The organism is Streptomyces sp. NPDC014656, assembly GCF_043084305.1.
Taxonomy (GTDB): Bacteria; Actinomycetota; Actinomycetes; order Streptomycetales; family Streptomycetaceae; genus Streptomyces.
On the sequence record NZ_JBIBZN010000002.1, the window covers coordinates 444486 to 555979 of the forward strand.

At 73.8% G+C, this 111494-nt stretch carries 103 protein-coding genes and 1 pseudogene (2 of these 104 cut by a window edge); 44 read left to right on the forward strand and 60 right to left on the reverse strand.

The annotated features are described in order from the left end of the window. Window positions 1–509: the 5' portion of an ABC transporter family substrate-binding protein gene (locus tag ACF1ED_RS05845; protein WP_391757130.1), read on the reverse strand. Its footprint begins 1888 nt before the window's first position; only the first 509 of its 2397 coding nucleotides appear in the window; the start codon lies at window positions 507–509; its stop codon lies beyond the left edge, outside the window. Window positions 510–762: 253 nt separating this feature from the next. Next, window positions 763–1791, reverse strand: a complete 1029-nt coding sequence (locus ACF1ED_RS05850; RefSeq protein WP_391757131.1) for a hypothetical protein — start codon at window positions 1789–1791, stop codon at window positions 763–765. A gap of 340 nt (window positions 1792–2131) precedes the next feature. On the opposite strand from ACF1ED_RS05850, the gene ACF1ED_RS05855 reads away from it, so the two are divergent. Both ACF1ED_RS05855 and ACF1ED_RS05860 read left to right on the forward strand, forming a co-directional pair. After that, window positions 2132–4189 (forward strand): TPM domain-containing protein, encoded by a 2058-nt coding sequence (locus tag ACF1ED_RS05855; protein WP_391757525.1) that lies wholly within the window; start codon window positions 2132–2134, stop codon window positions 4187–4189. Window positions 4190–4223: 34 nt separating this feature from the next. Beyond that, the gene (locus ACF1ED_RS05860; protein WP_391757132.1) at window positions 4224–4934 is read left to right on the forward strand and encodes a PspA/IM30 family protein; all 711 of its coding nucleotides are present in this window, start codon (window positions 4224–4226) and stop codon (window positions 4932–4934) included. Window positions 4935–4961: 27 nt separating this feature from the next. Here ACF1ED_RS05860 and ACF1ED_RS05865 read toward each other — a convergent pair whose 3' ends face one another. From ACF1ED_RS05865 to ACF1ED_RS05885, 5 genes are all read right to left on the reverse strand, one after another. Next, complete coding sequence (locus tag ACF1ED_RS05865; protein ID WP_391757133.1) at window positions 4962–7547, reverse strand: SpoIIE family protein phosphatase; 2586 nt, start codon at window positions 7545–7547, stop codon at window positions 4962–4964. A gap of 144 nt (window positions 7548–7691) precedes the next feature. Then, window positions 7692–8114: an ATP-binding protein gene (locus ACF1ED_RS05870; protein ID WP_391757134.1), complete on the reverse strand. Its 423-nt coding sequence runs from the start codon at window positions 8112–8114 to the stop codon at window positions 7692–7694. Window positions 8115–8274: 160 nt separating this feature from the next. Continuing rightward, window positions 8275–8721 (reverse strand): (deoxy)nucleoside triphosphate pyrophosphohydrolase, encoded by a 447-nt coding sequence (locus ACF1ED_RS05875; RefSeq protein WP_391757135.1) that lies wholly within the window; start codon window positions 8719–8721, stop codon window positions 8275–8277. A 22-nt stretch (window positions 8722–8743) separates the two neighbouring features. Beyond that, window positions 8744–8920 carry an SPOR domain-containing protein gene (locus ACF1ED_RS05880; RefSeq protein ID WP_391757136.1) on the reverse strand — a complete coding sequence of 59 codons (177 nt, stop codon included), beginning with the start codon at window positions 8918–8920 and terminating at the stop codon, window positions 8744–8746. 619 nt (window positions 8921–9539) lie between these two features. Then, window positions 9540–10292: a GntR family transcriptional regulator gene (locus tag ACF1ED_RS05885; RefSeq protein ID WP_391757137.1), complete on the reverse strand. Its 753-nt coding sequence runs from the start codon at window positions 10290–10292 to the stop codon at window positions 9540–9542. A gap of 200 nt (window positions 10293–10492) precedes the next feature. Between ACF1ED_RS05885 and ACF1ED_RS05890 the strand changes: the two genes are divergently transcribed. Further along, window positions 10493–11839: a glycoside hydrolase family 18 protein gene (locus tag ACF1ED_RS05890; RefSeq protein WP_391757138.1), complete on the forward strand. Its 1347-nt coding sequence runs from the start codon at window positions 10493–10495 to the stop codon at window positions 11837–11839. Between the two features lie 310 nt (window positions 11840–12149). Here ACF1ED_RS05890 and ACF1ED_RS05895 read toward each other — a convergent pair whose 3' ends face one another. The 5 genes from ACF1ED_RS05895 to ychF form a co-directional block, all read right to left on the reverse strand. After that, window positions 12150–13355 (reverse strand): DUF4190 domain-containing protein, encoded by a 1206-nt coding sequence (locus tag ACF1ED_RS05895; RefSeq protein ID WP_391757139.1) that lies wholly within the window; start codon window positions 13353–13355, stop codon window positions 12150–12152. Between the two features lie 234 nt (window positions 13356–13589). Then, window positions 13590–15167: a S8 family peptidase gene (locus ACF1ED_RS05900; RefSeq protein WP_391757140.1), complete on the reverse strand. Its 1578-nt coding sequence runs from the start codon at window positions 15165–15167 to the stop codon at window positions 13590–13592. Between the two features lie 387 nt (window positions 15168–15554). Beyond that, window positions 15555–16325, reverse strand: coding sequence for a DUF4232 domain-containing protein (locus ACF1ED_RS05905; RefSeq protein WP_391757141.1), 771 nt, complete (start codon window positions 16323–16325; stop codon window positions 15555–15557). 93 nt (window positions 16326–16418) lie between these two features. Further along, complete coding sequence (locus ACF1ED_RS05910; RefSeq protein WP_391757142.1) at window positions 16419–19088, reverse strand: BTAD domain-containing putative transcriptional regulator; 2670 nt, start codon at window positions 19086–19088, stop codon at window positions 16419–16421. A 248-nt stretch (window positions 19089–19336) separates the two neighbouring features. Further along, on the reverse strand, window positions 19337–20425 hold the full coding sequence (gene ychF, locus ACF1ED_RS05915; RefSeq protein WP_391757143.1) for a redox-regulated ATPase YchF: 1089 nt from the start codon (window positions 20423–20425) through the stop codon (window positions 19337–19339). Window positions 20426–20615: 190 nt separating this feature from the next. Between ychF and ACF1ED_RS05920 the strand changes: the two genes are divergently transcribed. After that, entirely contained in the window at window positions 20616–21281 is a 666-nt protein-coding gene (locus ACF1ED_RS05920; RefSeq protein ID WP_391757144.1) for a DUF6542 domain-containing protein, read from the forward strand. 340 nt (window positions 21282–21621) lie between these two features. On the opposite strand, the gene ppgK is transcribed toward ACF1ED_RS05920, so the two are convergent. Together ppgK and ACF1ED_RS05930 are read right to left on the reverse strand one after the other, a co-directional pair. Continuing rightward, the gene (gene ppgK, locus ACF1ED_RS05925) at window positions 21622–22368 is read right to left on the reverse strand and encodes a polyphosphate--glucose phosphotransferase (protein WP_391757145.1); all 747 of its coding nucleotides are present in this window, start codon (window positions 22366–22368) and stop codon (window positions 21622–21624) included. Between the two features lie 29 nt (window positions 22369–22397). After that, window positions 22398–23435 (reverse strand): 4-hydroxy-3-methylbut-2-enyl diphosphate reductase, encoded by a 1038-nt coding sequence (locus ACF1ED_RS05930; protein WP_391757146.1) that lies wholly within the window; start codon window positions 23433–23435, stop codon window positions 22398–22400. A gap of 54 nt (window positions 23436–23489) precedes the next feature. Here ACF1ED_RS05930 and ACF1ED_RS05935 point away from each other — a divergent pair, with 54 nt between their 5' ends. From ACF1ED_RS05935 to ACF1ED_RS05950, 4 genes are all read left to right on the forward strand, one after another. After that, on the forward strand, window positions 23490–24863 hold the full coding sequence (locus ACF1ED_RS05935) for an APC family permease (protein WP_391757147.1): 1374 nt from the start codon (window positions 23490–23492) through the stop codon (window positions 24861–24863). A gap of 361 nt (window positions 24864–25224) precedes the next feature. Then, complete coding sequence (xseA, locus tag ACF1ED_RS05940) at window positions 25225–26430, forward strand: exodeoxyribonuclease VII large subunit (RefSeq protein ID WP_391757148.1); 1206 nt, start codon at window positions 25225–25227, stop codon at window positions 26428–26430. 65 nt (window positions 26431–26495) lie between these two features. Beyond that, window positions 26496–26738 carry an exodeoxyribonuclease VII small subunit gene (locus ACF1ED_RS05945; RefSeq protein ID WP_391757149.1) on the forward strand — a complete coding sequence of 81 codons (243 nt, stop codon included), beginning with the start codon at window positions 26496–26498 and terminating at the stop codon, window positions 26736–26738. Window positions 26739–26913: 175 nt separating this feature from the next. Next, window positions 26914–27504 carry a malonic semialdehyde reductase gene (locus tag ACF1ED_RS05950; protein ID WP_391757150.1) on the forward strand — a complete coding sequence of 197 codons (591 nt, stop codon included), beginning with the start codon at window positions 26914–26916 and terminating at the stop codon, window positions 27502–27504. Window positions 27505–27566: 62 nt separating this feature from the next. Here the strand turns inward: ACF1ED_RS05950 and ACF1ED_RS05955 are convergent, their stop codons facing one another. Continuing rightward, window positions 27567–28091: a DUF4245 domain-containing protein gene (locus tag ACF1ED_RS05955; protein ID WP_391757151.1), complete on the reverse strand. Its 525-nt coding sequence runs from the start codon at window positions 28089–28091 to the stop codon at window positions 27567–27569. Between the two features lie 127 nt (window positions 28092–28218). Between ACF1ED_RS05955 and glpX the strand changes: the two genes are divergently transcribed. After that, window positions 28219–29250: a class II fructose-bisphosphatase gene (gene glpX / locus ACF1ED_RS05960; protein WP_391757152.1), complete on the forward strand. Its 1032-nt coding sequence runs from the start codon at window positions 28219–28221 to the stop codon at window positions 29248–29250. Between the two features lie 132 nt (window positions 29251–29382). On the opposite strand, the gene ACF1ED_RS05965 is transcribed toward glpX, so the two are convergent. Next, the gene (locus tag ACF1ED_RS05965; RefSeq protein ID WP_391757153.1) at window positions 29383–29754 is read right to left on the reverse strand and encodes a WhiB family transcriptional regulator; all 372 of its coding nucleotides are present in this window, start codon (window positions 29752–29754) and stop codon (window positions 29383–29385) included. A 200-nt stretch (window positions 29755–29954) separates the two neighbouring features. After that, entirely contained in the window at window positions 29955–30743 is a 789-nt protein-coding gene (locus ACF1ED_RS05970) for a DUF1707 domain-containing protein (protein ID WP_391757154.1), read from the reverse strand. 176 nt (window positions 30744–30919) lie between these two features. Here ACF1ED_RS05970 and ACF1ED_RS05975 point away from each other — a divergent pair, with 176 nt between their 5' ends. The 4 genes from ACF1ED_RS05975 to ACF1ED_RS05990 all read left to right on the forward strand — a co-directional run bounded on the left by ACF1ED_RS05975 (window position 30920) and on the right by ACF1ED_RS05990 (window position 37306). Next, window positions 30920–31855 (forward strand): helix-turn-helix domain-containing protein, encoded by a 936-nt coding sequence (locus tag ACF1ED_RS05975; protein WP_391757155.1) that lies wholly within the window; start codon window positions 30920–30922, stop codon window positions 31853–31855. Between the two features lie 175 nt (window positions 31856–32030). Next, on the forward strand, window positions 32031–34649 hold the full coding sequence (locus ACF1ED_RS05980; RefSeq protein WP_391757156.1) for a S8 family serine peptidase: 2619 nt from the start codon (window positions 32031–32033) through the stop codon (window positions 34647–34649). A gap of 156 nt (window positions 34650–34805) precedes the next feature. After that, window positions 34806–36479 (forward strand): fumarate hydratase, encoded by a 1674-nt coding sequence (locus tag ACF1ED_RS05985; protein WP_391757157.1) that lies wholly within the window; start codon window positions 34806–34808, stop codon window positions 36477–36479. Window positions 36480–36679: 200 nt separating this feature from the next. Further along, window positions 36680–37306, forward strand: a complete 627-nt coding sequence (locus tag ACF1ED_RS05990) for an HAD family acid phosphatase (protein WP_391757158.1) — start codon at window positions 36680–36682, stop codon at window positions 37304–37306. 15 nt (window positions 37307–37321) lie between these two features. On the opposite strand, the gene ACF1ED_RS05995 is transcribed toward ACF1ED_RS05990, so the two are convergent. Next, entirely contained in the window at window positions 37322–37825 is a 504-nt protein-coding gene (locus tag ACF1ED_RS05995; protein ID WP_391757159.1) for a hypothetical protein, read from the reverse strand. Window positions 37826–37926: 101 nt separating this feature from the next. Here ACF1ED_RS05995 and ACF1ED_RS06000 point away from each other — a divergent pair, with 101 nt between their 5' ends. Next, complete coding sequence (locus ACF1ED_RS06000) at window positions 37927–38559, forward strand: lipoprotein (RefSeq protein WP_391757160.1); 633 nt, start codon at window positions 37927–37929, stop codon at window positions 38557–38559. A gap of 73 nt (window positions 38560–38632) precedes the next feature. On the opposite strand, the gene ACF1ED_RS06005 is transcribed toward ACF1ED_RS06000, so the two are convergent. Continuing rightward, window positions 38633–40162: a ricin-type beta-trefoil lectin domain protein gene (locus ACF1ED_RS06005; RefSeq protein WP_391757161.1), complete on the reverse strand. Its 1530-nt coding sequence runs from the start codon at window positions 40160–40162 to the stop codon at window positions 38633–38635. Window positions 40163–40266: 104 nt separating this feature from the next. On the opposite strand from ACF1ED_RS06005, the gene ACF1ED_RS06010 reads away from it, so the two are divergent. From ACF1ED_RS06010 to ACF1ED_RS06020, 3 genes are all read left to right on the forward strand, one after another. Then, the gene (locus ACF1ED_RS06010; protein WP_391757162.1) at window positions 40267–41679 is read left to right on the forward strand and encodes a class II fumarate hydratase; all 1413 of its coding nucleotides are present in this window, start codon (window positions 40267–40269) and stop codon (window positions 41677–41679) included. 88 nt (window positions 41680–41767) lie between these two features. Further along, window positions 41768–42442, forward strand: coding sequence for a DUF402 domain-containing protein (locus tag ACF1ED_RS06015; RefSeq protein WP_391757163.1), 675 nt, complete (start codon window positions 41768–41770; stop codon window positions 42440–42442). 309 nt (window positions 42443–42751) lie between these two features. Beyond that, a complete protein-coding gene (locus tag ACF1ED_RS06020; protein ID WP_391757164.1) occupies window positions 42752–44689 on the forward strand; it encodes a SpoIIE family protein phosphatase in 1938 nt (645 codons plus the stop codon). Between the two features lie 57 nt (window positions 44690–44746). Here the strand turns inward: ACF1ED_RS06020 and ACF1ED_RS06025 are convergent, their stop codons facing one another. Next, window positions 44747–47008, reverse strand: coding sequence for a transglycosylase domain-containing protein (locus tag ACF1ED_RS06025; protein ID WP_391757165.1), 2262 nt, complete (start codon window positions 47006–47008; stop codon window positions 44747–44749). A 273-nt stretch (window positions 47009–47281) separates the two neighbouring features. Here ACF1ED_RS06025 and ACF1ED_RS06030 point away from each other — a divergent pair, with 273 nt between their 5' ends. Genes ACF1ED_RS06030 through ACF1ED_RS06040 form a run of 3 tightly spaced genes read left to right on the forward strand, consistent with a single transcriptional unit; the run spans window position 47282 to window position 50837 of the window. After that, the gene (locus ACF1ED_RS06030; protein WP_391757166.1) at window positions 47282–47806 is read left to right on the forward strand and encodes a PadR family transcriptional regulator; all 525 of its coding nucleotides are present in this window, start codon (window positions 47282–47284) and stop codon (window positions 47804–47806) included. Continuing rightward, entirely contained in the window at window positions 47803–48486 is a 684-nt protein-coding gene (locus ACF1ED_RS06035; protein WP_391757167.1) for an ABC transporter ATP-binding protein, read from the forward strand. Before ACF1ED_RS06030 ends, ACF1ED_RS06035 begins: the two co-directional genes overlap by 4 nt. Continuing rightward, window positions 48474–50837, forward strand: a complete 2364-nt coding sequence (locus ACF1ED_RS06040) for an FtsX-like permease family protein (RefSeq protein ID WP_391757168.1) — start codon at window positions 48474–48476, stop codon at window positions 50835–50837. Before ACF1ED_RS06035 ends, ACF1ED_RS06040 begins: the two co-directional genes overlap by 13 nt. 93 nt (window positions 50838–50930) lie before the next feature. On the opposite strand, the gene ACF1ED_RS06045 is transcribed toward ACF1ED_RS06040, so the two are convergent. After that, window positions 50931–51893 (reverse strand): LysR substrate-binding domain-containing protein, encoded by a 963-nt coding sequence (locus tag ACF1ED_RS06045; protein ID WP_391757169.1) that lies wholly within the window; start codon window positions 51891–51893, stop codon window positions 50931–50933. Between the two features lie 417 nt (window positions 51894–52310). On the opposite strand from ACF1ED_RS06045, the gene ACF1ED_RS06050 reads away from it, so the two are divergent. Together ACF1ED_RS06050 and ACF1ED_RS06055 are read left to right on the forward strand one after the other, a co-directional pair. Continuing rightward, complete coding sequence (locus ACF1ED_RS06050; protein ID WP_030747068.1) at window positions 52311–52865, forward strand: peroxiredoxin; 555 nt, start codon at window positions 52311–52313, stop codon at window positions 52863–52865. Window positions 52866–52867: 2 nt separating this feature from the next. Then, window positions 52868–53401, forward strand: a complete 534-nt coding sequence (locus ACF1ED_RS06055) for an alkyl hydroperoxide reductase (protein ID WP_359525862.1) — start codon at window positions 52868–52870, stop codon at window positions 53399–53401. A 68-nt stretch (window positions 53402–53469) separates the two neighbouring features. Here ACF1ED_RS06055 and ACF1ED_RS06060 read toward each other — a convergent pair whose 3' ends face one another. The 5 genes from ACF1ED_RS06060 to ACF1ED_RS06080 all read right to left on the reverse strand — a co-directional run bounded on the left by ACF1ED_RS06060 (window position 53470) and on the right by ACF1ED_RS06080 (window position 59196). Continuing rightward, window positions 53470–54144, reverse strand: a complete 675-nt coding sequence (locus ACF1ED_RS06060; protein WP_391757170.1) for a hypothetical protein — start codon at window positions 54142–54144, stop codon at window positions 53470–53472. Further along, window positions 54141–55589 carry an AI-2E family transporter gene (locus ACF1ED_RS06065; protein WP_391757171.1) on the reverse strand — a complete coding sequence of 483 codons (1449 nt, stop codon included), beginning with the start codon at window positions 55587–55589 and terminating at the stop codon, window positions 54141–54143. Before ACF1ED_RS06065 ends, ACF1ED_RS06060 begins: the two co-directional genes overlap by 4 nt. Window positions 55590–55689: 100 nt before the next feature. Then, window positions 55690–56412 carry a transglycosylase SLT domain-containing protein gene (locus ACF1ED_RS06070; RefSeq protein ID WP_391757172.1) on the reverse strand — a complete coding sequence of 241 codons (723 nt, stop codon included), beginning with the start codon at window positions 56410–56412 and terminating at the stop codon, window positions 55690–55692. 398 nt (window positions 56413–56810) lie between these two features. Then, window positions 56811–58136, reverse strand: coding sequence for a PhoH family protein (locus ACF1ED_RS06075; protein ID WP_391757173.1), 1326 nt, complete (start codon window positions 58134–58136; stop codon window positions 56811–56813). A gap of 298 nt (window positions 58137–58434) precedes the next feature. Then, a complete protein-coding gene (locus ACF1ED_RS06080) occupies window positions 58435–59196 on the reverse strand; it encodes an isoprenyl transferase (RefSeq protein ID WP_391757174.1) in 762 nt (253 codons plus the stop codon). A gap of 129 nt (window positions 59197–59325) precedes the next feature. Here ACF1ED_RS06080 and mgrA point away from each other — a divergent pair, with 129 nt between their 5' ends. Beyond that, entirely contained in the window at window positions 59326–60363 is a 1038-nt protein-coding gene (gene mgrA, locus ACF1ED_RS06085) for an L-glyceraldehyde 3-phosphate reductase (RefSeq protein WP_391757175.1), read from the forward strand. Window positions 60364–60691: 328 nt separating this feature from the next. On the opposite strand, the gene ACF1ED_RS06090 is transcribed toward mgrA, so the two are convergent. Further along, window positions 60692–61429: a prepilin peptidase gene (locus ACF1ED_RS06090; protein ID WP_391757176.1), complete on the reverse strand. Its 738-nt coding sequence runs from the start codon at window positions 61427–61429 to the stop codon at window positions 60692–60694. 29 nt (window positions 61430–61458) lie between these two features. On the opposite strand from ACF1ED_RS06090, the gene ACF1ED_RS06095 reads away from it, so the two are divergent. Further along, window positions 61459–61830 carry a DUF192 domain-containing protein gene (locus ACF1ED_RS06095; protein WP_391757177.1) on the forward strand — a complete coding sequence of 124 codons (372 nt, stop codon included), beginning with the start codon at window positions 61459–61461 and terminating at the stop codon, window positions 61828–61830. On the opposite strand, the gene ACF1ED_RS06100 is transcribed toward ACF1ED_RS06095, so the two are convergent. From ACF1ED_RS06100 to ACF1ED_RS06110, 3 genes are all read right to left on the reverse strand, one after another. After that, window positions 61802–62902 carry a hypothetical protein gene (locus ACF1ED_RS06100; RefSeq protein WP_391757178.1) on the reverse strand — a complete coding sequence of 367 codons (1101 nt, stop codon included), beginning with the start codon at window positions 62900–62902 and terminating at the stop codon, window positions 61802–61804. The genes ACF1ED_RS06095 and ACF1ED_RS06100 overlap by 29 nt on opposite strands. 43 nt (window positions 62903–62945) lie before the next feature. After that, complete coding sequence (locus ACF1ED_RS06105) at window positions 62946–64163, reverse strand: hypothetical protein (RefSeq protein ID WP_391757179.1); 1218 nt, start codon at window positions 64161–64163, stop codon at window positions 62946–62948. A gap of 131 nt (window positions 64164–64294) precedes the next feature. Beyond that, window positions 64295–64675 (reverse strand): hypothetical protein, encoded by a 381-nt coding sequence (locus ACF1ED_RS06110; RefSeq protein WP_391757180.1) that lies wholly within the window; start codon window positions 64673–64675, stop codon window positions 64295–64297. A gap of 154 nt (window positions 64676–64829) precedes the next feature. Between ACF1ED_RS06110 and ACF1ED_RS06115 the strand changes: the two genes are divergently transcribed. Then, the gene (locus ACF1ED_RS06115; protein WP_391757181.1) at window positions 64830–65783 is read left to right on the forward strand and encodes a hypothetical protein; all 954 of its coding nucleotides are present in this window, start codon (window positions 64830–64832) and stop codon (window positions 65781–65783) included. A 33-nt stretch (window positions 65784–65816) separates the two neighbouring features. Here ACF1ED_RS06115 and ACF1ED_RS06120 read toward each other — a convergent pair whose 3' ends face one another. The 14 genes and pseudogenes from ACF1ED_RS06120 to ACF1ED_RS06185 all read right to left on the reverse strand — a co-directional run bounded on the left by ACF1ED_RS06120 (window position 65817) and on the right by ACF1ED_RS06185 (window position 75773). Then, window positions 65817–66413, reverse strand: a complete 597-nt coding sequence (locus tag ACF1ED_RS06120) for a hypothetical protein (RefSeq protein ID WP_391757182.1) — start codon at window positions 66411–66413, stop codon at window positions 65817–65819. 177 nt (window positions 66414–66590) lie between these two features. Then, a complete protein-coding gene (locus ACF1ED_RS06125; RefSeq protein WP_391757183.1) occupies window positions 66591–67220 on the reverse strand; it encodes an OmpA family protein in 630 nt (209 codons plus the stop codon). Window positions 67221–67229: 9 nt separating this feature from the next. Beyond that, window positions 67230–67802, reverse strand: a complete 573-nt coding sequence (locus tag ACF1ED_RS06130) for a hypothetical protein (RefSeq protein ID WP_391757184.1) — start codon at window positions 67800–67802, stop codon at window positions 67230–67232. Window positions 67803–67816: 14 nt separating this feature from the next. Next, window positions 67817–68254, reverse strand: coding sequence for a hypothetical protein (locus tag ACF1ED_RS06135; protein WP_391757533.1), 438 nt, complete (start codon window positions 68252–68254; stop codon window positions 67817–67819). Window positions 68255–68305: 51 nt separating this feature from the next. Continuing rightward, a pseudogene (locus tag ACF1ED_RS06140) lies at window positions 68306–68416 on the reverse strand (pilus assembly protein TadG-related protein); the annotation flags it as partial. 23 nt (window positions 68417–68439) lie between these two features. After that, complete coding sequence (locus ACF1ED_RS06145) at window positions 68440–68649, reverse strand: Flp family type IVb pilin (RefSeq protein WP_391757185.1); 210 nt, start codon at window positions 68647–68649, stop codon at window positions 68440–68442. Between the two features lie 188 nt (window positions 68650–68837). Next, entirely contained in the window at window positions 68838–69740 is a 903-nt protein-coding gene (locus ACF1ED_RS06150) for a DUF5936 domain-containing protein (RefSeq protein ID WP_391757186.1), read from the reverse strand. Between the two features lie 14 nt (window positions 69741–69754). Next, entirely contained in the window at window positions 69755–70696 is a 942-nt protein-coding gene (locus ACF1ED_RS06155; protein WP_391757187.1) for a type II secretion system F family protein, read from the reverse strand. Between the two features lie 9 nt (window positions 70697–70705). After that, on the reverse strand, window positions 70706–72061 hold the full coding sequence (locus ACF1ED_RS06160; protein WP_391757188.1) for a CpaF family protein: 1356 nt from the start codon (window positions 72059–72061) through the stop codon (window positions 70706–70708). Continuing rightward, window positions 72058–72438 carry a TadE/TadG family type IV pilus assembly protein gene (locus ACF1ED_RS06165; RefSeq protein WP_391757189.1) on the reverse strand — a complete coding sequence of 127 codons (381 nt, stop codon included), beginning with the start codon at window positions 72436–72438 and terminating at the stop codon, window positions 72058–72060. The genes ACF1ED_RS06160 and ACF1ED_RS06165 overlap by 4 nt, the downstream gene beginning before the upstream one ends. Before the next feature lie 89 nt (window positions 72439–72527). Continuing rightward, window positions 72528–72908, reverse strand: a complete 381-nt coding sequence (locus ACF1ED_RS06170; protein ID WP_391757190.1) for a TadE family protein — start codon at window positions 72906–72908, stop codon at window positions 72528–72530. A 3-nt stretch (window positions 72909–72911) separates the two neighbouring features. Continuing rightward, the gene (locus tag ACF1ED_RS06175) at window positions 72912–74171 is read right to left on the reverse strand and encodes a CpaE family protein (RefSeq protein ID WP_391757191.1); all 1260 of its coding nucleotides are present in this window, start codon (window positions 74169–74171) and stop codon (window positions 72912–72914) included. A gap of 9 nt (window positions 74172–74180) precedes the next feature. After that, a complete protein-coding gene (cpaB, locus tag ACF1ED_RS06180; RefSeq protein ID WP_391757192.1) occupies window positions 74181–74900 on the reverse strand; it encodes a Flp pilus assembly protein CpaB in 720 nt (239 codons plus the stop codon). 21 nt (window positions 74901–74921) lie between these two features. Further along, a complete protein-coding gene (locus ACF1ED_RS06185) occupies window positions 74922–75773 on the reverse strand; it encodes a hypothetical protein (protein ID WP_391757193.1) in 852 nt (283 codons plus the stop codon). A 437-nt stretch (window positions 75774–76210) separates the two neighbouring features. Here ACF1ED_RS06185 and ACF1ED_RS06190 point away from each other — a divergent pair, with 437 nt between their 5' ends. Both ACF1ED_RS06190 and ACF1ED_RS06195 read left to right on the forward strand, forming a co-directional pair. After that, window positions 76211–77935, forward strand: a complete 1725-nt coding sequence (locus tag ACF1ED_RS06190) for a chitinase (protein ID WP_391757194.1) — start codon at window positions 76211–76213, stop codon at window positions 77933–77935. Between the two features lie 342 nt (window positions 77936–78277). Further along, window positions 78278–79615: a M14 family metallopeptidase gene (locus ACF1ED_RS06195; RefSeq protein WP_391757195.1), complete on the forward strand. Its 1338-nt coding sequence runs from the start codon at window positions 78278–78280 to the stop codon at window positions 79613–79615. A gap of 18 nt (window positions 79616–79633) precedes the next feature. Here the strand turns inward: ACF1ED_RS06195 and ACF1ED_RS06200 are convergent, their stop codons facing one another. From ACF1ED_RS06200 to ACF1ED_RS06215, 4 genes are read right to left on the reverse strand one after another with little or no spacing between them, the layout of a single operon-like run. Further along, window positions 79634–80143 carry a hypothetical protein gene (locus ACF1ED_RS06200; RefSeq protein WP_391757196.1) on the reverse strand — a complete coding sequence of 170 codons (510 nt, stop codon included), beginning with the start codon at window positions 80141–80143 and terminating at the stop codon, window positions 79634–79636. A 45-nt stretch (window positions 80144–80188) separates the two neighbouring features. Continuing rightward, window positions 80189–80599 carry a RidA family protein gene (locus ACF1ED_RS06205; protein WP_391757197.1) on the reverse strand — a complete coding sequence of 137 codons (411 nt, stop codon included), beginning with the start codon at window positions 80597–80599 and terminating at the stop codon, window positions 80189–80191. Then, entirely contained in the window at window positions 80592–81368 is a 777-nt protein-coding gene (locus ACF1ED_RS06210; RefSeq protein ID WP_391757198.1) for an IclR family transcriptional regulator, read from the reverse strand. The genes ACF1ED_RS06205 and ACF1ED_RS06210 overlap by 8 nt, the downstream gene beginning before the upstream one ends. Next, the gene (locus ACF1ED_RS06215; protein ID WP_391757199.1) at window positions 81365–82564 is read right to left on the reverse strand and encodes a sugar kinase; all 1200 of its coding nucleotides are present in this window, start codon (window positions 82562–82564) and stop codon (window positions 81365–81367) included. Before ACF1ED_RS06215 ends, ACF1ED_RS06210 begins: the two co-directional genes overlap by 4 nt. Window positions 82565–82854: 290 nt before the next feature. Here ACF1ED_RS06215 and ACF1ED_RS06220 point away from each other — a divergent pair, with 290 nt between their 5' ends. Together ACF1ED_RS06220 and ACF1ED_RS06225 are read left to right on the forward strand one after the other, a co-directional pair. Continuing rightward, entirely contained in the window at window positions 82855–84123 is a 1269-nt protein-coding gene (locus ACF1ED_RS06220; protein ID WP_391757200.1) for an alanine racemase, read from the forward strand. A gap of 12 nt (window positions 84124–84135) precedes the next feature. Next, window positions 84136–85743, forward strand: a complete 1608-nt coding sequence (locus tag ACF1ED_RS06225; protein ID WP_391757201.1) for an amidohydrolase family protein — start codon at window positions 84136–84138, stop codon at window positions 85741–85743. 59 nt (window positions 85744–85802) lie between these two features. On the opposite strand, the gene mptB is transcribed toward ACF1ED_RS06225, so the two are convergent. Both mptB and ACF1ED_RS06235 read right to left on the reverse strand, forming a co-directional pair. Next, window positions 85803–87209 (reverse strand): polyprenol phosphomannose-dependent alpha 1,6 mannosyltransferase MptB, encoded by a 1407-nt coding sequence (mptB, locus tag ACF1ED_RS06230; protein WP_391757202.1) that lies wholly within the window; start codon window positions 87207–87209, stop codon window positions 85803–85805. Between the two features lie 49 nt (window positions 87210–87258). Beyond that, window positions 87259–87714, reverse strand: a complete 456-nt coding sequence (locus ACF1ED_RS06235) for a hypothetical protein (RefSeq protein WP_391757203.1) — start codon at window positions 87712–87714, stop codon at window positions 87259–87261. Window positions 87715–87909: 195 nt separating this feature from the next. Here ACF1ED_RS06235 and ACF1ED_RS06240 point away from each other — a divergent pair, with 195 nt between their 5' ends. From ACF1ED_RS06240 to ACF1ED_RS06265, 6 genes are all read left to right on the forward strand, one after another. Beyond that, window positions 87910–89121, forward strand: a complete 1212-nt coding sequence (locus ACF1ED_RS06240) for a pyridoxal phosphate-dependent aminotransferase (protein ID WP_030746967.1) — start codon at window positions 87910–87912, stop codon at window positions 89119–89121. A gap of 100 nt (window positions 89122–89221) precedes the next feature. Beyond that, window positions 89222–89611, forward strand: a complete 390-nt coding sequence (locus tag ACF1ED_RS06245; RefSeq protein WP_391757204.1) for a hypothetical protein — start codon at window positions 89222–89224, stop codon at window positions 89609–89611. A gap of 165 nt (window positions 89612–89776) precedes the next feature. Next, window positions 89777–90901 carry a hypothetical protein gene (locus tag ACF1ED_RS06250; RefSeq protein WP_391757205.1) on the forward strand — a complete coding sequence of 375 codons (1125 nt, stop codon included), beginning with the start codon at window positions 89777–89779 and terminating at the stop codon, window positions 90899–90901. Further along, window positions 90898–92154: a toxic anion resistance protein gene (locus tag ACF1ED_RS06255; RefSeq protein ID WP_391757206.1), complete on the forward strand. Its 1257-nt coding sequence runs from the start codon at window positions 90898–90900 to the stop codon at window positions 92152–92154. Before ACF1ED_RS06250 ends, ACF1ED_RS06255 begins: the two co-directional genes overlap by 4 nt. Then, window positions 92151–93743: a substrate-binding domain-containing protein gene (locus ACF1ED_RS06260; protein WP_391757207.1), complete on the forward strand. Its 1593-nt coding sequence runs from the start codon at window positions 92151–92153 to the stop codon at window positions 93741–93743. The genes ACF1ED_RS06255 and ACF1ED_RS06260 overlap by 4 nt, the downstream gene beginning before the upstream one ends. Next, entirely contained in the window at window positions 93730–94320 is a 591-nt protein-coding gene (locus ACF1ED_RS06265; protein WP_391757208.1) for a hypothetical protein, read from the forward strand. Before ACF1ED_RS06260 ends, ACF1ED_RS06265 begins: the two co-directional genes overlap by 14 nt. A 138-nt stretch (window positions 94321–94458) precedes the next feature. On the opposite strand, the gene ACF1ED_RS06270 is transcribed toward ACF1ED_RS06265, so the two are convergent. Continuing rightward, the gene (locus ACF1ED_RS06270) at window positions 94459–96276 is read right to left on the reverse strand and encodes a phosphoenolpyruvate carboxykinase (GTP) (protein ID WP_391757209.1); all 1818 of its coding nucleotides are present in this window, start codon (window positions 96274–96276) and stop codon (window positions 94459–94461) included. Between the two features lie 197 nt (window positions 96277–96473). Here ACF1ED_RS06270 and ACF1ED_RS06275 point away from each other — a divergent pair, with 197 nt between their 5' ends. Continuing rightward, on the forward strand, window positions 96474–97172 hold the full coding sequence (locus ACF1ED_RS06275) for a hemolysin III family protein (RefSeq protein ID WP_391757210.1): 699 nt from the start codon (window positions 96474–96476) through the stop codon (window positions 97170–97172). A 17-nt stretch (window positions 97173–97189) separates the two neighbouring features. Continuing rightward, entirely contained in the window at window positions 97190–97795 is a 606-nt protein-coding gene (locus ACF1ED_RS06280; protein ID WP_391757211.1) for a TetR family transcriptional regulator, read from the forward strand. Here the strand turns inward: ACF1ED_RS06280 and ACF1ED_RS06285 are convergent. From ACF1ED_RS06285 to ACF1ED_RS06295, 3 genes are read right to left on the reverse strand one after another with little or no spacing between them, the layout of a single operon-like run. Further along, window positions 97761–98786, reverse strand: coding sequence for a glycoside hydrolase family 26 protein (locus ACF1ED_RS06285; RefSeq protein ID WP_391757212.1), 1026 nt, complete (start codon window positions 98784–98786; stop codon window positions 97761–97763). The two genes, ACF1ED_RS06280 and ACF1ED_RS06285, sit on opposite strands and share 35 nt — an antisense overlap. A 1-nt stretch (window position 98787) precedes the next feature. Continuing rightward, on the reverse strand, window positions 98788–99444 hold the full coding sequence (locus ACF1ED_RS06290) for a vitamin K epoxide reductase family protein (RefSeq protein ID WP_391757213.1): 657 nt from the start codon (window positions 99442–99444) through the stop codon (window positions 98788–98790). 17 nt (window positions 99445–99461) lie between these two features. Next, window positions 99462–99965 carry a DUF5949 family protein gene (locus ACF1ED_RS06295; protein WP_391757214.1) on the reverse strand — a complete coding sequence of 168 codons (504 nt, stop codon included), beginning with the start codon at window positions 99963–99965 and terminating at the stop codon, window positions 99462–99464. Window positions 99966–100114: 149 nt separating this feature from the next. On the opposite strand from ACF1ED_RS06295, the gene ACF1ED_RS06300 reads away from it, so the two are divergent. Both ACF1ED_RS06300 and ACF1ED_RS06305 read left to right on the forward strand, forming a co-directional pair. After that, window positions 100115–100513 carry a tyrosinase family oxidase copper chaperone gene (locus ACF1ED_RS06300; RefSeq protein ID WP_391757215.1) on the forward strand — a complete coding sequence of 133 codons (399 nt, stop codon included), beginning with the start codon at window positions 100115–100117 and terminating at the stop codon, window positions 100511–100513. Then, window positions 100497–101363 (forward strand): tyrosinase family protein, encoded by an 867-nt coding sequence (locus ACF1ED_RS06305; RefSeq protein WP_391757216.1) that lies wholly within the window; start codon window positions 100497–100499, stop codon window positions 101361–101363. The genes ACF1ED_RS06300 and ACF1ED_RS06305 overlap by 17 nt, the downstream gene beginning before the upstream one ends. Before the next feature lie 83 nt (window positions 101364–101446). On the opposite strand, the gene ACF1ED_RS06310 is transcribed toward ACF1ED_RS06305, so the two are convergent. The 6 genes from ACF1ED_RS06310 to ACF1ED_RS06335 form a co-directional block, all read right to left on the reverse strand. Beyond that, entirely contained in the window at window positions 101447–101725 is a 279-nt protein-coding gene (locus ACF1ED_RS06310) for a chaplin (RefSeq protein ID WP_043227065.1), read from the reverse strand. Between the two features lie 319 nt (window positions 101726–102044). Then, window positions 102045–102557 (reverse strand): hypothetical protein, encoded by a 513-nt coding sequence (locus ACF1ED_RS06315; RefSeq protein ID WP_391757217.1) that lies wholly within the window; start codon window positions 102555–102557, stop codon window positions 102045–102047. Between the two features lie 123 nt (window positions 102558–102680). Then, window positions 102681–103670 (reverse strand): hypothetical protein, encoded by a 990-nt coding sequence (locus ACF1ED_RS06320; RefSeq protein ID WP_391757218.1) that lies wholly within the window; start codon window positions 103668–103670, stop codon window positions 102681–102683. A 161-nt stretch (window positions 103671–103831) separates the two neighbouring features. Beyond that, entirely contained in the window at window positions 103832–104104 is a 273-nt protein-coding gene (locus ACF1ED_RS06325; RefSeq protein ID WP_351844552.1) for a hypothetical protein, read from the reverse strand. Window positions 104105–104347: 243 nt separating this feature from the next. Further along, a complete protein-coding gene (locus ACF1ED_RS06330) occupies window positions 104348–105202 on the reverse strand; it encodes a hypothetical protein (protein WP_391757219.1) in 855 nt (284 codons plus the stop codon). A gap of 273 nt (window positions 105203–105475) precedes the next feature. Then, window positions 105476–105715 carry a chaplin gene (locus tag ACF1ED_RS06335; protein ID WP_391757220.1) on the reverse strand — a complete coding sequence of 80 codons (240 nt, stop codon included), beginning with the start codon at window positions 105713–105715 and terminating at the stop codon, window positions 105476–105478. 379 nt (window positions 105716–106094) lie between these two features. Here ACF1ED_RS06335 and ACF1ED_RS06340 point away from each other — a divergent pair, with 379 nt between their 5' ends. The 5 genes from ACF1ED_RS06340 to murJ all read left to right on the forward strand — a co-directional run. Continuing rightward, a complete protein-coding gene (locus tag ACF1ED_RS06340; RefSeq protein WP_391757221.1) occupies window positions 106095–107153 on the forward strand; it encodes a DUF3344 domain-containing protein in 1059 nt (352 codons plus the stop codon). 1 nt (window position 107154) lies between these two features. Next, the gene (locus ACF1ED_RS06345; RefSeq protein WP_391757222.1) at window positions 107155–108291 is read left to right on the forward strand and encodes a glycosyltransferase; all 1137 of its coding nucleotides are present in this window, start codon (window positions 107155–107157) and stop codon (window positions 108289–108291) included. After that, entirely contained in the window at window positions 108288–109742 is a 1455-nt protein-coding gene (locus ACF1ED_RS06350; protein ID WP_391757223.1) for an exopolysaccharide biosynthesis polyprenyl glycosylphosphotransferase, read from the forward strand. Before ACF1ED_RS06345 ends, ACF1ED_RS06350 begins: the two co-directional genes overlap by 4 nt. 2 nt (window positions 109743–109744) lie before the next feature. After that, window positions 109745–111085, forward strand: coding sequence for an O-antigen ligase family protein (locus ACF1ED_RS06355; protein ID WP_391757224.1), 1341 nt, complete (start codon window positions 109745–109747; stop codon window positions 111083–111085). A 241-nt stretch (window positions 111086–111326) separates the two neighbouring features. Beyond that, on the forward strand, window positions 111327–111494 hold the beginning of the coding sequence (murJ, locus tag ACF1ED_RS06360; protein ID WP_391757225.1) for a murein biosynthesis integral membrane protein MurJ. The gene runs 1641 nt beyond the window's last position; the window shows 168 of its 1809 coding nt (coding positions 1–168); the start codon lies at window positions 111327–111329; its stop codon lies off the right edge, out of view.

Below are 111494 nucleotides of genomic sequence, written 5' to 3' on the forward strand. Positions count from 1 at the left end.
GCGGTGTCGCGGCCGCTGAGGGCCCGCCACTGGGCGACGAAGTCGGCGGCGCCGATCTCGCGCCCGTCGCTCCACACGGCCTGCTGGTTGAGCTTGTAGAGGACGACCTGGCGGGGCTCGGTCTCGACGACCTCCGCGGTCTCCAGGTAGTCGGGGTTGAGCCGGGGCCTGCCGCGCTCGTCCAGGGTGTGCAGGGCGGGCAGCACGGCGCCCGCGACGCGACTGGTGGCGGCGTCGGCGTCGGCCTGGAAGGCGTTGAAGGTGGCGGGCAGGGCGTCCACCGCCCACCGCAGGGTGCCGCCGTCGTCGACCAGGCCGCGCGCGGTGGGCGCGTTGTCCTGGGCCGCGGCCGGGGAGGCGTCGGCGTCGCCGTCGGAGCTGCATCCGGCGAGGACGGTGACGGCGAGGACCGCGCTGGTGAGGGTGGCGACGGAGCGGAGTGTTCGGGAGCGGGGGCTCCTGGACGAACCGGCCCATGTCCTCCCCTGGGGGGCGCCGACCTGGGACATGACTTTTACCCCTTCGTCCGTTTTATGCCATTTGGAGATGATCAGATCTCTTGGTCATCCCACTGAACGGCACCCTGCGGACGCGGCCCCGCCGACACGGCGGCGGCCCCGGCAAACCCCACTCGTGCGGCCCAACAGCCCCGCACGGCTCCCCCCTTGCGCGACTCCCCCTCGCGCGCGACTCCCTCGCCCGGCTCTCCCCTCACGCGCGACTCCCTCGTACGGCTCCCCCGGACGCGGCCCCCGCGGCCGCTCAGCCCGTACGGGCCCAGCCGGCGCGGTAGGCGGCCCAGTCCCCCGGCTCCTCCGCGAAGTCCACGTAGAGCGCGACGCCGAAGCGCTCGCGGCCCGGGTCGGTGCGGCCGAGGCCGAGCCGCACGCCCCGGACGGCGGCCTCGACGGTCTCGGCGCTCTCGTGGTGCCCCAGGTCGTCCTCGTGGAAGAAGGGCAGCCCCATGAGCAGGTCGGTGGAGTCCGGGGTGACCTCCAGGGCGAGCGCGGTCTGCTGGGCGACGTAGCCGCCGTACGAACTCTCCAGCGGCATCCAGGTGTCGTAGGACATGACGGCGATCTGGTCGACCCGGCGGGCCACCTCGCCGAAGTACTCCTGCGACCACCACTTGCCCTGGTCCGAGAAGAGGCGGAGCACGGAGTGGGCGTTCGGCAGCGGGTCGATCTGGTGGGCGGCGACCGAGAGCGGCGCGTTCCGGGAGCGGGTCAGCCGCCCCAGGTCGTCCAGGAGCGTCAGGTAGTCGGCGTCGCCCGACTGGAGCGGCTCCAGGTCGAAGTGGACGCCGTCGAAGCCCGCGTCCAGGACCTGGCGGGCGGAGGCCGTGACCGCCTTCCGGGAGGCGGCGTCGGAGAGCCGCAGGCCGGTCGGCCCGTCGTTGGCGAGGACGTCGCCGAGCCAGGCCTGGACGCGTATCCCCGGCAGCACCCGGTGGACGCCGTCGGTCAGCCACTTCGCGCGCGGGTGCCGGGCGGCCGGCAGGGTGCCGTCGTGTTCGAGCGGCCCGGCGTGCACGTACAGGTCCCTGACGCCGGTGCCCTTCAGCCGCTCGGCGAGGGCCGTGAGGTCGGCGTCCTTCTTCCTGCCGTCCACCCACGCGTGCCCGATCCAGTACGCGTCCTTCCCGCGCGTGCGGGCGTCGTCGCGCAGGTCGCCCGCGTAGCTCACCCGCAGGGCGAGCACCCCGAAGAGCGGCGGCACCACGAGGAGCAGCACCGGCACCAACACCCACCAGCGCCCCTTGCGCCACATCCGCCTCAGTCGTCCGTCCATCCGTGCCCCCAGAGAGCGTCGCGGGCCTCTCCGCCGCCGGAGGGGCCGCCGTAAAGATCGGCTCCGACGGGGACGTCCGGGCCCCGGCGGTCGGTTTCCGGGGCGTCGGCGGCCGGGTCGCGGGGCACCGGCCGTCCGGTCGCGAGGTGCCGGCCGTCCAGTCGCGGGGCACCGGCCGCCGGGTCGCGAGGCGCCAGCCGTCCAGTCGCGGGGCACCGGCCGTCCGGTCGCGAGGCGCCAGCCGCCGGGTCACGGGGCGTCGGCCGTCCGGTCGCGGGGCCGCAGAGCAGTACATAACCTCCCTTTTGTGACCCGAACAGCCACCCGAGCCCTGCTCGCGATGCTCGTGGCGGCGTGGTGGCTCGTCGCGCCCGCCGCCTCCGGCGCCCGCGCCGACGACCCCGTCGTCCTCCCCTCCGACGGGCAGATCCTCGACCGGGTGGACGCCCTGCGGGACCGGCGCCCCGAGGTCGCCGAGGCCCTCGACCGGCTCTACGACGACCGCCGCCTCCAGCTCTTCGTGGTCTACGTCCGGGACTTCTCCGGCCGCTCCGGCCAGGACTGGGCGGACGCGACCGCCGAGCGCAACGGCCTGGGCCTCGACGACGTGCTGCTCGCCGTCGCCACCCACGAGCGCCGGTACGGCTACTCCGTCGACCCCGGCTCCCGGCTCACCCAGGCCCAGCTGGACGACGTGGCCAGGACCGCGATCGAGCCCGCGCTGCGCGCGAACGACTGGGCGGGCGCCGCGATCGGCGCGGCGGACGGCTACGGCGCGGTCCTCGCCGGCCTGCCCGTCCCCGCCCCGGAGATCACCCCCGGCCCCGCCGACCCGGGCGGCTCCGGCGGCTCCGCCTCCGGGACCGACCTGATCCTCCCGATCGCGCTCGTCGGCGGCGCCGGCGCGGTGGCGGCGTACGCGTACACCCGCCGCAAGCGGCGGACCTCGACCCGCACCACGCCCGGCGGCGACGGTCAGGGCTGGGGGCGGCCCGCACCGCCCTCCCTGGAGGAGCTGGACGGCCGGGCCCGGCGGACGCTGGTCGAGACCGACGACGCCGTCCGCACCAGCCAGGAGGAACTGGGCTTCGCCACCGCGCAGTTCGGCGAGGAGGCCACCCGTCCCTTCGAGGAGGCGCTGGCCTTCGCCAAGGAGCAGCTGACCGCCTCCTTCCGGCTGCGGCAGAAGCTCGACGACTCCTTCCCCGAGGACGAGGCCACCCGGCGCGCGATGCTCGACGAGATCCTGCGCCGCTGCGCCGAGGCCGACGCCCGGCTGGACGCGGAGACCGAGGACTTCGACCGGCTGCGGGCGCTGGAGCGGACCGCGCCCGAGGCGCTCGCCGCGGTCGAGACGGCCTTCCGCGCGCAGACCGGCCGGGTCTCCGGCGCCGAGGCGGCGCTGGCGGCGATGCGCGAGCGGTACCCGGAGTCCGCGGCCGCCCCGGTCGCCGGGGACGCCGAGCAGGCCAAGGACCGGCTGGTCTTCGCCACCACCCACATCAACCAGGCCCGTCAGTCCGTCGACGCCGGCGACACCGGCTCCGCGGCGGTGCACGTGCGGGCCGCCGAGGGCGCGGTCGACCAGGCGGCCCGGCTGATCGAGGCGGTGGACCGGCGGGCGCGGGAGCTGGCCGAGGCGGCCGGCCGGCTGCCCGGCGTGCTCACCGAGACGGACGCCGACCTGGCCGAGGCCCGCGGTCTCCTCGAAGGGAGCGCCCGCGGCGCCTCGACGGGCGACCTGCGCGGCCGGATCGCCCGCGCGGAGTCGGTGGCGGCGGAGGTCCGGCGGGCGATGGAGGCGGGGCGGTACGACCCCCTGGACGCGCTGCGCCGGATCGAGGAGGCGGACACGGCGCTCGACGCGGCGCTGACCGGAGCGCGGGAGCGCGAGTCCGGCGACGCGCGGGCCCGGGCGCTGCTCGACGAGGCGCTGCTGACGGCCCGTGCGGAGCTGGGGGCGGCCTCGGACTACGTCCAGACGCACCGGGGCGCGGTGGGCAGCGAGGCCAGGACCCGGCTGGCGGAGGCGCAGCGGCGGCTGGAGAAGGCGCGGGCGCTGGCGGCGGACGAGCCGCAGGAGGCGCTGGCGGAGGCCCAGCGGGCGGACGGGCTCGCGCGGCGGGCGCAGGAGCTCGCCGAGCAGGACGTGCGGCGGTACGGGAACCCGAACGGGCCGGGCGGGGTGGCGGGAGGGAGCGGGGGCGGCGGGCTCGGCGGGGCCGTGCTCGGCGGCATCGTCCTCGGCGGGCTGTTCGGCGGGGGCTCCGGCGGAGGAAGGGGCGGGCGCGGGGGCGGGTTCGGGGGCGGTTTCGGGGGCGGAGGTTTCGGCGGCGGGCCGGGCAGCTTCGGCGGCAGCGGCACGCGCGGCCGGCGGGGCGGCGGCGGCCGCTTCTGAGTTCCACGTCCACGACATCCCCAGGGAGCAGTGCATGAGCAAGCAGACCGTCCTCGGCCGCGTCACCCAGCTGGCGAAGGCGAACATCAACGCCCTCCTGGACCAGGCGGAGGACCCTCAGAAGATGCTGGACCAGCTGATCCGCGAGTACTCGGGGAACATCTCGGAGGCCGAGGAGGCGGTGGCGGCGACCATCGGCAACCTGCGGCTGATGGAGCAGGACCACGCGGAGGACGTGGCGGCGGCGGCCGAGTGGGGCGGGAAGGCGCTGGCGGCCAGCCGGAAGGCGGACGAGCTGCGGGGCGGCGGCCGGGCGGCGGAGGCGGACCGTTTCGACAACCTCGCCAAGGTGGCGCTCGGCCGTCAGCTCCAGTCGGAGAAGGAGGCGCGGACGGCCGAGCCGACCATCGCCGCGCAGACCGAGGTCGTGACGAAGCTGACCTCGGGGCTGGACCAGATGAAGGCCAAGCTGGTCGAGCTCCGGACCAAGCGGGACGAGCTGGTCGCCCGCTCCCGGTCGGCCCGGGCGCAGAACACGATGATGGACGCGGTGAAGAACATCGACGTGCTGGACCCGACGAGCGAGCTGAGCCGCTTCGAGGACAAGGTGCGCCGGGAGGAGGCGCGGGCGCTGGGCAAGCAGGAGCTGGCCGCGTCCTCGCTCGACGCCCAGTTCGAGCAGCTGGACGCGCTCGGCGACGAGGCGGAGATCGCGGCCCGGCTGGCCGCCCTCAAGGCGGCCTGACGGGCCCGGTCCGGTGCGGCGCCCGGTTCAGAACATGCTGAGCAGCTGGTCCACGGTGGGTTCCGCCGTGGGCCCGCCGTCGGGCAGGGCCAGTTCAAACCAGACGGTCTTGCCGCGCGGGGTGCGGCGCGAGCCCCAGGACGCGGAGAGCAGTCCGACGAGCTGGAGGCCGCGGCCGCCCTCGTCGGTGTCCTTGGCGCGGCGCCGGCGCGGCTGCACCAGGCCGGCGTCCCAGACCTCGCAGACCAGGGTGCGGTCGCGCAGCAGCCGGAGCCGTATCTCGCCCTCGCCGTAGCGCAGCGCGTTGGTGACGAGTTCGCTGACGAGGAGTTCGACGGTGTCCACGAGGGCGTCGAGCCCCCAGGCGGTGAGCTGGGTGCGGGCCAGCTCCCGGGCCCGGCCGACGGAGCGGGGCTCGCGGGGCAGCCGCCAGTCCCCCACGGCCTCGGCGGGCAGTCCCTGGATACGGGCCATCAGGAGGGCGATGTCGTCCTCGCCGTGCCCGGTGTCGAGGGTGCTGAGGACCCGGTCGCAGACGTCCTCCAGGGGGCGGGCCCGGTCGGCGAGGGCCCGCCGGAAGGCGCTGAGGCCCTCGTCGAGGGGGTGGTCGCGGGATTCGACCAGGCCGTCGGTGTAGAGCGCGAGGAGGGAACCCTCGGGGAGTTCGACCTCGACCTCCTCGAAGGGTTCGCCGCCGACGCCCAGCGGCATCCCCGGGGGCACGTCGAGGAGCAGGGCCTCCTCGCCGGGTTCGACGAGGACGGGCGGGAGGTGGCCGGCGTTGGCGAAGGTGCAGCGTCTGGTCACCGGGTCGTAGACGGCGTAGACGCAGGTGGCGAGGTAGACCTCGGAGAGTTCGGGGCCGCGGTTCTTGTGCGCGCGGGACTGCTGGGCGCCGATGGGGGCGCCGAGGCCGCGGGCGATCTCGTCGAGGTGGGAGAGGACCTCGGCGGGTTCGAGGTCGAGCTGGGCGAGGGTGCGGACGGCGGTGCGCAGTTCGCCCATGGCGACGGCGGCGCGCAGGCCGCGGCCCATGACGTCGCCGATGACGAGGGCGGTGCGGTGGCCGGGGAGTTCGATGACGTCGAACCAGTCGCCGCCGACCTCGGTGGCGTCGGTGCCCGGGAGGTAGCGGCAGGCGATGTCGAGTCCGGCGGCCTCGGGGTCGCCGGGCGGGAGCAGGCTGCGCTGGAGGATGAGGGCCCGCTCGTGCTCGCGCCGGTAGAGGCGGGCGTTGTCGATGCAGACGGCGGCGCGGGCGGCGAGTTCCACGGCGAGGGCCCGGTCGCGGTCGCCGAAGGGTTCGCTGCCCTTGGCGCGGGAGAACTGCACGAGGCCGACGACGGTGTCGTGGGCGACCATCGGGACGGCAAGGGTGGAGTGGACGAGGTCGCCCTCGCCGCCGGGCACGGTGCGGACGCGGCCGGTGCGCAGGGCGCCCGCGGCGGGCGAGTTGAAGGGGTAGCGGTGGACGGCGCCGACCTCGATGGGGACGGGCCCGCCGCCGTCGCCGGCCGGGCCGTGGCCCTCGTCGGTTCTGAGGGGGGTGTCGGAGACGGCGCTGGCGAAGGCGACCCGGCGCAGTTCGGCGCTGCCCGCGCCGTAGCCGACGTCGTGGGAGCTGCCCCAGCGGCCGGGCGGGGCCTCGTCGCCGGTGAGGAGCCCCTGGTAGAGGTCGACGGAGGCGAGGTCGCAGAAGCCGGGGACGGCGACGGCGAGGAGTTCGCGGGCGGTGGCCTCCAGGTCGAGGGAGTTCCCTATGCGGGCTCCGGCCTCGTTGAGGAGGGCGAGGTTGCGGCGGGCGCTGGCGGCCTCGCGGGCGGCGTTCTGCCGGCGGGTGACGTCGACGCCGAGGCCGGCGACGCCGATCGGGCGGCCGGAGCCGCCGTGCACCCGGTAGAGGTTGATGGACCAGTGGCGGCGGATCCGGGCGCCGGGGGCGGCGCCGGTGATCCGGAGGTCGTTGACGGCCTCCCCGGTCTCCAGGACGCGGCGCAGCGCGGCGGTCATCCGGTCGGCCTCGGGCTTGGCGAGGTAGTCGTGGACGCTCCGGCCGCGGTGGTCGTCGGCATCGCCGCCGAAGACCGCCGCGAAGCGCTGGTTGGCGCGCTTGACGGTGAGGTCGGTGCCGAAGAGGAGGAAGCCGAAGGGCGATTGGCCGAAAATCGCCTGGGAGGCGGCGAGGTCGGTCTCGATCCGGCGCAGTGCCCGGACGTCGACCACGATGCACAGCGCGGCCCGCTCACCGGTCTCGGTCTCGCTCGGCATCACGTACATCTCGGCGAGGCCGTGCGACTGCTCCTGGGCCGGCGCCCCGGCCTGGCCGGGGATGCGGAACGGGACGAGGCCGGTCCATTCGCGCCCGTCGAGGACCTCCTTGACCCGCCGGTGGCCACGATCGCGCAGCTCGGGGGGCATGAACGCCTCGACGGGGTCCTTGCCCCGGGCCTCCCGGGCGTCCACTCCGAAGAGGTCCTCCGCCCGGCGGCTCCACTGGTCGACGCGTCCGTCGGGCCCGAGGGAGAAGGAGGCGACCCGGATGTAGTCGTAGATCGAACCGGGCGGGCTGCTCTGCCACACGACGCCGCCCGTCGTCTCGGATATCTCGCTCACGCGACCGTCCCCTCCAGCTCACCGCACCGGACCGGCCATACCCGCAGTATTCAGCACGGCGGGCACCGGCGGCACGACGTCCACGATCACAGGGTGGTCTCGGTCGGCTCGTGACCCGCTCCGGTGATCGTCGTCCCTCTCTCTTTACTCACCAGGGAGAGCCAGCTCGAACCATACGGTTTTCCCGGTACTGCCCTGGCGGGTCCCCCAGCGGCGTGCGGAACAGGCCACGAGACCGAGCCCGCGGCCCCCTTCGTCGTCGGGTCGCGCGGGCCGCTCGACGGGCGGATCCGGAAGCGGATCCGAGACCTCCACGAGGAGCGCGGAGTGCCGGGGCGGGGTGGTGGTGGCGCCCTCGGCCCGCAGGATGCGCACGCCGATGGGCCCGGAGGCGTACCGCAGCGAGTTGGTGACCAGCTCGCTGACCAGCAGGACGGCGATGTCCCCGACGGCCGCGTCGACCTCCCAGGAGCGGAGCGTCTCGCGCACGGCGTGGCGTGCGGTGCGCACCGCGTCGGCCTCCGCCGGGAAGGTCCACTCGGCGCGGGCGCCGTCGGTGTCGATCACACGCGATCACTTCCCCAAGCACGGTGCAGCAGGAAGAGGATCACCCTCTCCCGAGGGACCAATGGGGACATACCCGGAATCCGGGACGAAATATCCACCAGGGGGCGGCTGTGGGCGCACGGTGGCACGAACGGCGTAAGGGGCCGGACGCGCGCCGGGTTCAGGGGCGCGCGGCCGGGAGCCTGCGCGCCGCCTCCGCGACCGCAGGGCGGTCCTGGTCGAGCCAGTCCACGGTGTCCAGTTCGTCGCGGGCGAGCCAGCGCAGCGCGTCGTGGTCCTCCAGCGGGCGGGGCGTGCCGGAGAGCAGCCGGGCGGTCCACACCCGCAGGACGTAGCCGGGCTTGAGGGGCCATTCGCCGGGGATCCGCTCGCCGGGCTCGGTCTCGACGCCGAGCTCCTCGCGGAGTTCGCGGACGAGGGCGTCCTCGGGCCGCTCGCCGGGCTCGACCTTCCCGCCGGGCAGTTCCCAGCGGCCGGCGAGGTCGGCGGGGGCGCTGCGGCGGGCGGCGAGCAGTCGGCCGCCGTCGAGGAGGGCGGCCGCGACGACGACCACGGCACCGGTTCCGTGGTCGGGTCCGGTGCCGTGGTGCGTGGTGCTTTCGGTCATGCCCGCGAGGGTAGCCGGGACGTCAGGAGGCGGGGGCGGCGCGCTCCACCCGGTAGAGCCGCTCCCGGCCGGGGGCGTCGAGGGTGTCCGCGACCTTCTGGGCTTCGTCCTGGGTCGCGTACCGGCCCACCCGGTAGCGGTTGCCGTTGTCGTCCTGCCGTATCACGAGCCACGGGTGGACGGGGCCGCTGTCGGTCATCAGGCTTCTCCCTCCGCCGTGCCAGGCGTCACCAAGGATCTCCGGGAAACCGCAATCCGCATATGCCCGAGCTTACGCCTGACCTTCACGCAGCGGATATGGATTTTCACCAAGAGATACGGATCGGCCGGGAACCGACGGAAGGCGGCCGAAGGCCACATGCCGGGCGGCTCCGCCGGGACCGCCGGGACCGCCGGGACGTCGGCGTCGGCGTCGGTACGAGGACGGGCCGCGCGGCGCGGGCCGGCTCCTCGCGGCAGGCGCCTCCGCGGTCGGCGCCGAGCGAGCGGCACAGCGAGCGGACCGGGCCGGAGCGCACCGGGCCGTCGGCGAGGGCGGGCAGTTCGAGGCGGTCTCGCGCTCGACGCAGGTACGGGCGGCCCGTCCGCCGGCGGGGACGGCGCCGGGGCAGCTCACCGCGCCGGGGCGGGCGAGGTGGCAACGACCCTTCGCCGCGCGGGCGATCAGCGGGCGGAGAAGAAGGGCGAGGGTGAGGGTGAGGGCAAAAGCGAGCCCGGCGGCGAGCTTCGCGCAGCTACGGCAGGGGGGCTGGGGCGGCGAGCGCCAGGCACCGGAACGGTGGGTGACAGGCGGCGAGGGCGGGGCCGGGGCCCCCGGGTCAGCGGACCGGGAGGTGGTAGGAGAGGCGGTAGCGGTCCGCGGGGACCACCACGTCGGCGGTCTCCACGGGGAGGCCGGAGGCGTAGAAGGTGCGCTCGACGACCATGACCACGTGGCCGGGGACGCCGCCGAGGACGAGCAGCTCCTCGGCGAGGCCGGGGCGGGCGCCGACCTCCTCCACCACGTTGTCCACGACGACGTCGATCGCCGCCATCCGCTCGACCACGCCGCAGCCGCCGAGCGGCCCCTCCTCGGGGAGCATCACGGGGGTGCGGCCGGTGACGGCGAGCGGCTCCCAGGAGGTGGCGACCATCATGGCCTCGCCGCCGTCCCGGTAGACGTACCGCGTGCGCATCACGCGGTCGCCGGGCTCGATGCCCAGCCGCGCTGCGACCTCCCGGCCGGCCGCCTCCTGCTCGCTGCTCGCGTCCCAGGTGCCGCGCGCGCCCTCGGCCGCCTGCTCCTGCCGGAAGGGGGTGGCCCCGGTGGCGGGCCGGTAGCCGGAGCGGGCGACGCGGCGGGGCACCGGCCGCTCCCGCACGTACGTCCCCGAGCCGGAGCGGCCCTCGACGAGTCCCTCGGCCATGAGCACCTTGCGGGCCTCCAGCGCGACGGTGTCCGACACCCCGTACTCCTCGCGGATGCGTGCCTGCGAGGGAAGGCGGGTATGCGGCGGGAGCGAGCCGTTCGCGATCTTCTCCCGCAGATCGCTCGCCACGCGCAAATAGGCGGGCTGCTCACCGAACGTCACTGGACACTCCCCTCAGGTTGACAGACAGCTACAGACTGACAACCGAATGTGGCCATCCGCAAGCATGGGCCAGAGTTTCACCCGAAGTGATGAAGTGCGATCGACCCCGTCTCCCCTCTTGACCCCTATTGGTCTGGACCAATAACTTCCTGCTGCGCACGCCTCGCACGCTCCATCCCGCCTCGCACAGGAACGAGCCCATGCGTCCCAGAGTCCTGACCAAGCTGACCCTCGGCACGGCCGCGGCAGCCGCCCTCGCCCTCCTCGCCACCCTGGCCCCCGCCGCCGGCGCCCACCCCGGCCCGAACCCCCGGCCGCCCGCCGCCGAGCACGCCCTCAAGCGGGTCGGCTACTTCACCCAATGGGGCATCTACGGCCGGAACTTCCAGGTCAAGGACCTGGAGACGAGCGGCACCGCCGGCAAGCTCAGCCACATCAACTACGCCTTCGGCATCGTCGACAAGGCCGGCAAGTGCGTCATCGGCCCCGTCCCGGGCTCCGACCCCTGGGCCGACTACGTCCGCCCCGTCGACGCCGCCTCCTCCGTGGACGGCACGGCCGACACCGCGGAGCAGCCGCTCGCCGGCAACTTCAACCAGCTGCGCGAGCTGAAGGCCGGGCACCCGAACCTCAAGGTCATGATCTCGCTGGGCGGCTGGAGCGGTTCGGCGTACTTCTCCGACGCCGTGCGCACCCCCGAGTCCCGCAGGGCCCTGGTCTCCTCCTGCATCGACCTCTACATCAAGGGCAACCTCCCGCAGGACGGCGCCCGGGGCGGCGCCGGAGCGGCCGCCGGCCTCTTCGACGGCATCGACCTCGACTGGGAGTGGCCCGGCTCCGAGGGCAACCCGGGCAATGTCATCCGCCCCGAGGACAAGGTCAACTTCACCGCCCTGGTACGGGAGTTCCGCAACCAGCTGGACGCGTACGGGCGTTCGCTGCCGCAGCGCAAGCACTACGAGCTGAGCGCCTACGTGCCCACCGCCCCCGCGAAGATCGACGCGGGCTTCGAAGTCGCCAAGATCATGCGGGACTTCGACTTCGTGAACCTCCAGGGCTACGACTTCCACGTCTCCGGCGAGCAGACCACCGCCCAGCAGTCCGCGCTCTTCGCCAAGAACGACTGGAGCGTCGAGGGGACCGTCAGGTCCTGGCTGCGGCGCGGCGCCCCGGCGCACAAGCTCGTGGTCGGCATGCCGTTCTACGGCCAGGGCTGGACCGGCGTGACCGGCGGCGGCGACGGCCTCGGGCAGCCCGCCGCGGGCCCCGCCCCGGCGACCTGGGCGCCCGGCTCCGAGGACTACGAGAACCTCAGGAAGCTCGCGGAGTCGGGGACGTACACGCTCCACCGGGGCCACCGGAACGGGCACGCCTGGCTCTTCGACGGCACCACCCTGTGGACCTACGACGACCCGGCCGTGCTGCGCACCAAGGCGAACTGGGTCCGCACCCACGGGCTCGCCGGCGCGATGGTCTGGTCGCTGGACGGCGACACCGCCGACGGCGAGCTGATCGGCGCCATCGACCGCGGCCTCACCCGCCGCTGAGTCCTCGCCGCACCCCCCCGCTCCCCCGGGGCCGCCCCGTCGGCGGCTCCCGAGGGGCGCGGACCGGGCCGCCGGCGACGGCGGGCAGGGGCACGGGACGGCGGCTGGTCACGGGCCGCCGTCCCCGCCCCGGAGCCGCCTCCCGGCACCGGTGCCGGTCCGCACACGACGGGGCCGGGTCTCTCGCGCGGAGACCCGGCCCCGTCCGCGCGCGCCGGACGGGGCCGCGGCCGGACGGGGCCGGGGTAGGGCGGGGCCGAGGCCGGACGGAGCCGGGATCGGACGGGGCCGAGGTCGGACGGGGCCGGGGTCAGACGGAGCCGTGGTCCTCCGGGGCCTCCGGGGGCGTGGAGGTGAGGCCGAGGGCCTCGCGCGCGTCGGCCTCGGCCTCGCCCGACAGCAGCTCGAAGGCGCGGTCGTAGGCCTCCCAGAAGGCGTCCGCGTCCTCGGCCCGGGCGAGCTTCGCCCACTGCTTCGAGGCGGAGTCCAGGCCCTTCAGGTACGCGTCCACGGGGGCCCGCGCCGACTGCTCCCAGGTGCGGCCCCGGAGCCCGGAGCGCGCCGAGTCGACCGCCGCGCGCACGTCGGCGGCCCAGGCGCGGTTGGCCTCCAGGTCGTCCTCCGGGTCGTCCTCCGGCTCCCCGTAGGCGGCGTCCTCGATGGGGTTCACGTGGGTGAGGAAGGCCAGCTGGGCGGGGTCGAGGGTGGTCGCGTCGGAGCGCAGCGAGCCCGTGGTCCGCTCCTCGCCGCCGATGCCGCAGGCGATGCGGCGCTCGCCCTGGCGCCACGCCTGCCGGTCCGGGTAGTAGTACAGGCTCAGGGAGTCGGCGGTCAGCGCCCAGGTGTCGCGCACATAGGTGCCGGCCATGGCGTCGCAGCGCTCCTCGCCGAGCTCCTCCAGCTTCCGGTCGCCGGGCCAGCCGTCGAAGCCGGTGACCTCGAACCTGCCGGTGATCTCGCCGTCGTGGGGCTCGGCGCAGTCCACGACCCGGACGCCCAGGGTGTACTCGCCCTGCTCCACGTCGTCGAGGAAGCACTCCCCGGTGCGCAGCTCCATCGGCATGCGGGAGGAGGCCGCCTCCCGCATCCCGTCCCTGAACCCCCTTACGGCGTCCTGGACCTGACCGGTGACCAGACCGAGGAGGACGAGCAGGGTGCTGATCGAGGAGAGCACGGTGCCGGCGATCGCCAGCCCCTTGCCGCCCTGTCCCCGCCGCTTGATCTGCCGCAGCGAGAAGATCCCCAGGACGAGTCCGAGCGGCGGCAGGCAGCAGACGATCCCGCTGACGAGCGAGCCGATGGCGAGGCCGTTGGTGGTCGTCACCGGCCGCCCGTAGGGCCCGTACGGCCCCGGGACGCCCGTGTAGGGCATGCCGGGCGAGGTGTACGGCCCGGGCGCCGCGTACGGGCCGGAGGTCGGGTACGCGGCGGGAGCGGGCCCGGCGGGGGTGACGGGCGCGCCCGGCACGGGGGGTGTCCCCGGCTCGGACGGCTGGGGCTGCGGGGTCGGCTCCACGGGTGCGTGCTCCTGTTGGGGCGGTACGAACAGACGATCGGGCGGGCGCATCGTACGTGGTCCGGCCGAGGGGGCGGCCACGCGGGGCACGGCGGAGGGGCGGCCACCGGGTGGTGGCCGCCCCTCGTGTCTCAGCGGTCCGGACGGGTCTCAGCAGTCCGGATGGGTCTCAGCGGGCCGGACCGGTCCTGGCGGGCCGGACGGGGCCCGACGGGCCGGACCGGGCCCGGCGGGTCAGAACTGGAGCGCCCAGGAGTCGATCTTGCCGGTGTCGTAGCTGGCGTTGTCCGTCACGCGGAGCTTCCACGTGCCGTTGGCGGCCTCGGCGGAGGCGTTCACGGTGTAGGTGGTGTTGATGTTGTCCGCGCTGCCGCCGGTGCCGAAGCCCTTCAGCGTGTAGGCGGTGCCGTCGGGGGCGATCAGCTGGACCTGGAGGTCGCCGATGTAGGTGTGGGCGATGTTCACCGGGACCTGGAGGGCCGAGGGGGCGTTGCCGGTGACGCCGCTGACGGTGACCGGGGACTCGACGGTCGCGTTGTCGGCGATGGCGTAGTCGGCGGTGTTCTCGAACTTCGGGCCGGTGGGCGGCGGGGTGGTGGTGCCGCCGCCGACGAGGAGGAGCCTGTTCGGGGAGCCGGTGCCGGGGTTGGTGACGACGTTCGGCGTGGCGGCGGTGGTGAGGGCGGTGGAGACCTGCGCCGGGGTGGCGGTCGGGTTGGACCCGAGCCAGACGGCGGCGGCGCCGGCCACGTGGGGGGTGGCCATCGAGGTTCCGGAGATGGTGTTGGTGGCGGTGTCGCTGGAGTTCCAGGACGAGGTGATGGAGGAGCCGGGGGCGAAGATGTCCAGGACGGTGCCGTAGTTGGAGAAGCTGGAGCGGGCGTCGGTGCTCGTGGTGGAGCCGACGGTGATGGCCTCGGTGACCCGCGCGGGCGAGTAGTTGGAGGCGTTGGAGCTGTCGTTTCCGGCCGCGACCGCGTAGGTGATGCCGGCCGCGATGGAGTTGCGTACGGCCTGGTCGAGGACGGTGTCGACGCCGCCGCCGAGGCTCATGTTGGCGACGGCCGGCTTGACGGCGTTCCGCGTCACCCAGTCGATGCCGGCGACGACCTGGTCGGTGGTGCCGGAGCCGCTGTTGTCGAGGACGCGGACGCCGACGATCTTCGCCTTCTTGGCGACGCCGTAGGAGGAGCCCGCGACCGTACCGGCGACGTGGGTGCCGTGGCCGTGGCCGTCCTGGGCGGTGTTGTCGTTGTCGATGGCGTCGTAGCCGTTGGAGGCGCGGCCGCCGAAGTCGCTGTGGCTGATGCGGACGCCGGTGTCGATGATGTACGCGGTCACGCCCTGGCCCGCGCTGTCCGGGTAGGTGTAGCTCCGGTCCAGCGGGAGGGCCTTCTGGTCGATCCGGTCGAGGCCCCAGGACGGCGGGGAGGGCTGGGTGCCGTCGACGGTGAAGACGCGGTTCTGGACGACGGACTTCACGGCGGGGTCGGCGGCGAGCTTTCTGGCCTGCGCCTCGGAGAGCTCGATCGCGTAGCCGTTCACCGCCGAGGTGTACGTCCGCTTGATCGTGGCGCCGAACTTGCCGGGGACCGCGCGGCCCTTGGCGGTCTCGGCCGGGGCGGACTCGTCGAGGGTGACGATGTAGCTGCCCGGGATCGTGCCTTCGGCGCCGGCGTTCTCGATGACGCCCTCCGCGGCCGACGGAGCGGCGGTGGCGGGCAGGGCGGAGAGCGAGCCGAGGGCGAGCGCCGTGACGGCTATGGCCGCGGCGGTGGAGATCCGGCGACGCGATGAGCGCATCGATGCCATGTGAGGTGTCCTCCTCGTGGGGGTGCTCCCGTGGGGGTGGAGCCGAGTGACCTTCACTCACGGCAGGAACATGACAAGAAGATGAACGGTCCGGTGCGGACCCGCGGCTCCCGGCCGCCCTGCCGTCGCCGAAAGATTGACCGATCCATAGGAATCCCGCAAGAGGCACTGCGGCGCGGCAACTCCCTTGCAACAGAGCGGACATGACCGTCCGGTAGCTTCGGGAGGACGGCGCCGGGACCCCTCACCTGCGAAGGTCCGCGCCCCGGACGCCGGGCCCGGCCCCCTCGGCGGGGCCGGGAATTCACAGCGCCGTCACACGCGAGACGGGCCCGTCCCCGATCCCCCGGGAGACGGACCCGTCGTCATGAGCGCGACGCGGAAGGCTCAGAACTCGTCGGCGCCGTTGCGGAGTTCGGGCGTCCAGTAGCCAGTCTTCGCGACCGCCTCGTCGACCGCGAGGCCGCCCGCCGGAGCGGCGACCACGACGCTGCCCTCGGCCGGGCCGTCGGCGGCGAAGAGGTTCACGTTGAACTCCTTCACCACCTTGTTGTCCTCGTGGACACCGCCGTTGGAGACGCGCACGTTGGCGTACGCGGGCGCGCCCGGGTTCAGGACCACGGGGGCGGCCGGCTTGCTCTTGGCGACCGGCGGGACGTCCTTGGCCGTCTGGATCTCGCCGAAGGCGATGAGCGGGTGGCCGAGCAGGCGGCAGGCGCGGCCCGAGGTGTTGGTGGCGGTCAGGACGATGTGCTCGGTCGGCACCTCGTCGGCCTTCGCCGCGGTGATCTTCACGTCGCCGTGGGCGCAGACCGGCGCCGTGGCGTCGGAGGAGCCCTGGCCGGACTCCGCGCCACCGCCGGAGGCCGTCTCCCCCGTGGTCCCCCCGGTCGAGCCCTTCGCGGCGGCCGGAGCGGCGGAGGCGGTCGCGTCCCCCGAAGCGCCCGTGCCGCCGGTGGCACCCGTGGTTTCGGTGGTGCCCGTGGTGCCGGTGGTGCCCGTGGTGGCCGAGGACGACGGGGCGCCGGCCGAGGACGTGGCGCTGCCGGCGTCCTTCGCGGCGTCGTCCCCGCCGCAGGCGGTCAGGCCGAGCGAGGCGGCGGCGACGGCGGCGACGAGCAGGGCGGTCCTGGCGGTCCTGATGTGTGACGTACGCATGTCGGTGTTCCCCCGTGAAGCGTGGAGCGTGAAGCGGTCGGTTGTTGCCGAGTACAGCCTCCGCCCCGGCACTGCCGTACCGCTTGCGTATCGCTAACGCCCCGCCGCCAGCCGCGCGAGCCGCTCCGCCGCCCGCGCCGAACCCTCCGTGAAACCGGCCGCCTCCGCGTCGGCGGCGGCCCGTTCCAGCTGGTGGGCGGCCTCCTCCAGCCGCCCGATGCCGGCCAGCGCCTCGCCCCGCACGATCCGCAGCTGCGCCTGGACGACGACGGCGTCGGGCGCGACGAGTTCCCCGGCGCGAAGGACGTGCGCCAGCGCCTCCTCGTACTCCCCCGCCCGCAGGCAGTGCCCGGCCAGGTGCTGGAGGGTCAGCACCTGCGTGGACGGGTGCCCGGTCCGGTCGGCGAGCGCGACCGCCTCCGTCATCAGGGCGCGGGCCCGGCCGCACTCGCCGGTGGCGTCGAGGACGGCCGCGTGGTTGACGACGGCGATGGCCTCGCTGACCGGATCGCCGGCCAGCGCGGCGAGCGCGGGCGCCCGCTCCAGATGGACGAGCGCCTCCTCGTGCCGCCCCTCCTCGTGCAGGATCCAGCCGAGCAGCGCCCGCGTCCGGGACTGCGCGTCCGGGTCGCCGACCGCGTCGGCCGAGGCGAGCCCCGCCTCCAGGAGCGGGGTCCAGCCGTCCTGGAGCCGCATCAGCATCAGCGGCCAGGCCATCAGGGCCAGCCGCCAGGCCCGGTCGTGCAGCCCGAGCGCGGCGGAGGCGGCCACGGCCCCCTCCAGGGCGGGGCGTTCGGCCGCGTACCAGTCGAGGGCGGCGGCGCGGCCCTCGAACTCCGGGATCGCTGCGGGCCTGCGCGCGTCGGCGGGCAGCGCGTAGCAGGGCTGCGAGCCGGGCTCGGCCGCCGCGTCGGCCGCGAGGCCCGTGTACAGGTAGTGGTCGAGGAGCCGGCGCAGCCCCTCCGGGTCGGCCTGCGCCGCGAGTCCGCGCGCGTAGAGGCGGACGAGGTCGTGCGGGGTCCAGCGGCCGGGCACCGCCTCCGTGAGGAGGTGGGCGGCGGCCAGCCGCTCCAGGTCGGCCGCGGCCCGCGCGGGCGTGGTGCCGGTGAGCGCGGCGGCGGCGAAGTGGTCCAGGTCGGAACCGGTGTGCAGGCCGAGGGCGCGGAAGGCGCGGGCGGCGGACTCGGGCAGCTGCTGCACGGTGAGCCGCAGCGCGGCGGAGACGCCGACGTCCTCGACGTCGAGGAGGGCCAGCCTGCCCTGCTCGCAGGCGAGTTCGCCGACCATCGCGCCGAGCGAGCGCTGCGGGCGCTCGGCGAGCCGGGCGGCCGTCACCCGCAGGGCCAGCGGCAGCCCGTCGCAGAGTCCGGCGAGCCGGGCCGCCGCGTCCGGTTCGGCGGCGACCCGCTCCTCGCCGAGCACGGTCGCGAGGAGCGCCGTCGCGTCGTCCTGCGGCAGCTGGCCGAGCGGCACCGGGCGGGCGGCGTCCGAGGCGATCAGCCCGCCGAGCCGGTCCCGGCTGGTCACCACGGTCACGCAGTGCTCGCCGCCGGGCAGCAGCGGCCGGACCTGCTCGGAGGAGCGGGCGTTGTCCAGGACGACGAGGATCCGGCGGCCGGCCGTGAGGCTGCGGAAGAGCGCCCCGCGCCCCAAGGCGGTCTCCGGCACCCGCTGCTGCGGCACGCCGAGCGCGAGCAGGAACTCCCGCAGCACGACCCCCGTCTCGGGCGCCGGGGTGTCGCTGAAGCCGCGCAGGTCGGCGAAGAGCCGCCCGTCGGGGAAGCGGGCCCGCCGCCGGTGCGCCCAGTGCACGGCGAAGGCCGTCTTGCCGACCCCGGCGGCCCCGGTCACCAGGCACACGGCCCCGTCCCCGCCACCGGCCGCCCGGTCGAGCACCGCGCCCTCGGCGTCCCGCCCGGTGAAGCCGCGCGGCGCCCTCGGCAGCAGCTCGGGCACGGCGTCGGGCTCCGGCAGCGGCGTCTCGGACACCGGCGCGGGAGCGGTCGCCGGGACGAGGACCGCCCCCGCCTCCCGCAGCAGCCCCGCGTACGTCTCGCTCAGCACCGCGCCCGGGTCCACGCCCAGCTCCTCGGCGAGCAGCCGGCGGGTGCGGTGGTACCAGTCGAGCGCGTCCGACCTGCGGCCCGCCCGGGCCAGCGCCGTCATGAGCGCGGCGGCCAGCGACTCGCGCAGCGGGTGCGCGACGGCCTCGGTCCGCAGGACGGCGGCGGCCCGGCCGTGCTCGCCGAGCTTCCCGTACGCCTCCGCCAGCGCCTCCACCGAGGTGAGCCGCAGCTCCTCCAGGGCGGTGGCGGCGGCCTCCAGCGGGCCGCTCGGCACGGTGCCGGTGAGCGCGGGCCCCTGCCAGTACGACAGCGCCTCCCGCAGCATCCGCACGCTGTCGGCCGCGTGCCGCTGCGCGCCGGCGAGCCCCACCAGCTCCTCGAACCGGTGCGCGTCCACCAGCGACTCGGGCATCCGCAGCAGGTACGCCGAGCCCTGCGTCGTGAGCTCCACCCCGTACGCCTCGGCCCCGTGCGCGGCGAGCAGCGCCCGCAGCCGCGACACGTGCCCCTGGAGCACCGTCTTCGCGTGCGTGGGAGGCTCGTCCTCCCACAGCGCGTCCATCAGCCCCGTCACGTTCACGGCCGTGTTGGGGCGCAGCAGCAGGGCGGCCAGCAGACTGGTCCGCTTGGCCGGCCCCGCGGCGATGTCGCCGCCCTCCGTCACGACCGCGACGGACCCGAGCAGCCGGAACTCCACCCGTACCTCCGCGTCAATCTCCCCCGCTGCCCCCGCCACCAGACAATACGCGCCGCCCCACCCCCCACCTGCACCGATCCCGCCCCCACCCCCCGATTAGGCCGAAACCAGCGGCCCCACCCCCACCCTCCAGCCGCCCGGCCCGACTTCCCACGAGCACCCCGCGGGCCCTCCCCCCGCCCGGCCGAGCGCCAAAAAGGCCGCCCACCCCACGTCTCCGCAGGTCGGACGGCCTCTCGCCGGACGGGTCAGACGTTGAAGCGGAACTCCACCACGTCGCCGTCCTGCATGACGTACTCCTTGCCCTCCATGCGGGCCTTGCCGGCCGCGCGGGCTTCGGCGACCGAGCCGGTGGCCACCAGGTCGGCGAAGGAGATGACCTCGGCCTTGATGAAGCCCTTCTGGAAGTCGGTGTGGATGACACCGGCCGCCTCGGGGGCCGTGGCGCCCTTCTTGATCGTCCAGGCGCGGGACTCCTTCGGGCCCGCCGTGAGGTAGGTCTGGAGGCCGAGGGTGTCGAAGCCGACGCGGGCGAGGGTGGCGAGGCCGGGCTCCTCGGCGCCGACGGACTGGAGGAGCTCCATGGCGTCCTCCTCGTCGAGCTCGGCGAGGTCCTGCTCCAGCTTGGCGTTGAGGAAGATCGCCTCGGCCGGGGCGACGAGGGCGCTCTGCTCGGCCTTGAAGGCGTCGTCGGTGAGCTCGTCCTCGTCGACGTTGAAGACGTAGAGGAAGGGCTTGGTGGTGAGGAGGTGGAGGTCGTGGAGGAGCTCCGCCTTCTCCGAGCCCTGGACGATGCCCTGCGAGAAGAGGGTGTCGCCCTTCTCCAGGATCGCCTGGGCGGCCTCGACGGCGGCGACCTTGGGCGCCGTGTCCTTCTTGATCCGCATCTCCTTCTGGAGGCGCGGGAGGACCTTCTCGATGGTCTGGAGGTCGGCGAGGATCAGCTCGGTGTTGATCGTCTCGATGTCGTCCTTCGGCGAGACCTTGCCGTCGACGTGCACGACGTTCTCGTCCTTGAAGGCGCGGATGACCTGGCAGATCGCGTCCGACTCGCGGATGTTGGCGAGGAACTTGTTGCCCAGGCCCTCGCCCTCGCTCGCGCCGCGCACGATGCCGGCGATGTCGACGAAGTCGACGGTGGCCGGGAGGACGCGCTGCGAGCCGAAGATCTCGGCGAGCTTCGTCAGGCGGGCGTCGGGGACACCGACGACGCCGACGTTCGGCTCGATCGTGGCGAACGGGTAGTTGGCCGCCAGCACGTCGTTCTTGGTCAGGGCGTTGAACAGGGTCGACTTGCCGACATTCGGCAGGCCGACGATTCCGATCGTGAGCGACACGGTGGCGACTTCCCTAGATACGGATGATGGGTCGATCCCCCAGTTTACGGGGGGTCCGGCGCGGGCCTCACCGGCCGCCGGGGACGGGCTTCGGCCCACTTCGGTCGACTTCGGTCGAACTACGCCCCCAAGGTCACCCAAAGGGCGTGTCCCGGGCCCCTCCCGGCGCGTCCCGCCCTACGTTGGTGAGGTGGAGCAGCACAGGACAAGTCAGCCGCGAGGCCGCCGACGGCCGCAGACCCCCCTCACGCCGCCCGCCGCGCTCGTGGAGGTGGAGGGAGCCGGAGCGGGGCCGGGGGCGGCCACCGTCTACCGGGTCGGCGCCCCGGCGACCGCGCGGCGGCCCGCGCCACCCGTGGTGCAGGCCCTGCGGCGGCTGCCCTCGCCCCGGCTGACCGGGCTCGGCGCGGGGCTCTTCGCCTCGGCCGCGATGCTCCTCGTCGGCTTCCTGGACTGGCTGGTCCTGGACGGTTCGCCGCTGGCGTTCGGCCTGCTGTTCCTGCCCGTGAGCGCGCTCACCGCGCTCTGGGTGCGCACCGCCGACCTGGTCACCGCGCCGATCGCCGTCCCGATCGCCTTCGCCGTCGGCGTCGTGCCGATCGCGGGCGGCGCCGGCGGCTTCGGCGGCCAGGCCATGGCCGTGGTCACCGCCCTCGCGGTGCACGCCGGCTGGCTGTACGGCGGGACGCTGATCGCCGGGGTCATCGCGAGCGTGCGGAAGGTGCGGGAGATGGGGCGGCGCCGTCGCCGGCCGGCGGGCCCGGTCGCTCCGGGCGCCGCCGTACGCGGTCCCGCCGCCGCGGGCCCCGCCCGCCGCAACCCGGCCGCCGCCCGCGGCCGCCGCCCGGCCCCGTAACCGCCCGGCGCCGGGACCGTACGCCCCTGAGGTACGCCCCTGAGGCCGGACGGACGGACGCCCCGCGCCGACCGCGCCCCCTCTGCGGCCGGCCGCCCTCGGGGCGGTGCGCCCTCGTAACGGGCCACTTCGGAGCGGTACGCCCCCGCGACCGGCAGCTCTCGGAGCCGTACGTCCTCATGACCGGCCGCCTCGGAGCCGTACGTCCCCGGGACCGGCCACCCCCGTGACGGGCTGCCCTCGGAGCCGTACGCCCCCGTGGCGGCCGCCCTCCGGGCCGTACGCCCTCCGGTCGCGCGGGCGTCGTGGTCGGCGGCCGTGCCGGTCCGCCCCCGCGGGTCTACCTCGCCGCGTGGGCGGCCATCGCCGCGCCGACGATTCCCGCGTCGTTGCGCAGTTCCGCGGGGACGATCTCGGCGCGGATGCCGTCGAGGTAGGGCAGGAACTTGTCGGCCTTGCGGCTGACTCCGCCGCCGAGGATGAACAGCTCCGGGGAGAAGAGCATCTCCACGTGGGCGAGGTACTTCCTCAGGCGCTTGGTGGCCCAGTGCTCCCAGGTCAGCTCCTCGTCCTCGCGTGCCTTGGAGGAGGCGCGCTTCTCGGCGTCGTGGCCCTTGAGCTCCAGGTGGCCCAGTTCCGTGTTGGGGACCAGGCGGCCGTCGGTGAAGACGGCGGAGCCGATGCCGGTGCCGAGGGTCAGCAGGATCACCGTGCCGGTGCGGCCCCGGCCCGCGCCGAAGGTCATCTCGGCGACGCCGGCCGCGTCGGCGTCGTTGAGGACGGTGACCGGGAGTCCGCCGACGGCCGCGCCGATGAGCGCGCCGGCGTCGGTGTCGATCCAGGACGGGTCGACGTTCGCGGCGGTGCGGACCGTGCTGCCGGTGACGACACCGGGGAAGGTGACGCCGATGGGGCCGGTCCAGCCGAAGTGCGCGACGACCTCCGCGACGCGGCCCGCGACGTCCTGGGGCGTCGCGGGCTGCGGGGTGAGGATTTTGTGGCGCTCCTCGGTGAGCGCGCCGCGCCCCAGGTCCACGGGGGCGCCCTTGATGCCCGAGCCGCCGATGTCCACTCCGAAGACGTTCATGGACTCAAGCTAACCGGGCGGACCGGGTCCTACTCCTCGACGAGCCCGGCGGCCTCGGCGCGCAGGTCGCGGCGGAGCTCCTTGGGGAGGGAGAAGGTGAGGTGCTCCTCGGCGGTCTTCACCAGCTCCACGTCGACGTAGCCGCGCTGCGCGAGCCACTCCAGGACCTCCTGGACCAGCACGTCGGGCACGGAGGCGCCGGAGGAGAGGCCGACCGAGGTGACGCCCTCCAGCCAGGCCTCGTCGATCTCGCTCGCGAAGTCGACCAGGTGGGCGGCGGGGACGCCGGCCTGCTTGGCGACCTCGACCATGCGGATCGAGTTCGAGGAGTTCCTGGAGCCGACGACGATGACGAGCTCGGCCTGGCCGGCCAGCTCCTTGATCGCCAACTGGCGGTTCTGCGTGGCGTAGCAGATGTCGTCCGACGGAGGGGAGATCAGCTGCGGGAACTTGTCCTTGAGCGCGTCGACCGTCTCCATGGTCTCGTCGACCGAGAGCGTGGTCTGGGAGAGCCAGACCACGCGGGAGGGGTCGCGGACCTCGACCTTGGCGACGTCCTCGGGGCCGTCGACGAGCTGGATGTGGTCGGGGGCCTCGCCGGAGGTGCCGATGACCTCCTCGTGGCCCTCGTGGCCGATGAGGAGGATGTCGAAGTCCTCCTTGGCGTACCGGATGGCCTCCTTGTGGACCTTGGTGACCAGCGGGCAGGTCGCGTCGATCGTCGCGAGCCGGCCCTGGCGGGCCTCCTCGTGGACGGTCGGGGCGACGCCGTGCGCGGAGAACATCACGATGTTGCCCGGCGGGACCTCGGTGGCCTGGTCGACGAAGATCGCGCCCTTCCGCTCCAGCGTCTGGACCACGTACTTGTTGTGCACGATCTCGTGGCGGACGTAGACGGGGGCCCCGTACTGCTCCAGGGCCTTCTCCACGGCGATCACGGCACGGTCCACGCCCGCGCAGTAGCCGCGGGGAGCGGCGAGCAGGACACGCTTCGGGCGGTCGGTCGCGGTCCGGTCCGCGGGGGCGGGCTCGGGCGTCGGCGCGGGCGTTGCAGTCATGCGTCCCATCGTAAGGCCGCGTCGGTGAGCGGTTGGAGCGCGACCTTGTCCGAAACTGGCGCCATGGCTGAGAACGCGCAGGTGGACGGGGAGACGGCGGGGCCGTCGGACCACTCGGGGCTCCGGCGGACGCTCGGGTTCCGCGACCTCGTCGTGTACGGGCTGCTGTTCATCGCGCCGATGGCCCCGGTCGGCGTCTTCGGCACGCTCGACGCGAAGTCCCACGGCGCGGTCGCACTGGTGTACGTCGTGGCGACGGTGGCCATGGCGTTCACGGCCTTCAGCTACGCGCAGATGGTCCGGGTCGCCCCGCAGGCCGGCTCGGTCTTCGCGTACGCGCGCAAGGGGCTCGGCGAGGGGCCCGGCTTCGTCGCCGGCTGGATGGCGATGCTCGACTACCTGCTGATCCCGGCCGTCGCCTACCTCTTCGCGGGGATCGCGATGGAGGCGCTGGTGCCCGGGGTGCACCGGTGGGTGTGGACGGGCATCGCGGTGGTGGTGACCACCCTGCTCAACCTGTGGGGGGTGCGGGCCGCCGCCCGGGTCGGCTTCGCGGTCCTCGCGATGGAGATCGTGGTGCTGCTGGTCTTCGTGGTGTCGGCGGTGGTGGTGCTCGTACGGGACGGGGCGCAGCGCGACTGGTGGTCGCCGCTCGCCGGCGACGGGACCTTCTCGCTCGCGGCGGTCGTCGGCGCGGTGTCGGTGGCGGTCCTGTCGTACCTCGGCTTCGACGCGATCGCGGCCTTCGCGGAGGAGGTCACCGGCGGCTCGGCGAAGGTGGCGCGGGCCCTGCTCTTCTGCCTGGTGCTCGCGGGCGCCCTCTTCATCGCCCAGACCTGGCTGGTGGCGCTGCTCGAACCGGTCTCCTCGGCGGAGCTGGCGGCCGATCCGGCGAAGCAGGGCTCCGCCTTCTACGACGCCGTGGACAGCTCGGTCGGCGGCTGGCTGCACGACCTGGTGGCCGTCTCCAAGGCGATCGGCGCGGCCTTCGCCGCGCTGGCCGGGCAGGCGGCCGGCGGCCGGCTGCTCTTCGCGATGGGCCGCGAGGGGCGGCTGCCGCACGCGCTGGCGCGGACCGACTCGGGCGTGCCCCGGGTGGCGCTGCTGGTGTCGGCGGCGGTGACGATGGTCGCGGCGCTGTGGGCGGCCGGGCGGGACGACGGCCTGGACCACCTGGTGTCGGTGGTCGACGTCGGCGCCCTGACGGCCTTCGTCCTGCTGCACGCGAGCGTCGTCGGCTGGTTCGCGGTCCGGCGCGCGGAGGGCCCGCCGCACTGGCTGAAGCACGTGGTCCTGCCGGTGGCCGGCGCGGCGATCCTGATCGCGGTGATCGTGGAGGCGTCGGTGCAGGCGCAGGTGGTCGGCGTCATCTGGCTGGGCGTGGGCCTGGTCGTACTCGCCGTCCAGGGCGCGGGGCGGGGACCGGCCGGGGCGTGAGGCGCCGGGCCGGGGGCGGGCCGGGGGCGGGGCGGGCGGCGGCGGGGAGTGCGGGGCGGGGCGTACGGAGGCTGGGCGTTCCGGGGCGGGGCGGGGCGTACGAAGGCGGGGTGTCCCGGGGCGGGCGGCGCGGGGGCGGGGCGGGCGGGCGGCGGGCGGTCCGGGGCGGGCGCTCCGGTGGTCCGGGGCGGACGCTCCGGTGGTCCGGGGCGGACGCTCCGGCGGTCCGGGGCCCAGGCGGCGGCCCGGGCGCGGCGGGCTCGGGTGGGGCCGTGCGGCGGCCTGGGTGGGGGCTGTGTGGCGGCTCGCGTGGGGGCCGTGCGGCGGTGACGTTGTCGGAGGGCGCCGTTACGCTCGGTTCATGGGTATGACTACGTCCGCCGAAGCGCCGCTTCCCGTCGGTGAGGTCTCCCGGATGATCGGGGGGTGGATCGACCGGCTGGGGGCGATCTGGGTCGAGGGGCAGATCACGCAGCTCTCACGGCGCCCCGGGGCCGGGGTCGTCTTCCTGACGCTGCGGGACCCCTCGTACGACATCTCGATCGGGGTGACCTGCTACCGCCAGGTCTTCGACGCGGTGGCCGACGTCGTCTCGGAGGGCGCGCGGGTCGTCGTGCACGCCAAGCCGGAGTGGTACGCGCCGCGCGGCCAGCTGTCGCTGCGGGCCGTGGAGATCAAGCCGGTCGGGATCGGCGAGCTGCTGGCCCGCCTGGAGCAGCTGAAACGGGGGCTCGCGGCCGAGGGGCTGTTCGCGCTCGACCGGAAGAAGCCGCTGCCGTTCCTGCCGCAGCTGATCGGCCTGGTCTGCGGCCGGGCCTCGGCGGCCGAGCGGGACGTGCTGGAGAACGCGCGGCGGAGGTGGCCCGCCGTCCGCTTCGAGGTGCGGAACGTCCCGGTGCAGGGCGTGAAGGCGGTGCCGCAGGTGATCCAGGCGGTCCAGGAGCTGGACGCGCACGAGGAGGTGGACGTGATCGTGGTGGCCCGGGGCGGCGGCAGCGTCGAGGACCTGCTGCCCTTCTCGGACGAGCAGCTGGTCCGGGCGGTCGCCGCGTGCCGGACGCCGGTGGTGTCCGCGATCGGGCACGAGCCGGACTCCCCGCTGCTCGACCTGGTGGCGGACCTGCGCGCCTCCACGCCGACCGACGCCGCGAAGAAGGTCGTCCCGGACGTGGGCGAGGAGCTGGAGCGGGTGCGGGGGCTGCGCGACCGGGCGCTGCGCACGGTCCGGGGTCTGCTGGAGCGCGAGGAGCGGGGGCTCGCGCACGCGCTGGCCCGGCCGGTGATGGAGCACCCGCAGCGGATGGTGGAGGTCAGGGAGGACGAGCTGGACGCGCTCCTGGCGCGGAGCCGGCGGGTGCTCGGGCACCTCCTCGACCGGGCGGATTCGGAGCTGGCGCACACCCGGGCGCGGGTCCGGGCGCTCTCCCCCGCGGCCACCCTGGAGCGCGGGTACGCGGTGCTCCAGCGGGCGGACGGCTCGGTGGTCCGCGCGGAGTCGGACGTGGCGGAGGGCGAGGAGCTGCGGGCCCGGGTGGCCGAGGGCGAGTTCACGGTGCGCCGGGCCTGAGGGGCCCGGGGCGGGACCACGGGAGCCGGCGCGGGCCGGCGGGAGTCACGGAGGACGGAGAAGAGATGGCGAGCGGTACGAAGACGGCGGCGGCGCCCGGTTACGAGCAGGCGCGCGACGAGCTGATCGAGGTCGTCCGGCGCCTGGAGGCGGGCGGGACCACCCTGGAGGAGTCACTGGCGCTCTGGGAGCGCGGGGAGGAACTGGCGAAGGTCTGCCGGCACTGGCTGGAGGGCGCCCGCGCCCGGCTCGACGCCTCGCTGGCGGCCGAGCGCGAGGAGGAGGACGGGGAGGACGGGGAGGAGTAGGGGGAGGAACCGGGGCGCGGCGGGGGCCGGGGCCGGTCCCGCTAGACTGGCACGAGTGAAGCGGATCACTATCCGGATCAGATAGTTGAACTTTCACCAATCCGGGGCGTACTGTCGAGACATCGCCCGGGATTCCCCGCCGGGCGGCCCCCTTGCAGTCCGGAAGGTACGCAGCATGTCCCTCGTTCTCGACCCCGCCGCCCAGGACCTCCTCTTCCGCGAGGCCCGCACCGCCAACACGTTCACCGACGAGCCGGTGACCGACGAGCAGGTCCAGGCGATCTACGACCTGGTGAAGTACGGCCCCACCGCCTTCAACCAGTCCCCGCTGCGCATCACCCTGGTCCGCTCCGAGGAGGCCCGCGAGCGCCTCGTCTCCCACATGGCCGAGGGCAACCAGGCCAAGACCCGCACCGCGCCGCTCGTCGCGATCCTCTCCGCCGACAACGAGTTCCACGAGGAGCTCCCGGGCCTGCTCCCGCACTTCCCGCAGGCCAAGGACATGTTCTTCGCCGAGCGCCCGGTCCGCGAGGGCTCCGCCCTGCTGAACGCCGCCCTCCAGGCCGCCTACTTCATCGTCGGCGTCCGCGCCGCCGGCCTGGCCGCCGGCCCGATGACCGGCCTCGACTTCGCCGGCGTCCAGAAGGAGTTCCTGGACGCCGACCACACCCCGCTGATGGTCGTCAACATCGGCAAGCCGGGCGAGGACGCCTGGTTCCCGCGCTCCCCGCGCCTGGCCTACGACGACGTCATCACGACCGTCTGAGCCCGAGCACGCACGACGAAGCCCCCGGTGACCCGCACCGGGGGCTTCGTCGCGTCCTGGGGTCAGGCCGTCTTCGACGTGAGGGCGCCCGCCATCTCGGCGAGGGTCTCGAAGGACGCCGTGCCGGTGACGACCGTGGTCGCCCCGGCCTCGGTCCGCACCAGCGCGTCGTACTTGGGGCCCTCCCAGCGCTGCCACTCCCGGCCGCCCACCGTCTGCGTCCTGCCGGTGTTCTTGGCCGCGTGGGTGACCTTGGGCACAAACTTCTTCGGCTCCGCCGTCGACTGGTTCACCGAGACGAACTGGGTGTCCGGGGAGAGGAAGCCGAGCTGCCAGGCGTCGGCCTGCTCCCGCCTGTACGAGACCACCGTCGCCTTCCAGCCGTCACCCAGGCCCTCGGGGGCGAGCACCGGATAGGGCGCCGCACGCTGGGCCGTGACCAGTTCGACCCGGTAGTCCTTGGCCTTCACCGGATCCGCGTTCTCGTCGTGCGGGATGAAGAGATACATGACCCCCGCGGCGACCATGATCACCCCGAGGGACTGGAACATCCCGCGTACCGTCTGCCTGCCTCGCTTAGCTGCCACGCCCCATATGGTCGCATCACGGTCCCGCGCTCATACGTGGGCCCCTCTGCTCAATTTGTCGACCTGGCGATAGAGTCACAGCACCCTCCTTTTTTCCGGCCGTCGTCGTACAGAAAGGTGCGCTCCGATGACCGAGCACCACCTCCCCCCCGAGCTTGAGGTCTCTCCCGAGGCCCCCGACCGCAACCTCGCCCTCGAACTGGTCCGGGTGACCGAGGCCGCCGCCATGGCCGCCGGCCGCTGGGTCGGTCGCGGCGACAAGATCGGCGCGGACGGCGCCGCGGTCAACGCGATGCGGACCCTGATCTCGACCGTCTCGATGAACGGCGTCGTCGTCATCGGCGAGGGCGAGAAGGACGAAGCGCCGATGCTCTTCAACGGCGAGCGGGTCGGCGACGGCACCGGCGCCGAGGTCGACATCGCCGTGGACCCGATCGACGGCACCACCCTGAACGCCAAGGGCATGCCGAACGCCATCGCCGTGCTCGCCGCCGCCGACCGCGGCTCCATGTTCGACCCGTCCGCGGTCTTCTACATGGACAAGCTGGTCACCGGCCCCGAGGCCGCGGACTTCGTCGACATCAACGCCCCCGTCTCGGTCAACATCCGCCGGGTCGCCAAGGCCAAGGGCATGAACGCCGAGGACGTCACCGTGGTCATCCTCGACCGCCCCCGCCACGAGGGCATGGTCAAGGAGATCCGCGAGACCGGCGCCCGGATCAAGTTCATCTCCGACGGCGACGTGGCCGGCTCGATCATGGCCGCCCGCGAGGGCACCGGCGTCGACCTGCTCATGGGCATCGGCGGCACCCCCGAGGGCATCATCTCGGCCTGCGCCATCAAGTGCCTGGGCGGTGTCATCCAGGGCAAGCTGTGGCCGAAGGACGAGGCCGAGCGCCAGAAGGCCCTCGACGCGGGCCACGACCTGGACCGGGTCCTCACCACGACCGACCTGGTCGGCGGCGAGAACGTCTTCTTCGTCGCCACCGGCATCACCGACGGCGAGCTGCTGCGCGGGGTGCGCTACCGCGCCGAGACCGCGACCACCCAGTCGCTGGTCATGCGCTCGAAGTCCGGCACGATCCGCCAGATCGACTCCACGCACCGGCTCGCGAAGCTGCGTGCCTACAGCCAGATCGACTTCGACCGGGCCAACTGACACCGGCACGGTCCGACGACGGCAGCGAAGAGGGGCGCCCCCATGTGCGGTGGGGGCGCCCCTTCCCGTACGGGGCCACCGATACGGAACCGGTGGGCGGCCGGGGACGGACGGCCGGAGGCGCGCGGCCCGTCAGCCGGCCTGGGCGACGCGCTCGGCCGCGGCCGCCTTGCGCAGCTCGACCTCGCGGCGCCGGCGGCGGGCCAGCACCACGCGGCGCTCGGCGGCGGTGAGGCCGCCCCACACGCCGTACGGCTCGGGCTGGAGCAGCGCGTGCTCGCGGCAGTCGACCATGACGGGACAGCGGGCGCAGACCCGCTTGGCCGCCTCCTCGCGGGCCAGCCGGGCGGCGGTCGGCTCCTTGGAGGGGGCGAAGAAGAGTCCTGCCTCGTCCCGGCGGCACACCGCCTCCGCGTGCCAGGGGCCGCCCTCGTCCTGCCGCGCGGGAGCACGCTGGGGCGGCACGGGGGCTACCTGGAGGGGCTGATGCGGCAGTTGCAGCACGGTCTACTCCTGACGACGGCTTCGCGAGCGAGCAGCGATGCACCAGCCCTACCCGCTGTGCGCGCGCCTATGCACCGCGTGTCGTCCCCATCCGGACTCCGGAGCCCCGGCGACGCATTCCGGTCACCCCCTGGCCGATACCCGGCGGGTGATCGACGGGAGGGCCGGCGGGAGGACCGGTGGGAGGGCCGGTGGGGCGCTCAGTGGCCGAGGTGCTTGCGGGCCCTGTTCTGGAGATCCATGATCCACTTCCCGCGCTTGGGTCTCGCCTCCACGTTCCCCAGCACCGCGTAGCCGTTGACGACCACCAGCGGGGCCTGCGGGTCGACCCCCTCCAGGGTGGTGACCTCGAAGTTCCCGAGGATGCCGGTGCCGGAGCCGCGCAGGCTGATGTTCTCCGGGACGCGGACCTCGACGTTCCCGAAGATGGAGGTGGCGTTGATGGTGGTGAGCGGCTGGGCGAAGATCGCCTCCGTCAGGTCGATCTCCACGTTCCCGAAGATCGCGAAGACGTTGGTGCGGCGGGCGACCCGCCAGCGGCCCTTGCGGGCGGTGCTGGAGAACACCGCGACCAGCTGGTCCGCGTTCCCCTCCGCGTCCTCCGGTCCGTAGGCGGCCGGGGCCGGGGCCTGGCCCGTGCGCGCGGTGGCCGGGGCGCCGTCGGCGGCCGGCAGGTCCCGCACGATCGGTTCCAGCTCGCCCACCGTCTTCGCCCGGTAGACGGCCTCGACCCGCTCCGCGTGCTCCTCCGCGTCGAGCCGCCCCTGCGCCAGCGCCTCCGCCAGGATCTCCGCGACCCGGTCCCGGTCGGCGTCGGAGGCACGCAGGGCACCCTGCGGATCGGCGTACGCGGGGACGGCGGGCGCGGCCGGGGCCGCGGGAGGGGACGGGACCGCGGGAGGTGACGGGGGCGTAGGCGCGGCCGGGGGCGCGGGGGCGGCCGGGGGTGCGGGCTGCTGCGCGGGGTCGGGCTGCTTTTCGAGGTCCACGTCTCCACACTGGCACACGCGATAGATCGCGACCAGGGATCGGATCCCCCATCTCTCCCCTAGGGGACGAGGTGGCGGGTTGCGTCGCGGCGGGAAACCGCCGGGTTCCGGACGCCTCCGCCGCCGTCGCCTCCGCCAGGATGAGGACGGGCGGGCAGGTGGGAGAGGCAGGACAGATGACGGACGTTCAGAACCGGTACCGGCGGGATTCCGACACCGCCGCCGACACCGCCGCCGACGCCTTCGAAGGGCTCGTCCTGAGGCGGCTCGACGAGATCCGGCAGGCCCTGCGGACCGCCGGCTCCGGCTCCGGGCCCAGGAGCGAGACCGGCTCCGGCTCCGGGACCGAAACCAGGTCCGGGCCCGGCTCCGGCTCCGGGCGTGAGCTCGTGACGGGGCCGGACGGGGCCGCCGTGGTGTCGCCCGCCGTGGTGTCGCCCGACGTGGAGGTCGTCGCCGGGGCGCGGGCCATCGCCGAACGCTACGAGGCGCTCCAGCGTTCCGCCCGCCGCGAGATCCTCGCCCTCGCCGCCGGGCCCGTCATCGCCGTGCCCGCCGCCGACAACTCCGGGCAGCGGGAGGCGATGCGGGCCGGCGTGCGCTACCGGGTCGTTTACGACCGGGACGCGCTCGCCCTCACGGACTCCGACACCCCGCCCCTGCTCGAACACTGGGCGTCGCTCGGCGAGGAGATGCGGGTCGCGTTCGGACTGCCGCTGAAGCTGGTGCTGGTGGACCGGGCACGGGCCCTCGTCGTCCCGCTCGCGGACGGGACGGGGCCGGGCGGTGCCGGGGCGGGCGGCGAGCCCCGCGCCACCGTCCTGCGGTCGCGGCCGCTGCTCGACGCGCTCGGCTGGATCTTCGACCGGGTCTGGGACAGCGCGCTGCCGGTGCCGGCGGCGATCGCGGCGGCGGTCGACGGGCCGCTGACGGCGGAGGACCGGCGGCTGCTGACGCTGCTGCTGAACGGGTACACGGATCAGGCGATCGGGGCGCAGGTGGGGGTTTCGGAGCGGACGGTGCAGCGGCGGGTGCGGAGGCTGCTGGCGCTGGCGGGGGTGCGCAGCCGGCTCCAGCTGGGCTGGCACGCCGCCCGCCACCACTGGCTCTGACGCCCGCGCCCGTCCCGCCCCGGGGCGTGACGAGGGGCAACGGTGAGGTTCCGCAGGCGAGTTGTCGGCTTTACGACACGGCGGCAAGCCGACAGGACCGGGGGCCTGTCGGGAGTGCGGGGGCGTGGCAACGTGTCCGGCGTTCGCACACCAGGACGCCGCCGGAAGGACATCCATGTCCCGTCGCAGATCCACCGCGATATCCACCGCCCTCGCCCTCGCCGCCGCCTCCCTCGCCCTCACCGCGGGCCCCGCCGCGGCCGACGCCGACCCCGCCCCGGTCGACCGACTGGGCTCGCACGACCGCGCCCTGCTCGCCCAGTACGAGCGGCAGCACGAGCAGGGGCCGAGCGCGCGGAGCGGGCGTACCGCCCCCGGCTTCGCGACGCTGATCGTCGCCGTCGCCGACGGACGCACCGCCGAGGCCGAGGCGGCGCTCGCCGCGCTGGGCGTCGAGGCGCTCCGTACCGACGCCTCCGTCGGGTACCTGAAGGCCAACGTGCCGTTCGACCTCGTCGAGCGGGTCGCCGCGCTGGACCCGGTCGTGGCCGTCGACCTCGACGAGCTGCTGGAGGTCGAGGACACCCGGGTCGACGGCGGGGCCGCCGGCGGGATCGCGCCCGCCGGCGCGCTGCCGGCCGCTCCCTCCGCCGCGACGCCGGACTCGAACCCGTACATGCCGACCCGCGAGACCGGGTCGACGGAGTTCAAGACGGACCACCCGACCTTCGACGGGCGCGGGGTCACCATCGGCGTCATGGACACGGGCGTCGACCCGACCCACCCGGCGCTCGCGAAGACCACGACCGGCGAGGACAAGCTCCGCGACACGGTCACGGGCAGCGACCCGAACAACTTCATCGACCTGCTCTTCGACGACTCCTGGTTCTCGATGACCCGGACGTACGCGGGACCGGTCTTCACGGACCCGCTCGGGAACACCTGGACCGCCCCCGAGAGCCCCGACCTGCGGGTCGCCTCGCGGGCCATGAACTGGCCGGGCGGCGGCACCAGGAAGATCGGGGTGCTGTACCGGAACTCCGACGAGGGGATCTGGGTCGACACCGACGGCGACAGGGACTTCACCGACGAGGAGCTGATGCGGCCCTTCGGGAAGGACCGCCAGATCGGCTACATCGGTACGGACGACCCGGCCACCGCGCGCAACGAGCGGGTGCCCTTCACGGTGCAGATCCGGCCGGCGGACAAGATGCCCGGCCGCCAGGGTCCCGGGATCAACGTCAACGTGATCACCGAGGCGCACGGCACCCACGTCGCCGGCATCACCGCCGCCCACGGCATGTACGGCGGCGCGATGGACGGCCAGGCGCCCGGCGCCCGGCTGGTGTCGATGCGCGCCTGCCACAGCTTCGGGTGCTCCTCCGCCGCGCTGACCGACGGCATGATCGACCTCGCCTCGAAGTACGGCGTCGACGTGATCAACATGTCGATCGGTTCCAGCCCCGAGTTCAACGACGGCCAGAGCGCCCGCGCCCTCGTCTACAACCGGCTGATCGACTCCACCGGCGTCCAGCTCTTCATCTCGGCGGGCAACTCGGGCGCGGGCACGAACACGGTCGGCGACCCGACCGGGGCCGACAAGGCGGTCAGCGTCGGCGCCGCGGTCTCCTCCGACACGTGGTGGGCGAACTACGGCTCGCGGACCAAGGACGCGCGCGCCATGTTCCCCTTCTCCTCGCGCGGCCCGCGTGAGGACGGCGGCTTCAAGCCGGACATCACCGCGCCCGGCGCGGCCGTCTCCACCACCCCGGACTGGATCGCGCCCGCCTCGGTCGCGGAGACCGGCTACCAGCTGCCGCCCGGCTACTCGATGATGAACGGCACCTCGATGTCGTCCCCGCAGGCCGCCGGAGCCGGCGCGCTGCTCCTCTCGGCCGCGAAGCAGACCGGGGTGTCGGCCACCCCGGCCGAGCTGCGCGCCGCGATCTACGCGACCGCCCGCTGGAACGGCAAGGCCGACGCCGTCGCCCAGGGCCGCGGCCAGTTCGACGTGCCGAAGGCGTGGTCCGTCCTCGGGAAGGGGAAGGCCGGCACGGCCGGCGCCGTCACCGTCTCCGCGCCCGTCTGCACCCCGCTCTCCGGCAAGCTCGTCATCCCGCACCGCGGCAGCGGCCTCTTCAACAGCTGCGCCCCCGGCGCGGGCGGCCAGGCGGTCGGCGAGGAGCGGACCTACGAGCTGACGGTGACCCGCACCACCGGCTCCGACCGGCCCGTCGCGTACGAGGTGGGGCTGAAGGGCGGCGAGGAGACCTTCTCCGTGCCGTCGTTCGTGGTCCTCGCCAAGGGCGTCCCGACCGGCGTGACGGTCACCGCGAAGCCGGGCGTCCAGGGCGTCCACTCCGCCGTCCTCACCCTGGACGACCCGGCCACCCGGGCCGTGGAGCAGCACGCGATGCTCGCGGTCGAGGCCGCCGTCCCGCTCGCCGTCGGCGGCACCCCGCTGACCGTCACCGGCGTCACGTACCGCAACGACACCGTCCACTACACGGTGGCCGTGCCCGCCGGCGCGCAGGCGCTGACCGTCTCCCTGGACGGCCTCGACGAGGGCAGCCAGACCCGCTGGTGGGCCTTCCGGCCGACGGGCGTCTCCGGTGAGAGCTCGGCCGCCGGCACGATCTACTGCTACAACAACTACCTCGACGGCTACGGCTGCGACCCGGGGACCCGGACCTACGCCAAGCCCGCCGCGGGGGTGTGGGAGCTGGTCGTGGAGGCCCGGCGGACGTCCCCGCTGTGGGCGAACCCGTACGCGCTGACGGCGGCCGTCTCGTAACGGAGCACCGGCGGAACGCTCCACTTCGGCGCGGTCCCGGTCCCGGGTGAGCCTTACCTCACAGGATCGCGGCCGCGCCGTCGTTCTACGCTGGAGGGCGCGCCCGCCAACGGAGGCGGCGCGCCGCTGTCTGCCGAGTGAGGAATGGCCGCCGTCATGCCTGAGTTTGCGTACTCCGATCTGCTGCCCCTGGGAGAGGACACCACGCCCTACCGCCTGGTGACCGCCGAGGGCGTCTCCACCTTCGAGGCCGACGGCCGTACGTTCCTCAAGGTCGAGCCGGAGGCGCTGCGCAAGCTGGCCGCCGAGGCGATCCACGACATCCAGCACTACCTGCGCCCGGCCCACCTGGCCCAGCTGCGGAAGATCATCGACGACCCGGAGGCGTCGGGCAACGACAAGTTCGTCGCGCTCGACCTGCTGAAGAACGCGAACATCGCCGCCGCCGGCGTCCTCCCGATGTGCCAGGACACCGGCACCGCGATCGTCATGGGCAAGCGCGGGCAGAACGTGCTCACGCCGGGCCGCGACGAGGAGGCCCTGTCGAAGGGCATCTACGACGCCTACACCAAGCTGAACCTGCGGTACTCGCAGATGGCCCCGGTGACCATGTGGGAGGAGAAGAACACCGGCTCGAACCTGCCCGCGCAGATCGAGCTGTACGCGACCGACGGCGGCGCGTACAAGTTCCTCTTCATGGCCAAGGGCGGCGGCTCCGCCAACAAGTCCTTCCTCTACCAGGAGACGAAGGCCGTCCTCAACGAGGCGAGCATGATGAAGTTCCTGGAGGAGAAGATCCGCTCGCTCGGCACGGCCGCCTGCCCGCCGTACCACCTGGCGATCGTCGTCGGCGGCACCTCCGCCGAGTTCGCGCTCAAGACCGCGAAGTACGCCTCCGCGCACTACCTGGACGAGCTGCCCACCGAGGGCTCGGCCGAGACCGGCCACGGCTTCCGGGACAAGGAGCTGGAGGAGAAGGTCTTCGAGCTGACGCAGAGGATCGGCATCGGCGCGCAGTTCGGCGGCAAGTACTTCTGCCACGACGTGCGCGTGGTCCGCCTCCCCCGGCACGGCGCCTCGCTGCCCGTCGCGATCGCCGTCTCCTGCTCGGCCGACCGCCAGGCCGTCGCGAAGATCACCGCCGAGGGCGTCTTCCTGGAGCAGCTGGAGACCGACCCGGCGCGCTTCCTCCCGGAGACCACGGACGAGCACCTCGACGCCGACGGCGACGTGGTGAAGATCGACCTCGACCAGCCGATGGACGCGGTCCTCGCCGAGCTCACCAAGTACCCGGTCAAGACCCGCCTCTCGCTGACCGGTTCGCTGGTCGTGGCCCGTGACATCGCGCACGCCAAGATCAAGGCGCGGCTCGACGCCGGCGAGGAGATGCCGCAGTACATGAAGGACCACCCGGTCTACTACGCGGGCCCGGCGAAGACCCCCGAGGGGTACGCCTCCGGCTCCTTCGGCCCGACGACGGCCGGCCGGATGGACAGTTACGTGGAGCAGTTCCAGGCGGCGGGCGGCTCGATGGTGATGCTCGCCAAGGGCAACCGCTCGCAGCAGGTCACCGACGCGTGCGGCACGCACGGCGGCTTCTACCTCGGCTCCATCGGCGGCCCGGCCGCCCGCCTCGCCCAGGACTGCATCAAGAAGATCGAGGTCCTGGACAACGAGGAGGACGGCATGGAGGCGGTCTGGAAGATCGAGGTCGAGGACTTCCCCGCCTTCGTCGTCGTCGACGACAAGGGCAACGACTTCTTCCAGAACCCGGCGCCGGAGCCGACGTTCACGCACATCCCGGTGCGCCAGGGCTCCCAGCTCTCGTAACCGGCGGTAGCACCGCGCCCGCCCCCCGGTCCCCCGTGGACCGGGGGGCGGTGTCGTCCCCTGCCTCCCGGCGGGCCGGGGGCGGTGTCGCCTCCCGCACGGAAAGTCGCTACCGACCGGTAGTCAGCAGGACATCTACTGGCCAGTATGGGTCGCGAGCATGTCAACCACTGAGACGGTCGACCACTCGGGAGCCCCCCATGCCCTCAGCCAAGTCCGCAGCCGCCGCCACCGGCCTCCTCGGCCTCGCCGCCCTCCTCGTCGTCGGGCCCGCGCCCGCCGCCTCCGCCGCCGACCCGGACACCCACCTCACCTCGGCCGCCGCGGTCGAGGGCGTGGACTACGCGACCTGGCGCCGTGACGTCGCCGCCGTGGTCGCCGAGGCCCGGCCGTACGTCGAGGAGCGCGCCGAGGACGCCGGCACCGAGCGGCAGGCGATCGTCCTCGACATCGACAACAGCTCCCTGGAGACGGACTTCCACCCGTTCTGGGAGCTGCCGACGCCGGCCATCCCCGAGGTCCACGCCCTGGTGAAGGACGCGCACGCGCGCGGGGTGAAGGTCTTCTTCGTGACCGCGCGCCCGGGGATCGTCCACTCCCTCACCGAGTGGAACCTCAAGAAGGTCGGCTACCCGGTCGACGGGCTGTACGTGCGCTCGCTGCCCGACCTGTTCGCCGAGGTGAGCGCGTACAAGACGGAGAAGCGCGCCGAGATCGAGGCCAAGGGCTACACGATCATCGCGAACATCGGGAACAACACGACCGACATCGTCGGCGGTCACGCCGAGCGCGCCTTCAAGCTGCCGGACTACGGCAAGCTGTCGTGACCCTCCCCCGCCCGGCTAGCGGGTGAGGTGGAACTCCAGCTTCGAGTAGTCCCCGTCGGGGGTCGAGCGGATCCAGCCGCGGACGTCCTTGAAGTCGCCGGTGCCGCCGGTGACCGCGATGTCGAACGCGGCCGGGGCGTCGTCCGAGGGGTCGACGGAGAGCAGCGTCTGCCCGGTGATCTGGCCGCCGGGGCCGCCGTTCAGGACGAAGGTGCCGACGCACAGGAGGTCGGCCGGGTTGCCGGCGCGCGCCACCGTACAGGCGACGCCGTCCCGGCCGACCTTCTCGCCGCCCTTGGTGCGGGAGAGGTCGTCGGCGAAGGCGAAGGAGTCCCCCGCCTCGGGTGCCCCGCCGCTCTCCCCGCCCTCGTCCGCCGGGACCTCCTTGGCGTAGAGGGTGAACTCGAAGCCGTCGGCCGAGGGCGCCGCGGCCGCCGGTGCGGCGGCCGTGAGGGCGACGGCGGCGGCCGTCGCGGCGCCGAGCGCGCCGATCCTCCTGAGGCTGAAGCTCCGGATCATGGGCTGCCTCCCTGGCGGGGTGTGGGTCCTCCCCCTGCGGGCCGTCCTCATATTGTGCGACCGCGGTCCGGGGGACGCACGCCGTCGGGGATGATGGGGCCATGCCAGGTAGAGCCCCCTTCCTCCGTACCGCGCTGCTCGCGGCGGCCGCCCTGCTGACCGCCTGCGGTACGACCCCGGAGCCGGGCGCCCCGGCGTCCGGGCCGTCCGCGACGAAGCCGTCCGGGACGCCGACGGGGTCCGCCGCCCCGAAGGCCGTGAAGTCCGTCGGCGGTCCCGGCACCGCCTGCGCGCTCCCCGTCTCCTTCTCCCTCACGGCGGGCTGGGAGCCGGAGACGGTCGAGAAGCCCGAGGACCCCGACTTCGCCGCGCTGGTGGAGCAGGGCCCGGCCACGATCGTGTGCGAGGCCAAGTCGGAGGGGACCCCGGACATCGGTTTCCTGCGGGTGTGGACCGCCCCGAAGGGCCCGGTCCGGGCCACCCTGACGGCCTTCGTGAAGGACGACAAGACCAAGGGGCTCGTCCTGACGGACGTGCGGCTGGGCGGCACGGCCGCCGTGGAGGCGCGCTACTCCGTCTACAGCGCGCTGGAGGAGGAGTGGCGGGACGGACGGTCCTTCGCGGTGGGGACCGCGAAGGGCACGGTCGTCGTGGAGCTCGGCGGCCTCGACGCCGAGGAGGACGCGGTGGTGGCCGCGTACGAGCTGGCGAAGTCGACCCTGAAGCTCACGTGAGGGATCCCGCGAAAGGGCCGTGGCCCCCCGCCCCGCACCGGACGGAGGGCCACGGCGTTCTCGGGGGCGCCGGCTAGACGAACCGCTGCTTCGCGGAGCCGTCGCAGGTCTGGAGCCGGACCGGCTCCTTCGCCGCCCCCTGCGCGAGGCAGAGGCCGGTCGCGGCGGCGGGCCGGATCGTGGCGCCGTCGCGGACGAACTTCTGGTTGGCGGCGCCGGAGCAGTTCCAGAGGACCAGCGCCTTGCCGGTCTGGTAGGCCGCGCCCGGCACGTCCAGGCAGCGGTCCTGGGTGAGTTCGGTGTGCAGGGTCCCGCGGGCGGAGTCGTACCACCAGCCCTGGTTGCGGCCGCCGTGGCAGTCCCAGCCGAGGACGGCGGTGCCGTTGGCGGACTCCGAGGCGTTCACGTCGAGGCAGTTGCCGGTCGCCTCGACCTTGAGCGGCTTGTAGACGTCGTCCCAGGCGAGCGGGAAGAGCGTCGGGGTGCCGGAGGAGTTCACGTCGGCGCAGCTCGCCTCGCGCAGGCCCGAGGCGTACAGCTGGGTCAGGCAGGAGGCGAAGGCGGCGTGGCCGCTCTTGTTGGGGTGGAAGGACTGCCGGGTGGAGTTCTCGTCGATGCCGCCGGGCTTGGAGAGGTCGATGTACAGGCCCCGGGCCCAGGCGTCCTCCATGCAGACCTCGTGGCCGTGGAAGAGCCGGGAGTTGTCCAGGTAGACGGCGCCGGTGGAGGCCGCGACCCGGCGCATGCCTCGCTCGAAGGCGGGGACGGCGGTGTTGCGGCCCCACTTGGTGTCGGAGTCGTAGCCCATGCCGCCGCAGATCAGCTTGCCCGGGAAGTTCGGGTTGTCGTGGAAGTCGGGGCCGATGGGGCTGGGGTAGCCCATGACGACGAGCTTGTAGTCGCCGTCGGCGTACCCGGCGTCGCGCATGACGGTCCTCAGGTCGCGGACGGTCTGCTCGACCTTGGGGACGAGGGCGTCGACGCGGGACTGCCAGCCGGGGGCGTACTTGGGCTCGCAGGCGCCCTGGCTGAGGACGTAGCGGGTGACGCAGTCGGTCATGACGGGGCCGAACTGGAGGTCGTCGTTGGCCCCGGCGACCAGCAGCACCATCTTGACGCGGGTGTTGCGGGCCTTGACGGCGAGGTTGTCGCTCTGGACCAGCTCGTCCGCGTACTGCTTGCCGCCGCCGATCCGGATGTTCCCGGTGTAGGCGCCGGAGCAGGACACGTTGAAGGTGAGGTCGGCGGAGATCCCGGTGCGGTGGATGGCCGCGTCGGGCGAGCGGTGGCACCAGTTGGTGGGACCGTTGGTGGGCGACTCGTAACTGCCGACGCCCTCGCCGGAGATCTCGCTGTCGCCGAGCGAGATCAGGCCGGTCTTCCGCTGGGCGAGGGGGCGCTCCTCGGGGCTGCCGTAGATCTTCGTGGCCTCGGCGGCCCGGACGGCCTCCAGCTCGGGCGGGAGGGGTACGGAGGAGACGGCGGCCCTCGTACCCGTGTCGGCCGCTCCGGCGGGGGCGGCGGCGGTGAGGGAGCCGAGGGCGGCGGCCGCCGCGGCGACGGCGGCGATGGGCCACCGGAGTCTGTACCTGGTGCGCGTCATTGCGCCTCCTGGAAGTGGGGTTACCCACGGTTTTTACTGGCCGGTACGCGGCTTGGGAATACATCGAACAAGACAAGTGCTCATCTTTTTATGGAGGTTGAGTGATGACCGAGAGCAAGAAGAACGACGCGGACCACCGCATCGAGCACGACTCCATGGGCGAGGTCCGGGTCCCCGCGCACGCCAAGTGGCGGGCCCAGACCCAGCGGGCGGTGGAGAACTTCCCCGTCTCCGGGCAGCGCCTGGAGCGCGCCCACATCGAGGCCCTGGCCCGGATCAAGGCCGCCGCCGCCACCGTCAACGCCGAGCTGGGCGTGATCGACCGGGACCGGGCGGAGGCGATCGCGGCCGCCGCGGCGGAGGTCGCGGAGGGCCGCTGGGACGACCAGTTCCCGGTGGACGTCTTCCAGACCGGCTCCGGCACCTCGTCCAACATGAACGCCAACGAGGTCCTGGCCACCCTGGCCGGCGAGCGGCTCCCGGCCGACCGGGCGGTCCACCCCAACGACCACGTCAACGCCTCGCAGTCGTCCAACGACGTCTTCCCCTCCTCCATCCACATCGCGGCCACCGCCGCCGTCACCCGCGACCTGATCCCGGCCCTCGACCACCTGGCCGCCGCCCTGGAGCGAAAATCGGCCGAATTCGCGTCGGTGGTGAAGTCCGGCCGCACGCACCTGATGGACGCCACCCCGGTCACCCTGGGCCAGGAGTTCGGCGGTTACGCGGCCCAGGTCAGGTACGGGATCGAACGGCTGCGCGCCTCGCTGCCCCGGCTCGCCGAACTCCCCCTCGGCGGCACCGCGGTGGGCACCGGCATCAACACCCCGCCCGGCTTCTCGGCCGCCGTCATCGCCGAGCTGGCCCGCGCCACCGGCCTGCCCTTCACCGAGGCCCGCGACCACTTCGAGGCCCAGGGCGCCCGGGACGGCCTGGTGGAGACCTCCGGCCAGCTCAGGACCATCGCCGTCTCCCTGACCAAGATCGCCAACGATCTGCGCTGGATGGCCAGCGGCCCCCGCACCGGCCTGGCCGAGATCAACCTCCCCGACCTCCAGCCCGGCTCGTCGATCATGCCCGGCAAGGTCAACCCGGTGATCCCCGAGGCGGTCCTCATGGTCGCCGCCCAGGTCACCGGCAACGACACCACCGTCGCGGTGGCCGGCGCGGCCGGGAACTTCGAGCTCAACGTGATGCTCCCGGTGATGGCCAAGAACCTGCTGGAATCCGTACGGCTCCTCGCCAACGCCTCCCGGCTGCTCGCCGACCGCACGGTGGACGGCGTCACCGCGAACGCCGAGCGCGCCCGCGAGTACGCCGAGTCCTCCCCCTCCGTCGTCACCCCGCTGAACAAGTACATCGGCTACGAGGAGGCCGCCAAGGTCGCCAAGAGGTCCCTGGCCGAGCGGAAGACCATCCGCGAGGTCGTCCTGGAGTCCGGCTACGTGGACCGCGGCGACCTCACCCTCGAACAGCTCGACGAGGCCCTCGACGTGCTGCGCATGACCCGGCCGTGACCGCGCGGTGAAGCCCGCCCGTCCCCCACGTGACTCAAGCGTGACGCGTACCGCAGCGCGGGTGGGAGCGCGCCCCTAAGATCTGCGCATGACAGGATCGGACGGCTCGGGCGACATCCAGCACTGGGCGCCGGGGGAGCACATCCTCTGGCGCTACCGCGGCATCGGCACCGACGAGGTGCACATCTGCCGGCCGGTGACCGTCGTCCGCGACACGCCCGGCCTGCTCGCCGTCTGGATGGCGCCCGGCACCGAGTGCGTCCGGCCGGTCCTCGCCGACGGCACCCCGGTCCACGACGAGCCGCTCGCCACCCGCTACACCGCGCCCCGCACCACCGAGCGGGCCCGCTGGACCGGCAGCGGCGTCCTCAAGCTGGCCCGGCCCGGCGACCCCTGGTCGGTCTGGCTGTTCTGGGACCGCGGCTGGCGCTTCCGCAGCTGGTACGTGAACCTGGAGGAGCCGCGCCGCCGCTGGGCCGGCGGCCTCGACTCCGAGGACCACTTCCTCGACATCTCCGTCTACCCCGACCGCAGCTGGCTCTGGCGGGACGAGGACGAGTTCGCCCAGGCCCAGCGGTCCGGCCTGATGGACGCCGCGCGGGCCGCCCGGGTGGAGGCCGCCGGGGCCGCGGCCGTACGGCTCGTCGAGGAGTGGGGGGCGCCCTTCCGGGACGGCTGGGAGGAGTGGCGGCCCGACCCCGCGTGGACCGTTCCCGCCCTGCCGGCGGACTGGGACCGCACTCCGGCGCACACGGCGCCATGAGACCCTTGATGCGCCCCCGGGGTCGAAACGTAGGATCGTCCTCCGCACGGCCGACACCGGGCGCGCACGACGTCACCGAGCGAACGCAGCACAGCAACTGACCACACGTCACCGCACGTCATCGATGAGGGGGAGAGCAGTGCCCGAGCTGTGCCCGGATGGCGCGCCCCCCGCCCCTGCCGTCGTCCGCGGATCGTCCGTATCCACCGCGAACACCGCCTCCGAGGGGTTTATCCCCGGCGAAGGCGCGGCATCGGCGAGAAGAGCGAGTGCATCGCACCACCGGCCCGGACGGACGGAATCCCACGCGTGACGGAGCATCCCACCTCCCACGAAGGCCGGCAGCCCCTGGCCGACCGGCCCCAGGAGCAGACGCGGCCCCGCCAGGAGGCCGCGCCCGCCGGCCTGCCCTCCGACATCCCCGCGCAGCCGACCGCGCCGCCGGCCGCGCAGGTCCCCGACGCCCCGCCGCAGCCGCCCGGGCCGTCCGGTCCCGCGGTCGCCGTCGCCGTCTCCCCCAGGCCCCCGGGCGGGGAGGGCGGCGCGGCGCCGGCCGGCCGGCGCGAGGGCGACCGGCTGCGGTTCGTCGGCGCCGCGACCCGGCGGATCGCCCGCGGCCTCGACCTGGACGAGATCGTGCTCGGCCTGTGCCGGGCCACCGTGCCGACCTTCTCCGACGAGATCCTCGTCTACCTCCGCGACCCGCTGCCGGTGGGCGACGAGCGCCCGGTGGCGCCCTTCGTGCTGCGGCTGCGCCGGACCGACCGGCTGCGGTTAACGGACCTGGAGGGCGACGAACTCGTCCTCGTGCCCGATCCCGACCCGACCCCGGCCGCCGAGCTGTGCGAGGTGCGCTCCGGCAGCGCCCTCGCCGAGGTGCTCCGCGGGGTCCGGCCGGTCTTCGGCGACTCCGCCGCCGCCCGGACCGCCCTCGGCGAGCTCCTCGGCCCGGAGCACCCGCTGCCGCGCGGGCTGCGGGCGATACTGGCGCCGCTGCGCGGCCGCCGCAGGGTGATCGGCGCCGCCGTCTTCCTGCGCCGTCCCGAACAGCCCGCCTTCGACCCGGACGACCTGCTGGTCGGCGCCCAGCTGGCCACCCACACCGCGCTCGGCATCGACAAGGCGGTGCTGTACGGCCGGGAGGCGTACATCGCGGACGAGCTCCAGCGCACGATGCTGCCGGACTCGCTGCCGCAGCCGACCGGCGTCAAGCTCGCCTCCCGCTACCTGCCCGCGGCCGAGACGGCCCGGGTGGGCGGCGACTGGTACGACGCGATCCCGCTGCCCGGCAGCCGGGTCGCCCTGGTCGTCGGCGACGTCATGGGCCACTCCATGACCTCGGCCGCGATCATGGGCCAGCTGCGCACCACCGCGCAGACCCTGGCCGGGCTCGACCTGCCCCCGCAGGAGGTCCTGCACCACCTGGACGAGCAGGCCCAGCGGCTCGGCCAGGACCGGATGGCGACCTGCATGTACGCGGTGTACGACCCGGTCTCGCACCGGATCACGGTGGCCAACGCCGGTCATCCGCCGCCGATACTGCTCCACATGGACGGGCACGCCGAGGTGCTGCGGGTGCCCGCGGGCGCCCCGATCGGCGTCGGCGGGGTCGACTTCGAGGCGGTCGAGCTGGACGCCCCGGCCGGTGCCACCCTGCTGCTCTACACGGACGGGCTGGTGGAGTCCCGGCTGCGGGACGTGTGGACCGGGATCGAGCAGCTGCGGGAGCGGCTGGCGGCGGCGGCCCAGCTGACCGGCCCCGACCACGCGCCGCCGCTCGAAGCCCTCTGCGACGACGTGCTCGACATGCTCGGGCCGGGCGACCGGGACGACGACATCGCGCTGCTGGCGGCCCGCTTCGACGGGATCGCGCCGAGCGACGTGGCGTACTGGTTCCTGGAACCGGAGGACGCGGCCCCGGGCCGGGCCCGCCGGCTGGCCCGCCGGGCGCTGGCGCGCTGGGACCTGGAGGAGCTGACGGACTCGGTCGAGCTGCTGATCAGCGAGGTCGTGACGAACGCGGTGCGGTACGCGGAGCGGCCGGTGACCCTGCGGCTGCTCAGGACCGACGTGCTGCGCTGCGAGGTCGGCGACGACTCCCCGCAGCTGCCGCGGCAGCGGCGGGCCCGCGAGACGGACGAGGGCGGGCGCGGCCTGTTCCTGGTGAACCGGCTGGCGCGGCGGTGGGGGGCGACCCGGCTGTCGGGCGGCAAGGTCGTCTGGTTCGAGCTGGCGACGCGGGTCTGAGACGCGGTGAAGGCCGGTCCCCGGTGGGGGCCGGCCTTCACCGTGTCCGCGTGCGGGTCAGCGGGGCTGCTGGGTGGTGCGGGCGGGCGGGCGGATTCCCTGGTCGCCGCCGCTGTCGGGGACCTCGGGGTCGGGCGGCTGGACCGTCGCCGTGTTGGTCGGCTCCCCGGTGGGTTCCCCGGTCGGGGTGGGCGGCGTGGTGGCGGGGTCCTCGGTGGGCGTCGGCGGGGCCGTCGTCGGCGAGGTGGGCGGCGGGGTCGGCGCGGTGGTGGTGCGGGCCGGCGGGGTGGTGGCCGTCCGGGTCGGCTCCCGGGTGGGCTCCTCGGTCGCGGTGGGCGAGCCGGTCCCGGTGGGCTCGGCGTCGCGGCCGCTGTCGTACACCCCGGTCTCCAGGTCGAACTCGGCGTCCGAGCCGCCGTTCAGGGCGCGCTCGGTGTACTCGCCCCAGATCTGGGCGGGGATGCGGCCGCCGTTGGCGCGGCCGGGCTGGATGGTGTCGGTGAGGGTGACCTGCTCGGCGATCTTGCCGGAGGTGTCCTCGCCGAAGAGGCCGATGGCGGTGACCAGTTCGGGGGTGTAGCCGACGAACCAGGCGGACCGGTTGTTCTCGGAGGTGCCGGTCTTGCCGGCGGCCTCGTAGTCGCCGGCGGCGCGGTAGCCGGAGCCGTTCTCGACGACGCCCCGCATGGCCTGGGTGACGGTGTCGGCGGCCCGGCGGCTGATGACCTGCTCGCCGGTCTGCCGGACCGTCTCGACCTGGCGGTCGCGGTGCTGGGCGGTCTTGACGAGGGCGGGGGTGATCTTCACGCCGTGGTTGTCGAGGGTGGCGTAGGCGCCGGCCATGTCGAGGGTGGAGGCGCCCATGGTGCCGAGGGCCATGGCGGGGGTGGGGTCGAAGTCCTGGCCGTCCTTCATGCCGAGGGCGAGGGCGGTCTTCTTGGTCTTCTCCACGCCGACGTCGACGATCATCTGGGCGTAGACCGAGTTGATGGACTTGTCGGTGGCGCGCTGGACGGAGACGGGGCCGTACGAGTGGTCGTCCTCGTTCTCGGGGGCGTAGGGGATCTCGCTGCCGACGACGGGGCGCTTGCTGTCGCCGTCGTAGACCGTGCGCAGGCCGATCTCGCGGCCGTCCTGGGTGGTGGCCCGGTTGTCGATGGCGGAGGCGAGGACGATCGGCTTGAAGGTGGAGGCGGGCTGGAAGTCGCGCCGGGTGGCGTTGGACATCCAGTGCTCGGTGGCGCCGATGCCGCCGTACATCGCGACGACCGCGCCGGTCTTCGGGTCGACGGAGGTGGCGCCGGCCTGGACGGTGGCGGCCTTCTTGTCGCCCTTGCGGTCGATCTTGGCCTCCAGCTCCTTGTCGACGGCGGCGACGAGGTCCTTCTGCTTCCGCTCGTCGATGTTGAGGGTGATGGTCCAGCCGCCGGCCTTGATGTCCTCCTCGCTGACGCCCTGGCGCATCAGCTCCTGGTTGGCGGCCTCGACGATGTAGCCGGTCTGGCCCTCCATGCCGGGGAGCGGCTTGGGCGCCCGGGGGACGGGGAACTTGAGGCCGGCGCGCTCGGCGGCGGGCAGCCAGCCCATCTCGACCATGTTGTCGAGGACGTAGTTCCAGCGCTCCTCGACGAGTTTGCGGCCGGTGGCGCTGGCGGAGGTCCAGTCGTACTGGTTGGGGGCCTGGAGCAGCGAGGCGAGGTAGGCGCCCTGGGCGGTGGTGAGCTCGGCGGCGTCGGTGCCGTAGTACGAGCGGGCGGCGGCCTGGATGCCGTAGGCGGAGCGGCCGTAGTAGCTGGTGTTGATGTAGCCGGCGAGGATGTCGGACTTGGACATCTCCTCGTCGACCTTGACGGCGATGACCATCTCCTTGAGCTTGCGGGTCGCCGTCTGGTCCTGGCTCAGGTAGAAGTTCTTGACGTACTGCTGGGTGATCGTGGAGCCGCCCTGCTTGCCCTGGCCGGTGAGGGTGTTCCAGGCGGCGCGGGTGGTGCCCTTGATGTCGACGCCGTTGTCCTTGTAGAAGGTCTTGTTCTCGGCGGCGACGAAGGCCCGCTGGACGGGGAGCGGGATCTTCTCCAGGCCCACGATCTCGCGGTTGATCTCGCCGGTGCGGGCGAGGATCTTGCCGTTGGAGTACTGGTAGATGTTGCTCTGCATGGTCGCCTCGGCGTTGGCCGAGGGGACGGGGACCAGCAGGTAGACGGTGTAGAGCGCGCCCATGCCGATGAGGCAGAACGCGAAGAGGGTGCCCAGGATCTTCTTCCAGGTGAAGAGGCGGCGTATGCCCCGTTTCTTCGCCTTCTTGTCCGGTCGGCCCATGTCGCGTGTCGCTCCGCTCGTCGTGTGTCCCGTCGTCCCCGGTCCGGCGTCGCGCCGGATCAGCTCAGCAAGCTAACACCGACACTGCGGACATAGGGCAACCGATCACGTCTTTTCAGGACGTGAGAATCAGCACCCACTCCCAGGGGAACCGACGTCCGGGCGGACGTGATGGTTGCGTGAAGAACCGGTTCCGCTTTGGCCCGCACCCCCCGCGCGCCCGGCCCCGGACAGCTATACAACGTGCGTATACACACCGTGTACAGTGGCGCCATGTCCATCGGTCACACCCTTCTCGGCCTCCTCGAAGCGGGCCCGCGCCACGGCTACGACCTCAAGCGCGCCTTCGACGAGCGGTTCGGCCACGACCGGCCGCTCCACTACGGCCAGGTCTACTCGACGATGTCCCGCCTCCTGAAGAACGGCCTCGTCGTCGTCGAGGGCGTCGAGCCCGGCGGCGGCCCCGAGCGCAAGCGGTACGCGATCACCGACGCCGGCGTCACCGACGTCGCCGACTGGCTCGCGACGCCCGAGAAGCCGGAGCCGTACCTCCAGTCGACGCTCTACACCAAGGTCGTCCTCGCCCTGATGACCGGCCGCGGGGCCGCCGAACTGCTCGACACCCAGCGCGCCGAGCACCTGCGCCTGATGCGCGAGCTCACCCGCCGCAAGAAGGACGGCGACCTCGCCGACCAGCTCATCTGCGACCACGCCCTCTTCCACCTGGAGGCCGACCTGCGCTGGCTGGAACTGACCGCCGCCCGGCTGGACCGGCTCGCCGAGGAGGTCCGCCGATGAACGCCGCCCCGCTCCTGGAGGCCACCGGCCTGTCCAAGGCGTACGGCCCCACCGCCGCGCTCTCCGGGGCGGACTTCGCCCTGCGCGCGGGCGAGGTCGTCGCCGTCATGGGCCCCTCCGGCTCCGGCAAGTCCACCCTGCTGCACTGCCTCGCCGGCATCGTCCGCCCCGACGCGGGCACCCTCGCCTACGACGGACGCGACCTCACCGCCCTCTCCGACACGGCCCGCAGCGCCCTGCGCCGCACCGACTTCGGCTTCGTCTTCCAGTTCGGCCAGCTCGTCCCCGAGCTGACCTGCGTGGAGAACGTCGCCCTGCCGCTCCGGCTGAACGGCGAGAAGCGCAAGGCCGCCGAGGCCCGCGCCGTCGAATGGCTCGCCCGCCTGGAGGTCGACGACACCGCCGCCAAGCGGCCCGGCGAGATATCCGGCGGCCAGGGCCAGCGGGTCGCCGTCGCCCGCGCCCTCGTCACCGCCCCGCGCGTGATCTTCGCCGACGAACCGACCGGCGCCCTCGACTCGCTCAACGGCGAACGCGTGATGCGGCTGCTCACCGACGCCTCCCGGGACACCGGCGCGGCCGTCGTCCTCGTCACCCACGAGGCCCGCGTCGCCGCCTGGTCCGACCGCGAGGTCGTCGTCCGCGACGGCTCGGTCCGCTCCACGGAGTGGGCCGCGTGAACCCGCGCGTCTGGGTCCGCGACCTCGCGCTCGGCGCCCGCTTCGCCGCCACCGGAGGCCGCTCCGGGATGCTGCGCACCCTGTTCACCGCCGCCGGCGTCGGCTTCGGCGTGGCCCTGCTCCTGCTCGCCTCCTCGCTGCCGAACATGCTCTTCCAGCGCGAGGTCAGGGAGTCCGCCCGGGCCCCCGACGCCAGCCACAAGCTGATCGAGGAGCCCGGCCCCGGGACCTTCCTCCACTACACCCAGCACAGCTCCTACCGGGGCGACGGCCTCAGCGGGCTGCTGCTCAAGCCGGAGGGACCCGAGGCCGCCGTGCCGCCCGGCACCGACGGCGTGCCCGCCGAGGGCGAGATGCTGGTCTCCCCCGCCCTCGGCCGGCTCCTCGGCTCCCCCGAGGGCGCCCTCCTCAAGGAGCGGCTGCCGTACGGGATCGCGGGGACGATCGGCGAGGCCGGGCTGATCGGCCCGAACGAACTGCGGTACGTCGCCCACGTCCCGTTCCTCACCACCGACAACTACGACGGGCGCGGGTTGCGCTACGGCTGGTCGGTGCCCGAGGAGCCGATGAACGCCTTCCTGCTCCTCCTCGTCGTCATCGCCTACGTGGTGCTGCTGCTGCCGGTGCTCGTCTTCATCGCCACCGCCGCCCGCTTCGGCGGCGAGCAGCGCGACCGCCGGCTCGCCGCGCTCCGGCTCGTCGGCGCGGACAACGCCACCACCCGGCGGGTCGCGGCGGGCGAATCGCTCGCGGGCGCCCTGCTCGGCCTGGTCGTCGGCGCCGGACTCTTCCTGGTCGCCCGGCAGTTCGCCGGAGCCGTCGAGATCTGGGACGTCAACGCCTTCCCGTCCGACGTCGTCCCGCACACCCCGCTCGCGTTGCTCGTCCTCGCCGTGGTGCCGGTCGCCTCGGTGGTGGTCACCCTCCTCGCCCTGCGCGGGGTGGCGATCGAGCCGCTGGGCGTGGTGCGGACCTCCACCCCGCGCCGCCGCCGGCTGTGGTGGCGGCTGCTGATCCTCGCCGCCGGGGCCGCGCTGCTCGTCCCGACGGTCGGCGGCATCCAGGCCGAGGACACCGGCATCGACACCGTCACCATCGGTGCGGGCACCGTCCTCGTGCTGATCGGCCTGACCGGCCTGCTGCCGTGGCTGGTCGAGGCGGCGGTGAAGCGGCTGCGCGGCGGCCCGGTCTCCTGGCAGCTCGCCGTGCGCCGGCTCCAGCTGTCCAGCGGCACCGCGGCCCGCGCGGTCAGCGGGATCGTGGTCGCGGCGGCCGGGGCGATCGCGCTCCAGATGCTCTTCCAGGCGATGGAGCGGGACTTCACCTCCGCGACCGGCGCGGACACCACCCGGGCCCAGCTCATGACCTCGCTGGACGCCCGGGACGGCGACGAGGCCCGCCGGACCATCGACCGGCTCACCGCCGTCGACGGGGTCACCGGCGCGATCGGCACGATCGACGCGCACGTCTACCGGCCCGGCCCGCTGGAGCCGGGCGAGGAATTCGCCCCGATCACCCCGCTGGCCGTCGGCGACTGCTCCTCGCTGCGCGAGTACGCCGTCCTGCCCTCCTGCGCGGACGGGGACGTCTTCCTGGTGATGCCGCCGAAGGGCGCCACCGACGCCCCGGCCCCCGAGTGGATCCGGAAGACCGCCCGCCCGGACGCCCAGGTCTCGCTCCGCGATCCCGGCGAGCACCGGGGGACCCCGCCGCTGTGGCGGGTCCCCGCCGGCGCCCGCACCGTGACCGCCCGCCCCGACCCGGCCGGGATGCACCGCTTCGGCCTGTTCGCCACCCCGAAGGCGATCGACGCGGCCCGCCTCCTCGACCCGCGCGCCCAGGTGATGGTCCGGCTCGACCCGGACCGGCCCGACGCCCCCGAGCTGGTACGGAACGCGGCCCTGGAGATCGACCCGACCGCCACGGTCCAGGGGCTGAGCGACACCGAGCAGAGCTCCAGGTTCCTCAGCGTCCGCACCGGCATCCTCGTCGGCTCCACCCTGACGATGCTGCTGGTGGCGGCCTCGCTGCTGGTCGCGACCCTGGAACAGCTGCGGGACCGCAAGCGGCTGCTCTCCTCGCTGGTCGCCTTCGGCACCCGCCGCACCACCCTGGTCTGTTCGGTGCTGTGGCAGACGGCGGTGCCGATCGCCCTCGGCCTGGTCCTCGCGGTGGCGGGCGGCCTCGGCCTCGGCTCGGTCCTGCTGGCGATGACCGGCCAGCCGGCCCGGGACTGGTGGGTCTTCCTGCCGGTCGCCGGCGTCGGCGCCGCGCTGATCGCGGCGGTGACGCTGCTGAGCCTGCCGCTGCTGTGGCGGCTGATGCGCGCGGACGGCCTGCGCACGGAGTGACCCTCCGGGCGGATGTACGAGGAGGGGCGCGGCCTCCTGGCACCGGGGGGTGTCAGGAGGCCGCGCCCCCGTGCGTGCGGAGGGCCGGGGGGCTCACGCGCCCGCGCCCAGCACCCGTACCGGCAGTGCCTCCAGCTCCTCGCGCAGGGCCCCGGCCAGCTCCTCGAACTCGGACTGGCGGGCCGCGCCGGCCCGCATCGCGAGGGCGACCCGGCGGGAGGGGGCCGGGGCGGTGAAGGAGCCCGTGCACAGGGCGGTGTTGCGGGCGGTCTCGACGGAGACGGCGGTCCGGGGCAGCAGCGTCACGCCGAGCCCGCCGGCGACCAGCTGGACCAGGGTCGACAGACCGGCCGCCGTGGTGGTGACCTCGGCACCGTCCTCACGCCCGGCCTCGCGGCAGATGTCGAGGGCCTGGTCCCGCAGGCAGTGCCCCTCGTCGAGCAGCAGCAGCCGCAGCTCCCTGAGGGCCTCGCGCGGGATGTCGTCCCGCCCGGCCAGCGGGTGCCCCCGCCCCGTGACGAGCACGAAGTCCTCGTCGAAGAGCGGCAGTTCGGTGACGCTGGGCACGCCGAGCGGGACGGCGAGGAGCAGCAGGTCGAGGCGCCCGGCCGCCAGGCCCTCCAGGAGGGAGGAGGTCTGCTCCTCGTGGACCTGGAGGTCGAGCTCGGGGTAGCGGCGGTGGGTCAGCCGCAGCACGGCCGGCAGCAGATAGGGCGCGACGGTCGGGATGACGCCCAGCCGGAGCGCCCCGGTGAAGGGGGCGCGCGCGCCCTCGGCCTCGTCCATCAGCTCGGCGACCGCGTCGAGGACGGCCCGCGCCCGGACCGCGAGCCGCTCCCCCGCGGGGGAGAGCAGCACCTTGCGGGTGGTCCGCTCCAGGAGCTGGACGCCGAGTGCCTCCTCGAGAGCCGAGACCGCGCCCGAGAGCGCGGGCTGACTCATGCCGATGGCCGCCGCCGCGTCACGGAAGTGCAGGTGCTCGGCGACCGCCGCGAAGGCCCGGAGCTGGGAGAGGCTGGGCTGCTTGGGGCGCTGGGGGGCATAGGGGGATACCACTGGTCACTCTTTCGTCCGGGCAGACCCGACGATAGCGGGCCCTCCTCGCCGATGGCCGACCGCACGCCGGGCAGCACCTCGTACGGCGACGGCGCGACCCGAGGCAGGTCCACCGCATCGAGGTTCCGCCCACCGGCGATCTGTGGATCGGGACGGCAGTGTGCGCACCGCCCCTCCGGAAACGGTCGACCGCCGTTTCCGGATCTGCCACGACCTGCCATGGGCACGGCGCACGGCTCTCGCCACCCGTGCGATCGACACCCGGCTGACGAACCCTCCCCTCATTGATAAGCCCGTCCGATGAAACAGTGAATATTGATCAATTTCTCTTGAAGCGTCCGACATGCGAACGTGGGGTCCGTCCAACCCCTCATGGAAGCCCCCAAAAGGGATCCTTCCGTCTCGCAAGGAGAGCGCGTGCTCACTGTCGGTGACCAGTTCCCCACCTACGACCTGACCGCCTGCGTGTCGCTGGAGAGCGGCAAGGAGTTCGAGCAGATCGACCACAAGTCCTACGAGGGCAAGTGGCGCGTGGTGTTCTTCTGGCCGAAGGACTTCACCTTCGTCTGCCCGACCGAGATCGCCGCGTTCGGCAAGCTGAACGACGAGTTCGCCGACCGCGACGCCCAGATCCTCGGCGTCTCGGGCGACTCGGAGTTCGTCCACCACGCCTGGCGCAAGGACCACGCCGACCTGCGCGACCTGCCCTTCCCGATGCTCGCCGACTCGAAGCACGAGCTCATGCGCGACTGCGGCGTCGAGGGCGAGGACGGCTTCGCCCAGCGCGCCGTCTTCATCGTGGACCCGAACAACGAGATCCAGTTCACCATGGTGACCGCCGGCTCCGTCGGCCGTAACCCCAAGGAGGTCCTGCGGGTCCTCGACGCCCTGCAGACCGACGAGCTCTGCCCCTGCAACTGGAACAAGGGCGAGTCCACCCTGGACGCCGGTGCGCTCCTGGCCGGTGAGTGAGCATGGCCCTCGATGAGCTGAAGGCCGCCGTACCGGACTTCGCCAAGGACCTGAAGCTGAACCTCGGCTCGGTCATCGGCAACAGCGAGCTGCCGCAGCAGCAGCTCTGGGGCACCGTCCTCGCCTGCGCGATCGCCTCGCGCTCGCCGAAGGTGCTGAAGGAGCTGGAGCCCGAGGCCCAGGCGAACCTGAAGCCCGAGGCGTACCAGGCCGCCAAGTCCGCCGCCGCCGTCATGGCGATGAACAACGTCTTCTACCGGACCCGGCACCTGCTGTCGGACCCCGAGTACGGGACGATGCGGGCCGGCCTGCGGATGAACGTCATCGGCAACCCGGGCGTCGAGAAGGTCGACTTCGAGCTCTGGTCGCTGGCCGTCTCCGCGATCAACGGCTGCGGCCAGTGCCTGGACTCGCACGAGCAGGTCCTGCGCAAGGCCGGCGTCGACCGCGAGACGATCCAGGAGGCGTTCAAGATCGCCGCGGTGATCCAGGCGGTCGCCGTCACCCTGGACGCGGAGGCCGTCCTCGCCGAGTAGCGGGACGGAACCGTACGTACGGGAAGGGCCCCGGAGCCGAGTGCTCCGGGGCCCTTCCCGTGCCCGCGCTACTTCTTGAGCGCGGCCATGAGGGCGAGGGCGTCCTGCGCCATCGGCACGTCGATCCCGGACAGGTCGCGCGGCGGGCCCGACCCGATCGGCTCGCCGCGGTCGTCGAAGTTCTGCTCGCGGTAGAGCTCGATCCGGAGCTCCATGCGGCCGTCGAGGATCCACATGCTGCCGCCGTCCTCGCCGCGGTCGTCGAAGAACGCCTTCCGGCCGACGCCCTCGACCGCGTTCAGCAGCCCGTACTGCTCGGCCCTGGCCGCGAACTCGGGCTCGGGGTCGATGACCTTGTGCAGGGTGTACGTCAGACCGACGCCCTGGCCCGACTCGACCGGGCCGAACATCGCCGAGCACGAGGACTCGCTCACCGCCGGCGTGTCCATGAAGGGGCCCGTGCTGTTCTCGGACCGCGCGCCGAGCACCGCGCCGAGCGCCTTCAGCTCCGCCCGCTCGCAGAGCGCCTCCACCGGCTTGTACCCGCCGAGGTCCGGCCCCGGCTCCTCCCGCAGCCCGTACGCGTACAGCCCGCCGCCCCACACCACCGAGGCGGCCAGCGCGCCGACCAGCGCCCACAGCCAGGGCGGCCGGGCCCGGCGCGGACGCGGCTCCCGCTCCTCGGTCAGCACCTCGGTGACCTCGAAGGGGGCGCCGCCCTCCAGCTCGGGCTCGGAGATCACGCCCGCTCCTTCCGCTCCGGCGAGCCGGGCGCCGGGGTCGGGGCCACCCCGAAGGCGGTCGCGCCGCGCGGCTCGGGCGTGCTGAGCAGCGCCGGTTCGTGGCTCCACGCCTTGAGGTAGCCGACGACGGTGTTGGCGACCGCGACGAGCGGGACGGCGACGACGGCGCCGCCGATGCCGGCGGTCAGCCCGCCGGCGGCGACCGCGAGGACCACGGCCAGCGGGTGGACGCGGACGGCCCGGCCGAGGATGAACGGCTGGAGGACGTGGCCCTCGATCTGCTGCACGGCGAGGACCACCAGGAGCACGGCCAGCGCGGTGCCCAGGCCGTTGGTGACGAGGGCGACCAGCACGGCGAGGGCGCCGGAGATGACGGCGCCGACGAGCGGGATGAAGGCGAAGAGGAAGATGAAGACGGCGAGCGGGACCGCCATCGGCACTTCCAGGAAGTAGAGGCCGAGGCCGATGAAGACCGCGTCGATCAGGGCGACCAGGACGGTGCCGCGCACATAGGCGGTGAGGGTGCGCCAGGCGCGCGGACCGGCGCCGGCAACCCCGGGCCGGGCCTGCGCCGGGACGAGCTTGAGCGTCCACTCCCAGACCCGCTTCCCGTCGTGGAGCAGGAAGAGGGTGGAGAACATCGCGAGCAGTATGCCGGTCATGGTCTCGACGATCACGGTCACGCCCTGGAGCCCGGCGGAGGTGATCTGCTCGGCGTTGGCGCCGATGGTGTCGCTGAGGTTCTTGGCGATGTCGTTGATCTGGCGCTCGGTCACGTGGAAGGGGCTGTCGAGGAGCCAGCGCTTGAGCTCCTCGATGCCGTCCTTGACCCGGTCGGTGAGGTTGTCGATGTTGTCCATCACCTGCCAGACCACGAACCAGCCGACCAGCCCCATGACGACGAAGCCGGAGATGGCGGTGAGGGCGGTGGCGAGCCCGCGCGGCACGCCCTTGGTCCGCAGCCAGGCCACCGTCGGCTGGAGCAGGGCGGTGACCAGGAGCGCGGCGACGAAGGCGAGGACGACGAGCTGGACGGAGCTGATGACCCGCATCAGCACCCAGACCGTGCCGGCGAGGACGAGCAGCCGCCAGCCGGCCTCGCCCGCGACGCGCAGGCCCCACGGGATGGCGGAGACCGGGTCCGGGCGGGCGGGGACGGCGGGGGCGTAGGCCGGCGGGGCGGGCACGGTACGGCCTTCGGCGACGGCGGTCCCGACGGCGGCACCGGAGGGCTCCGCGGCGGCGCCGGTCTCGGGGGCACCGGAAGGTTTCTCCGCAGGCTCCACAGGCTCCGCGGTCTCCGGACCGGGCGTCAGCGGCGGCCTCCCGTACGACGGTCCGTCCGGTCCGCCCCGCTCGGCCTCGGCTCGCCGGGCGTCCAGCTCCGTCCCGATGCGGCTGATGCCCTCGCCGACCCGGCTCAGCCATCGTGGCAGTCTCGACATCTCGTCCCTCTTCCCCCCGTACGGTCCCTGGCAACCTACACGCAGGAAGCCCCGCACCGTAGGACGGTGCGGGGCTTCCCGGGGTTGAGCGCGCGCCGGTCTAGTACCAGCGGTGGGCCTGCCAGAACGACCAGGCGCCGCAGGGGCTGCCGTAGCGGTCGTTCATGTAGTTGAGGCCCCACTTGATCTGGGTGGCGGGGTTGGTCTGCCAGTCGGCGCCGGCCGAGGCCATCTTGCTGCCCGGCAGCGCCTGGACGAGGCCGTAGGCGCCGGAGGACGGGTTCTGCGCCCGGTAGTTCCAGGTGGACTCGTGGTCCACGATGTTGCTGAAGCACTGGAACTGCGAGGCCGGGATCATCTGGCGGGCGATCGCCTTGACCTCGGAGACGGAGTACGAGCCCTGGGCGGAGAAGCTCGACGCGTCGCGGACGGCGTCGCGGCTGGCGCGCTCGGCCTTCTCGCGGGCCTCCCGCTCCTCGCGCTCCTTCTTCTCCTGCTCGGCCTTCTCGTCGGCGGCCTTCTTCTTGGCCTCCGCGTCCTCGGCCGCCTTGAGGCGGGCGGCCTCCTCGGCGCTCTTGCGCACGGTGGCGTCCGCGGCGGCGGCCTGGACGTCGGCCTGCTCGGCGAGGGAGGCGACCTGTACCTGGGCCTGCGCGCCCGCGGGGATGTCCGCGAGCAGCGTGCTGTCGGCCGCGGCGGCCTCGAAGTTGTCGTCAGAGGTGGCCTGGGCGGCGTTGCCCGTGGCAACTCCGACGACGGCGCCGACGGTGGTGACCGCGGTGGCAGACGCCACCGCGAATCCCCGGACCGAGATCCGGCTCACACGGTTTCCTTCCAGCATCGCCCACAGCGGTGACCACGCGGGCGAAATCGTGCCCCTCGCGCTGGTCTTCGTCGTACCGGGTCACAGAAGACACGGGCCCGTGGTGCTGTGGGCGGCATACGGCGACGGTTGTGGAGTTGTGTGGTGCTGGTGCGCGCCTTCGACGGGTCGAGGGTGCACGGGTGCCGTATGCGGGGCCTGACGGAAGCAAGACTTTGCCTGACGTGGACGCCGCAAGGCAATTCTGTGTTGCGTGTGAAAGCTCACACCCCGTTGGGCGCAGGTGTTTTGACGGATGTTGCGGACATGGGGGCGCCGCCCGGCTAAGCTCCTGCGCTTCGCCGGACGGCGCCAACTCCCGTACGGGAGCCAATGGGTACGAATCGGACACCTGCTCCTTACAGGTGGCCGTCCTCCAGCATCTCGGTCACGAGGGCCGCGATCTGGGACCGCTCGGAGCGGGTCAGGGTGACGTGGGCGAAGAGCGGATGACCCTTCAGCTTCTCGACCACGGCGACGACTCCGTCGTACCGCCCCACCCGGAGGTTGTCCCGCTGGGCGACGTCATGGGTGAGGACCACCCGCGAATTCGCCCCGATACGAGACAGAACGGTCAACAGGACGTTCCGCTCCAGGGACTGGGCCTCGTCGACGATGACGAAGGCGTCGTGGAGCGAGCGGCCCCGGATGTGGGTGAGCGGAAGGACCTCCAGCATCCCCCGGGACAGCACCTCCTCGATCACCTCGCGGCCCGCGACCGAGGAGAGCGTGTCGAAGACCGCCTGCGCCCAGGGGCTCATCTTCTCCGACTCGCTGCCCGGCAGATAGCCGAGGTCCTGGCCGCCGACCGCGTACAGCGGGCGGAAGACCATCACCTTCTGGTGCTGCCGGCGCTCCAGGACCGCCTCCAGGCCCGCGCAGAGCGCGAGCGCGGACTTGCCGGTGCCGGCCCGGCCGCCCATCGAGATGATCCCGACCTCCGGGTCGAGGAGCAGGTCGAGCGCGATCCGCTGCTCGGCGCTGCGGCCCCTGATCCCGAACGCCTCCCGGTCGCCGCGGACCAGCCGCACGTTCCCGTCGGCGCCGACCCGGCCGAGCGCCTTGCCGCGCTCGGACTGGAGCACCAGGCCGGTGTGCACGGGCAGCTCGGCCGCCTCCGGCACGTACAGCCGCTCCTGGTCGTAGAGGAGGTCGACCTGCTCGGCCGACAGGCCCAGCTCGGACATCCCGGTCCACCCGTTGGCGTCCGTGATGGCGAGCTCGGCGCGGTACTCCTCGGCGAGCAGGCCCACCGAGGACGCCTTGATCCGCAGCGGCAGGTCCTTGGAGACCACCGTGACGTCGTACCCCTCCGCCTGGAGGTTGCGCGCGACGGCGAGGATCCGGGAGTCGTTGTCCCCCAGCCGGTAGCCGGCCGGCAGGATGCCGGGGTCGGAGTGGTTGAGCTCGACCCTCAGCGTGCCGCCGAGCTCCCCGACGGGGAGGGGGGCGTCCAGGCGTCCGTACCGGACCCGGAAGTCGTCCAGCAGGCGCAGCGCCTGGCGGGCGAAGTACCCGAGCTCGGGGTGGTGCCTCTTCGCCTCCAGCTCGGTCACCACGACGATGGGGAGCACGACCTCGTGCTCCTCGAAGCGGGACATCGCCTTGGGGTCGGCGAGCAGGACGCTGGTGTCGAGAACATAGGTGCGCCGGTCGGACAGGCGGCGCTTCGTGCTGGTCACCACGGAAGGACAGACCCCCTCTGAAGACCCGAATGAGGCCGGGGTGCGACGGTGGAACCCTTGTCGCGGCGGAATGGGACCGGGATCGGACCGTCCTGCACGGGCCGAACACCGGCCCTCCGCTTCTCCCGTACGTGTCCCGCACGGTCGTCCTGGCGCAAGGGGCCTCCCGGGTGGCGGTCTCCGTGCCGCTCACTTCACCAGGCTTATTCCCTCGAACGCTCTCCGCCATGCCAGGGCGGACGACGGCGTGTTGGTGAACGTGCGGTGACTCCCCAGGGGGCCGGGGGGTGAGGGTGGTTCAGGAGCCGTAGCGCCGGTGCCGGGCGGCGTAGTCGCGCAGCGCCCGCAGGAAGTCGACCTTGCGGAAGGCCGGCCAGTGGACCTCGCAGAAGTAGTACTCGGAGTGCGCGCTCTGCCACAGCATGAAACCGGACAGCCGCTGCTCGCCGCTGGTGCGGATCACCAGGTCCGGGTCGGGCTGCCCGCGCGTGTACAGGTGCTCCGAGATGAGGTCGATGGAGACGGTCTCGGCCAGCTCCTCGAAGCTGGTGCCGCGCTCCGCGTGGTCCAGGAGCAGCGAGCGGACCGCGTCCGCGATCTCCTGCCGGCCGCCGTAGCCGACGGCGACGTTGACCAGTATCCCGGCGTTGCCGCGGGTGGCCTCCTCGGCCTCCTTGAGGACCGTCTGGGTCCGGGCCGGCAGCAGGTCCATGGTGCCGACGTGGTGCACCCGCCAGCGGCCGTCGGAGGCGAGCGCCTTCACCGCGTCCTCGATGATCCCGAGCAGCGGCACGAGCTGCTCCTCGGGACGGTTCAGGTTGTCCGTGGAGAGCATCCAGAGCGTGACGACCTCGACGTCGGTCTCGGCGCACCAGCCGAGCAGCTCCCGGATCTTGTCCGCGCCCGCCTTGTGTCCCTGCTCCGGGGTCCCGCCGGACGCCTTGGCCCAGCGCCGGTTGCCGTCGAGGATGACCCCGATGTGCTTGGGCACCTGATCGTGGTCGAGACGGCCTTCCACCCGGCGTGCGTAGAGCCCGTACACCAGGTCGCGCAGGTTCACTGTTCTTTACCCCTCCATGGGCGGGCGGTTCGCAAGCCGCCACACTACTGCGGCCGGATGAAGGGACCCAGCCCGGGCGTGTCACAACTGCCTACGGCTGTGTCACAAGTCCGTGATAAGCAGAGATACGTGACTGATTCCCCCCTCTACCGCGCCGCCGCGGAGCGCTACGACTCCATGGAGTACCGCCGCTCGGGCCGCAGCGGGCTCAAGCTCCCCGCCGTCTCCCTCGGCCTCTGGCACAACTTCGGCGACGACCGCACGCTGGACTCCCAGCGGGCGATCCTGCGCCGCGCCTTCGACCTCGGCGTCACCCACTTCGACCTGGCGAACAACTACGGGCCGCCGCCCGGCTCGGCCGAGCTGAACTTCGGCAAGATCTTCGCCCAGGACTTCGCGCCCCACCGCGACGAGCTGATCGTCTCGACCAAGGCCGGTTACGAGATGCACCCCGGCCCGTACGGCGAGTGGGGCTCCCGCAAGTACCTGCTGTCCTCGCTCGACGCCTCCCTGAACCGGATGGGCCTCGACTACGTCGACATCTTCTACTCGCACCGCTTCGACCCGGAGACCCCGCTGGAGGAGACCATGGGGGCGCTCGCCTCCGCGGTCCGGCAGGGCAAGGCGCTGTACGTCGGCGTCTCCTCCTACAACGCCGAGCAGACCGCCGAGGCCGCCCGGCTGCTGAAGGAGATGGGCGTCCCGGCCCTCATCCACCAGCCCTCGTACTCGATGATCAACCGCTGGATCGAGGACGACGGCCTGCTGGACGCCCTGGAGACGGCCGGCATGGGCTGCATCTCCTTCGTGCCGCTGGCCCAGGGCCTGCTCACCAACAAGTACCTGAAGGGCGTCCCGGAGGGCTCGCGGGCCACCCAGGGCAAGTCCCTCGACCCGAACCTGCTCTCCGACGAGGTGCTGCGGCGGCTGCGCGGCCTCGCGGACATCGCGGAGCGGCGCGGGCAGTCGCTGGCCCAGCTGGCGCTGAAGTGGGTGCTGCGGGACCCGCGGATGACCTCGGCCCTGATCGGCGCGTCGAGCGTCGGGCAGCTGGAGGAGAACGTGGCGGCGCTGGCCTCCGCCCCGCTCACGGACGCCGAGCTGAAGGAGATCGACACCTTCGCCGTCGACACCGAGGGCACCAACATCTGGGCCGGCCGGGGCTGACGTCCGGAACGGACGGAAAGAAAACGGGCCGGTCCGTGGGGGGGATACGGACCGGCCCGAGGGGGGGGTTCCACCATAACCCTTCGATAGTCGGGCTGCGCGCCACGTGCGCCGGACGGAGCGGCCGGATTTCCCCGGATCCCAGGCGGCACAAGGGCTCCGGGCCCATGTGGCGGTTTTGTGCCCCGGCGTGGCGGCGGACTTCCGTCCCTCCGAAGGGGGAACGCGGGGACCCTCACGCGCGTTGACGCCCGGCAGGTCACCGGGGGTCCGGTGGCGCTCCGCGACGGGGCGGTGGCCCTGCGGAGGCGCCGCCGGGGCGGGCCGCTCAGGGCAGGGCGGTGAAGGCGCCGAGGGCGAGGCCCAGGAGGGCGCCGCCGAGCATGAAGGGCCCGAAGGGGATCGCGGAGGAGCGGCCCGCGCGGCCGAGGAGGACGCGCCCGAAGCCGTATCCCGCGCCGAGCAGGAAGCCCAGGAAGGCGCCGGTGAACAGGACGCCCCAGCCGTACCAGCCGAGCGCGGCGCCCAGCGGCAGGGCCAGCTTCACGTCGCCGAAGCCCAGCCCCTGCGGGCTGACCAGGTGCAGCGCCAGATAGCCGCCGCCCAGGGCGAGGGCCCCGAGCAGGGCGTGCGACCAGGACCCGGCGTCGTGCGGCAGGAGCTCGGCGGCCCCGAGCAGCAGCGGTACGGCGAGCGCGAGGGGCAGGGTCAGCCCGTCGGGCAGCCGCTGCACCCGCACGTCGACGCAGGCCAGCAGCACCCCGAAGGGCGCGGCCAGCAGCCACACCGCGAGCTCGGGCCGGGGGCCGCCGGTGGCGGCGGCCAGCAGCGCGCAGACCGCCGCCGTCAGCAGCGGCACGGCGTACGGCGCCCGGGTCGTCGCGCACCCGGCCCGCCCCGGCCCGCCGAGCCAGCCGCGCGCCGGCCCGGCGAGCCGGTGCCCCGCCGGGCAGAGCGCGCGCCACGGCTCCTCGGGCTCCACGGACAGCCGGTACGCCGCCCGGGGCACGAGCAGCCCGACGGCGGCACCCCACAGGGCGGCGAGGACGATCAGCGACGGGTACACGAGGTGACCCTAGGGCTAAGGTCGGGCGCATGGGGCGGAGTTGGCGGGACGGGCCGGGTGCCCTCGCGGTGCCGGACGGGGCGGTGGTCCCGGTGGAGGTCGCGGCCTCGTACCGGGCGCGGCGGCGCGGGCTGCTGGGGCGGGACGGGATCGCGGGGGCGATGCTGCTGACCCCGGCGAACAGCGTCCACACCCTCGGGATGCGCTTCCCGATCGACGTGGCCTATCTGGACCGGCGGCTGCGGGTGCTCGCCGTGGTCACCATGCGCCCGGGCCGGCTCGGGCTGCCGCGCCTGCGCGCCCGGCACGTCCTGGAGGCGGAGGCGGGCGCGATGGCGGGGTGGGGGGTGCGGGCGGGAGCGGTGGTCGCGCTCACGGAGGGCCCGGTCCCAGGAGGGTGAGGGCGCCGTAGACCGCCGAGGCCAGGGCCAGGGTGGCGAGGACCGCGGCGGCGGTGGCGGTGCGGAGCCGGGCGAGGGCGGCGGCGGGCGGCAGGAGCAGCCCGAACGCGGGCATCATCAGGCGCGGCCGGGACCCGAAGTAGGCGGCGCCGACCAGCGACACGACGACCACCCCGACCGTGTGGACCAGCAGCGGCAGCGGCTGGCGCTGCCGGACGCACAGCACGACCAGCCAGGCCAGGAGCGCGAGGGCCGTACACAGGCCGAGCGCCGCGGGCCGGGGCAGGGAGGCGATGAAGCGGGCGAGGGCGACGCCGCCGTCGATGGAGTTGCCCCACGCCGCCTGGACCTCGAAGTAGGCGGTGGCGCTCGACTCGCGGACGCCGGTGTACACGACGTGTCCGAGCCAGCCGAGCGGCGCGAGCAGCACCCCGGCGACCGTCCGCCGGGGCAGCCGGCGGTCCCGGACCAGGGTGACGAGGGCGGTGACCCCGAGGGCGGCGATCAGCGCGGCGGCGGTGGGCCGGGTGAGCCCGGCCAGCGCGCACAGCAGCCCCGCGAGGATCCAGCGGTCGCGCAGCACCGCGTACAGCGACCAGGCGGCGAGCGCGGTGAACAGCGTCTCCGTGTACGCCATCGACTGCACGAACGCCGTCGGGTACGCGCCCCACAGCACGGCCAGCAGGACGCCCGCGCGCGCCGACACCACGTGCTCGCCGCACCGGAAGATCCCCCAGGCGGCGGCGAGCGAGGCGGTCCAGGAGACCAGCAGCCCGGCACCGGCCGCGTCGAGCGGCAGGACGGCGGACAGCACCCGCTCCAGGGCGGGGAGCAGCGGGAAGAACGCCAGGTCGGAGTGGACGTCGCCGTTCGGGAGCGTGACCCGGTACCCGTACCCGTGCTCGGCGATCCGCGCGTACCAGACCGAGTCCCAGCGCCCGCCCAGCCGGTGGAAGCCGTCCTTGCCGGTCGCGGCGGCGGCGACGGCGAGGGCGGCGAGCCCGAGGAGCCGGGTGGCGGCGTAGCCGCCGAGGGCGAGGAGGAGCGGGGAACGGCTGGTCGGCGGGGACATGCGCTCGATTATCCCGAGGCGGTCCGCCGCCCTCCCCGGCCGGCTACGAGAGGAGGCGGGCGACCACGACGGCGGCCACCAGGACCAGCAGCGCGAGGACGGCGAGCCGCAGGGCGCGGCGCGGGGAGCGGACCGTGACGACGCGGGGCGCGGGGCGCTTGGGGACCACGATGTACACCCGGTGGGGGTGGTGGTCGTGCGTGACGCGGGCGAGCGACAGGTACCGCACGCTGACGCGGCGGGCGACCTCCCCGTCACGGACGCCGAGCCGGGGGGCGAGGAAGGCGGCGAGGTCGTCGTGGGGTGCGGCGGGGGTGGGTGCGGCGGTGGGTCCGGCGGTGGTGCCGTGGTCGGGCCCGTGGTCGGACCCTGCGGTGGTGCCGTGGCAGGGCCCGGCAGCGGACCCGGCGGTGGTGCCGTGGTCGGTCCCGTCCGCCGGGAAGGTCTTCTCGCCGCTGCGGCCGGTGTGGTCGAAGAGGTCGACGCGGTCGACGCGGTCCCAGGCGTCGTACTCGTTCGTCCAGCCGAAGGCCCGGGCGGGCAGGCCGGAGGTCTCCTGGACGGTGTCCACGACGGGCTTCCGGGCGATGACCCCCTCGATCCACTCCACGTACCGGCCGGTTCCCGCGCAGAAGTCGTGCTTCGCCGTGCCGCCGCCCCCGCAGTCGGGGCAGTGCCGGGAGCCGGTCCCGCCGCACACCGCGCACTTCTTCTGGCCGGCGCCCCGGCACTTCGCGCACGCCGCGTCCTCGGCCCCGCACTTCCGGCAGCGGACCCGTGCCGACGTCTCCCCCTGCGGCCGGTCGGCCGCCTCGCGGGCGCGCTTGCCGGTGCCCTCGCAGGCGAGGCAGCACAGCCGCCCCTCGCACCCCCCGCACGGCACGTGGGTCCGGCACTTCACGTCCCCGGCGCCGTGGCAGCGCGCGCAGGGCTTCCGGCCGTTGGTACAGGTGGAGCAGGCGTGGGCGGCCACCGAACCGCGCCGCACCAGCCGCAGGGTCGAGCGGGCCGCCCCCGGGTCGGCGGGGGCGGGTATCGGATACCGGTCGAGGTCGTCGTACTCGGGCACGTCCGACAGGTCGCGGGTGCCCGCGTGGAAACCGGCCCCCTCCGTGCGGGTCTCCACGCAGCGGACGATCTCGCCGCGGACGAGGAGGTGCCGGGTGATGTGGGCGCCCGCCGCGGGGAAGGCCGCGTCGTCCGCCCCGGCGGCCCCGAGACCGCGCCGCACCGCCGCCAGGATGTCGTCGTCGCTCAGCACGCCTCGGCCTCCAGGGGACCCTCGATGGACCCCCGGAAGCTACCCAACCGGAGCCGGACGAAGCCCCGTTCGCGGCGAACGCCTGCCCGCCCCGGGCTCTGCTCGGCCGCGGGCTCGGCCCGGCCGCGCGGTCAGCCCCCGGGCCTCATCCGCTCGAACTTCGCGGCCATGACGGGCCCGAGCTGCCGGACGATGGCGTGGCCCGGCTCGTGCGGGGACGGCAGGTCTCCGAGGAAGGAGGTCACGATCACCTCGTCGACGGCGGTGTCGCCCCGGCTGCTCCGCTCCTCCAGGAAGGCGAGGGTGCGGCGCCAGTCGGGCTCCGCCTCCCCGGCGAGGAAGGAGCGGACGGTCCCCTGGACGACATCCCAGAAGAAGACGTGCGGCAGGACCCCGCCCTGCCGGAAGACGTGGCTCTCGTACGCGCCGCGGAAGGCCGGGACGTGGACGAGGAGGTCATGGACGAGCTGCACGCCGGGCGTGCCGGCGATCTGAGGACTGGTGTGCGGCATCGGCGGCCCTGCCCCGGAGCGTTGTGGTGTTTCGGTTAAGAATGCTCCTCCCCCGGGGATTCGTCCCGACACTTTTGCGCATTCCTGGGGACAACTTTCTCCGGGTTTTCCACAGGGGGTGCGAAGTGTCGCTCTTCCGTGGAACCTTGCGCGTATGTACGAGTTGGCGATCCTCGCCAGGGGCGGGGTGCTCCTCACGGTCTGGGCGCTCGCGGCGGGCTGGCCGCCGGGCCGGCTCGCCGCGCGCCTGCGGCGGGACGGCTGGCAGCGGATCTGCCGGGGCGCCTGGGCGGTGCCGGGAAAGGAGACGGACTGGCGGGTCCGGGAGACCGCCCTCCAACTGCTGCGCCCGCAGCGCGTCTGCCGTCACGGCACGGCGGCGCGACTGCACCGGATCGAGGTCCTGACGGTGACGGGGACAGGGACGGAGGCAGGCGCGGGCGCGGGCACGGGGGCTGGGGCAGGGGCTGGGGTTGGGGCGGAGCCGGGTACGAGGGCGGCTCCGGGCTCGCGCGCCTCCCTCCTCCCGGAGGACGTCTGCCTGCGCCGGGGCCTGCGGGTGACGACGGCCGCGCGGACGGCCGCGGACCTGATACGGGCGTGCGGGAGCCGGGAGGAGGCGGTGGTGACGGCGGACTCGGCGCTGTCCCGCCGCGTGGTGGAGGGCGTACGCAGGGACCCGCCGGTCCGGTACGAGGAGCTGGCCGCGCAGCTCTCGGTCCGGCGGCCCGGCGCACCGCGCGCCCGCGCCTGGCTCCGGCTCGCGGACCCGGCGGCGGGCTCGCCGGCGGAGACGGTGGCCCGGTTGCGGATGGCCGACGCGTCCCTCTTCCCCGAGTCGCAACCCCCGCTGCGGACGCCCGGCGGCCGCTCCCTCCGCCCGGACTTCCTCTTCCGGGCGGCGGGCCTCGCGGTGGAGGTCGAGGGCTACGCGTACCACGGCACGCCCCGCGCCCACGAACGGGACGTCGCCCGCTTCAACGCCCTCCAGTCCTGCCCGGAGGTCCGCCGGGTGCTGCGCTTCACCGCCCGGGAGGTCTTCGCCCGCCCGGACCGGATGACGGCGACGGTCCGGTCGGCCCTGGGGGAACTCGGCGCAGCCACGTGAGGGACCGCCGACGCCGACCGGCGGCAGCCGTCCTCAGAACACGTCCGGCATGCGGTTCAGGATGCGGAACGGGAGGGAGAACCAGCGGCCGCCCTGGGAGAGGTGGCGGGTGTAGACGCCCTGGAGGAGCAGGGCCAGGGAGAGGTCGAGGGCGTCGGCGTGGCCTTCCGTGCGGACGGCGAGGGTCAGGGGGCGGTACCAGTCGTCGCGGGTGACGCGCACGACGAGGCCCGGCCGCAGGAGTTCGTGGACGCGTTTGTCCGGCCCCTGGCGGTAGCGGTACGCACGCTCGCCGAGGCGGACGCGCAGGGCGCGCTGGTCGCGGGTGAGCCCGCTGCGGAAGCGGCTGACGGCGCCGGTGTGCGGCCCGACCTGGAGGCGCGCGCGGGAGGGCAGCGGAGCGTGCCCGTACTTGATGCCGCTGAAGACGCCCGCCGGTATGCGCTCCCCGACCACCGAGAACTGCGCGAACGCGTCGCTCCGACCCGGCGCCGGCCCGTACCGCAGCTCCACGCCGCCGAGTCCGGGCACGGACCCGGTCCAGGACGGGGCGGGGGTGAGCAGCCGGCCCCCGCCCCCGGGGTCGGTGTGGTGGAGGGTGAAGTCCGCTGATCCGTAGGAGGTGTTCATGGCCGATCAGTATCCACAAGGCGCTCCGGGCAAGGCCCCCGCCGCCGGGCGCGCCTTCCGTGAACCGGCGTGACGGAGGGCCTGCCGGTTCGGCACCACGGGGGCCCCGGGGGCCGTTCGGGCCGGGGGGGGCCGACGGGGCGACCCGACCGGGCCCGCCCCGGCTACGCCCGCCGCTCAGGGCGCGGCGGGCGGCGGCGCGGTGCGGGGGAAGGACACCTCCACCCGGCGGTTCTTCTTGCGCCCCTCCTCGGTGCGGTTGTCGGCGATCGGGTAGTCCTCGCTGTACCCGCGGATCTCGTACGAGGTCCCCGGGTCCAGCTCCCGCGCCAGCACCTGCTGCACGGCGACGGCCCGCTCCTTGGAGAGCTTCAGCCCGTGCTCGTACGTCCCCAGGTTGTCGGTGAACCCGAACACCCGCACCTTCCCCGACCCCTGCGTCCGCACCTCGCCCGCGATGGCCCGGATCCGCGCGGCGGCGGCGGGGCTGAGTTTGGCGCTGTTCTTCGGGAACAGCACCTCGGCCTGCAGCGCGAACGTCACGTCCACGTTCGTGTCCTCCCGCCGCTGCTCGCCCCCCTCCTCCTCCACGATCTGCTTGATGTCCAGCACCTTCGCGGGCGCGAGCGTCGCCCCGTCCGGAAGCATCAGCTCGGGCGAGTTGGCGTCGATGACGGGCGGCGGGGAGGAACTGCTGCTCCCCGGCGGATCGTCCGCGTAAGCCGTGACGGACGCCCCCGTCCACACCACGGCCACCACGACCGCCACGGCGGCCATCCTGCGTCGTCGTCCTGTCGTCGTCGTCATGGCGCCGCCTCAGGAGAGCTTGAGCGTGGCAGGTTCGAACGTGGGCAGTTGGAACGAGACCTCGGTGGTGGAGGCGGGGGGTGCGGGGAATTGCATGAAGACGGCGGTGGATTTACCGGGGCCGAGGCTGTCGAGATTCGTGGTGGTGAGGGGACGGCCGTCGGTGTCCCTGAGAACGTAGTACCGCTTCTTGCCTACGGAGTCCACGAGGGTGGCGCCGCCGAGGGAAGTTCCGTGCTTGACCACTTCGGTCTCGTTGCCACTCGTCTGCGGCGGGATGGCAATCACCGCGCTAGAAGCGTTACTCAGTCTTCCCTTGATGGTCACGAATCCACCCGTGTCCCGCTCGACGGAGTTGATCGCGAGCTCAAGCCCCTTCTGCCCCTTCACGACCGACAGGGTCTCTGTCGGACCCTCAGCACTCCCCTCCGACTGGCTCGGTGTGGGTTGCTGGGTCGGCTGTGTCGCCGTCGTCGGCTTGTCAGCTGCCTTGGGTTCGGCATCGGCGCCACAGCCTGCAACGGTCAAAGAGGCCGCCACCGCGAAGGCGATGAACCCCCCTCTCACGTACGAGACATTCATGAAGAGCTCTTCCTTTACTCGTCGTCACCGGTCAGTCGAACACGGAAGAGGTCACCCGCGTCGGGAAGGACGGGATCCTCCGGATCGATGTCCAGGGCCGATCCGTCACACACAAGGCCCCGGATCGGTTCGGGCTCCCCCTCCGGCTCTGCAGGAGGTGTCGGAGGCGGTTCGGGCTCCTCACTGGGCTTGGGGGCGTCGAACGAGCAGCGCGGCTCGATCACTGCTGCCGCCGTAGCCACGGCCTGCTGGTTCTCCGTGCCCGGAACTATGGACTGGCCCACCGTGTCCGTGCTGCGCACTGTCACCTTGAAGCTGAGACCAGCGGGCGAGCAGCCTTTGACCTCGGCGTCGTTGCGGGCGGCGAAGGTATCCGCCGCCTGGCACACCAGCAATGGGTCGTAATCGTCACCATCGACGTACCGTTGCCACTGAGCGGAATCGTCGATCACTCCGAGCCAGCCCTCCCGCAGCTGCTCCCTTGCGTCGTGAGCGGCAGCGAGAACTGCGGCGTCAGCTGCGGTCTGCGCTCCGTTCCGCACAACGCCTGCCCGCCCCACGACGAAGTAGACGAAACCGAGCAACAGAAGCCCTGCAATGACCGCTACGTAGGCCGGGAACGCCTGCCCAGCGTCGGCTACTCTCCGCCGCCGCCCGTGATTTCGGCAATCTTCTGACTGATGGCGCCCTTGATCGACTGCCCGAGATCCGTGCCCGTGATCGCGACCACGATCGCCACCACCACCACGATGATCCCCAGATACTCCACCGCCGTCTGCCCCCGGTCTCCCCGGGACGTCAGGTGGAGTCGGGTTCTGGTCAGGGCCTTCAGCATCGCGTCGTACATCGTGCTCCCCTCCGAGGTCTGACGCTCGCGCAGTCGCACGGTACGCCCGGGGGGCCTGTGGTGGACAGGGGAGCCGGGGTGGTTCGTCAGCTCCGGTCGCGGGCGGGACCATGCACTCCGGAAGGGTATGGCCTGGGGCGGGGGTTCCGTGGGGAGTTGGGGGAAGTTTCATACGTCGTCGCACCGTCTCACTCCCCCGCGATCGAGCCCAGGTCCGTCCCCGTTCCGAGGAACAGGCCCGCGCCGAGGAGGATCATGGTGGCCGGGACCATCAGGGTCGTGATGACCATCGTGGCCTTGGGGACCGCCTTCGCGGCCTTGCGGCGGGCGTTCTGGGCGTCCGTGCGGCGCATGTCCTCGGCGATCTGGATGAGCGTGTCGACGATGGGCGCGCCCAGCTCCTCGCCCTGCTGGAGCGCCGTCACGAACTGGGCGACCTGTTCGGAGTCGTTGCGGCGGCGGAGTTCGTCGAAGGCCTGCCGGCGGGTGACGCCCATGTCCATCTGGCGCAGGGTGATGCGGAGTTCGTCGGACCAGGGGCCGGAGTACTTGTCCGCGACCCGCTCCAGGGCCTGGCGGAAGCCGAGGCCCGCGGAGACGACGACGGCGAGGACGTCGAGGAAGTCGGGGAGGGTGCGTTCGATCTGGTCCTTGCGGATGCGGACCGCGGACCAGATGCCGACCTCGGTCCAGAAGGCGCCGAAGGCGAAGAGGAGGGCGGCGGTGACGTAGGAGCCCTTCGTGAGCATCAGCAGGCCGCCGAGGCCGCCGAGGAAGCCGTAGACGGCCCGCCGCGCCCCGTACCGGTCGATCGTCAGGCCGCCGGGGTTGCCGGCCAGGTCGATGCGGCGGCGGACCGCGCCGACCCGCTTGGGTCCCATCCAGCGCAGCACCGCGGGGGACCAGCGCATGCCGAGGCGGTCCACGGCGGAGTCGACCGCGCCGGTGCGGGTCGCGCCGACCTCCAGGGCGAGGCGGAGGTCGTCGGGGAGGCGGGCGTCGGCCCGGTACAGGCGGAGCCCGTACGCGAAGCCGGCGACGGAGAGGCCCGCGAGGAGGGCGAGGGCGAGTTCCGGCATGTCGTCCGTCATCTGCGGCACCGTCCCTACACGTCGATCTTCGAGAAGCGGCGGATGACGGCGAAGCCCAGGACGTACAGCGCGCACGCCACGACCACCGCGCCCTGGCCGAGCGGGGAGCCGGTCATCCGGTCGAGGGCCCCGGGCTGCATGTTGTCGATGAGGAGGAGCGAGCCGAAGCCGATCACGGGGACCGCGTACGCCGTCATGCTCACCTGGGAGAGCTGGGTGCGGACCTCGCGCCGGGTCTCCTTGCGCTGCTCCAGCGTCTCGGTGAGGTTGCGGAGCGAGGAGACGACCGTGCCGCCGGCCCGGTTGGCGAGGACCAGGGTGGTGACCAGGACGACCAGTTCGCGGGAGGGGAGGCGTTCCGCGAGTTCGGCCAGCGCGTCGTCCAGGGGGGTGCCGACGGCCAGCTGCTGGGCGACCTTCTCCAGTTCGTCGCCCGCGGGGGCTTCCATCTCGTCCGCCGCCAGGCTGATCGCCATGCGCAGGGCCAGGCCCGCCTGGGTGGCGTTGGCCAGGATGCGGGAGAGTTCGGGGAGTTGGTTGATGAACTTCTCGATGCGCTTCTGGCGCTGCCAGTTGAGGTAGCCGAGCGCCACCCAGACCCCGAGCAGGCCGCAGATCGGGCCGAAGAACGGGGAGAGGGCCGCCTGGCCGACGATCCAGAGGACGGTCACCGACACCGCGAGGGCGACCGTGAACTCGCCGGGCGTCACGTCGAGTCCGGTCGCCGCGATCCGCCGCTCCAGGTTGCGGCCGAAGGCCGTGCGCCGGACCCGGCGGTCCAGGGCCGGGAAGCGGCGCGGGCGGCGGCCGGTGGCCTCGGGCGCGGCCGTGTCGTCGAGGCGGGCGACGAGCGCGGCGTGGCGCCTGGCGCCGCTCGCGTACACCTGGACGCCGGTGACGCCGAGGACGCAGGCGAGCAGCGCCGCGCCGGCCGTCAGCCAGAAGGGGTCGGTCATCGGGCGCTCCTACCTCGCTTCTCGGGTGGCGAGTTCGGTGTCGTCCGCGGCGACGCCGAAGGCCGGCGGTACGGGCTGGCCGGTCATGTAGAGGCGTTCGGCGACGCGGCGCGGGAGCGGGTGGTGGACGTAGCGGCCGTGGACGCGTCCGTCGGCGGAGAGCGGTTCGGCCTGGAAGTGGCAGACGGTGGCGAGGAGGAGGCGTTCGCGACCGTGCGAGGCGAGGATCGCGATCTCGGTGACGCGGCGGGTGCCGTCGGGGTGGCGGGTGAGCTGGACGAGGACGTCGACGGCGCTGTTGATCTGGTCGCGCAGGGCCTCGAAGGGGACCTTGACCTCGGACATGGAGGCGAGGGTCTGGAGGCGCATCAGGGCGTCCTCGGCCGAGTTGGCGTGGACGGTGGCGAGGGAGCCGTCGTGGCCGGTGGACATGGCCTGGAGCATGTCGAGGGTCTCGCCGCCGCGGACCTCGCCGACGATGATCCGGTCGGGGCGCATCCGGAGGGAGTTGCGGACGAGGTCGCGGATGGTGACCTGGCCGCGGCCCTCGATGTTGGGCGGGCGCGCTTCGAGGCGGATGACGTGGGACTGCTGGAGCTGGAGCTCGGCGGAGTCCTCGATGGTGATGATCCGCTCGCCTTCGGGGACGAGGCCGGAGAGGGCGTTGAGGAGGGTCGTCTTGCCGGTGCCGGTGGCGCCGGAGACGATGATGTTGAACTTCGCCTGGACCAGGCCGGACAGGAGCAGCAGCATCTGCTCGTCGAGGGAGCCGAGGCCGATCATCTCGTGGAGGGTGTAGGCGCGGGGGAAGCGGCGGATGGTGAGCGTGGCGCCGGTGAGGGCGAGCGGCGGGATGATCACGTTGACGCGTTCGCCGGAGGGGAGGCGGGCGTCGACCATCGGGTTCGACTCGTCCACGCGGCGGTTGACGGTGGAGACGATCCGCTCGATGGTCTGCATCAGCTGGTCGTGGGAGGCGAAGCGGAGCGGGAGGAGCTCCACGCGGCCGCCGCGCTCGATGTAGATCTGGTCGGGGCCGTTGACCATGATCTCGGTGATGGAGGCGTCTTCGAGGAGCGGTTCGAGGACGCCGAGGCCGAGGGCCTCGTCGACGACGCGGCGGATCAGCCGGCCGCGTTCGTCGGTGGAGAGGACCGGGCCCTCGCGGCTGATGATGTGGCCGAGGACGCGTTCGAGCCGGGCGCGGCGCTCGGCCGCCGCCAGCGCGGACATCTCGGTGAGGTCGATCTCCTCCAGGAGCTTGGCGCGGAAGGACGCGACCAGGTGGCCGTCCTCCCGGCCGCCGCCGGGCCCGAGGGCGCGCGGGTCGTCCCCGGTGTGGTGCATGCGGGCGCGCAGGCTCATGGGCCCTCCTCGGGCGATGCGGGCAGGGGCATGGTGGCGGACCTGGTGACCGGGTCGAAGGACCAGAAGGGGACGACCTTCGGGATGTCGACGGTGACGGTGGCGGTGTACTCGTCCCCGCTCGGGCCGCCTCCGACGCGGGTCGTGATCCACCCGGACACGGCGGCCGCTGCCGCCGCCCCGGCGCTGGTCGTCTCGTCGTCGTCGCTCTCGGCCCGCGCCGCCGCCCGCGCCGCCGTCCCCGCCTGCTGCGCGGCGTACGAGGCGAGCCCGAGCTGGAGCCCGGCGAGCCCGACGAGCAGCAGGACGGGCAGGAAGCCGAGGTATTCGAGGGCGACCTGCCCGCGGTCCCCGTCCCCGTTCCGTCCCCCGCGCACGGAAGAAGATCGTGTACGACTCCGAGGGGCGTCGTCCCGCGGGCCCGTGCCGCCCGGCCGGGCGAGGCCCCGCCCCACCCTCGTCCGCCTCATGGCCTCTCCCCCGTCCCCTCGTACACCTCGTACACCGCGCCCGCCGTCGCCTTCGCGGGCACGAAACCCGCCGTGCCGGGGAAGAGGAGGGGGATCTGGACGATGGCCTCGGCCGTGACCATGCCGCCGGAGGGCGTGCCGCAGGTGGCCGTGCCCTCCCAGGCCCCGTCGAGATGGCGCTCGCCCGCCGCCGAGCCGTCCCCGCCGACCGCGCAGGCCCGTACCGCCTCGTCCGCCGCGTTGGCGGCGAGGGTGTACGCGTACCCCACCAGCACCACCTGCCACAGCAGCGCCATGGTCAGCAGGATCAGGGGCACCATGCCGGCGAACTCCACCGCCACCTGGCCCCCGTCTCCCCTCCCCCGCTGCCGGCGCATGGCTCAGCGTCCTCCGCCGCGGCGGCGCAGCCCCAGCGAGCCGCGGTCGCCGGCGCGGGCGAGCTGCTTGCCGGGGGCGGGGGAGGCCGGGGGGCCGGTGAGGCCGAGTTCGCCGGCGAGGGTCCACAGGGCCTGCTTGACGGTGGAGCGGGCGTCGAGTTCGTGGAGGCGGCCGGCGTCGACGACGGCCTGGAGTTCCTTGTAGGCGGCGGGGACGGTGACGGCGGCGATCCGGGTGCCGGTGATCTTCTGGACCAGGGGTGGCTGGATCTCGGTGGTGCGGGAGTGGCGGTTGACGAGGGTCACGGTGGTCTCGGCCTTGCGGACCTGGAGCCGTTCCCACATCCGTACGGTCCGCCGGGCGGCGCGGACGGCGATGACGTCGGGGGTGGTGACGAGGAGGGCGGTGTCGGCCGTCTCGACGGCGGCGGCGTTGGCGCTGTCGAGGCGGGAGCCGCAGTCGACGACGACGACCTCGTGCCGGCCGCGCAGGGCGCTGATGATCTGGCGGGCGGCGCGGTCGGTGACCTCCTCGCCGCGTTCGCCCTCGGCGGGGGCGAGGAGCAGGGAGAGCCCGGTCTCGTGGACGTAGACGGCGTCCTGGAGGACGCGGGGCGAGATGTCGGTGATGGCGGCGAGGTCGGCGGCGGAGCGGCGGAACTGGACGTCCAGGTAGGAGGCGAGGTCGCCGCTCTGGAGGTCGAGGTCGACGAGGGCGACGGTGCGGCCCGCGGCGCGGGCGGCGAGGGCGAGCTGGACGGCGGTGAGGGTGGTGCCGACGCCGCCCTTGGCGCCGCTGACGGTGACGACGGTGCCGCCGGGGCCCCCGAGGAGTTCGGCGGCGCCGCCGCCGAGGTGGCGGCGGAAGCCGGCGGACCACTGGGCGGCGGCCTGGACGCGGCCTGCGAGCTCCTCGTAGCCGAGCGGGAGGGAGACGAGCCCGCGGGCGCCGGAGTCCATGGCGGCGGAGAGCAGTCCGGGGCCGGAGTCGGCGGTGATGAGGACGACGCCGACGGCGGGGAAGCGGAGGGCGACCTCGCGGACGAGGTCGAGGGCGGGGACGGGGCCGATCCGCTCGTGGACGAGGACGACCTCGGGTAGCGCGTCGAGGGACTCGGCGGCGAGCCGGGCGAGGGCGTCGACGAGCTGGGTGGAGTCAGGGACGGGCGGGGCGGGCTCGGTGTCGGGGAGCTGGCCGAGGAGGGTGGCGAGGGCCCGGGCCGCGTCGGGGTCGCCGACGGCCGGCAGGATCCTGGTGGGCATGGCCGGGCCTCACTTGTCCTTGTCGAGCGTGTAGGTGCGGTCGCCGGGGGCGGGGCGGGCGGGGGCGCCGTCGGCGGAGGGGGCGACCAGGGCGAGGCGTACGTGCTCCGCGAAGGATTCGGCGTAGGCGACGCGCTGGGTGTCCTGGGCGGAGAGGGCGAAGGTGATGGGGACGGCTTCGGTGGCGGTGCGGGAGCCGGAGCCGGACTTCTGCTTGACGAAGGGGGTGAGGGTGCCGACGTCGATGACGCGGGCGGCGGCGACGAGGAGGCGGGACTGGCTGGGTTCGTCCTTCTTGTCGCCGGCGAAGGTGGCGTAGATGTTGACGGTGGCACCGGGGGTGATCTTGCCGGCGACGCCGGTGGCGGCGTCGATCATGATGGCGATCTCCTGCTCGCCGGGGCGGAGTTCGGGCCGGGGGACGATCATGTCCTTCTGGAGGAGCGAGCCGGCCTTGAGGGTGGTGACGGCGATCTTGCCCTCGATCTGGGCGAGGTCGGTGACGGCGGTCCCGGAGAGCCAGCGCTCGGGCATGGAGATCTTCTCGAACTGGCCCGCGCTCAGCCGCACATAGGGCTTGACGTCGCTCTTGACCCGGTACGCGGTGGTCTCCGGCCCGACCTTGGCGTTCACGTCGCTGATGACCGCGAGGACGCCGGCGAAGGCGCCGAGGGCGCAGAGGACGGAGAGCAGCAGCAGGATGACGCCGCGGCGCTGGCGGGAGTTCATCGGGTTTCCTCGTTCATCGGGTCACCGGCCGGCCGGGGCCGGGAGGGTGGTGCGGGCCAGGGGGGCGGCGCAGAAGCCGCAGCGGTCGCCGATGAGTTCCATGCCGCACCAGTGGCAGGTCTCGCGGCGCACCGAGGCGACGAGTTGATAGAGGACGGGCAGGTCGGGGAGGTGGGCGGCGAACTCGGTGAGCTTGGGGGTGCCCCACCAGGCGGGCGAGGAGGCGGGCAGGGCGGTCTCCTCGACGGGGCCCGCGACGGCCCAGCGGGGGGCGAGGTCGGTGGTGGGCCACTCGGTGGCGAGCTGGCCCCGGGCGATCAGCAGCCGGGTGGTGAACTCGGGCCCTTCGAAGGCGGTTTCGTCGGCGCCGACGCGGACGATCCGGGGGGTGGGTCCGGCGAGGACGGCGAAGTGGGCGCCGGGCAGCCAGCCCTTGAGGTGGGAGCCGAGGGTGACGGGGACGCGGTCGAGGCGGGAGACGGAGCCGAGGACGGCGCCCGCGTAGATGTAGTGGGCGAGGAGCCGGGCGGCGGAGGCGAGGACGCCGGGGCTGAAGTCGCAGGCGGAGAGCTGGCGGAGCTGGCGGACGAGGACGGCGGCGCCGAGCGGCGGCAGGTCGGTCCTGACCAGGGCGATCCGGTCGCTCTCCAGGAGGCCGCGGACGGTGTGGAGGCGGTGGGCGACGGCGGGCGGCGCGGAGGAGGGGCAGACGACGAGGACGTGTCCGAAGCGGTCGACGAGGCGGCGGAGCTCGGTGACGGAGTCGTCGAGGGTCCGGGCGGCGGGGTCGGCGAGGACGGCGGCGTTGGGAGTCGCCTGATCGGTGGGCGGCAGCACGAGATCGGCACCGGTGACCGCGATCGCTGTCGGCACGTGAGCCCCCCGTCCCCGCCGGCCCGCACCGGCCGTTCCCGCCGCTTCCGCCGTACGGACCGGTTCCGGCCGTACGGGCCGCTTCCACCGGGCGGGCGCTTCCGGCCCGCGCCGGCCGTTCCCGGCGCACGCGTCCCTTCCCGCCCGCACCGCCCTTCCCGTCCCCTCGGTACGGCTGTTCCGCACTTTATCCACGCGGACCGGGGTGGTGAACACACAATCCGTCAACTCGCACCCCCTTTCCCGTCACCGGACTCCCGGACTCCGCTCACCGCCGGTCCGTGCCAGAGGTCTTGACAACGCAATTGGTCTGGACCAACTTGGTGCGACGACGGCGGTGGCCACCTCCCGATCTCCATCCCCATCCCCATCCCTGACCGCAGTTCCCCCGTACGACGACGTACGGCACCTCCAGCTCCCGACTCCCCCACCGGAGGATGCACGTGGACCGCACCACCACCCGCCCGGCCGCGCGCCGCTGGATCGGCGGAGCGCTCGCGCTCGCCGTCGGATCCGGCCTCGCCCTGGTCGGCGGCGCCGGCACCGCCCTGGCCGCCGACGTCAACAACGCCCGGAACGCCGGCTTCGAGAACGGCCTGGCGAACTGGTCCTGTTCGGCCGGCAGCGGCACCGCCGTCACCAGCCCGGCCCGCACCGGAGCCGGCGCCCTCAAGGCCCTCCCCGCCGGTCTCGACAACGCCAAGTGCGTGCAGACCGTGGCCGTGAAGCCCAACTCCACCTACACGCTGAGCGCCTGGGTCCAGGGCGGTTACGCCTACCTCGGCGCGAGCGGCACCGGGACCGGCACCGGCACCGTCTCCACCTGGACGCCCGACTCCCCGTCGTGGAAGCAGCTGACCACCAGCTTCACCACCGGGGCGTCCACCACCTCGGTCGAGGTCTACACGCACGGGTGGTACGGCACCGCCGCCTACTTCGTGGACGACGTGAGCGTCTACGGCCCCGACGGGGGCGGCGGCCAGGACCCCGACCCGGTCGTCCCCGGCACCCCGGCCGGGCTCGCCGCCGGCACGCCCACCACCAGCGCGGTCCCGCTGAGCTGGGGCGCGGTCTCCGGCGCGACGGGCTACAAGGTGTACCGGGACGGCGCGCTCGCCGCGACCATCAGCGGCACCTCCACCACGGTCACCGGCCTCGCCGCCGACACCGCGTACTCCTTCCAGGTCGCGGCCTCCAACGCGGCGGGCGAGTCCGCCAAGTCGGCCCCCGTGAGCGCCCGTACGGCCAAGACCGGCGGAGGCGGTGGCGACAACCCGGCCGTCCCGAAGCACGCGGTCACCGGCTACTGGCAGAACTTCGACAACGGCGCCGCGAAGCAGAAGCTGCGGGACGTCCAGGCCGCGTACGACATCATCGCCGTCTCCTTCGCGGACTCGACGGCCACGCCCGGCCAGATCACCTTCAACCTCGACCCGGCCGTCGGCTACGCCTCGGTGGCCGACTTCAAGGCCGACGTCGCGGCCAAGAAGGCGGCCGGCAAGTCGGTGATCATCTCGGTCGGCGGCGAGAAGGGCAACGTCACGATCAACAGCGACGCCAGCGCCACCGCCTTCGCGAACAGCGCCTACGCGCTCTTCCAGGAGTACGGCTTCAACGGGATCGACATCGACCTCGAACACGGCATCAACTCCACCTACCTGACCAAGGCGCTGCGCCAGCTGTCCGCCCTGGCGGGCCCGAAGATGGTGCTGACGATGGCCCCGCAGACCATCGACATGCAGTCCACGGGCACCGAGTACTTCAAGACCGCGCTCGCCGTGAAGGACATCCTCACGGTGGTCAACACCCAGTACTACAACAGCGGTTCGATGCTCGGCTGCGACGGCAAGGTCTACAGCCAGGGCTCGGTGGACTTCCTCACCGCGCTCGCCTGCATCCAGATCCAGGGCGGCCTCGACCCGTCCCAGGTCGGCCTGGGCGTCCCCGCCTCCACCCGGGGCGCGGGCAGCGGCTACGTCGCCCCGGCGGTCGTGAACAGCGCGATCGACTGCCTCACCAAGCTGACGGGCTGCGGCACCTTCAAGCCCGCCCAGGCCTGGCCGACCCTGCGGGGCGCCATGACCTGGTCCACCAACTGGGACGCGACGGCCGGCAACGCCTGGTCGAACGCGGTCGGCGCGCACGTCCACGCCCTGCCGTAACCGCGGCCGCGGCCGCACGCGCGGCCGCGGTCCCGGTCCCCCGAACCCCCATCGCGGCGCCGCCGGTCCTCCGGCGGCGCCGTGCCGCGTTCCCGGGCGGCGCCGTAGCGGGGTCCCCGGGGCGCCGTACCGCGTTCCCGGCAGCACCGCCCCGCACTTCCGACAGCACCGCCCCTCGCCCCCGGGGCGCCGTACCGCCCCGCCGGCCGCGCCGTCACCTAGCGTGGCAGCGACCATGGCCGAACTTCCCACCTTGACCCGTCCATGACATGGCCCCACCATGTGCCCCGGACACCCGCACCTGTTGTCGCACTCCCCCACACTCCCCACCCAGGAGACACCATGCGACGTCCCCGAAGCGGCAGAAGGTCCGCCACCCTCGCGGCCCTCGTGGCGCTCGCCCTCGCGGCGCCCCTCTCCGCCCTCTCCTCACCCGCCGGAGCCGATCCGGCGAGCGCCGCCAGGAGCGGCGAGGAGGTGATCCGGCAGTACGAGGTCGCCGGGCCCTCCACCCCCGCCGACCGCTCCGCGCTGACCGCCACCGGCGTCTCGATCGACGAGGTCGACGCCCGCTCGGTCGTGGTCAGCGCCGACGCGCGGGAGCTCGCCCGGCTCAAGGCCCTCGGCTACGAGCCGGTCGCCCTGCCCGCCCCGCCGGACCGGGGCGAGGCCGGCCGCTCCGCGCTCGGGCCGCTCGACTTCCCCTCCGCCGACGCGAAGTACCACAACCACGCCGAGATGACGGCGGAGATCGACCAGCGGCTGGCCGCGTACCCGTCGATCATGAGCAAGCGGGTCATCGGCAAGAGCTACCAGGGCCGGGACATCGTCGCCGTCAAGATCAGCGACAACGTGGCCGTGGACGAGAACGAGCCGGAGGTCCTCTTCACCCACCACCAGCACGCCCGTGAGCACCTCACCGTCGAGATGGCGCTGTACCTGCTGCGCGAGCTGGGCGCGGGATACGGCACCGACCCCCGGATCACCGCCGCGGTGAACGGCCGCGAGATCTGGATCGTGCCCGACCTCAACCCGGACGGCGGCGAGTACGACATCGCCACCGGCTCCTACCGCAGCTGGCGCAAGAACCGGCAGCCCAACTCCGGCTCCTCGTACATCGGCACGGACATGAACCGGAACTGGGACTACAAGTGGGGCTGCTGCGGCGGCTCCTCCGGCTCCAAGAGCTCCGAGACCTACCGGGGCGCCGCCCCCGAGTCCGCCCCCGAGGTGAAGGTCGTCGCCGACTTCGTCCGCTCCCGCGTGGTGGGCGGCACCCAGCAGATCAAGGCCGGCATCGACTTCCACACGTACAGCGAGCTGGTCCTGTGGCCCTTCGGCTGGACCAACGCCGACACCGCCCCCGGCATGACCCAGGACGACCGCGACGCGTTCGCCACCGTGGGCGGCAAGATGGCCACCAGCAACGGCTACACCGCCGAGCAGTCCAGCGACCTCTACATCACGGACGGCTCGATCGACGACTACCTGTGGGGCGCCCACAAGATCTTCGGATACACCTTCGAGATGTACCCGACCTCGTCCTGGAACGGCGGCTTCTACCCGCCGGACGAGGTCATCGAGCGCGAGACGAGCCGCAACCGCGACGCCGTCCTCCAGCTCCTGGAGAACGCGGACTGCATGTACCGCTCCATCGGCAAGCAGGCGCAGTACTGCTGACGGTCCGACGGGGAGACGTCAGGACGCCTCGTCGAAGTAGGCGTCGAGGACCGCGTCCAGCTCGGCCTCCCAGCCCGCGATGTGCCCCCTGTCCGGCGCGATGAGCTCGATCGGGTACCAGCGCCGGTCAGGGGTGTGCACGACGACGGTGAACCGCTTGCCGAAGCGGCCCTTCGCGCTCTCGACGGCGGCGAGCTCGTCCCAGCGGAACTCGCACGCCTCCTCGTCGTAGCTCAGCCGGACGCCCTCGGCGTCGGCCACGATCCGCCCCCGCCGGTCGGCGGCCTCGAAGGAGGGGCCGTCGCCCGGCTCGGGCCGGGACGCGGCCCCGGCCTCGCTCTCGGGCGCCTCGCCGGCCTCCGCGCCGTCCGAGGCCTCCGGGACGGCGTCCTCGGGCGCGTCCTCGGCCGAGCTCTTGGGCGCGGCGTCCTTGAACGGGCTCGCCAGGCCCGTGAGGCCGGGGATGAAGCCCGGGTCGGCCGAAGCGGCGCGCAGGGGCTGCTGTATGGGTCCGTTGCTCTGCTCCACGGCGGCAGTATGGCCGACGCGGCTGTGAGCGGACCCCCCGGGGGTTCAGTCCAGGACGGCGAGCGCGTCGATCTCGATGAGCAGGCCCTTGGGCAGGCCGACGTAGACGGTGGTGCGGGCGGCGGGCGGGGCCTTGAGGTCCTGCTCCTCGAAGTACTGGTTGTAGAGCGCGTTCATCTCGGCGAAGTGGTCGACGTCCGTGAGGTAGACGCGCATCATCATCACGTCGTCCCAACTCGCGCCGCCCTCCTCCAGGATCGCCTTGACGTTGGCGAGGGTCTGGAGGGTCTGCTCGCGCAGGGTCGGGCCGGCCGGGGTCGGCGGCTGCCCCTCCACGGCCGGGAGGAAGCCGACCTGGCCGGCGACCTGGAGGATGTTCCCCTTGCGCACGCCGTGCGAGAACTTCGCGGGCGGGGCCGTGTGGGTGGCGGGGGTGATCGCGGTCTTCTCACTCATCGACGGGTGCCTCTGTTTCCTTCGTTGGGGTGGTGCCGGAGTAGTCGTGGCTGATCGCCTCCGCCGTGCGCCGCACCTGGGGCAGCAGGGCGAGCAGTTCGTCGGCGGTGACGACCACGTTGGGGGCCGAGACCGACAGGGCGGCGACGACCCGGCCGTCGGCGCCGCGGACCGGGGCGGCGACGCAGTTGATGGACTCCTCGTGGCCGCCGAGGTCGGTGGCCCAGCCCTGCTCGCGCACGGTGGCCAGCTCCTGGAGGAAGGCGGCGGCGTCGGGGGTCGAACGGGGCGTGTAGCGGGGGTAGTCGAGCTTGACGGCGAGGGCGCGCCGCTCGGGCTCGGGCAGGTCCGCGAGGAGCAGCTTGGCGACGGCGGCGACGGTGATCGCGACGGGCTTGCCGATGCGCGAGTACATGCGCACGGGGTAGCGGCTCTCGACCTTGTCGATGTACAGCACCTCGCCGTCCTCGTGGACGGCGAGGTGGACGGTGTGGCCGGTGCGGTCGTTGAGGGCGGCGAGGTGCGGGTGGGCGATCTCGCGGACGTCGAGGTTCTCGACGGCCTCCTGCGCGAGGGCGAAGAGGCGGGCGCCGAGGCGGTAGCGCTGGTCCTGCTGCCGGTAGACGAGGCCGTGCTCGTGGAGGGTGCGGAGCAGTCGCAGGGCGGTGGACTTGTGGACGCCGAGCCGGTCGGCGACCTGACCCAGGTCGGCGGGGCCCTGCGCGAGCAGCGGCAGGATGCTGAGCGCGCGGTCGACGGTCTGGCTCATCGGGTACGTACCTCCTCGTCGGCCGCCGTCCAGCCGGGGCCGAGGTGCAGTCTCCCCCAGGCGTCGGCGTCGAGCCCGGCGAGGCGGTCGGCGAGGGCGCGCCGGGGCGGGGCGGCGAGGTCGCCGGGGACGGTGAGGGCGGCCGCGGCCGCGAGGTGGCCGTGCCGGAGCCGGGCGGTCATGGGCAGTCCGCGCAGGAGCGCGGAGAGGAAGCCCGCGGCGAAGGCGTCGCCGGCCCCGACGGTGGCGACGACCTCGACCCGGGGCGCCGGCACGACGGTGACGGCGTCCCTCCCCCCGGCCTCCGCACACCCGCCGGCCTCCGCGCACCCGCCGGCCGCGTCCGGAACCTCGGCCGCTCCAGTCGCCCCAGCCGCTCCGCCGGCCCCGGCCACCGGCCGCGCCCCGGCCCCGCCCGGCGGGCCGGGCTCCGGGAAGCCGGCCTCCGGGGTGCGTTCGAAGGCCACCGCCGCCCCCTCGCCGCCCTTGACGACCAGCGTCGCCGGCTCCGGCAGCAGCGCGCGGACGGCGAGGGGATCGGCGGCGCCCCAGAGGCGTTCCGCCTCGTCGGCGCCGACGAGGACGAGGTCGGCGCGGCGGGCGAGCTCGCGCAGTGCCCCGGGGGCGCGGTCGTCGTGCCAGAGCGAGGGCCGGTGGTTGACGTCGAAGGAGATCAGGGGGCGGCCGGGGCGCGGGGCGGTGAGCTCCCGCAGCAGGGCGAGGCAGCCGTCGGAGAGCGCGGCGGTGATGCCGGTGAGGTGGAGGACGCGGCCGTCGCCGACGGTGTCGTACGGGACGGTGGTCGGGTCCATGGCGGAGGCGGCGGAGCCGGCCCGGTAGTAGACGACCTCGTGGGCGTCGGTGGCGCGGTCGGCGTCGGTGCGGAAGTAGACGCCGGTGGGCCGGTGCGGGTCGCGGCGGACCGCGCCGGTGTCGACTCCGTACGCTGCGATGGCGGTCAGCAGGTGGTCGCCGAAGCCGTCGGCGCCGACCCGGCCGACCCAGCGGGCGCGGTGTCCCGCGGCGGCGAGGGCGCAGGCGACGTTGGACTCGGCGCCGCCGATGGCGCGGGTGAAGGCGGGGACGTCGGCGAGGCGGCCCGGCCGGGAGGGCAGGAAGGTCACCATGGACTCGCCCAGACAGACGACCTCGGGGGGCGGGGGTCCGGGCAGGGAAACGGCCTCGGTCTCAGCCATGGTCACGCTCCTGCGGGTCCTGGGGGTCTGGGGGGTCTGGGGTGCCCGGACCCCCAGGGGTCTGAGGGTCCGAGGTCCGGGGGTGCCCGGACCCCGGGGGCCTGAGGTCCGGAGGCCCGGAGGTCCGGAGGCGCCCGGACCCCAGGGGTCTGAGGGCCCGGCCCCCGGCCCCGGGCCCCGGGACCGTCGGTGCCGTGTCCATTGACCCGGCCTCGGCCCGGATGTTAGACAGCGGTGAGCGATATACGCAATGGGCGTTGCACACAACGCAACACCTGGAGGAGGGATCCATGCCGACCGACCTGTCGGACGAGCGCGTCGACCACCGCTTCAAGGGCCTGCCGCCGGACGCCGAGGGCCTGACCGTCGGCGAGCTGGCCGCCCAGCGCCGCTCCCTCTTCACCGGCGGCTTCACCACCCCGGTCCTCGCCCTCTCCGCCGAGTCCGTCGAGCACAACCTGCGCGCCCTGGAGGAGTACGCCGAGCGGCACGGCCTCGCCTTCGCCCCGCACGGCAAGACCTCGATGGCGCCGGTCCTCTTCCGGCGCCAGATCGAGCACGGCGCCTGGGGGATCACGGCCGCCGTCCCCCATCAGGTCCGGGTCTACCGCGCGCACGGCGTCGACCGGATCTTCCTCGCCAACGAGGTCGTCGACCCGGTGGCGCTGCGCTGGCTCTCCGCCGAGCTGGACGCGCACCCGGACTTCCGCCTGGTCTGCTACGCCGACTCGGTGCGCGGGGTCGAGCTGATGGACGGGGCGCTGCGCGCGGCCGGGGCCCGCCGGCCGCTGGACGTCGTCGTGGAGCTGGGCGCGGGCGAGGGGGCCCGTACCGGCGCCCGTACCGAGGCGGAGTGCGCGGCCGTCGCCGACGCGATCGCCGCGACCGGCACCCTGCGGCTCGTCGGCGTCGCCGGCTACGAGGCCGAGGTCCCGGGCGCCGACGGGGAGTCGGTCCGCGCCTGGCTGCGCCGGCTGACCGGGCTCGCCGCCGCCTTCGACGAGGACGGCCGCTTCGACCCGTCCGTGGGCGAGATCGTGGTGAGCGCGGGCGGCAGCGCCTGGTTCGACGCGGTCGCCGACGTCTTCGCGGAGATCCCCGGACTCTCCCTCCCGGTCCTCAAGCTGCTGCGCTCCGGGGCGTACGTGTCGCACGACGACGGCCAGTACCGCGAGAAGACCCCCTTCAACCGGGTCCCCGGGGAGGGCGCCCTCCAGCCGGCGTTCCGCCTCTGGTCGCAGGTGGTGTCCCGGCCGTCCGCCGGGCAGGCCTTCACCAACGCGGGCAAGCGGGACGCCGCGCACGACCTCCACCTGCCGGAGGCGCAGGTGGTGCGCTCCGCCCGGACCGGCGAGGTCAGGCCGGCCGACGGGGTGACCGTCACGGCCCTCTCCGACCAGCACGCGTGGCTGCGCACCGGGGACGGCGCAGACGTCGAGGTCGGCGACTGGGTCGGGATGGGCCTGTCCCACCCGTGCACCTCCTTCGACAAGTGGCAGCTGATCCCGCTGGTCGAGGCGGACGGCACGGTCGTCGACTACGTCCGCACCTTCTTCTGAGCGGGGCCCGGGATGATGGATCTCGTCTTCCGTGACGCCGAGGTCGTCGACGGCTCCGGCGGCCCCTCCTACCGCGCCGACGTGGCGGTGGAGCGGGGCAGGATCGTGTCGGTCGTGCAGGAGGCCGCGGCGGCCGGCTGCCAGCGGCCGACGGCCCGCCGGAGCGTCGAAGCGGAGGGCCTGGTCCTCTCCCCCGGCTTCGTCGACATGCACGCCCACAGCGACCTGGCGCTGCTCCGCGACCCGGACCACAGCGCCAAGGCCGCGCAGGGGGTCACCCTGGAGGTCCTGGGCCAGGACGGCCTGTCGTACGCCCCGGTGGACGACCGCACCCGCGAGGAGGTGCGGCGGGCGATCACCGGCTGGAACGGCGGCGGCCCCGGGGACACGGCCCTGGACTTCGACTGGCGGACGGTCGGCGAGTACCTGGACCGGCTCGACACCGCGCACGGCGGCGAGGGCATCGCGGTGAACGCCGCCTACCTCGTCCCGCAGGGCACCGTCCGGATGTACGCGATGGGCTGGGCGGACCGCCCGGCGACCCCGGCCGAGCTGGACCGGATGCGCCGACTGGTCGCCGAGGGCCTGGAGCAGGGCGCGGTCGGCATGTCCTCCGGCCTCACCTACACCCCCGGCATGTACGCCCCCGACGCCGAACTCACCGAACTGTGCCGGGTGGTGGCGGAGTACGGCGGCTACTACTGCCCCCACCACCGGAGTTACGGCGCGGGGGCGCTGCGCGCGTACGAGGAGATGATCGCGCTCACCCGGGAGGCGGGCTGCGCGCTCCACCTCGCCCACGCCACCCTGAACTTCGGGGAGAACGAGGGCCGCGCCCCGGAGCTCCTGGCCCTGCTGGACCGGGCCCTGGAGGCGGGCGCCGACCTCAGCCTCGACACGTACCCCTACACCCCCGGCTGCACCACCCTCCTCGCCCTGCTCCCGTCGTGGGCGCAGGAGGGCGGCCCCGAGGCGGTCCTCGCCCGTCTCGCGGACGGCCCGACGGCGGACCGGATCCGCCACGACCTGGAGGTGACCGGCTCGGACGGCTGCCACGGGGTGCCGGTCGACTGGTCGACGGTCGAGGTCTCGGGCGTCACGGAGACCGCCCTGGCGGACCGGGTGGGGCGGCGGCTCGCCGGCTGGGAGGAGGCGCGGGCGCTGCTCCTCGCCGACCGGCTCGGCTCGACGATCCTCCAGCACGTCGGCCACGAGGAGAACGTGCGGGCGATCATGCGCCACCGCGTCCACACCGGCGGCTCGGACGGCATCCTGCAGGGCGCCAAGCCGCACCCGCGCGCCTACGGCACCTTCCCCGAGTACCTCGGCCGCTACGTCCGCGAGGAGGGCGTCCTCACCCTGGAGGAGTGCGTCGCCCACCTGACCTCCCGCCCGGCGGCCCGCCTGAGGCTCCCCGACCGGGGCCTGGTGAAGGAGGGGTACGTCGCCGACCTGGTGCTCTTCGATCCGGCGACGGTCGCGTCGGGAGCCACGTACGCTTCCCCCCGCACCCTCCCCACCGGCATCCCGCACGTCCTGGTGGACGGCCGCTTCGTCATCGAGGACGGCCGCCGCACGGACGTCCTCGCGGGCCGCGCGATCCGCCGGACGCCGGTCTAGACGGCCCGGACACCGGTCCAGGCAGCCCGAACGCCGGTCCAGACGGCCCGGACGCCGGTCTAGGCGGTCCGGACCGCGTCGGCGGGGGCGGGCGCGGGTCCGGCCGCCGACGGCCAGCGGTCCCGGCGGAGCCAGAGCGCGCCGAGGGCCAGGACCAGGCCGGCGGCGACGAAGCCGTACCAGGGGGTGTGGCCGGAGGGCTGGGTCTCGTACACGAGCGCCGCCGAGAGCACGGCGAGCACCTGCCCGGCGCGGCTGTGCCAGGCGACGGCCGCGACGGCGACGGTGCCCCACAGCAGGTACCAGGGCTGCACCATCGGGGAGAGCGCGACCAGGGCGAGCAGGCCGTAGCCGAGGCCGAGGACGGGATCGATCCGGCCCCGGTGCGCCCGCCACGCGAGCAGGCAGACGATCACGACGGCGGCGAGCAGGCCCAGCTTCTGCACGACGGCCTTGACCGGTTCGGGGTCGTCCGCGACCAGCGTCCCGAGCGCGAGGCCGAGGTCGCTGGTGAGCGACAGCGGCGTGTGGATGGCCCCGGCGACGGACTGCGTCCCCAGCCAGCCGAAGCCGGTCCCGGAGACCAGGCTCGCCCCGGCCGCGACCGCCCCGGCGACGGCCGGGGGAAGGACCAGCCCCTTGAGGAGCCCGCCGCGCCGGGCGACGATCACCGCGATGAAGAGCAGCGCGACGGCCGCCGGCGACTTCACCATCACGGCGCAGCCGACGAGCGCGCTGCCGAGGACCCACCGCCCGCGCACGGCGAGCAGCACGCCCGCGAGCATGAGCCCGGCCATCAGGCCGTCGTTGTGCGTGCCGCCGACGACGTGGACCAGCAGCAGCGGGTTGAGCACGGCGAGCCACAGGGCGCCGTCGCCGCGTCCGAAGCCGCGCACCGCCCACACGAGGAGCGCCAGCGAGCCGACCGCGACCAGCCGCAGCAGCAGGACGGCCGGGACGACGGAGCCGCCGGTCAGCTTCACCACCGCCTCGGCGAGGAGCAGGAAGACGGGGCCGTACGGTGCCGGGGTGTCGGTCCAGTTCCCGCCGACGCTCGCCGCCGCGTCCGCCCCCAGCTCGCCGGGTCCGAGCACGGAGGGCCCGGCGCCGTAGACGTCGTGCCCCTCCAGGACCATCGCGCCCTGCGCGACGTAGCTGTAGACGTCCGCGCTGTGCAGCGGCGGCGCGAGCAGCAGCGGCGCGCACCACGCGGCGAGCGTCCCGGTCACGCCCCCGGCGGCGCCGCGCGCCAGCAGCACGCCGTACCGCCACCAGACGGCGACGAGCAGCGTCAGTCCGGCCGCCGCCACGACGGCCCCGGCGGTCTCGGCCCCGCCCCCGCGCGGCGCCCACAGCCCGCCCCCGCCGACCACCGGCAGGGCCCCGGCCGCATACCCCCCGGCGGCGACGGCGAGCGCTCCGCCCGCCCCCAGCCACCGGCATCCGGAAGCACTCACAACCCACATGACCAGCCAACCTACCCCGGGGCCGGTGCGGCCCCCGGGCCGCCCGGTCTCAGCGCGGCCCCTTGCCGTTGCCGCGCCCCCGGCCCGGCTTGCCGGGCGTCCCGGTGCCGCCGGAGGCGGTGGGCGCGGCGGCGGGCGCGGCCTCCGTGGGAGGGGCCGCCGTGGCGGAGGGCTCCGAGGGGGCCGCCGAGGGCGGGCCGGACGGGGAGGGGCGGGCCGTCGACGGGCCGGGGGCCGCCGGGCGGCTCGCGCCGCGGCTCGGGTCCGGCGCCGGGGCGGCACCGCTCCGCTCCGGGTCCGCCTGGATCAGCGCGGGCAGGCCGCCGCCGTCCGCGTCCCGTTCGGCGGGCCGCTTGGCCCCTCCCCCGCCGGTCAGCGCCACCGCGCCGAGGCCGAGCACCGCCGCCCCGCCGACGGCGACCAGCCACACCGCCCCGCGCCCCCGCCGGGCGGAGGCGTGCCGGCGGCGTCCGCGCACCGGTCTGTCAGGGTCCTCGAAGCTCATGGCCCCGCATTGTAGGGATCACGACAGGTCCGCATTCCGGGCGCACCCCGGCCCCGCCCGGCCCCGCCCGAGCGCGCCCCGCCCCGCCCCGTCGCCCGACGTGCCCGACGTACCCGGCGTGCCCGACGTACCCGACGTACCCGACGTGTCCGAGGACACGGCGCATTCGCCGCCCGCCCGCCGTAAGCTCTCGTCATGCAGGTGATCCAGTCCACGAAGCTCGCCAACGTCTGTTACGAAATCCGGGGCCCGGTGCTCGAAGAGGCGATGCGGCTCGAAGCCGCGGGTCATCGCATCCTCAAGCTGAACACCGGCAACCCGGCCGCCTTCGGCTTCGAGTGCCCGCCCGCGATCCTGGAGGACGTCCTCCGGAACCTCTCCGAGGCGCACGGCTACGGCGACGCGAAGGGCCTGCTGTCCGCCCGCCGCGCGGTGATGAGCCACTACGAGACCAAGGGCATCCACCTCTCCGTCGAGGACGTCTACCTCGGCAACGGCGTCTCCGAGCTGATCCAGATGTCGATGCAGGCGCTGCTCGACGACGGCGACGAGGTCCTCGTCCCGGCCCCCGACTACCCGCTGTGGACGGCCTCGGTCTCCCTCGCGGGCGGTACGGCGGTGCACTACCGCTGCGACGAGCAGTCGGACTGGATGCCGGACCTCGCCGACATCGAGCGGAAGATCACCGACCGCACCAAGGCGATCGTGATCATCAACCCGAACAACCCGACCGGCGCCGTCTACGACGACGAGATGCTGCGCTCGCTCACGGACCTCGCGCGCCGCCACGACCTGGTGGTCTGCTCGGACGAGATCTACGACAAGATCCTCTACGACGGCGCCACCCACACGCCGACCGCCGCGATCGCCCCGGACCTGCTCTGCCTCACCTTCAACGGGATGAGCAAGAACTACCGGGTGGCCGGTTTCCGCTCCGGCTGGCTCGCGGTCTGCGGCCCGAAGCACCACGCCTCCTCGTACATCGAGGGCCTGACGATCCTCGCGAACATGCGCCTGTGCGCCAACATGCCGGCCCAGCACGCGGTGGCCGCCGCTCTCCAGGGGCGGCAGTCGATCGAGGAGCTGGTGCTGCCGGGCGGGCGCCTCCTGGAGCAGCGGAACACCGCGTACGAGCTGCTGACCTCGATCCCGGGCGTGACCTGCGTGAAGCCGAAGGGCGCGCTGTACCTGTTCCCGCGCCTCGACCCGAACGTCTACAAGGTCAAGGACGACCGGCAGATGGTCCTGGACCTGCTGCGGGCCGAGAAGATCATGGTGGTGCACGGGACGGGCTTCAACTGGCACGAGCCGGACCACTTCCGGATCGTGACGCTGCCGTCGGTCGCGGACCTCACGGACGCGGTGACGCGGATCGGCCGCTTCCTGGACGGCTACGGCCAGCCGTGACCGCGGGGGCCGGATCTTGACCCGGCCTTGAACCGGACTCATCTCAACTTTAGACCGAATCCAATGTAGGATGACCTTCGAGCAGTCAGGAGGCCGTCCCATGTACGAACCGATCCGCACCCCCTCGGTCCACACGACGGGCGGCGACACCGGCGCCTATCCGCACCGCTCCCGCGAGGAGGAGCTGGACATCCAGCTCGCCGGCCACCTCGCAGCCCTGCTCGCCGTGACCGACGAGCTCGGCGACGACGAGGGCGGCGAGCGGATCGCCCGCCAGGTGGCCCGCCTCCGCGGCGCCCCGCCCGCCCGGCACGCCGCCCTGTCCGGCGCCTCCCCCGAGGCCCTCCACCGCAAGGCCCACACCCTGGCCGGCCGGGCCCTGCTCGTCGCCGCCTCCCGCGCGGACACCTCCGCCGCGATCCTCGCCGCCGAGCGCATGGACGCCCACACCGCGGCCCTGGCCGGGGACCCCCTGGCGGCCGCCCCCTAGACGGCCCCGGGCCGCGCGGCACGAACCCGCCCGGCCCGGGCGCCACCCACCCCCCGACCGGGCCCGGACCCCCGGCCCGGCGCCACCCGCCTTCCGGCGGGCCGCACTCCGGTTCCCTACCGGGATCGCTCCTTCACGCCCCGTACACCCAACTCCCCCTGGAATGTGGGTTTCCGCGAGCACTCTGCCCGCGTGAGACGCATTCTGGGAATCGTCCTGGCCGTCCTGCTCCTCGGCGGCGTGGCCGCCGTCCTCGTGACGGGCGGCGACAAGGACAAGGGCACGGCAACGAAGACCGTGCGAGGAGTCATCGGCTCGGAGAAGAGCGAGTTCTTCACCGATCCCGACGTCGTGAAGGCCCTGGCCGCCAAGGGCCTCACCGTGAGCACCGAGACCTCCGGGTCCTGGGACATGGAGCAACTCCCCCTCCAGGGGTACGACTTCGCTTTCCCTTCCTCGAAGGGACCGGCCGACGAGCTGCGCGCCAAGGCCGCCGACAAGGCCGTCGCCACGCCGCTGCGCCCGTTCTACTCGCCGCTGGTGGTGGTCGCGCACAGCAACGCCGCCCGGGTGCTCGCCGGCAACGGCCTGGCGACCCTCGGCGCCCGCGGCACCAGCGGCATCCTCAGGATGGACGCCTACCTGGACGCCGTCCGCGCCGACCGCGCCTGGCAGCAGCTCAAGGGCGCCGCGAAGCACGCCGAGCTGAGCGGGACGCTCTTCATCACCTCCACCGACCCGGTGGCCTCCAACTCCGGCGCGCTCTACCTCGCCGCCGCGAGCTACGTCGCCGACGGCGGCCGGGTCGCCGACGGCAAGGCGGCCGTCACCCGCACCGCACCGCTGCTGCGCAAGCTGACCCAGGTGCAGGGCGCCCAGCAGACCGGCTCCGACGCCCCCTTCCGGGACTTCGTGAGCGGCGTCGGCAACCCGCTGGTCCTCGTGTACGAGTCCCAGGTGGCGTCCCAGCTCCTGGCCGGCCGGCCGATGGGCGACCTCGTCGTCCTCTACCCGGACACCACGGTCAACAGCGACCACACGCTCGTCCCCCTCACCGAGGGCGGCAAGGAGCTGGGCCGGCTGCTCTCCGAGGACCCGGAGCTGCGCCGGCTCGCCGTCCGGCACGGCTTCCGGCCGCAGGGCGCCGCGCCGGAGTTCACCGAGGCCACCAACGCGTACGGCGAATACCTCAACCAGACACTGACCGGAGTCCGCCAGGCGCCCGTGCCCACCGGCGCGGTGCTGCGCGACATGGCGCGGCGGGCCCGTGACCAGGGGGGCACCGCATGACCGAGCACACCGGCCCGCGCGCCGCCGGGCAGCCCCGGAACCCGTACGCGGGCGCCCCGGAGTCCACCTTCGTCCTGACCCCGCCCGAGCACGACGCCCCGCTCGTCCTCACCCCGCCCGCCCCGGCCCCGGTGGTCCGCGCCGAGCAGGCCTCCGGCCTGGTGCCGCTGGACGCTTCGGTGCGGGCGGAGATGGACCGGCGGGCCGAGGAGTACGTGGGCTCGCTCTCCGGGCTCGACCCGCGCTCCCCCGAGTTCGCGGGCCGCATCGGCGAGATCGCGGCGCTCGGCTCCGGCGAGATGCGGGCCGCCGCCCAGCAGTCGAACCGGATGCTGGACCGCACGGTCCGCTCCCTCGGCCGGGGCGGCGGCGACGCCTCCGCCCGCGTCGGCTCCTCGCTCGTCGAACTCCGGCGCACCGTCGAGGACCTGGACCCCCGGGACGCCCCCGCCAAGGGCTTCAAGGGCCTCCTCTCCAAGCTGCCCGGCGGCAACAGGTTCCGCGACCACGTCGCCAAGTACGCCTCCTCGCAGGCCGCCCTGAACCGGATCGTCGGCTCGCTCCGCAGCGGCCAGGACGAACTGCGGCGCGACAACGCCGCGTTGCAGACCGAGCGGGCCCGGCTCTGGGAGACCATGGGCAAGCTCCAGGAGTTCGCCGTCCTCACCGAGGCCCTCGACGCGGCCGTGGAGCAGCGGATCGCCGGCACCCACGACCCGGCCGAGGCGGACGCGCTCCGCGCCGACGTCCTCTTCCCCGTCCGCCAGAAGCACCAGGACCTGCTCACCCAGATCGCCGTCTGCGCGCAGGGGTACCTCGCCATGGACGTGGTCCGGCGGAACAACGACGAGCTGGTCAAGGGCGTGGACCGGGCCGCGACGACGACCCTGTCGGCCCTGCGGATCGCGGTCATGCTCGCCTCCGCCCTGGAGAACCGGCGCAAGGTCACCGAGCAGGTGAACGTGCTCCGCTCGACCACCGAGGACCTGATCCGGGGCAACGCCGAGCTGCTCTCCACCCAGGCCGGCGAGATCCAGCGGATCGCCGCCGACCCCGCCGTCGGCGCCGAGACCCTGCGCACGGCCTTCCAGCAGATCTACCGCACCCTCGACGCCATCGACACGTACAAGGTCCGGGCGACCGAGGCGATGGCGGCGACCGTCTCCTCCCTCACGGGCGAACTCCGGGAAGCGAGCGCCCACCTGGACCGGAGCCGCCGCACCGGCGCCCTGAAAGGCGGCCCCTCCGCGTGAACGTCCGCACGAGATCCCGCACGAGACTGCTCGCCGGTCTCGCCCTCGGCCTGGTCCTCACCACCACGGCCGCGTCCTGCGCCTCCTCCGGCACCCCGGAGAAGAAGCCGGCCACGGGCACGGCCGCACCGGCCGGACCCGGCACCCTCCGCGTCCTGGCCTCCTCCGAACTCGCCGACATGGCACCGGTCCTGGAGGACGCCCGCCAGGCCACCGGCGTCACCGTCCGCACCACCTACGCGGGCACCCTCGACGCCGTCGAGCAGATCGCCTCCGGCCGGGCCGAGAAGGAGTACGACGCCGTCTGGCTCTCCTCCAACGACTACCTGCGGCTGCGTCCCGACACCGCCGGCCGGATCACCGGCGAGACCCCGGTGATGACCTCGCCGGTGGCGCTGGGCGTCCGTCCCGAGGTCGTCGCCCGGCTCGGCTGGGACCCGAAGAAGGTCACCTGGTCGCAGCTGCACCAGGCGGTCGCCGCGGGCAGGCTGACGTACGGCATGACCGACCCGAAGCGCTCCAACTCCGGCTTCTCCGCGCTGGTCTCGGTCGCCTCGGGCCTCTCCGGCGCCCAGTCCGCGCTCCAGGACCGGGACGTGGCGAAGGCGACGCCGAAGCTCCGCGAGTTCTTCACCGGCCAGAAGCTCACCTCCGGCTCCTCCGGCTGGCTCGCCACCGCCTACGGCCGCCGCACCGACGTCGACGCGCTGGTCAACTACGAGTCGGTGCTGCTCTCCACGCCCGGCGCGCTCACGGTGATCCGCCCCTCCGACGGCGTCGTCACCGCCGACTACCCGCTCACCCTGCTCACCGCCGCCTCCACCGGCGCCAAGGAGTCCGCCCAGCGGCTCACCACCTACCTCCGGACCCCCCAGGCACAGCGCCGGATCACCGAGACCACCCTGCGCCGCCCGGTGGTCGCCGGCGTCGACCCCTCGCCCCGGCTCGACCGGGACCTGCGGCGCGAGCTGCCCTTCCCGGGCAGCCGGTCCGTCGCCGACGGCCTGCTCGACGCGTACGACAACACGCTGCGCCGGCCCTCCCGCACGGTCTACGTCCTGGACACCTCGGGGTCGATGGGCGGCGAGCGGCTGACCCGCCTGAAGGACGCGCTCGCCGAGCTGACCGAGGACTTCCGGGACCGCGAGGAGGTCACCCTGATGCCCTTCGGCACCGCGGTGAAGGGCGGCGAGGTGCGGACGTACACGGTCGATCCGCAGGACCCGGCGAAGGCCAGGGACGCGATCCGCGCCGACGCGGGCGGGCTCACCGCCTCCGGCGGCACGGCGATCTACTCCAGCCTCATCGAGGCCTACCGCAGCCTGGGCGCCTCCCCCCGCGACGCCTTCACCTCGGTCGTGCTCATGACGGACGGCGAGAACACCCACGGCGTCGGGGGCCCCGACTTCGACGCCTTCTTCCGCGGCCTGCCCGCCGAACAGCGGCGCACCCCGGTCTTCCCGGTCCTCTTCGGCGACTCGGACCGGACCGAGCTGAACCACATCGCGGACCTGACCGGCGGCAAGCTCTTCGACGCGACGAAGGGCTCCCTGGAAGGCGCCTTCGAGGAGATCCGTGGCTACCAGTAACCCCGTGCTCCGCTACGCGGAGTCCCGCAAGAACCTGACGGGCTGCCTGTGCGGCCTGGCCGGGCTCGGCATCGGCCTCACCGGCGCGGCCGGCGGACTGTGGCCGCTGGTGGTGCTCGGCCTGTACGGCGCGGGCGCGCTGGTCGCCCCGCCGGAGCGCCCGGACGCCCCGGCCTTCCCGAGCGCCGGCGAACAGCTGGAGTCGCTGCGGGCGGACCACGCCACCCTGCGGGAGTACCTCGCGGAGGTGGAGCTGCCGGAGGAGTCCCGGAAGCGGCTCGACGAGCTGGACGCGCTCTTCGAGGCGCTGCTCGAACCGGGCTGGGTCAGCGACCCGGAGCACCTGCGCGTGCTGGCCCGCGCGGTCCGCCAGGACGTCCCGGAGGCGGTCGACGCCTTCGTGCGGACCCGCTGGTGGACGCGGGTGACCCCGGGCTCCGAGCCTCCCGAGCGGCACCTGGAGCGGCAGCTGGCCGCGCTGCGGGAGGAGGCCGGACGGATCGCCTCGGCGCTCCAGGAGGCGGAGGAACTCCGCCAGCGGGCGCACACCCGCTACCTGGAGGACCGGGGTGACTGATCCCCGTACGGGGACGTGCGCCGGCCCCGGAGCCTGAGGGGGCTCCGGGGCCGGTTGCGTCGTGGTGGACCGTCGTGACCCCACTGGTCAGGGCGGAATGTCGGGGCAGCCCACCACGAGTCTCATGCTGCTACGGGATCAGCCCAGGCGCTCGACCAGCGCGCGGTACTCGTCCCACAGCTCCTTCGGGGTGTGCTCGCCGAAGGTCTCCAGGTGCGCGGGGACCAGGGCGGCCTCCTCGCGCCAGACCTCCTTGTCGACGGTGAGGAGGAAGTCCAGGTCCTCGTCGGCCAGGTCGAGGCCGTCGGTGTCCATGGCCTCCCGGGTCGGCAGGACGCCGATCGGGGTCTCGACGCCCTCGGCCTTGCCGTCGAGGCGCTCGACGATCCACTTGAGGACGCGGCTGTTCTCGCCGAAGCCGGGCCAGACGAACTTGCCGGCGTCGTTCTTGCGGAACCAGTTGACGTAGTAGATCTTCGGGAGCTTCGCGGCGTCCGCGGAGGCGCCCACCTTGACCCAGTGCGCCATGTAGTCGCCCATGTTGTAGCCGCAGAACGGCAGCATGGCGAAGGGGTCGCGGCGCAGCTCGCCGACCTTGCCCTCGGCGGCGGCGGTCTTCTCGGAGGCCACGTTGGCGCCGAGGAAGACGCCGTGGTTCCAGTCGAAGGACTCGGTGACCAGCGGGACGGCGGTGGCGCGGCGGCCGCCGAAGAGGATCGCCGAGATCGGCACGCCCTTCGGGTCCTCCCACTCCGGCGCGATGATCGGGCACTGCCCGGCCGGGACGGTGAAGCGGGCGTTGGGGTGGGCGGCGGGCGTGTCGGACGCGGGGGTCCAGTCGTTGCCCTTCCAGTCCGTGAGGTGCGCGGGCGCCGTCTCGGTCATGCCCTCCCACCACACGTCACCGTCGTCGGTGAGCGCGACGTTCGTGAAGACGGAGTTGCCCCACATCGTCTTCATGGCGTTGGCGTTGGTGTGCTCGCCGGTGCCGGGCGCGACGCCGAAGAAGCCGGCCTCGGGGTTGATGGCGTAGAGGCGGCCGTCCTCGCCGAAGCGCATCCAGGCGATGTCGTCGCCGATGGTCTCGACCGTCCAGCCGGGGATGGTCGGCTCCAGCATGGCGAGGTTGGTCTTGCCGCAGGCCGACGGGAAGGCGGCGGCGACGTACTTCGCTTCGCCCTGCGGCGGGGTCAGCTTGAGGATGAGCATGTGCTCGGCGAGCCAGCCCTCGTCACGGGCCATGACGGAGGCGATGCGCAGGGCGTAGCACTTCTTGCCGAGGAGCGCGTTGCCGCCGTAGCCGGAGCCGTACGACCAGATCTCGCGGGTCTCCGGGAAGTGCGAGATGTACTTGGTGGAGTTGCACGGCCACGGCACGTCCTCCTGGCCCTCCGCGAGGGGGGCGCCGAGGGTGTGGACGGCCTTCACGAAGAAGCCGTCGGTGCCGAGCTCGTCGAGGACGGCCTGTCCCATGCGGGTCATGGTGCGCATGGAGACGGCGACGTAGGCGGAGTCCGTGATCTCGACGCCGATGGCGGAGAGCGGGGAGCCGACGGGGCCCATGCAGAAGGGGACCACGTACATGGTCCGGCCCTTCATCGAGCCGCGGAAGATGCCCTCGGAGCCCGCGAAGAGCTCCTTCATCTCGGCCGGGGCCTTCCAGTGGTTGGTCGGGCCCGCGTCCTCCTCCTTCTCGGAGCAGATGAAGGTCCGGTCCTCGACGCGCGCGACGTCGGTCGGGTCGGAGGCGGCGTAGTACGAGTTCGGGCGCTTCACCGGGTCGAGCTTCGTGAACGTGCCCTTGGCGACGAGCTCCTCGCACAGGCGCTCGTACTCGGCCTCGGAGCCGTCGCACCAGACGATGTCGTCCGGCTGGGTGATCTCGGCGATCTCGTTCACCCAGGAGACGAGCTCCTGGTGCTGGGTGGGAAGGGGAGCCGCGTTGTCGCGCGCCACGATTGCTCCTTGTAGAGGGGTGTGTTCGCTGTATGCCCCGTGGGGGCTGCGACCCGGATGCGTCGTAGCTGCTCATCCGGTGCCGACCGCACTCATTTGATCATCCGACGGAAACGCCCATATGTCCAGGGGGGTGCACACGTGAGCATCGCCACTCATATCCGTGACCTACGGCGCCGTAGGTACGATTACGTGTCATGACTTCAGCCACGCCGGAAGTGACCCCGGTCGAGCCCGACCTGCCCGTCCAGGACCCGTCGCTCCCGATCAAGCCACGGCTCAGGGGCTGGCTGCACGCCGGCATGTTCCCCGCCGTGATCGTCGCGGGCCTGGTCCTCGTCGCGCTCGCCGACTCCCCCCGCGCCCGCGTGGCCTGCGGGATCTACGTCCTCACCGCCTGCCTGCTCTTCGGCATCAGCGCGCTGTACCACCGGGGGAACTGGGGCCCGCGCGGCGAGGCCGTCCTGCGCCGCCTCGACCACGCCAACATCTTCCTGATCATCGCGGGCACCTACACCCCGCTCACCCTGCTGCTGCTCCCCGACTCCACCGCGAAGCCGCTCATGTGGGCGGTCTGGGCCGCCGCGCTGGCCGGCATCGCCTTCCGCGTCTTCTGGGTCGGCGCCCCCCGCTGGCTCTACACGCCCTGCTACATCGCCATGGGCTGGGCCGCCGTCTTCTTCCTGCCGGACTTCATGCGGGCCGGCGGCATCGCCGTCCTCGTCCTGGTCGTCGTCGGCGGGCTGCTCTACAGCGCCGGCGGCATCATCTACGGCATCAAGCGCCCGAACCCGTCCCCCCGCTGGTTCGGCTTCCACGAGGTCTTCCACTCCCTCACCCTGGCCGCCTTCATCGTCCACTACGTCGGCATCTCCCTGGTCGCGTACCAGTCCTGAGCAGGCAGAATGACCCCATGTCCAGCACGACGAACGGCCTGAGGGAACGGAAGAAGCAGCGGACCCGCGAGGAGATCCGCCGGGCCGGACGACGGATCGCCGCCGCCCACGGCTGGGAGGCGGCCACCATCGAGCGCATCGCCGCCGAGGCCGAGGTCTCCCCCTCCACCGTCGTCCGCTACTTCCCGGTCCGCGAGGACATCGTCCTCACCGACGAGGACGACGAGCGCCTCGAAGCCCGGCTGCGCGCCCGCCCGGCCGGCGAGGAACCCCTCGAATCCCTCCGCGCGGTCGTCGTCGAGGCCATCGGCGCGGCCCTGGAGGCCGACCCCGAGGAGATCCGGCTGCGCGCCCGGCTGATGGCCGGCACCCCCGCCGTCCGCGCCCGGCTCACCGAGACCACCGCGGAGACCGGCCGCCGGCTCGCCCGCGCGCTGGCCGACCGCACCGGCCGCGCCCCCGACGACCTGGAGGTCCGGGTCTTCGCCGCCGCCGTCCTCGGCGCCCTGCGCGAGGCCACCCTCTACTGGGCCGAGCGCGGCCTCACCGAGGACCTGCCGGCGCTGCTGCACCGCGCGCTCGACACCCTCAAGGCCGGGCCGGCGCTCCCAGCGCGCCCCTGACCACCTCGGCCGAGCGCGGATTGTCCGCGCACCCCCACACCCCGTGCGGGCAGTAGTCGGTCACCGTCTGGTAGACGGGCCGGTGGGCGGCGAACCAGTCGAGCATCCCCCGCACGTAGGCGGGGTTGTCCCCGTTCCGGAAGAGCCCCCACTCCGGGTACGAGACGGGCTTGCCGTGCGCCGCCGCGAAGGCCACGTGGTGCGCGAGCCCGTACTCCTCGCTCACCTGCTCCTCGAAGGAGACCCCCTCGGGCTGGTCGTAGGCGTCCATCCCGATGATGTCGACGACGTCGTCGCCGGGGTAGCACTCCGGCCACGGCACCGCGTCCCGCCCCCGGCTCGGCGTGAAGTCGAAGCGGAAGCGCTGCCCCTCCACCCCGCGCAGCGCGGCGACCGCCTTGCGCCAGTACGCCTTCCAGGCCGTCGGGTCCGGCCCGCAGCGGTGCCCGTACGTGGTGCCGTTCATCTCCCAGCCGAGCACCAGGACCGCGTCCCCGAGGCCGTGCTCCACCAGCCCCTCGCCCAGCGCCGTGAAGTGCCGGTCGAAGTCGCCGGCGGCGCCCCGCCGCAGGCCGTCCCTCACCTGGGCGTCGGTCAGCCCGGCCTCGTTGCGGTCCATCATCGGCACGTTCAGCACGAAGAGCCGGCCGGGCCGCCCGGCCTTCCACCGCGCCCACGGCGCGAAGAGCTCCGGATGCCCCTCGATGTTGGACCAGCGGTCGCCCGGCAGATAGGTGTGCCCGACCGTCAGCCCGCCGCCGCCCAGCCACGCCTCGACCCCGGCGATCCGCCGCACCCCCTCCGCGTCGGAGCCGGTGAAGAAGCCGGACGGCACCCCGGGCAGCGGCGAGGGCTCGGGGGCGTCCCGGGTCCCGGCGTGCCGCTCGCCGGGCGCGAGCCGGCCGGGCAGCCCGGGCACGAGCAGGAGCGCGAGAACGGCCGCGAGCAGCACCAGGAGTGCGGCCCGCGGCCACGAGGGGAGACGGTTCACGTCAGCTGGTCCAGAACTCCCACCAGCGGGTCAGGATCAGCATCCCGATGATCCCGACGTGCAGGACGGGCGGGGCGAAGGCGAAGTCGCCGAAGAAGCCCCGCACCGCCGCCGGGGCGGGCAGCACCCCGGTCCGCACGTTGTGCGCGGTGACGTACCAGAACATGGTGATGGTCGCCGTCCAGGCGAGGCAGCACCACAGGCACAGCGCGTTGATCTCGTACAGCGACTGCTGCATCAGCCAGGTGCAGAAGCCGACGCCGAACAGCGTCCCGCCGTTCAGCCCGAGCCAGAACCAGCCCCGGTACCGCGCCCCCGCCAGGAGCCCGGCGCCGACGGCGACGACGATGCCGTACGTGACGAGGCCGAGCATGGGGTTGGGGAAGCCGAAGACCGCCGCCTGCTCGCTCTTCATGATGTTCCCGCAGGACACGACCGGGTTCAGGCTGCACCCCGGCTGGAAGCCCGGGTCCTCCAGGAGCTTGAACTTGTCGATCGTGATCACCCACGCGGCCAGGACCCCGGCCGCCCCGGTGACCACCAGGAGCCAGCCGAGCGCCCGGCCCGCGCCGACCGTCCCGTCCTCCGACCGCACCGCCCGCGCCCGGTCCTCCCGCCGCTGACCCGGCACGCCCTCGCGTACCCCGAGCGTCGTCATCGCGCCGCCCCTTCCGCTCAGCCCTGCACGCGCCGGACGGGCAGCAGGACGTGGGCGCACTCCGCGAGCATCTCCTCGTCGGAGACGAAGGCGCGCAGCCGGTCCTCGTCCACGGGCCGCCCGGGCACGCCCTCGGCCCAGGGGCGCACCGAGCAGAGGAAGTAGACCTTGCCGCTCTCGCGGGCGGCGGCCTGCCACTCGGCGGGCACCGGGCACTGCACCTTGAGGAAGGGCAGGGTGAGGACGGCGGTGCCGGCCTCGACGAGCAGGGTGGCGCTGATCCCCGCGTCCTTCTCCAGGTCGAAGAGGCGGTCGCCGACGGAGAGGCCCATGGACTCCAGGGCCGCCCGCATGGCCTGCTGACCGGCGTCCGGCCCGTCGCGGCCGTCGCCGAGCGAATACGCCATCAGGAACGGCGTGCCGGCGGAATCGGCGGTGGCCTCGCTGGACCACGGAATCACCGTGAGCGTGCCCAGCGGAGAGACGCTGCGCGTCTCGGAAAGGACGTGGGGAGTGGTCATGAAAGGGGATGCTAGTGGGGCAACCACCCTTTCCCCGTACCGAATTCACTCATCCGGCCGACATTCGCCCACTCGAACTCCCGGCCGCAACGAACGCGGGTTTTCATCGTTGTGCCCTGAGGCCCCTTGTCGACACCAGGAGATCGCCGATGCCTTTCCCGCGCCGTGTCGCCCTCCGGTCCCTGTTCGCGCTGGCCGTCACCGCCGCCACCGGCGGGGCCCTCGGCCGGATCGCCGCCCGCTCCCCGGGAGCGGAGGCGGACCCGTACGCCTTCGACGAGATGTACGCGGGCCGCCGCATCCGCGGTGTCACCGGGCCGGGGGGCGAGCCGGTGGCCCTGGTGGACGGCCGGCCGCTGCACCTGATGCGGTGCGCCGACGGCGGCTGGGTGACCCCGCTCGACCACTACGAGTCCTGTCCGACCCCGCTCGCGGCCACCCGCGCCGCCGTGGACGCGGCGGGGTCAGCCCCGCTGTCCCGGTACGCGGCGGGGCACGGCCTCCACTCCGACCCGACGGGAGGGAACCCGCGTGGTGTACACGCGTAAGAACCAGCGCGACCTGACGACGGCCGAGCGCCGGCGGTTCGTGGCCGCGGTGCTCGAACTGAAGCGCCGCGGCGGCTACGACGAGTTCGTCCGCATGCACATCGACCACTACACCGCCGACGGCGCGGGCCGGCTGCGGACCGCCCACATGGCGCCGAGCTTCCTGCCCTGGCACCGGAAGTTCCTGCTGGAGTTCGAGCGGGCGCTGCGCCGGATCGACGCGACGGTGACCGTGCCGTACTGGGACTGGACGCGGGACTCCACCCCGGCGTCCTTGATCTGGTCGGAGGACTTCATGGGCGGCAACGGCCGCCGCTCGGACCTCCAGGTGACCACCGGCCCCTTCGCGTACGCCAGGGGGAAGTGGACGGTGAAGCACGCGATGACCGAGATCTCCTATCTGACCAGGGACTTCGGCCGGCCGCGCGATCCGGTGGCGCTGCCGACGGCGGCCCAGCTGGACGAGGTGATGCGGGAGCGGACGTACGACACGGCCCCCTGGAACTCGACCAGTCCCTCGGGTTTCCGCAACCGGCTGGAGGGGTGGGCGCCGGGCTCGGGCAACGAGCGGTTCCGGATCCACAACCGGGTGCACCGCTGGGTGGGCGGTCTGATGCTGGGCGGCGGCTCGGTGAACGACCCGGTGTTCTGGCTGCACCACTCCTTCGTGGACCTGGTCTGGTCGCGGTGGCAGCAGCGCAATCCGGCGGCGGCTTACCTGCCGGCGGAGCCGCCGCCGCTGGGCGACGCGCAGTACCGGAAGGTGGTGGCGCGGCACCAGCCGATGGCGCCGTGGGGCGTGACGCCTGCGGAGATGTTCGACCACGGCGGGATCTACCGGTACGCCTGACGGGGCGGGCGGCCCCGGACGCGGACGTCCCCCCGGCCCTGGTGGGGCCGGGGGGACGTCCGGGGAACAGCGGTGGGGGCGGTTCAGCCGCCGTAGCCGCCGTCGCCGTTGTCGTGCGGGGCGTCGATGTTGGCGCAGCTGTTGCCGAAGGCCGGGTTCAGCAGGCCGATGACGTTGACCGTGTTGCCGCAGAGGTTGACCGGGACGTGGACCGGGACCTGGACGACGTTGCCGGAGGCGACGCCGGGCGAGTGGGCGGCGACGGCCTCGGCGCCCGAGTCGGCGACGGCCAGGCCGGCTCCGGTGAGGGCGACGGCACCGGTGCCGGCCAGAACGGCGGCAGCCTTGGCGATGCGAGACATCAGAACTCCTTGAATGGGTCGAGCGACCGCAGGGATCACGGCCGTCACTTCCGTTCAACGCCGCACCGGGGACCGGGTCACGGCCTTTGGGCCGAACGGGAGTGGGAAATCGGAAAATCCCGCGGCGACGGGAAAAGGTGGCCCGCGGTCCGGTGGCCGCCCGCCGTCGGATACGACGGGCGGCGCCGGACCGCGGGCCGCGGCCATGCGACAAGCCTTCCGGTGCAACGACGGAAAGTCCGTGCGGTAGCGGGGAAGAATCGTGTCTTCACTCGCGCGGAGCGGATCCGTACAGAATTCCGAAAAACGGGGGGTGGGGTCAGCCGCGCCCGGGAGCGAGGCCGAGCTGGGAGTCGAGGGCGCCGCTGAGCGTCGGGGAGACGAGGCCGAGCTCCGGGACGCGCAGGTCGGGCACGCCGGCGAGGCCGTTGCCTCGGGGGGCCTCGACGGGGTTGCCGAGGACGGCGCCGGGGGTGGCGGCCGCCATCTCGGAGTGCGGGCTGGCGAAGAGCGCCCGGCCGGGCTCGCTGCCCTCGATCACCTCGGGGAGCGGGGCGTCCACGACGGTCTCGGGCAGGGTGCCGGTGAGCGGGACGCTCGGCAGGGTCACGTCGGGCAGCGCGCCGAGCCCCTTCTGGAACCCGGTGGGGGCGCCGGGCATCGGCACCGGTACGCCGGTCGCGACGGTGGGGGCGTCCATCGGCAGGACCGGCTCCAGGCCCTGGAGGGGGACGATCACCGGGGCCTCGACGGCGGCGGCCGGGGCGGCCATGGCGGCGGAGGCGAGCGCGGTCATGAGGAGCCCCATGCCGGCGTGAGAGCGCAGAGTCATGCCGTGTGAACGAGCCTCTTGGCCGAAACGTCGCGCGGGGGTCCCCCATGTGCAGCAACGGCCGAGGCCCCCACCGGTCAGGGCGGGGGCCTCGGTTGACGTCACGTCAGCGTCACGCGTACGTCAGTGGCGACGGCTCCGGACGAGGCGGCCGCCCCGGAGCTGGACCACGGTGCCGCCGATGATGAGGGCGGCACTGACGGCGGCCGCTCCCCACAGGGCGGGGTCGCTGCCCGTGTCGGGGAGTTCGGGCTTGTCGGGCCCGTGCGGCGGGGTGCTGGGCGGGGTGGTGGGCCCGCAGCCCGGCTCGGGCTCCTCACCGGGTGCCGGCTCCTCGCACTCGCCCGGAGGCTCGTCCGGGTTCGTGGGCGGGGTCCACGGCGGAGAGGTGGGCGGGGTGGTCGGCGGCGTGGTGCTCGGCGGGGTGGTGGGCTCGCACCCCGGCTCGGGCTCCTCACCCGGCTCCGGCTCCTCGCACTCGCCCGGAGGCTCGTCCGGGTTCGTGGGCGGGGTCCACGGCGGAGAGGTGGGCGGCGTGGTGCTCGGCGGGGTGGTGGGCTCGCACCCCGGCTCGGGCTCCTCACCCGGCTCCGGCTCCTCGCACTCGCCCGGAGGCTGGGTCGGAGGAGTGGTCGTGGGCGGGGTGGTGGTCGGCGGCGGAGTGGTGGGCTCCTCGCAGCCCGGCTCCGGCTCCTCGCCCGGCGCGGGCGCCTCGCACTCGCTCGGGGGCTGGGTCGGAGGAGTGGTCGTGGGCGGGGTGGTGGTCGGCGGAGTCGTGGGAGGCTCCGTCGGCGGATGCGTGGGCGGGTGCGTGGGCGGGTGCGTGGGCGGATGCGTCGGCGGATGCGTGGGCTCCTCGCCGTAGCCGCCGTCGGGTTCCTCCGTCGTGTGGGCGCAGAGGTCTCCGACGGCCGATGCCACGTAGCCGCCCAGGTCCATGCCGGCACCGCAGACTTCCGGCGAGAGGGGGGCGTGGGCCTGGCCGTTGCCGGGCCCGGGCGTGTCACCCGTACCGGGGTGCGCGTTCGCGGCCAGCGCGAAGCCGCCGGTCAGCGACAGCAGGCCGGTCGCTGCCGCCGCGGTGAGTACTTTCCTGCTGATGATGGACCGCATACCGCTCTTCCTCGGGAGAAAGGGAGAGACCGGCGAGGATCCCCCCTCGCTCCGTCCGGCCGTGTCCCCCGCGGACGTTCGCGTGGGACGGTCCCGAGAGTAGGGAGCGGCACACCGTGTGGAGTCGAGGCCACACGGCGACCGGTCAGAAAATCATTCGATCAGCCGCCAAGCGGGTTGACCGGGAGGCCGCCGACCAGCGGGAGTCCCTTGCCGGTCTGGTTCAGCTGGGTCGCGGTGTCGGTGACGGACTTGACCGGGGAGCCCTCGGTGGTGCTGCTCAGCACGTCCGACTTCAGCCCGTTGGCGGCGATCGCCTCCAGGCCGCCGTTCAGGCTGGTCGGCGTCAGCGCCTGCTGGGCCATGGCGGGGGCGGCGGCGCCCAGGGCCATGAGGGAACCGGCGACGACCGCGGCGACCTTGGTGGGCTTCATGGGAGGGTCCTTCCTCTGTTCTTTCAACTCACGTTCCGCACAGGCTTCTTGGGAAATTCCCGTACGTCGTTCCGTCTTCTGTAACGAGAGGTTCGCTCCCCGGAAACTCCAGGAGGAAGGATTTCTCGACACTGCACCCGATCGAAGGGGACCGGTGCTATTTCCGGATGACCGGGCGCACACGCGCCCGCACCGGCCCGGCGGAAGGCCGGACCGGTACGGGTCGGGGGCGGTGCGCGCGGGTCAGCGGACCGGCAGCGGCGGCTTCACCGGCAGCTCGGGCGCGGACACCGGCGGCTTCACCGGCGGGTCGACGGGCAGCTCCGGCGCCTCGACCGGCGGGTCGACGGGCAGCGGCGGGGCCTCGACCGGCAGCGCCGGGAGCGCGGGCAGGCCCGCCAGGTCCGGCGCGGGCAGGCCGCTGCCGAGCACGGTGGCGACGGCGAGGTTGACCAGCGAGGTCAGCGTGGCCGTGACCTGCGGGGCGACGCCGGCGGCGTCCCCGGAGGTGACGGCGGCCAGCAGTCCGGCGACGGCCTTCTCCACGGAGGCGAGGGCGTCGTCCACGAGATCCGCGGGCGCGGCCTTCCTGGCCTCGACGGCCGCGGCCCCGGCCGCGACGGGCAGGGTGACCGGCGGCTTCACGGGAAGCCCGGCCGGGGTCTCCGCGGCGGGCGGCGCGACGGGGGCCTCCACGGCGGGCGGGGTCACGGGGGCCTCGGCGGCGGGCGGGGCGACCGGCGCCTCCGGGAGGGCCGGGGTCTCCGGCACCGGGGCGGGAGCGGTCTCCTTGGCCCGGTCGACGGCGGCCTGGATCCTGGCCTTCAGGGACTCGGCGTCGGCGGCCGGGACCTGGCCGCCGTCGGCCTTGAGGGCCGCCGTGACGAGTTCGGTCACGGGGGTGGTCACCCCGCCGACGTCCGCGAGGGCCTCGGTCTGGGCCAGCAGGGCGGCCGCGTCGGGAAGCGGGGCGTGAGCGGCCCGGTCGGCCGCGGGGGACGGGCGGTGTTCGCCGGCGACGGCGGGTCCCGCCGTGCCGAGGGTGATGGCGGCGGATATCGCCAGGGCGGTGAGACGGCGTGAAGCCAGGGGACGCATATGTGTTCCTTTTCCTTATGCGTCGGACAACTGCCCTCCCACCGTGCCTGCGGGTATAGCGCTCCGCAACTGCTGCGCTACGGAGCGCCACGTCTCCGTTCGGGTGAATCCGCCCTCCGACCTGCCCCCCGGAGGGGCGTACGCCGTTGCACCGGACGGCGCACGGGGGTGCGTCCGAACGAGTACCGACCCAGTGACCGCAAGGAAAAAGCCGGTGCGCCCACCCCTGGGGTGGGCGCACCGGCTCCGGAAGGACCGATCCGACGTGCGAGGTCAGGCGTTGACGCAGGCGTTGCCGAAGGCCGGGTTCAGCGCGCCGATGACGCTCACGGTGTTGCCGCAGACGTTGACCGGAACGTGGACCGGGACCTGCACGACGTTGCCGGAGCCGACACCGGGGGACTTCACGGCGGCGCCCTCGGCGATGGAGTCGGCGGCGGCGGCACCGGCGGCACCGGCGACCGCGGCGGCGGCACCCACGGTCAGGACAACGGCCTTCGCGATACGGGACATGGAGAAGTTCTCCTCGATCGATTTCCAACTCGGACTGCGCGGACTGTTCGGCCCGGCTCCCTCAACAACGCCCCGGCTTTTCATCGGTTGCTCTCCCGAACGGGTGACGTTCAACCGATCTTTGGGCCACACGAGGGCCATTCGAGCGATGGGCCGGAGAAAGGCGCAACACGCTCAACGAGGAACCTGCCGCGCGGATACGGGAGTTAGCGTTTCCGGGCATCTAATGCTTACTATCGCCCCGCGCCGGGGTTATAACGTTCCCGAACGTTGCTTCCGGGCCCGCCGCGCGTTCACCCATTTCGTGCGGACGACACCTCCCCCTCCCCCGGTCTTCACGGGTCTTCCCTTCCTTCTCTCATCAAAGCGGAGAACCTGTATGCGGAATTCAGCGGTTCTTGCTGTGCGTCGCAGCGTGTGGTGCGCCCTGGCGTGCGCGGTTCTGTCCGCCGCGCCGCTCGCCTCCGCCGCCGCGCCGCCGGCGGCCGGGGAGGCGGCCCGCGTCCCCTTCGCCGCGCGCTACCAGGCCGAACTGCACGGCGGGATCGTGCGCGCCGCCAACACCTCGGCGAAGGGCGCCCTGGGCACCGAGACGGCCAACGACGGGGCCACGACCGCCTACGTCGACGTGGACGACGACCCCCGCACGTACAACTCCAGCCGTGCCGAACTGCGCGTGCCGGACGGGGCCCGGATCGCCTGGGCCCGCCTGTACTGGGGCGGGAACCTGCGGGTGGGCGAGCAGAAGCCGCCGGAGGACAACGGGCGGGTGCTGGTCGCGGAGCCCGGCGGACGGTACAAGGCGGTCCTCGCCGACACCCTGACCGGCCACCGCACGGGGGACGGCGCCGACGCCTTCCAGGCCTCCGCCGACGTCACCGAGCTGGTCCGGTGGGCCGCGCCCGGACAGTGGACGGTCGCCCAGGTGAACGTCGCCATGGGCCGCAGCGCGGTGGGCGGCTGGGGCGGCTGGACGCTGGTCGCCGCGTACGAGAAGGACGACGAGCCGCTGCGCCGGCTGAGCGTCTGGGACGGCTTCGAGGCGACCGGTCCGCGCTCCGGCGAGCTGCGCGTCGCACTCGACGGGCACCGTTATCCGAAGGGCACCGAGGGGCGGCTCGGAGTGATCGCCTATGACGGCGACCGGGGAACTTCCGGGGATTACCTCCAGGTGCGGACGAGCCGTCAGAAGACCACTTCGATCCGCGATTCCGCCAATTCCGTGAACGACGTCCTGAACTCCAGCATCACCGAATTCGGCAAGGCCGGGGCCGCGCGCTTCCCCGCCGCCGGGAACACCCTGGGGTACGACTCCGACGTCTTCGATCTGCGGGGGGCGCTGCGCAACGGAGCCGACCGTGTCCACGTCCGGCTCGGCAGCCGCGAGGACACCGTCTGGCTCGGCGCGCTCTTCCTGCAGGCGGACGTACGGCGCTGACGTGCGGGCCCCGATCGAGGCGGACTCCGGGTCCGTCACCGTCCTGCACGCCGTCCAGCCCGGCGACGGCGGGGTCGCCCGGGTCGTCGTCGACCTGGTGCGCGCCCAGCGGGCGGCCGGGCTGCGGCCCGTCGTCGCCTGCCCGCCCGGCACCGCGCTCGCCGCGGAGCTGCGCGCCGAGGGCGCCGAGGTCCGCGACTGGCGGGCCGGCCGCGACCCCGGCCGCGCGCTGCCGCGCGAGACCCGTGACCTGGCCCGGGTGGTGCGCGCCGTGCGGCCCGGGCTCGTCCACGCGCACTCGGCGAAGGCGGGCCTGTGCGCCCGGCTCGCGGTGCGCGGACGGATCCCGACCGTCTACCAGCCGCACGCCTGGTCCTTCGAGGCCGTGACCGGCACCACCGCCGGACTCGCCCGCCGCTGGGAGCGGTTCGGCGCCCGCTGGACCGACCGGATCCTGTGCGTGAGCGGGGCGGAGCGGCGTACCGGCGAGGAGGCCGGGGTCGAGGCGGCCTGGTCGGTGGTGCACAACGGCGTGGACGTGGCGCGTTTCGCGACCGACGGGCCCGCCGGGAATCCGGCGCCGACCGTGGTGTGCGTGGGCCGGCTCTGTCGGCAGAAGGGCCAGGACGTGCTGCTCGCCGCCTGGCCGGCGGTCCTCGCCGAGGTGCCGGACGCGCGCCTCGTCCTGGTCGGCGACGGGCCGGACGGCGAGCGGCTGCGGGCCGCCGCCGGTCCCTCGGTGCGGTTCACCGGCGCCGTCGGCGACACCGTCCCCTGGTACCGGGCGGCGGACGTCGTCGTGCTGCCGTCCCGCTGGGAGGGCATGGCGCTGGCGCCGCTGGAGGCGATGGCGGCGGGCCGGCCGGTCGTCGTCACCGACGTCGACGGGGCCCGCGAGAGCCTGCCACCCGGCCACGAAGCCCCGTGCCTGGTCCCCTCCGAGGACCCGGCCGCCCTCGCCGCCGCTCTCGGCCGCCTCCTCGGCCGGCCGGAGCTACGGCACCGCCTGGGCCGGGAGGCCCACGAGCACGTCCTCAGCAGTTTCGATGTGCGGCGCACCGGCGCGGCCGTCGCGGAGATCTACCGCGAGCTGGCCGGAGTGCGGGGCACCGAGCACAGAGAGCCGATTGCGCAGTGACCACGGAAAGCACCAGCGTCCCTTCCTCACCCGGCCCGTGGCCGGTCGCGGGTCCGGCCTTCGGGCCGGCCTCGCTCCTCCCCCGGCGGCGGCTGTCCGGCCGGCTCGCGCTGCCGCGCCACCGGGCGGCCTCGCGGCCGGGCCCGGGGGCGGGCGTGCTGCGGGCGGTCGACTGCCTGGCCGTGCTCGCGGGCGGCGCGCTGCTCGGTCCCGCCCACCAGGACCCGCGGCTGCTGCTGCCGGTCGCCGCGCTGCTGCTCGTCCTGGACGGGCGGGGCGGGCTGCACCGGCCGCCGGCGCACGCACGGCTGCTGGACGAGCTGCCCGCGCTGGCCTCCCGGGCCGGGGTGGTGTGGTGCGTGGCGGCGGCCGGTGCCGCGGCCTGGTCGCCGGAGCTGGCGATCGGTCCGCTGCGGCTGTGCGGGGCGTACGCCGCGCACGTCGGGGTCGCGGCCGTGGTGCGGGCGGTGCTGCTCGCGCGCGGGCGGCGGATCGCCCGGGAGCGGCCGCGGTCGGCGCTGGTGGTGGGCCCGCCGGCGGCGGCCCGCCGGTTCGCGGCGGCGGCCCTGCAGCACCCCGAGTACGGGATGCGGCCGGTCGGCGTGGTGGGGCTGCCGGACGGGACGGTCGGCGAGCAGCGGCCGCTGGAGCCGGGGCTGCCGCTGCTGACGACGGCGGAGGAGATCCGCCGGGCGGTCATCCAGAACACGGTCCGCGAGGCGGTGTTCCTCTCCGAGGAGCCGGAGCTGGTGACCCTCTTCCAGCACTACGGCTGCACCACCTGGCGGGTCGGCGGGGAGCGGCGCGAGGGGCCGATGGGCGAGCACGTGTGGGGGTACGCCCGCCGCCGGCTGGTCCCGGCGACCGAGCGGCGCGGGGCGCTGGCCAAGCGGGCCCTGGACATCGCGCTGGCGGGTCCGGCGCTGGCGCTGGCGCTGCCGGTGCTGGCGGTGTGCGCGCTGGCGGTGCGGCTCTCGGACGGGCCCGGGGTGCTGTTCCGGCAGGAGCGGGTGGGCCAGCACGGGCGCCACTTCACGCTGCTGAAGTTCCGTACGCTCCGGCCGTCCGACGAGACGGAGTCGGCGACCCGGTGGAACGTGGCCGGGGACCGGCGGATGAGCGCGGCCGGCGGCTTCCTGCGGAAGTCCTCGCTGGACGAGCTGCCGCAGTTGTGGAACGTGCTCCGCGGTGACATGAGCCTGGTCGGGCCGCGTCCCGAACGCCCCTATTTCGTGGCCCAGTTCAGCAAGATCCACGCGGGGTACGCGGCCCGCCACCGGATGCCGGTCGGGCTGACCGGTCTGGCGCAGGTGCACGGGCTGCGCGGCGACACCTCGATCGAGGACCGCTGCCGCTTCGACAACCACTACATCGACCACTGGTCGCTTTGGCAGGACGTCTGCATCCTGGTCCGCACGGCGGCCGGTCTCGTCCGACCGACGGGGAGCTGAGGATGGCCACGGCCGTGACGGCGGCGCCGGCCCTCGCGGGGACGCCGGACGCCCGGGAGTGGGCCCGCCGGGCCGGGGCGCTGTCCCCGGTCCTCGCGGTGATCGCGCTGCTGCTGGTGCCGGGTCCGGACGGGGCGCAGGGCGGGACGGGCGGCACCGGCACGGTCGCCGACGCGGCCTCCGGCCTGCTGGTGCTGATCTGTCTCGTCCGGGTCCTGCGGGGCGGGGCGCGGCCGCTGACCCGGACCGCCGCGGTGGTCCTCGGGCTGCCGGTGTTCGGGGTCTGCCTGGCGGCGGTCACCTCGAACGACCCGGCGTCGAGCCTGCCGGGTGTCGCCCGCTACGTGCAGGTGTTCGTGCTGGTGCCGGCGGCCGTGCTGCTGACGGTCCGCGACCGGCGGGACTTCGCGGTGGTGGCCTGGGGGCTGGTGGGGCTGGCGCTGCTCCAGGGCGCGGTGGGCGTCGGGCAGTACCTGACGGGGACGGGCGCGTCGTACCAGGGCGAGGACGTCCGGGCGGTGGGCACCTTCGGGGCGACCGACGTGATGGGCATGGCGACGGTGGTCGCGTACGGGCTGGTGATCGTCACCGGGATCGCGCTCGGTTCTCCGGCCGGGCGGGCGCGGACCGCCGCGCTGGTCTGCGCCGGGCTGCTCGTGGTGCCGCTGCTGCTGTCGTTCAGCCGGGGCGCGTGGATCGCGACCGTGCTGGCCTGCGGGATCCAGCTGCTGCTCGGCGGGGTGCGCCGGGCGGCGCGGGTGGCGCTCGCGGTGGGGGCGCTGGCGGTGGTGCTGGTCGGCGGCTTCGGGCTCGGCTCGGAGATGGTGAAGGAGCGCGTCACGAGCATCACGCGGGTGACGGCGGCGCCGGACCAGTCGGTGACGGACCGGTACACGATGTGGGCGGCGGCCGGGCGGATGTGGCGCTCCGAGCCGCTGACCGGGGTCGGGCCGAAGGGCTTCCCCCGCTACCGGGACTCGAACGCCTCGGTGGCGCTCTCCTCGGGCAGCGACACGGCCGGCGCGGGGGCGGGCTTCCAGCGGCAGCCGCTGCTGTCGCCGCACAACATGTACCTGCTGGTCCTCAGCGAGCAGGGGCTGATCGGGCTGCTGGCGCTGGCGGGGAGCTGGCTGGCGCTGCTGGTGGGAGCGCTGCGGCGACGGCGGGCGGGGGCGGAGTGCGCGCTGGTGGCGAGCGGGCTGCTCGCCTGGCAGCTGATCGACTTCTTCTACGCGGACATCGGCGGCCCGTCGACGGTGCTGATGTCGGTGGTCTTCGGCCTGGCGGCCTGGTGGGCGCTCTCGCCCGGCACCGGGGCGCCGGCGGAGGTGCGCGGTGCGTGACCCGTGGGCCGGTCCGCCGGATCCCACGGACGCGTACGCCGCTCCGCCGGGGCCCGGCGGTCCCGCCGCCCCGCCGTGTCCACCGCGCGGCGAGCCCCTGACCGACCCCTGGTCCCCCATGCCTCCGGACGCCACGGACTCCCCGTGCGCCCCGGGGGCCGCCGTGCTGCCGGGGGGCGGGACCGCCGGGGCCTCCCCTACGGGTCTCGCCGGGGCCCGGCGGGTGGCCGTCCGCCGTCCGGTGGGTCACGCCCCGGCGTCCGACGTGTGGGCGCCCGCCCCGGTCGCCACGGTCACGGCGCCGCCGCCCGGGCCGCTCGCGGCCGCCCCCGCGCCCCCGCGGGCCGGGCGGCGGGCGCACGCCCGGGTCAAGGGGCGGGCGGCGGGCGGGCAGGGGCGCGGGTTCCTC

Excerpts from the sequence above, each read along its gene's own strand:
- ACF1ED_RS06315 (WP_391757217.1), bottom strand. The coding sequence starts at position 102,557 with ATGACTCTGCGCTCTCACGCCGGCATGGGGCTCCTCATGACCGCGCTC.
- ACF1ED_RS06255 (WP_391757206.1), top strand. The coding sequence starts at position 90,898 with ATGACCGAGCACACCGGCCCGCGCGCCGCCGGGCAGCCCCGGAACCCG.
- ACF1ED_RS06300 (WP_391757215.1), top strand. The coding sequence starts at position 100,115 with ATGCCTTTCCCGCGCCGTGTCGCCCTCCGGTCCCTGTTCGCGCTGGCC.
- ACF1ED_RS06225 (WP_391757201.1), top strand. The coding sequence starts at position 84,136 with ATGATGGATCTCGTCTTCCGTGACGCCGAGGTCGTCGACGGCTCCGGC.
- ACF1ED_RS06280 (WP_391757211.1), top strand. The coding sequence starts at position 97,190 with ATGTCCAGCACGACGAACGGCCTGAGGGAACGGAAGAAGCAGCGGACC.
- ACF1ED_RS05980 (WP_391757156.1), top strand. The coding sequence starts at position 32,031 with ATGTCCCGTCGCAGATCCACCGCGATATCCACCGCCCTCGCCCTCGCC.
- mptB (WP_391757202.1), bottom strand. The coding sequence starts at position 87,209 with ATGTGGGTTGTGAGTGCTTCCGGATGCCGGTGGCTGGGGGCGGGCGGA.
- ACF1ED_RS06210 (WP_391757198.1), bottom strand. The coding sequence starts at position 81,368 with ATGAGCCAGACCGTCGACCGCGCGCTCAGCATCCTGCCGCTGCTCGCG.
- ACF1ED_RS06160 (WP_391757188.1), bottom strand. The coding sequence starts at position 72,061 with ATGAGCCTGCGCGCCCGCATGCACCACACCGGGGACGACCCGCGCGCC.
- ACF1ED_RS06155 (WP_391757187.1), bottom strand. The coding sequence starts at position 70,696 with ATGACCGACCCCTTCTGGCTGACGGCCGGCGCGGCGCTGCTCGCCTGC.
- ACF1ED_RS06130 (WP_391757184.1), bottom strand. The coding sequence starts at position 67,802 with ATGAATGTCTCGTACGTGAGAGGGGGGTTCATCGCCTTCGCGGTGGCG.
- ACF1ED_RS06215 (WP_391757199.1), bottom strand. The coding sequence starts at position 82,564 with ATGGCTGAGACCGAGGCCGTTTCCCTGCCCGGACCCCCGCCCCCCGAG.
- ACF1ED_RS06095 (WP_391757177.1), top strand. The coding sequence starts at position 61,459 with ATGGGGCGGAGTTGGCGGGACGGGCCGGGTGCCCTCGCGGTGCCGGAC.
- ACF1ED_RS06110 (WP_391757180.1), bottom strand. The coding sequence starts at position 64,675 with ATGCCGCACACCAGTCCTCAGATCGCCGGCACGCCCGGCGTGCAGCTC.
- glpX (WP_391757152.1), top strand. The coding sequence starts at position 28,219 with ATGACCGAGCACCACCTCCCCCCCGAGCTTGAGGTCTCTCCCGAGGCC.
- xseA (WP_391757148.1), top strand. The coding sequence starts at position 25,225 with ATGGGTATGACTACGTCCGCCGAAGCGCCGCTTCCCGTCGGTGAGGTC.
- ACF1ED_RS06145 (WP_391757185.1), bottom strand. The coding sequence starts at position 68,649 with ATGTACGACGCGATGCTGAAGGCCCTGACCAGAACCCGACTCCACCTG.
- ACF1ED_RS05945 (WP_391757149.1), top strand. The coding sequence starts at position 26,496 with ATGGCGAGCGGTACGAAGACGGCGGCGGCGCCCGGTTACGAGCAGGCG.
- ACF1ED_RS06170 (WP_391757190.1), bottom strand. The coding sequence starts at position 72,908 with ATGCGCCGGCAGCGGGGGAGGGGAGACGGGGGCCAGGTGGCGGTGGAG.
- ACF1ED_RS06205 (WP_391757197.1), bottom strand. The coding sequence starts at position 80,599 with ATGAGTGAGAAGACCGCGATCACCCCCGCCACCCACACGGCCCCGCCC.
- ACF1ED_RS05995 (WP_391757159.1), bottom strand. The coding sequence starts at position 37,825 with ATGATCCGGAGCTTCAGCCTCAGGAGGATCGGCGCGCTCGGCGCCGCG.
- ACF1ED_RS05875 (WP_391757135.1), bottom strand. The coding sequence starts at position 8,721 with ATGACCGAAAGCACCACGCACCACGGCACCGGACCCGACCACGGAACC.
- ACF1ED_RS06290 (WP_391757213.1), bottom strand. The coding sequence starts at position 99,444 with ATGACGACGCTCGGGGTACGCGAGGGCGTGCCGGGTCAGCGGCGGGAG.
- ACF1ED_RS06115 (WP_391757181.1), top strand. The coding sequence starts at position 64,830 with ATGTACGAGTTGGCGATCCTCGCCAGGGGCGGGGTGCTCCTCACGGTC.
- ACF1ED_RS06125 (WP_391757183.1), bottom strand. The coding sequence starts at position 67,220 with ATGACGACGACGACAGGACGACGACGCAGGATGGCCGCCGTGGCGGTC.
- ACF1ED_RS06245 (WP_391757204.1), top strand. The coding sequence starts at position 89,222 with ATGTACGAACCGATCCGCACCCCCTCGGTCCACACGACGGGCGGCGAC.
- ACF1ED_RS06055 (WP_359525862.1), top strand. The coding sequence starts at position 52,868 with ATGGCCCTCGATGAGCTGAAGGCCGCCGTACCGGACTTCGCCAAGGAC.
- ACF1ED_RS06325 (WP_351844552.1), bottom strand. The coding sequence starts at position 104,104 with ATGAAGCCCACCAAGGTCGCCGCGGTCGTCGCCGGTTCCCTCATGGCC.
- ACF1ED_RS06100 (WP_391757178.1), bottom strand. The coding sequence starts at position 62,902 with ATGTCCCCGCCGACCAGCCGTTCCCCGCTCCTCCTCGCCCTCGGCGGC.
- ACF1ED_RS06000 (WP_391757160.1), top strand. The coding sequence starts at position 37,927 with ATGCCAGGTAGAGCCCCCTTCCTCCGTACCGCGCTGCTCGCGGCGGCC.
- ACF1ED_RS06015 (WP_391757163.1), top strand. The coding sequence starts at position 41,768 with ATGACAGGATCGGACGGCTCGGGCGACATCCAGCACTGGGCGCCGGGG.
- ACF1ED_RS05950 (WP_391757150.1), top strand. The coding sequence starts at position 26,914 with ATGTCCCTCGTTCTCGACCCCGCCGCCCAGGACCTCCTCTTCCGCGAG.
- ACF1ED_RS06240 (WP_030746967.1), top strand. The coding sequence starts at position 87,910 with ATGCAGGTGATCCAGTCCACGAAGCTCGCCAACGTCTGTTACGAAATC.
- ACF1ED_RS05900 (WP_391757140.1), bottom strand. The coding sequence starts at position 15,167 with ATGGCATCGATGCGCTCATCGCGTCGCCGGATCTCCACCGCCGCGGCC.
- ACF1ED_RS05850 (WP_391757131.1), bottom strand. The coding sequence starts at position 1,791 with ATGGACGGACGACTGAGGCGGATGTGGCGCAAGGGGCGCTGGTGGGTG.
- ACF1ED_RS05935 (WP_391757147.1), top strand. The coding sequence starts at position 23,490 with ATGGCTGAGAACGCGCAGGTGGACGGGGAGACGGCGGGGCCGTCGGAC.
- ACF1ED_RS06005 (WP_391757161.1), bottom strand. The coding sequence starts at position 40,162 with ATGACGCGCACCAGGTACAGACTCCGGTGGCCCATCGCCGCCGTCGCC.
- ppgK (WP_391757145.1), bottom strand. The coding sequence starts at position 22,368 with ATGAACGTCTTCGGAGTGGACATCGGCGGCTCGGGCATCAAGGGCGCC.
- ACF1ED_RS05860 (WP_391757132.1), top strand. The coding sequence starts at position 4,224 with ATGAGCAAGCAGACCGTCCTCGGCCGCGTCACCCAGCTGGCGAAGGCG.
- ACF1ED_RS06035 (WP_391757167.1), top strand. The coding sequence starts at position 47,803 with ATGAACGCCGCCCCGCTCCTGGAGGCCACCGGCCTGTCCAAGGCGTAC.
- ACF1ED_RS06025 (WP_391757165.1), bottom strand. The coding sequence starts at position 47,008 with ATGGGCCGACCGGACAAGAAGGCGAAGAAACGGGGCATACGCCGCCTC.
- ACF1ED_RS05880 (WP_391757136.1), bottom strand. The coding sequence starts at position 8,920 with ATGACCGACAGCGGCCCCGTCCACCCGTGGCTCGTGATACGGCAGGAC.
- ACF1ED_RS06355 (WP_391757224.1), top strand. The coding sequence starts at position 109,745 with ATGGCCACGGCCGTGACGGCGGCGCCGGCCCTCGCGGGGACGCCGGAC.
- ACF1ED_RS05855 (WP_391757525.1), top strand. The coding sequence starts at position 2,132 with ATGCTCGTGGCGGCGTGGTGGCTCGTCGCGCCCGCCGCCTCCGGCGCC.
- ACF1ED_RS05985 (WP_391757157.1), top strand. The coding sequence starts at position 34,806 with ATGCCTGAGTTTGCGTACTCCGATCTGCTGCCCCTGGGAGAGGACACC.
- ACF1ED_RS06340 (WP_391757221.1), top strand. The coding sequence starts at position 106,095 with ATGCGGAATTCAGCGGTTCTTGCTGTGCGTCGCAGCGTGTGGTGCGCC.
- cpaB (WP_391757192.1), bottom strand. The coding sequence starts at position 74,900 with ATGAACTCCCGCCAGCGCCGCGGCGTCATCCTGCTGCTGCTCTCCGTC.
- ACF1ED_RS06235 (WP_391757203.1), bottom strand. The coding sequence starts at position 87,714 with ATGAGCTTCGAGGACCCTGACAGACCGGTGCGCGGACGCCGCCGGCAC.
- ACF1ED_RS06010 (WP_391757162.1), top strand. The coding sequence starts at position 40,267 with ATGACCGAGAGCAAGAAGAACGACGCGGACCACCGCATCGAGCACGAC.
- ACF1ED_RS06320 (WP_391757218.1), bottom strand. The coding sequence starts at position 103,670 with ATGCGGTCCATCATCAGCAGGAAAGTACTCACCGCGGCGGCAGCGACC.
- ACF1ED_RS06190 (WP_391757194.1), top strand. The coding sequence starts at position 76,211 with ATGCACGTGGACCGCACCACCACCCGCCCGGCCGCGCGCCGCTGGATC.
- ACF1ED_RS06275 (WP_391757210.1), top strand. The coding sequence starts at position 96,474 with ATGACTTCAGCCACGCCGGAAGTGACCCCGGTCGAGCCCGACCTGCCC.
- ACF1ED_RS06330 (WP_391757219.1), bottom strand. The coding sequence starts at position 105,202 with ATGCGTCCCCTGGCTTCACGCCGTCTCACCGCCCTGGCGATATCCGCC.
- ACF1ED_RS06220 (WP_391757200.1), top strand. The coding sequence starts at position 82,855 with ATGCCGACCGACCTGTCGGACGAGCGCGTCGACCACCGCTTCAAGGGC.
- ACF1ED_RS06295 (WP_391757214.1), bottom strand. The coding sequence starts at position 99,965 with ATGACCACTCCCCACGTCCTTTCCGAGACGCGCAGCGTCTCTCCGCTG.
- ACF1ED_RS06150 (WP_391757186.1), bottom strand. The coding sequence starts at position 69,740 with ATGACGGACGACATGCCGGAACTCGCCCTCGCCCTCCTCGCGGGCCTC.
- ACF1ED_RS05890 (WP_391757138.1), top strand. The coding sequence starts at position 10,493 with ATGCGTCCCAGAGTCCTGACCAAGCTGACCCTCGGCACGGCCGCGGCA.
- ACF1ED_RS05905 (WP_391757141.1), bottom strand. The coding sequence starts at position 16,325 with ATGCGTACGTCACACATCAGGACCGCCAGGACCGCCCTGCTCGTCGCC.
- ACF1ED_RS06195 (WP_391757195.1), top strand. The coding sequence starts at position 78,278 with ATGCGACGTCCCCGAAGCGGCAGAAGGTCCGCCACCCTCGCGGCCCTC.
- ACF1ED_RS05930 (WP_391757146.1), bottom strand. The coding sequence starts at position 23,435 with ATGGGACGCATGACTGCAACGCCCGCGCCGACGCCCGAGCCCGCCCCC.
- ACF1ED_RS06030 (WP_391757166.1), top strand. The coding sequence starts at position 47,282 with ATGTCCATCGGTCACACCCTTCTCGGCCTCCTCGAAGCGGGCCCGCGC.
- ACF1ED_RS05990 (WP_391757158.1), top strand. The coding sequence starts at position 36,680 with ATGCCCTCAGCCAAGTCCGCAGCCGCCGCCACCGGCCTCCTCGGCCTC.
- ACF1ED_RS05975 (WP_391757155.1), top strand. The coding sequence starts at position 30,920 with ATGACGGACGTTCAGAACCGGTACCGGCGGGATTCCGACACCGCCGCC.
- ACF1ED_RS06175 (WP_391757191.1), bottom strand. The coding sequence starts at position 74,171 with ATGCCCACCAGGATCCTGCCGGCCGTCGGCGACCCCGACGCGGCCCGG.
- ACF1ED_RS06120 (WP_391757182.1), bottom strand. The coding sequence starts at position 66,413 with ATGAACACCTCCTACGGATCAGCGGACTTCACCCTCCACCACACCGAC.
- ACF1ED_RS06335 (WP_391757220.1), bottom strand. The coding sequence starts at position 105,715 with ATGTCCCGTATCGCGAAGGCCGTTGTCCTGACCGTGGGTGCCGCCGCC.
- ACF1ED_RS06310 (WP_043227065.1), bottom strand. The coding sequence starts at position 101,725 with ATGTCTCGCATCGCCAAGGCTGCCGCCGTTCTGGCCGGCACCGGTGCC.
- ACF1ED_RS06065 (WP_391757171.1), bottom strand. The coding sequence starts at position 55,589 with ATGTCGAGACTGCCACGATGGCTGAGCCGGGTCGGCGAGGGCATCAGC.